This window comes from Enterococcus gilvus ATCC BAA-350, assembly GCF_000407545.1.
In the GTDB taxonomy this organism is placed as follows: Bacteria; Bacillota; Bacilli; order Lactobacillales; family Enterococcaceae; genus Enterococcus_A; species Enterococcus_A gilvus.
Genome location: NZ_ASWH01000001.1, coordinates 2,331,981 through 2,444,913, shown reverse-complemented (window position 1 = coordinate 2,444,913; position 112,933 = coordinate 2,331,981). Strand labels below are relative to the sequence as shown.

The following is a 112,933-nucleotide window of genomic DNA, read 5'->3' as shown; positions in this document are numbered from 1 at the left end:
TATCAGAATCTTTCTTTGGTAAAACAACATGGATCAAAAAATGGGTGGGATTTTGTGAGAGATGCAGTTGACCATTGATGTGTTCCACCCGCTGCCGCATGCTTTTTAATCCGATCCCGCTGCCCTTTTTTTTGCATATCGTTCCATTGTCTGCGACCTGTAATTGGTAAAAAGCAGGCAATTCAGTTAACGAAAGCGTGACTTTAGTGGCATTGCTGTGCTTCATCACATTCGCCAGCGCTTCTTTGAGCACCATCAGCAAGGTTCGCTCCTGTTCAGGCGTCAAACTATCGGGGATCGTCCCATCAAGGGCGACCTCACAAAACTGAAAATCCGCCAACAATAAGTCCAGCCCTTTTTCAAATGACAGGGAGGTCTCATGAAGATCATGAACGCTCTCGCGAATATTGTCCATGCCTGTATGGACGGTCGTTTTCAGTTGATGAAGCGGCTTTTTTAGGCAGTCGCTTTGATTGATGGCCTCGATAGCACCAAGCTGAATGATCGCACTGGATAACAGATGTCCGACATTGTCGTGGATATCCCGTGCGATCCGATTTCGTTCCTCTGAGATCTCCAGATCAATGAAGGTCTCCTGCGAGTGGATCAATTCTTGATTCTTTTGCTTTAACAGTTCTTGCTTTTCCCAACTGTCATCCTTTAATTGCAGCAAATCCTCTGTTACCTCGCGCTGCTTTTTTTCTCGCCAGGCGAGTAAAAGGGCAAATCCAATCAAACACACCACCAACAGCCGCTCAGGCAACGAGTAGGTCTCCAGAAGGAGCGGCACCCCCAGCAGGATCACGCCCCAATATAGCTGAAGCTCTTCCCGAAAAGCGAGCCGGACACTTGCCGGTAAAAAGACCACTAACGGCGGCCAGAAAAAACTCGACAGCAGCAAGGGAAGGGTCCCCAGCACCTGATTCCATGGTTTTTCAAGCAATAAAGCCGGTCCAGCAGGTAAGATACTTGCCAGCAGGAACACCACCATATAGGGTTCAAAGCCTCTCTGCATCAGCAGCAAGATACCAATCACTTCCAAAAAGAAAAAATCTATCCAATGATTTGTCTGTTTTCTCATAAGTACTCCTAAATGACTAATAAATTCGCTGCATATCGTTCAATGGGCCACAAAATGACATTTGTCATTTTGTAATTGGCGGAAACTCACTACTGCGATCTTCTTGATTTCATTATAGTAAATGTAAGAAGAAAAGGAAAAGGAGTTTTTTCAAATGTTGATCGAGATCGAGAACTTAGTAAAGCGCTACGGGGATTTCACTGCGCTGAATCATTTAAATTTATCGGTAAAAAAAGGCGAGATTTTAGGCTTGTTGGGTCCAAATGGCAGCGGAAAATCTACGACGATCAATTGTGTGTTGTCGTTGCTGACCTATGATCGGGGATCGATCAAAATTTTCGGGGAAGAAATGGGTCCAGAAAAATACGGCATCAAACAAAAGATCGGGATCGTACCGCAAGAAATCGCTCTGTTTGAAGAATTAAATGTGACAGATAACATCAATTACTTTTGTGGATTGTATATTCAAGAAAAAGAAAAGCGGGCGCAATACGTGGAGGAAGTGATCCAGCTCGTAGGTTTGGGAGAGTTCCGCAAATTCTATCCGAAGCAGCTTAGCGGAGGCTTGAAGCGACGGCTGAATATTGCTTGCGGGATCGTCCATAAGCCAGAACTGATTTTTTTAGACGAGCCTACGGTAGCGGTCGATCCGCAAAGCCGCAACAAGATCCTAGACAGTATCAAGGAATTGAATCGGCAAGGGGCAACGATCGTTTACACGACGCATTATATGGAGGAAGTCGAGATTCTGTGTGACCATATCGTGATCATCGACCAAGGGCAAGTAATCGCTGAAGGCAGCAAAGAACAATTGAAGAACATGGTCAGAGAAAACGAGAAGCTGATCATTGAAGTACCCGGCTTGACGCGAGCGCAGGTCGAGCAAGTAGGGGCATTTCCTACGATTTTGGAAGTTGCCTACGACGAGAGCTATCTGAAAGTGACGACGAAGGATTTGAAAAAAGCGCTGCTGCCGATTTTGAATTACTTTGAAGCGGAAAAGATCATGTATGCCAATATCCATACCCAAGAAGCGACGCTGAACGATGTCTTCTTGGAGATCACTGGGAAAGAATTAAGGGATTAGGGGTGAGACGATGTTTATACGATTATTCTATTATCGCTTGCGGGTCCTGCTGAGAAACCGCAGCTTGCTTTTTTGGACATTGGCCTTTCCTATCGTTTTAGGGCTGCTGTTCAACTTGGCCTTTGGCAACCTGGATCAGATGTCCTCCATAAAAACGTCCACTGTGGGGATCGTGGCAAAAGATGAAGCAAAAACGACTCAATTTAAGGCTGTCCTGAAGGAAATCAAAAATGACGATGAAGTGATCTTCAAGGGCAAGGAGCTTTCAAAAAAGGAAGCGCAAAAGCAATTATCTGACGACGAGCTCTCAGGATACTTTGAAGTCGACGCGGATCGCATCGAATTGTTTGTCAGCAAAAGCGGCACGCAGCAAACGATTTTAAAGGAATTGCTGAGTCAATATTTGCAAAACACCAATAAAGTTGAAACCCTAATGGCTTCCGGCACTCTTCAGCCGCAGCGTCTCAATCAGGCGTTAGAGCAAAAGAATTATATAGAAGACGGCAATGATACGGGGAATTTTAACTTGAAATCTTTTTATTTCTTCACGCTGGTGGGAATGACGATCATGTACGGCTTCATGTGGGGGTTGCGTAATGCAAATGACCAGCAGGCGAATCAATCACCCGAGGGAATGCGCTTGTGTCTGATCCCGCGGAACAAATTGCTGGTGTCCTTTGCAAATATGCTGGCAAGTTTTGTCTTGTTCTTTGTTCAAACGGTCCTGATCCTGTTGTTTTATCGTTTTGTGTATCAAGTCGCCTTTGGGGATCAATGGAACTATATTTTGTTCGTCTGTGCGCTGGGGACCTTTACATCGATCGCCTTTGGGACGCTGATCGGAAATGCGTTATCGAAAGTCGATTTTCAGCAGAAGGTTTCCATCGGCATCTCCATCTCGATGATCATGAGCTTTTTAGCAGGGATGATGGGCTCACAGTCGATCAAGTATTGGATCGATGTTCACGCGCCCTTTTTGAGTCGGATCAATATTGTGAACTTGATCAGTGAAAGCCTGTATCAGTTGTTTTATTACCAATCGCTGCGTCCGTTTTACCACAACATGATCTGGCTGGCAGGATTTGGTTTATTGTTTGTCTTACTCAATTACTCATTCGAAAGGAAGGTGCAATATGACCACTTATAGAGCGATTCTGCAAATTCTAAATAAGAACAAGGGCTCGCTTCTTCTTGGGATCATCATCATGGCAGTGATCACCTTCTTTTACGCAGGGCAACTGTCACAAGAGGCAGAGGAATTGAGCGGGGCGAAGATCGCGATTCTTTCAAAGGACGATTCCGCGATTGAAAAAGGCTTTGTTGAGTACCTTGGAAAGCAGCACACGATCGTCAAGTTGAAGGACACCTCTCAGAAAAGTCTGGATGACGCGCTTTACTTTAACGAAGTCGAATATATCCTGGAGATTCCTAAAGATTTCTCTGAAAAACTAGCGGAAGGAAAGCCTGTGAAGGTGGCGAGCAAGACCCGTCCGGCGACTTTTTCCCAATCACTGGTGGATACGACGATCAATAATTATTTAAACACGTATTCTACGTATAAAAAACAGTTGCCGAACCTTAGTCAAGACGAGCTGTTAAAGAAAACCAAAGCGACCTTGAGTGAGACCGGCAGTGTTCATTTTGATTCAAGCTACAACAAAAGGAAGACGCAGCGTGTCAAAGGTCAGATTTATAATCTGCTGTCTTACGGGATGTTCATGTCGATCTTTAGCGGATATGCGGTTGTAAATCTTGCCTTTAATCGTGAAACGATCAGTCGTCGCAATAGCTGTTCACCACTGTCACGACGAAAACTGGCGCGAAAAATATCCCTTGGAAATTTGCTCTATTCGCTGTTTTGCTTGGTGATCTTTTTAGCCTTCGTCCAGCTTGTTATCAGAAGCGGCTTTGATCAGGCGATCGGGTACTTCATTCTTAATACCGTGGCGTTCTTCATGGCGATCGTAAGCTTTTCGATCATGGTCACCAGCATCATGCAAAATGAAGATGCGATCGCCGGGATCAATAATATTTTCATTATGGGGAGCTGTTTTGTCGGCGGGGTCTTCGTGCCGAGTGAATTTTTGCCAAGCGCAGTGAACAAGGTCGCTGCCTTCACGCCCACGTACTGGTTTGCCCAAAACAATGAATTGATCGGAAAAACCATTCATTTTGACCGCGTCTTTTTGGATAACTTTTATTTTCAATCTGGGGTCCTGTTGGCTTTTGCAGCCGTTTTCTGGGTGATCCATCTGATCACAATGCGGGAAAAAGGAACGTGGTCCTTAAAAAAAGTTCGCACATAATCAAAAGAAGCCTTCCTTAAGTGGCGGCCTCAAAAAGTCAAAGGAATCCACGGACTTTTTGGAGCTGCTCCTGCAAAGGAAGGGCTTCTTTTTTTATACGTCAAAGTATTTCTGTTGTTCGTTGCCAAAAAAGACCGGCAGCAGCTCGTTCAAGGTTCCAGCCAAGGAATGCTTGTTCAAGGTTTCTTTATCGACCCAAAAGAGCGCTTCTGGCAAGGGCTGCTTTTCGACATGGGCGGTATAAAGAAAAGCGAGTTCTCGTGTGCCTTTCCGTTGATTGTTCCATTCCGCTGTTCCTTGCAGAACGGGCTGGATAGACAAGCCGGTTTCCTCTTTTATTTCTCGTAAGGCGGCATGATAGCTGCCTTCGTTTGTTTCTACGTGCCCACCGGGAAAGGTCCAGCCGGGCCAATCTTTTTTCTTACGGTCTTGTACTAAGATTTCTCCTAACTCATTTTCGATCATTACCATCATCGTCAGTTCGATCGCTAATTCGCGTGCCATTTGATCACCTCCCAGTGATTATACAACATACTTCGCAGATTTTTTTGACAATGGTATACTGAATTTATGCAAAACGACTGCTCGTCCTATTTTTTGTATGAAGATCAAAGCTATTTTTCAGCGTATTCGAGCGGTGCAACAACTAGTATGTAAAGGAAACAGGAGGAGTTATAGTGGAGAAAAAGGAAGAACAATTATTGATCGATCTGACTTCAGCGCGAGGGATCGCGGGAAATGAAGAAGAAGTCAGAGACGTGTTCAAAAACTACGCCAAGGAATTTTCAGATGATATTTTCTTTGACGGTCTGGGCAGTGTCATCGCAAAGCATGGCGCAGGCGGCGGACCAAAAGTCTTTATTTCTGGTCACTTAGACGAAGTCGGCTTCATGGTCACTAAAATTACGGAAAAGGGCTTTTTAGAATTTCAAACGATCGGCGGCTGGTGGAATCAGGTGATGCTGGCGCAGCAAGTAGAAATCAAGACCCGCAAAGGCGACATTGTCCATGGCGTCATCGGATCGAAGCCTCCCCATGTTTTGACGCCGGAAGCACGGAAAAAACCGTTTGAGATCAAAGATATGTTTATTGATATTGGTGCAAGCAGCGAGGAAGAAGCAAAAGAATGGGGCATTCGCCCAGGAGACATGGTGACGCCGTACATTCAATACCAACGCATGAATAAGTCAAAATTCTTGCTGGCAAAAGCATGGGACAACCGCATTGGTACAGCCGTTGCGCTGCGGGTATTGGAAAATCTTTCGAAGCGCGAACACCATAATGTTTTATTTGCCGGCAGCGACGTGCAGGAAGAAGTCGGCTTGCGAGGCGCACGTACGAGCTCCCACATCGTCAATCCCGATATCGCTTTTGCCTTGGATACAGGGACCGCAGGAGACACACCGGGGATGACACCGAAGGAAGCAGATTCTGTTCTTGGAAAAGGACCGCAGATCTTGATCTATGACGCGTCTATGGTTCCTCATAAAAAACTATTGAATTTCGTGACCGATGTTGCGGAGGAGTTAGAGATTCCCTTCCAATACACGGTGATCGCTGGCGGAGGGACGGATGCGGGACAGATGCATTTGACACGCGATGGGGTGCCGTCACTGGCCATCACAGTGCCTGTTCGTTACTTACATTCACATACCTCGATCATCCACGAAGACGATTACTTCAATACAGTGAAATTAGTGACTGAAGTCGTTGCTCGTTTGGATTACGAGACCGTTGGAGAGATCAAGAATTATTAAGAGCCTCTGTACCTACAGATCGTTGTTGTTTTATGTCCATTTGTTCATAGAGGGACCTGTTTTGATCGGGTCCTTCGTAGTCGGTCGCTGTTTCGAATAAGGAGTCGAATATGAATAAGAAAATAGATACAAAACGTACCGAATTGGAGCATCTAAAAGCAGAATTGAAAACCTTCAAGAAGCTCAATTATGCGAATGTTCCAGTGGCTTTAGAAGCAAAAAGAGTGGAACGGAAAATCCAGCAGCTGACGAAAGAAATAGCGGAGCTGCAATAACTAAAAAATAAAATGACACTTCAGACAGCGAAGCGGCGGGTTTTCCATTGGAGAAAACGCCATCGCCGTCTGGGAAAAAGAAAAGGAAGTGGGTTCATGAGTCTTAGCAATTATCGCCAACTAGCCAAGGATCGATTAAGTGGGCAGTGGGGAATCAACGTTGGATTGGTTGTGATCGTGGGGATCTTGACCGGAGCGATCAGCAGTGTTACATCAAATTTCAATAACGAGGGCATTCAATTCACCCTTTCATTTTTATTGAGCATCTTTGTCCTTTTTGCATTTAGCTATGCCTTGTATTACATCAGCTTATATGTTGTGCGAGGCGGCAGAGCGGAATTGGGCCAAATCTTTGTCGTATTTCAAAAAGGCTATTATGTTCCGTTGTTACTGATCAATATTATTGCGCAAGTGGTTCAATATGCCTTGGCAGCCGTGTTCTTTGTTCCCTTATTATTACAAGCAGGAGGCAGTGTCTACCTGTCCTTGATTTCTTCAGGCGGCGTAACGAGTGCAGAGAATGTTACGGCCTTGATGAGCATCGGAGTCATCGGACTGTATGTCATCTTGACGTTGGTTTTCTTATTAGTCAGTACGATCATCAGCATTATTTTCAAATTTGCTGTGTGGGTGAAATTTGATTACCCGGATTTAAGTGTCGGTGCCTGTATCAAGTTGGCGTGGTCTCTGTTGAAGGACCGTTGGGGCAAATACATTCTGTTGCAATTATCCTTTATCGGCTGGTACATTCTTGGACTTGTTGCTTTGGTCGTCGGCCTGCTCTTTGTTGCTGTCTATGTCAATACAGCAAGCGCAGCATTTTATGACCAAGCCTTGAAAGAAAAAATCGAACAGGGGGAATTCGCATGAAAGTAACCGTACTCGGTTGTTTAGGTGCGTATCCATATGAAGGCCAAGGAACCACCAGCTATTTGCTGGAATCAGAAGGCTTCCATTTATTATTAGATGCCGGCAGCTCGACTTTGGTGGAGCTGGAAAAGGAGCTTGATCCTTTGGCATTAGATGCGGTGATTTTGACCCATTACCACCACGATCATATTGCGGATCTGGGGGTATTGCAATATTATTGGCAGCTTTACCCGACCCAAACGCCAAAACCTATTTTGCCGATTTATGGGCATACGGAGGATGACGTTCATTTCAATGAGTTGACGATGGAAGGCGTGACAGAAGGGCGCCCGTATTTCGAAGCAGAAGAATTGAAAGTCGGGCCGTTTCTTGTTACGTTTATGAAGACGATTCATCCGGTCCCTTGCTATGCGATGCGGTTTGTGGAGGAAAAAACAGGTGCTGTCTTCGTCTTCACCGGAGACTCTGGCTATCTAGAATCCTTCAATGAATTTGCCAAAGACGCGGACCTGTTTTTAGCCGATACGTATTTATTTGATGGCAATGAACACCATAAAGCCCACTTTACGGCGGGAGAAGCCGGAAGGTTCGCCAAACATGCCGCAGTCAAAAAATTGGTGTTGACTCATTTGCCGCAGCACGGCGATCTGGAAGAATTACGCCAACAGGCGGCGGCTGTCAGCGGAGGCATCCCCGTTGAATTAGCAGCGCCTCATAAAGTGTTTGAGTTTTAGACAAAAATTTTATTCCTTAATCGGAGTTAGGAGTTGGAAATATGCTTTATGTACCAAATGACAACGAACGTGACCCACGAGTAAATCTTGCCATCGAGACGTATTTATTGCAAAACATGCCCTTAGACGAACCAATCCTGCTTTTCTACATCAATGAGCCTTCGATCATCATCGGTCGGAATCAAAACACGATCGAAGAGATCAACAAGGACTATGTCGATGAAAAAGGGATTCATGTCGTTCGACGATTGAGCGGCGGCGGTGCGGTGTATCATGACCATGGGAATTTGAATTTCAGCTTCATCATGCCAGATGACGGCAACTCCTTTAGGGATTTCAAAAAATTAACGGAGCCTATCGTGGAAGCCCTCCACAAGCTAGGCATCGAAGGGGCTCAATTGAAAGGCCGCAACGACTTAGTGATCGAGGACAAAAAATTCTCCGGCAATGCGATGTACTCAACCAATGGTCGGATGTTCGCCCACGGCACGCTGATGTTTGACAGCGACATCGATGAAGTCGTGAATGCGTTGAAGGTCAAAAAAGACAAGATCGAATCAAAAGGGATCAAGTCGATCCGTTCCCGCGTGACGAACATCAAAGAATTCTTGCCGGCGGACAAACAGGACATGACCACCGAAGAATTCCGCCAAGCGATCCTCTTGCAGATCTTTGGTGTGGACAGTGTCGATCAAGTCAAGACCCATGAGTTGACTGACGAAGATTGGAAAGCCATCAATCAGATTTCTGAAGACTACTACAAAAATTGGGATTGGAACTACGGCCGTTCGCCTGAATTTAATCTGGAACGCCAAAAACGTTTCCCGATCGGTTCTATCGAGGTTCGCCTAGACGTTGCCAATGGTGCGATCGAAAAGGCAAAGATTTTCGGTGATTTCTTTGGATTAGGCGAGATCAAGGATGTCGAAGAGCAATTGGTGGGCACTCGTTATGATAAGAAGGCCTTAGAAGACCAGATTGACCAGATCGACCTGACGCATTATTTTGGCAACATCACAAAAGAAGACTTTTTATCATTGATCTATTAAGACAAAACGCCCCTTCGATCTCAGAAGGGGCGTTTTTTTTAGTATCAGACTTCAAGAAAACAGACTGTAAAAATCGTTTTCTTTTGTTAAGATAGGAAGTAAGAATACAGTCAACAAAGGAGCTTCTATGAAAAAGCGCGAATTCATCGTTCAGGACCTATTGAGCAAAATCTATCAGGAAGAATTTAAGGAGGGGAAGCTGCCGAATCAAAGAAAGCTGGCGGACATCTACGGAGTCTCTCGCTTTACGATCCAGCAGGCAGTGAAAAACCTCGAGGAGATCGGGATCGTCCGCGTCGTTCAAGGCTCGGGGATCTTCGTCCATGAAAAATGGGTGAAAAATCCGCTGATCTTCAATTCGCTGACTCGAACCCCTTATGATCGGATCGGCTCAAAGATGATCGATTTGAAGAAGGGGCCTGCTACGTTAGATGAGCAGAAGATCTTCCAACTTCCAGACGGAGAGGAGATCTGGACCTTCGAACGGATTCGGATCGTCAATTACAAGATCGAACAGCTAGAGATCTCGAAGCTGCCGGTGGCGATGTTTCCTGATTTATCCAAAGAGGTCGTCGAGCACTCGATCCAGAATTACGTGGAACAGAAGGGCTTCCGGATTTCCCATTACATCACCAGCTATGACCCCATCACTACGTCAAAGGAACAATCAAGGCTACTCCTGTGCAAGCGCGGGACCCCCGCGATGCAAATCACCAATCGAGCGATCTTAGAAGATGGTCAGGTCTTTGAATACAGCAGCATCGTGGCGATCGATTATTCAGTGACCTATATTCGACCGTTTGACCGAGAGATCCATCGGTCAAGGATCGACTAACGCTGCCACTTTCATTTGCCAAAAAACGCCCCGCGCTTCAGCATCCAACTGAGTGCGGGGCGTTTCGCTAGTTTTTCTTAAGGTGTAACGATCGTTCCGTCGGGTGTGCGGCTTTGCGTCCATTCGTGGGGACGGTAGACCACGGGATACTCCGCGGCTAATTCTTCATTGAAGGTAACGCCGATGCCGCTTTCTTCGATCGGATAAAAGAAGCCTTTTTCAGGAGTCGGAATATTGCCAAAGAGCTTCTTCATATTTTCAGGAATGTCGATGTTTTCTTGGATGGCGGCATTGTGTAAATGAATATTCAAGTGCGTATTCACCGCTAATCCAACAGGGGTGATGTCTGATGGTGTATGCCAAGCAATACGGATACCCATCGCGTCGCAATAATGGGCCAGCTTCAGCGCCGGTGTGATCCCGCCGATCTGTGACACATGCGCCCGCATGTAGTCGATTTGACGGTTGCGTACCAATTCCTTCCACTCCATCGGATTGTTGAACAATTCGCCTGTAGCGATAGGTGTCACCGATTGACTGCGCAATTGCGCCAACCATTCATTTTGGTTTGGCGGCAGGATATCCTCTAAAAAGAAGAGGTTGTATTTTTCTGCTGCTTTCGCAAATTGGATCGCCTGATTCGGGTGCAGACGCTCATGGACATCGTGGAGCATCTGGAATTGGGTGCCGTAGTTTTCTTGGATGTCGGCAAACATTTTTAGCGTCGTATGCATGTAATCCTCTTGATCAAAATAGGAGCCCTCGATCGGATTTTCTGGGGTTTCCAGGTTGCTTGGATTGCCGCCGTAGAAGCCTAGCTGGCAACGAATGTAGCGATAGCCTTCTGCCAAAAAGGTATCGATCTCGCTGTGTAGATCTTCTAAGTTATCCGCGACTGCGTGGGTATAGGCAGGAATCGCCGTCCGCGCCTTGCCGCCCAATAATTGATACAACGGCATATCGGCCAATTTCCCTTTGATATCCCACAGCGCCATGTCGACACCTGAGACCGCGTTGTTCGTGATAGGCCCATTGCGCCAGTAAGAGTTGACATTCATGACTTGCCAAAGGTCTTCGATATGATTCGCATCTCTGCCGATAAGCAGCGGCTTCAAATATTCCTCTACGACTGTTTGAACGGCTAAAGGACGGAATTGGAACGTGCCGCAGCCAACACCGGAGACCCCCTTGTTGGTCTCTACTTTTACAATTAATAAATTATGGCGATCCGGTTTGATCGCGTAGCTTTTTATATCCGTGATGATCGTTGGTGTCATTTTCTTCACTCCAATGTACATAAATATGAATCATTTGTACACTTATTGAAACACGCCAATGATAGGGCTGTCAATTTGGTCTGAAAAAAGGGAAGTATACGGCGTAAAAACAGTCCAATTTTTAAAAATATTTTTATAAAACGTTGATAAATAGCTGTTTGTTTTTGATTTTCAACAAAAAGGACTGGTTTTACAAGTTTAGTCAGCCATGCTACTATGTGTGTGAAAACGGAAACACATGAAATCATGTTTCGAAGAATAAGGAGGAAAAATAGTGAAGCACGAAGAGATAGCAAAACAAATCATTCAACATGTTGGCGGTGCAGGAAACATCAACAATGCTTGGCATTGTATGACTCGGCTGCGGTTCAATTTAAAAGATGAGAAGCAGGTGGATTATGCCGCGCTGGAAAAGATCCCAAAAGTCGTCGGCACAAAATACCAGAGTGATCAGCTGCAAGTCGTCATTGGAACAGATGTTGCAGAGTACTTTGCACCGATCGCCAAAGAATTAGGCTTAGACGAGAACAGTCAGCAAGACAGCGGTGAGAAAAAAGGCGCCGTGTCTCTATTTATGGATACTGTCTCTGGGGTTTTTGGTCCGATCGTTCCCGCGATTGCCGGAGCCGGCATGATCAAGGGGCTGATGGCAGGGTTGGTCGCATTGAATGTGATCTCCAATCAAACAGACACTTATTTGATCATCGACATGATCGCTAGCGGCGTATTTACTTTCTTGCCATTCTTTGTTGCTGCTTCTGCTGCTAGGATCTTTAAAACCAATCAATACTTGGCAGTCGCCATCGCTGCAACGCTGCAATTTCCGACGATGACCAACGCGGTCGCGGAAGGATCGATCTCAGCCTTCAAGCTGTTCGGTGTGATCCCTGTACCGGTCTTCAACTATGCAGGTACAGTTATTCCCATCATCTTTGCCGTCTTGGCCTTAAGCTATATCTATCGTTGGGTAGACAAGGTCTTGCCGCAAGTGTTACGAACCGTATTTACACCGACGATCTCATTGTTTGCCGCAGGTTTGGTTACATTGACGATCATTGGACCCCTGAGTATTCATTTAGGAAACCTATTGGCTGCGGGTGTTGCGTGGTTGTTCTCGATCTCGCCTGTCTTAGCGGGTGTCGTGGTGGGAGCGATTCGTCCAATCGCCATCTTTACGGGACTGCACCATGCAATGACACCGATCGCGTTGCAAAACTTTGCCAACCAAGGGTATGACATGCTGATGCCGATGATGTTTATGGCAAACATGGCGATCACTGGGGCAACAGCAGCGATCTATACGAAAGTAAAATCAAAAGAAGAAAAATCTCTAGTCTTGTCTTCGGCTGTTTCTGGTTTGCTGGGGATCACAGAACCGGCATTGTTCGGGATCTTATCTAAATACAAAAAAGCATTTATCGCTGCGACGATCGGTAGTTCTGTCGCTTCAGCGTTTATCAGTTTCTTCGGCGTTCGTATCTACGGCTACATTTTATCTAGTATTTTCAGTCTGCCAGCGTATATCGGGCAGTACTTCATCTTCGCGGTTTTAGGCATTTTGATCGCGCTGATCTCTTCATTCGTGATCACGTATATGCTCGTTCCAGCAGAAGAGGGCGAAGAAGAAGAATTCACGAACGAAGTGAATCTGCACTCAGTAGCGAAAGGCAGCTATGTGCCATTAGAAGATGTTCCAGATGAAGTATTTTCAAGCAAAATGATGGGGGATGGCTTTGCGATCAAATCCGTAGATGGCGTTGTGTATGCACCAGTCAGCGGAACCGTGACAACGGTCTTCCCTTCAAAACATGCGATCGGCATCAAAACGGCGAATGGCGTAGAAGTCCTTGTCCACATGGGGATCGATACGGTCACCTTGGATGGAAAAGGTTTCGACGTCGCTGTAAAAGCTGGAGACAAAGTAACCGCCGATACCAAGATCGCCAAAATGGATCTGGACTATATCCACAGCCAAGGAAAAGAGACCATGATCATCGTCGTGATCACGAACATGGATCGTGTGTTGAAATTCTCAGGGGAAAAAAATCTAGAAGGACAGCATCAAGCGGGGGCCATTTTGGAACGCGCCTTGCTGAATGGATAGGGGATAAGAAGTACATGAAACGAATGGAAATCTTAAAGCGTTTAGAAAAAGCCGGAGTGATCGCTGTCGTTCGAGGCAAAGATCACACCGAGGCGGTTCAGGCAAGTGAGGCGATCCTTGCGGGGGGAATCAAAGGGATCGAAGTGACGTTTACGGTTCCGAATGCGCAAGCAGTGATCCAAGAGCTAGCCGAAACCTATCGTGACCGAGAAGAAGAGGCGGTCATTGGCGCTGGAACAGTCCTGGATGCCATGACTGCGCGATTAGCGATCATGGCAGGTGCAGAGTTCATCGTCAGCCCGAGTTTTGATCAGGAAACTGCGGAGATATGCAATTTGTACCAGATTCCTTATTTGCCGGGCTGCATGACGATCACTGAAATTCAGCAGGCGTTGAAAAGCGGAGCAGATATCATCAAACTCTTCCCTGGCAGTGTCAGCGGTCCGAGCATGGTTTCAGCAGTCAAAGCGCCGTTGCCCCATGTGAATTTAATGCCGACAGGCGGGGTAAATCTAGAAAACATGGCGACGTGGTTCGAAGCAGGTGTCGTAGCTGTCGGCGTCGGCGGAAATCTGTTGGCACCAGCCGCGAAAGGTGATTTTGAACAGGTCACGGAAATCGCACAGCACTATGCGGCAAAGCTGGCGGAGATTCGAGGCAAAGCAAATGGCTAAGGTCGTCTGCCTAGGAGAGATCATGATGCGTCTATCTGCTGAGGTAGGGACGCGCCTTAATAAAGCCCATCAATTTGACGTATTTTACGGAGGCGGCGAAGCAAATGTTGCCGTCTCTTTAGCCAATTACGGTCATCAGGTCCAGTTTGCCAGCAAGATCCCGGACAATAGCTTCGGGGAGGCGGTCACTCAGCACTTGAGAAGCTATGGTGTTGGAACAGAGTACCTGTTGAAGGGCAACGGCAGATTAGGAAGCTATTATGTCGAGCAAGGCGTCAGTCAGCGTGGCACTAAGGTCATCTATGATCGGAGCACCTCTGCTTTTGCCCAAATGGCTGCAGTAGAATGGGTGGGCCCTGAATTGTTTGACGGAGCAGACATTTTCCACATCTCCGGTATCACACCGGCATTGTCAGAAAGCTGGCAGCAGTTGACCCTCGAATTGGTCCAACAGGCCAAAAAAGCTGGCTGTAACATCAGTTTTGACAGCAATTACCGTAAAAATCTATGGACACAAAAGGAAGCCGGGGCGTTCCTAAGAAAGATACTGCCCCTCGTTGACTATTGCTCCGCAGGCAAACTGGATGCGATCCACTTACTGGGTATTCCAGAGACGGATGCGAGTATCACCTACTATTATCAAAAAATGCAGGAGATGTATCCTACCATCAAAGCCTTTTACTCTACGCACCGCCAGGTTCATTCCAGCAGTGTAAATGAACTGCAAGGGACCTTGTTTTCTGGAGGGGTCTGTTACACCTCTAAGCAGCACATGATCGATCCGATCGTTGATCGAATCGGTGGAGGCGATGCCTTTACCGGCGGCATCCTACACGGGCTTTTGAAAGAGCGTTCACCAGAAGAAATCATTGAATTTGCGACTGCCGCTTCAGTATTGAAGCATTCAGTAAAGGGCGACTGCAATCAATTCAGTGAAAAGGATGTTTTAACGTTCGCAGAAAGCGAAAGCGCAAAAATAGAACGATAAAAGACTCAGAAATGCCTTCGATTCAATGAAGGCGTTTCTGAGTCTTTTTAATTATAAAGCTAAAATGATTTTGAAATATTGACGCTTCTCATTGCTCTGCCAATGCCACTCACCGTTGGAACGCAGAACGGCTTGCTCCAGTTCATGATGAGAATCATTCGTAGAGGCTGTCTCTACGGATTCGTCAAACGAATGACGCGTAAAGGCGCTGGTGTTGCTTTCGATGATCAATTGCGTGTGTTCTTGCCGAATGACGATGTCGATCGTGCCAAAGCTCGTTTCCTTCAGGAATTTCTCGAACAATTGGATAAATAGGAACAAGTCGTCGTCCTCCAGCAGAGCGGCTTCTCGATCGACTGTCAATTGGCAAGAAAAGAATTTCGCCTGTCGCTGAAATTCTCCATGGTAATAGTCCCGCATCTGCTGAAGCAAAGGACTCAATCCTACAGGCTGGTCGCTGCTTTCAGCCTCCTTTTCAGCCAGTAGCTTAAAGGTCGCCAATAGATTTTTCTGCTTCTCTGTTGCCTTTAGCTGCTGCTGCAGGGATTCTTGTTGCAAAAGACGCTGCTGTTTGATGAAGGCGAGGTCTTCCTCGACTTGATACCCGGCGATCAGCAGCATCAATCCGCTGAACAAGATCAACGGCCAATCCGTCGTTAAATTCGCGGCACCTGCAAAGAGCTGAATGTAAAAGAAACAATGGATGAAGGCCGCCATAATGATACCCGGCGAACAAATCGTGTAGAAGCGATTATGATCGGCAGATTCTGCCAAGGCGATCGCCGACGTATACAAGGTCATAAAGACGTTGAAGCCGCTAAAAATCTGTACGGCGATCGGCAAAGATAGCTTACCCATCGCGAGACAACATAGACCAAACACTAATAAAAAGACCTGTGATCCCACGCCGTAGAGATAATAGTGATGGTACTTTTTCGTTCTCAGCAAATAGTAGTTCGTTAGAAAGACCGGAATAAGGATCGACGTCAGATTGTAAAGAATCGAGGACACCCTTGGTCCTAATAATGTACTCGCGGGAACATTCAACACGAGGGATTGCATCCCCACCAGCAAAGTAAAGCCGATCAGCAGCAGGGAGCCGATGCTGGCTTTTTTTGATTCCTTCGGTTTTGAAAGGAATAAGGCCACCAATAAGGCAATCAACAACGAGCAGACGATCAGCAGTAAAAACTGCGGCAGAGAACGAAGAATGAAGAAACGATTGACCTTCGCGGCTTCTCCAATGAATACTTGCGCGGGAATGCCGGCGTAATATTCATAAGGTGTTTTCGTGACGATTCGTAATTTCTGCTGGTAATAATCATGAGGCAGACGGATCGTCGTCTGCAAGAGCCCCGGCTCTGTCTGGGCATCCGTGGCGCTGTATTTGTAAATCAGCGTTTCCCCTACGAAAACAGAGAGCCACTGATGGTTTGTACGGACGACTAACTGCGGGTCCTTCAGCTTTGTCTCTAAATGCTGCTGCATAACGAGGGGATTGTTCGGGTGTACATTTTTTAAGCGCTGTTCCGTCTTGCCGAAGATGTAGTGATCCGAATGGTCCTTGACGATAAAGGTCCATCGTTCATTCAATGTGGTAACATTTGTTTTTTTAATTTCACTTGTAATTTTAAAAGTAATAAGTGAAAACGTCGTTAAAATAACAAATATTATTAAAAGTAAATTTGTTTTTTTAAGGGATCGAAAGTCTCGATCCTTCCCAGCCCGGAAGATAATGGTAGAACACCCTTTCATTGAAAAAAGAAAATATTTAGCGTATTTAGCTACAATAATAGTAACATATTGGCAGAATTAGTCAAAAAATAGTCAGAATTTTCTTCAATAGTCCTATAAAAAATAGCTTTTTTTGATGAATGTGCTATGATGATACTAAGGTATTTTCTTTCTAAAGGAGGCGTGAAACACGTGCTTAAAAATAAAAAAATAACAGTTGTATATGCTGTTTTGATTTTTCTTCTGTTTGTCCTGGCTGTCCTAACAATTGTTATTCCAAAATTGCTGAATGTGACACCCTATGTCGTCTCTGATGACAAAATGGTGCCAGAATACCACAAAGGCGGATTGGTTTTTGTCAAAGACGTGATGGACCCGATTCATGTAGGGGATACGATCACGTATTATGAAAATCAAGGGAAGTCGATCAAAACACGGCGTGTCTTAGCGGTGGATCACAAAATCGACGGCTATTTTGTCAAAGGGGACAGTGCTGTCAAAGCAGAGATGGGGATGGTCCATGAGCGGAACCTGATCGGCCGACCGCACTTTTATCTACCCTACATAGGCTTTTTAGCAGATGCGAAAATTATGAACATCCTAAAGTGCTGCCTGTTTGTCGGAGCCATTTTAATGACACTCTCGACCATTTTCTTCCAAACGGAGAGAAGGCAGAAGCTGCGCCAGCAAGTCGAATAAAAAAGACCTCCCAATCGTGGGTCCCTCAAGCGTCAGCATGTTCTAGCGCTTGAGATCCTCACGATTCATGGAGGTCTTTTTCTTTTTTAATAAGAGAGCAAGGATTCCTTGAGTTCATTTCTAGAATCTTTCATTTCTTCCTGTATTTCTTTCCGACTCGCCTTTAATTCTTCTTTGACTTCTTTGGAAGCCTCTTTCATTTCGTCTTTGCTGTCTTTCAAGTCACTGTTGACTTCTCTTCTCACTTCTTTTAACTCTGTACGAAAACTTGTTTTCCATACAGGACGAAAAATTGAACGATTGACTGTAAGCAACCCGATACAAGCGATCCCTAAAATCAACACGGTGATATCCAACCCATTTTTTTTCATATTCGTTCCTCCTCGAATTGTTGCGGCACATAGTCCAATCAACGAATCTCCCCCAAAGTTGCTCGTCGGTGCTCGTCGTTTTTCTTTTCGATTTATTACTACACTCTCATAATAAAAGAAAAAGGTCTCCGTTACGTCCAACCAAAGTCCTATTTTTGTTCGGCTGAAGGACCAGAAAAGGAAAAAAATGATAATTCCACAAAAAAAAGAGCAGAGAGCTGCTCCTTTTACTTCACGACCGTATAGCCGCCTTCTTGTAAAACGGCAACGGCATCGTCGTAACGATCAGATTTGATTAAAATATAATCCGTATTGTACGTAGAGATCGCGAAAATGCTGATTTGAGCGTCGGCCAGCAAAGAAGCGATTTTTGCCAAGATTCCTACCAGGCTAAAATCTAAAACGCCTTCGATCTTGAGACCTCGCCAATCATCCTCCCGATTGAGCGTATCAGCAGGAACGCGGTCGGTGGCAGAAACGAGTGAGATTTCTTCGTCTGTGACGCCTATGAAGAGCGGCTGTTGTGTGACGTCGATGGTTTTTAAGTCAGCGACTTGATACACGGACAACGCTTGCGGCAATGTGACTAGCTTCATTTTTTTAACTCCCTTCTATTCTTGTGATCCTTCAAATTTATCAGAGGGCCTAGTGAAATGCAATCGGATTCTTTGCTGAAAAACGCGCGTCATAGTATATTTGAAAAAATGATCGAAGGAGTTGTTGACCATGAAGGCACTGTATTTTGAAACCTTTGGTGGCAGCGAAGTTCTGCAATATGGCGAACTCCCTGCGCCTATTCTGAAGGAAGAGGAAGTATTGGTAAAAGTAGAGTATATCGGGTTGAACTTTGCTGATATTTACCGTCGCCGCGGGGAATACCACATTGAAAAGCACGAACCCTACATCAATGGGTATGAAGGGGCAGGCGTAGTCGTGGAGATCGGCGCCAAGGTGACCAGTCAAAAAGTCGGAGAGACCGTATTGTTTGTCGATGTTCCTTTTGCGAACGCCGAGTATGTCGCTGTTCCCAGCGAACAAGTGATTCAATTGCCAAAAGGCGTCGACAGCAAATTAGCCGCAAGCATCGGTCTGCAAGGAATGACGGCTGATTTTTTGGCACATGATCTGGGGAAAAATGCGCCTGGCGAAAAAGTGTTTATCACTGGGATCAGCGGCGGAGTCGGTCAGATTCTTTCGCAAATGCTAGTCGCGGACGGTGTCGAGGTGTACGGCTCTGCTTCCTCGACTGAAAAGCAAGCGTTGGCTTTGTCTCATGGCGTCAAGCACGTCTTTCCGAGCCGGGAAAATTCTTGGATCGAGTCCGTGATCGGCGCCTTCGCTACTGCCTATGACGGTGTCGGCTCCACGATCCAACAGAGTTTCGATTTGATCCAGCATCGAGGAAAAGTCGTCTTTTTCGGTATGGCAGGAGGCGACCCGGTAAACATCGACCCCGTCGAATTAATGTCGGAATCTAAAAGCTTGTTAACGGGAGATCTGTGGGATTACCTAACAAGTTACGAAGAACGGAAAATGCGCAGCCAACGATTGTTCAACTATTTCATTGAAAAAAAGATCGCCATCAGCGAACCGACTATTTTTCCATTATCAGAGGGAAAACAAGCCCATGAATTTCTCGAGACAGGCAAAAGCATCGGAAAGGTCCTGTTAAAACCGTAAGTCGAAGGTTCGTTAAGACGAAAAACGTAAGCACAACTTTCGTCTTCTTTTTGTCTTTCTAGTATAGTGGACGGGGGAGGTGGAAACATGGAAAATCTTATCTTGATTGGGCACATTATTTTTGGTATCGCTTCATTTGCAGGCTCTTTATTATTGACGATTGGTTTTAGAAATTCATTCGCCAAATTGACAGGGATCCAAAAATCAGGCATCGTCTTGACTGTTGCTAGTCTTTTCGGAACGATCGCCTTTGCAATGTTGACAAAAGGCAACGTGATCGGTGCAGTCCTATTCATCGTATTGGGCATCGCTATGTGCGCATTGCTTGTGGCACCAAAAGCAGTAAAAGAATAAAAGAGAACAAAAGAAAAACGCTGGAGACTAGGTCTCTAGCGTTTTTTTGATGTCATTGAAATCATTTGTTGATGAAGAAAAAACGAGATGTGTAGAAGGACGGCCAAATGCCATCGTCTCGTCAATGAATTGTTCCAGCTCTTCCATGTCCGCGGCGACGACTTTGGCTAAATAACTGAAGGTGCCCGCGAGCCGATAATTTTCCAGCACGAGGGGATGGTCCGTACAAAATTCACGGAAAGCTTGACAATTGACCGTTTCAAACAAAATAAAAGCGGTAAGGCTCTTTTCGATTTTTTTATAATTAATGTTGATGGTATATTTTTCGATGATTCCTTTGTCCTCTAATTTTGTGATGTGTTCCTTTACGGCAGGGGCGCTCAAAGCAACTTTTTGGGCAATCTCACTATAGGACATTCGGGCATTTTTTTGTAACAATGCGAGAATTCTTTTATCCGTTTCATCCATTGAATGCACGCCTTTCTTTTTTTAGCTATTTTAGTTTATTTACCTTAAATAATAAAGATCTTTTGCAAAAACACATTATAAATCAACTGTAATATCTTGGAATTCTACATTATCATAAGTAGAACAAAAGGGGGATCACTTATGAAGAAAATTTTATTGCTTTTGGCCGACGGCTTCGAATCCTATGAGGCCAGTGTATTTACAGATGTTTTTGGGTGGAATTTATTTGAGGGCGATCGAACAACTTCGCTTGTTTCGGTGGGGATGCATCCAACCTTAGCGTGTACGTGGGGCTACTCATGTATCCCCATGAAACAACTGAAGGAGATTCAGTTGGAAGAGTTTGATGCGTTGGCGATACCCGGCGGTTTTGAAGAAGCCGGCTTCTATAAGGATGCGTTCAATGAAGAATTTCTATCAGTTATTCGCTGGTTTGATCAGAAAAACAAACCCATTGCTTCGATTTGCGTGGCCTCCCTAGCTGTCGCAAAAAGCGGTGTGCTAAAGGATCGTTTCGGCACGACGTATCGCTTCAAAAATAATCCGCGGCAAGACCAGATGGAAGAAATGGGCGTGAAAGTCAAAAGAGAAGAGAGGATCGTCAAAGATCGGAACATCATCACCTCCTCTTCACCAGAAACGTCATTGGATGTCGCCTTCTTATTATTAGAAAAAATGACTAGCAGAGAAAATATGTTGAAGGTGAAGGAACGGATGGGCTTCTCCGTCTAAGAAGGAGGGATCGCCAGTTTTATAGTCAAGTCAGAGAAAAGCGTTGGTTGATCCCTTGTGTTACCTGTGAGACCGGTGGAACACTTTGGATGTGAAAGAACTGTCTGCTTCAGAGAAATAAAAAAATCTGTTCGTTGATTTTTAGGTCAACGAACAGATTTTTTGCTGAATGTACATCACAGGAGAAATTATTCACTGTAATAATAGGTGGAATCAGATAGAAAAAGCGTGATTAAATCAGGATTCATTAAAATCATACAGTATCAGCTTTTAAAAGTTTTGGCACAAAATTTGTCTCAACATTTTTTCCAATATCACAATTTTTGTATGATTCAAAATGGTAAATGTTATCAATCGCTCGTGCTATTTTTGGACGATTTTTCCTTTTTAATTCATCCAAAATATGCGAGTAAACTTCTTGAGTAACCGATGTATCTTTGTGACCTAACCGTTCAGCAATGGATATTAGATCTATTTCTTGTGTGAGTAAAATCGAAGCATGGGTATGGCGCAGACCGTGAAAAGTAATAGGTTGCTTGATATCCAATTGACCCTGTACTTTTTTCAATTCTTTATTAACTGCATTGGAAGAAATGACTCCATCCCGGTAATTGAAAAAAACCAAGTTGCTCTCATTATCGATTTTTAACTCTTCGAACAATTCTTTCTGTTCCTTCTTATAATTTTTCAGTAAATCATTAGTGTGATTATCAATGTCAATAATCCTATTTGACGACAGATTCTTTGTCGGCGCGAAACCTTGATTAAGTATCCATGTTTTATTTATGTCAATTAGTTGATTATCGAGATCAATATCATCCCAAGTCAAACCTTCTAGTTCTGAAAATCTAGCTCCAGTTGCACTTCCCAAAATAATTAGATAAGGAGAGGTGTACCTTGGATCTAATCTTCCTTCAAAGTCACGAATCAATCTTTTCAGCTCAACCAGTTCCAAAAACTTTTCGCTGGCTTTCTTCGTCTCTACTTTCCCCTTAATTACAGGTTTTCGGGTTACATCATTAAGTACAATTTTATTATCTAAAGCATCGAGCATCATAGCTCTAAAATGAGTATGGAATCTTTTTGTGGTAGCTTTGGCATGAGTTTCAGCAAATTCGTTTAGCATTTCTTGATAGTCTTTTTTTGTTAAATCACTGAGTGAAGTCGTTGGTAGGTACTTTTTTATATTGTTTAAGGTATCTCTGTAACATCCATAAGTCCTTTCCGAGACTTCATCTTTTTTATAGTTCTTCATCCAGGTTGCGAAGTAATCCGAAACTAGCATATTCTTCATATCTGGGTTGTATCCCTTATGCAACTCTAACTCCATTTCAGCAGCTTCTGCTTTGGCATCGGCTTTTGTACGAAATCCGCTTTTGCGCAGTTTTGCATATTTACCATCTTTTTTCTTATAAGAAATTTCATATTGCCATGATTTCCCTCGTTTTACAAAATTTGCCACATTGAATCAATCCTTTCATTTTGATACAATAGGCATGCGAAAGAACCTATTGTTTAGGTTTTATCTCAGTACGATTCTGACTCTTGGTGGGGTAGGAATCGTATTTTTTTGTCTATTAAACCTGAACCACATAAACAATCACTTTTCCGTAAACCACTAAATTTTCGGCCTCTGAGTAACTAACCACAACATCAGTGAATGAAATGTCATTTGTGTCTGGTCTGAAAATGATTCTTTCATTCGCCTTGTCATTGATGAATCGTTTGATAGAAAATTCATTATCGTTACTAAAAACTACGATGTCATTATTTTCCAAATCGTAAACAGAATCCATCTTTTTTACAGCGACCATTGATCTATTCGGGATCACATTGTTCATAGACTCCCCATTTATAGTTGTGAAAAATATATCTGAACATCCTGCATATTTCCCCATGAGCATGTCAGGGATGGCAATTTGTTCAATATGATCTTCTTCAAATGCTTCAACAGTAGAAGGAGCGCCAGCAGAAATATTTGCATCAAAATAATTGTAATCATGCGCATCGTGATACAAAGCTGTAATTGAATTTCCTCTATCCGTAGTCATTGAAGATAGACCTATGCCCATAGAATTAGCTTTATCCGCTAACCTCATGAAATCATCACCTGTAATACCTTTTTTAGCCTCGTTTAACTCTTCAACAATTTCTTTTTTCAGATCAATGAAATCATAGTTTCTGGAATGTCTAGGATCAATGTCAGCTTTGTCTACATTAAAGGCTTTTGCGATCTTAGTTAAGTTTTCTTCTTTGATCGTTGATCTTCTTGCAAAATATCCTGAGAGAGTAGAAGTAGGTATTCCTGTGAGTTCTGAAATCTGCGCTTGAGTCATGCCCCTCGTAATGCTCTTCAAATTATTTGATATCTCATTTCTAAGCTGTTTTTCAAAACTACTGATTGGAGGTCTGCCCATGTTATTTGAAGCTCCTTTCTTTTAATCGATAATTGAATTCTAACGACTTTTCTCGTTTTTTTCAAGAGAGATATTCTAAAATAACCTCGTTTTTTTAAGAAAATAACGATAAAAATATTGACTAAACGAGTTTACTCGTTTATAGTTGTCTTATCGAAAGGAGGCGTAAGCAAATGAGTAAAAAAATTTCACTGGAGGCTGCGCGTGTTTTAGTCGGGTTATCTCAGAGGGAAGCAGCTGAAAAGTTTGGTGTTCATCCACAAACTGTTGCTAGTTGGGAGAACGATTCAAGTAAAGTAAAGCAGAAGTATGTTCAAATGATTCCACAAATTTACTTAGTAAATCCAACTGATATTTTTTTTGGAACTAAAAACGAGTTTACTCGTTATTATGAAGAAAAACACGATTTAACCATTTAAATAACTAGTTTGTTTTTTCTGTAGTAAGGAGGATCGAGACGTGATGCAGTATTTGGAAGCTAAAATCCCAATACCTGAAGATTGTGTAATAATCGCAAAAATTGAATACGAGGAATTGAAAAAAGCAAATGATTTAGGAGACACAATGACGCTCGAAGAAGTTGCCGATCGTTTGAACAGATCTAAAAAATGGGTAGTAGATGAGGTCTTGAAAAATCCAAAGTTTAAAAGGCACCTAGACATTAGGCATGGAGGATTTGTTCATTACGAAAAAGGCGGAGGAGATAAGTACATTTTTTTAAAATCAAAAACTCTAGATTTCATCGAGAATAATTTCTCACGATTACTAGGTTAGGAGGACAAACAATGAAAAAAATTTATTGGATACGACGATTAACTCTTCTTATGGCCATGATCGGCGTTGGTGCTGCGACAACCGGATTCATACCGGTATGGATCAAAATCTTACTGATTGCTGGTGTAGGTGGGAATTTACTTTTGACTGAGGAGTTCGAGTTTGATTTGAGAAGTAGAACTAGCGGGAGGTGATCAAATTGGTAGCTAAACTATGGACCGAAGAAGAAACGAATTATTTAATCGCTAATGTGAAATTTGATTGGTATGGCAACGTCAAAAATTATTCTAGTCTGGTATCCGATATGGGTAGAACAGAACCTGCTTTAAAAAGACAAATTGTCATATTGCGCTCAATCGGGGACTTACCACCTATGAAGACTGACGAGGATTTTTTGGAGGTTATAAAGCAAAAAGCCTTGTTTGCAGAGACAAATCAAATTCTAAATTTAGAAGAACTTTGTCAAGAAATAAAAGTAAGCGAGCGTGTTTTCAAACGCCGAATTTCAAAGTGGAGAAAGGACGGTAGTTTACCAAAAATAGATATGACACTCCAATTCGACTTGTATAGAAGGCACTACTCGGAATTAGAAGACAAAAAAATTATTTACATGAAAAAACGAGGTTCGTCGAATAAAGAAATAGCCAACCTTCTTGGCAGAAGTAAAAAATCAATTGATAGCAGAATCTTTCTTTTGAAAGAATTAGGGGAATTAGATATTTCTGGACATTGGCTTGACTGGGAAGAACAAGCGATCCTAGAGAATGTGACATTCGATGATAATGGATTCGTCAATAACTACCCTAAACTACAGAACTTACTTCAAGGTCGAAGAAATACCGAAACTATACGTGGAAAAATATTTTCTCTAAGAAAACAAGGGCGCTTAAAAACGATGCCTAAACCGGGCACTACGAGCGTTAAGCGCAAAGAGTATATGCAGAAAGTTAATGCAATAACTTTTGCTAAAAAGGAACAGAAAAAAAATCAGATTATTTATACACATCAAACAAAAAAGCCTACCTCGGGGGCAACCGAAGCAGGCAAATAAAAAACGTTTATCTAAGGAGAATATACCACATGAAAACAAATAATGAAATGATCGAACAACATATCGAAGAACTTCAACAGCTAGTTAATGGAACAAAAGCAGGACTCGTTTTAGCGTATACAAGCCCGGAGAGCGAAGGAGAAACTCAAGTCCTTTCTGTCGGAGGTTCAATGAGTCAAGCAGCTAACTACTTAGCAATACAAGATGCTCTTGCAAGAGACGCAGAAAATTCAAAAGGTTGTGATTGCAATGGTTGTTCGGCATTACGAAATATTGCTGCAGGAGAAGTAACCTTCGATGACTACTTGAAAAGCGAAGAAAAACCTGCGCACACTTTTGTAATTGAAACCCCTGAGGACTTTCGAAATGCTTTGAACAGTATTTTTAAGGGGGAAATCTGATGACTGATATTTTAATCAATAAAATCATTTACAAAAATTTCAAGGGATTAGATTCCTTTGAGCTTGTACTGAACGGTACATCTGCAGTTGTTAGTGGTCGTAACGGTTTAGGCAAAACAACATTATCTGACGGTCTGCAGTGGCTATTCTTTGGAAAAGATTCCACAGGAGCAAAGCTTAATCCGAAGCCTCGTGATAAGCAGAATCAAGAGCTTCTAGGTTTGGAGCCAACAATTGAAGCCGAAATGATCGTTGATGGAAAAGTGACGGTTCTCAAACGAATTCAGGAGGAAAAATGGACCGCGAAAAAAGGTGAGCTTGAAAAGACTCGTAGCAGTGACAGCACGAGATATTTTATCGATACAGTACCGATCAAAGAAAAGGACTGGAAATCATATCTTGAAAAATTAGGCGGCGAACCTACGCTACAAATGCTCTCGAACTCGTCTTTTTTTATGACACTGAACTGGAAAGATCGGCGTGAGCGTTTGATTAGTCTTACTGATTTAACAGACGAGCAGATCATCAGAGAAGATGATGAACTTAAAGAAATCAATGAATTCATTGGTGATCATACCATCGAAGAGATGAAGAAAATCCTTAAAGGCCAAAAATCAGATATTAAGTCAGACATTGACGGCATGCCTGCACGAATTCAAGAAGTCACTGACATAAAAAATCAACTTGGTTTGACAGAAGACAAGGTGGCATTAGAGAAAAACATTGCTGATATGAGTGCAATGATTGCTGAAAAAGAATCTTGGTTAATAGATGTCAAAGCTGGCACAGTAAATCACGAATTAAACGAACTGAAACAGAAGCAAGCTGACCTAAGAGCAAAGCTTGTAGATGAAAAGACGAAATTCCAAACGAATGCTTTTGCCGCAACTTCCACATTACAAGAAGATTTTAATAGTCAGCAAGCGCTAGTTAACTCGTTGCGTATGGATGTCTCTTCTTTGGAAGCTAAAGAGTACAGGATGCAAGAAGTGTTGAAAGAAAAGCGAGATTTTCTCCAGGAACATCTAGCTAAATACAAGGAAATCAAAGCTGTAGATTTTGACGAGCATCAAAAGACCTGTCCGACTTGCGGCCAAAATTTACCATCCACCGAGATTGAAAAAATGGTGTCTGAGTTTAACAAGAATAAAGCGGAGCGTTTAGAAAAGAATGTTGAAGTTGGTAAAGCAACGAAAGAGGATGCGAAAAAATTAGAGGCTGAGATCATTCCCCTTCAAAAAGAGATCAGCGAAAAGAGGAAACAACTTGAAGTATCAGACTCGCGTTTAGACGAAATTAATAATGATTTGATCTTCCAGAAAAATAAGCAAGGTAAGTTTGAGGATTCGCAAATCTATCGCGACATTATTGCAGATAACACTCAGCTTGAAAAAGCAATGGAGCTTGCAACTGCGAAAGATACCAATGCTGAAGAAGATAAGTTATCTGCTGAGATTCAGTCGGATAAAGAAATACTCGCCGGTCTAAACCAGGAACTTCAAAAATTTGACATGATCAAAACCTATGACGATCGTTTAGCCAAGCTAAAAGACCAGGACAAAGATTTGAAGAATCAAAATCAATTAGTCGAAAAACAATTGTGGCTGATCGAGGAATTTACTCGCCGCAAGGTGAAACGAATTGAAGAATCGATTAACAAACTGTTCTCAATCGTTAAATGGAAACTGTTCGATGTTCAGAAAAACGAAGGTATCAAAGAAATGTGCGAAGCCACTTATCAAGGTATTGAATACAGCAGCGGCTTAAACAATGGCGCACGAATCAATTGTGATTTGGATATTATCCGTACATTGTCTCGAGAAATCGGGATCACTATGCCAGTGTTTGTTGATAATGCTGAATCGGTTAATGCGCTGCAGCCGATCGAAGGACAGATGATTGAACTGCAAGTAACCGAAGATGAAAAACTGAAAGTTGAGGTATAGAAAATGAAAATGTTTGTTTATGTAGTGGTAAACCATGAAAAAGTTTTTCTGGGAGTGTTCGAAGATCCAGAAACTATTTATGAAGATGTTGAAGTGAAACTGTCAAACTTAGGTTTTTCTCAATGGGCTGAAAAATATCCAATTTACATGATGGGCGCACAAAAAGAACCATATCGCTTACTTTGGGAGGATGAAAAATAATGACAAATCAAAATACGCCAGCACTATTGCAAAAAGACATTACAGATCAGGTGAATCAAAAAGTAGCAGCTATGCAGAACGAGGGGCTTTCATTACCACAAAATTATAGTCCGGCAAACGCTCTAAAATCAGCATTCTTTGCAATGACTAACTCATCATCAGGGAATCTACTAGAAAAATGCACCAAAGAATCTATTGCTAATTCATTGCTTGATATGGTTGTTCAGGGGTTGAATCCATCAAAAACACAGTGCTACTTCATACCTTATGGGCAAACTTTAAAACTGACCCGGTCATATTTTGGGACTCAAACAGTTTTAAAAAAACTGAAAGAAGTAAAAGACATTTGGGCAAACGTCATCTACCAAGGTGATGAATTCGATATTGAAATTATTGACGGGCGTGAAACTCTAAAGAACCACAAAACGACTTTTTCTAACCGGGATAACGAAATCATCGGAGCGTATTGCATTATTGAAAAAGCTGATGGCGAACGAGTACTTACTACCATGACAAAAAAAGAGATCGATAAGTCTTGGAGCAAAGCAAAAACTAAAAATGTTCAGAATGATTTCCCACAGGAAATGGCAAAACGTACAGTGATCAATCGTGCTGCTAAAGCATTTGTTAATACTAGCGACGATAGCGATCTACTGATTGAGGCAATCAACAATACAACAGCCAACGAATATCAGGACGAAAACGAAAGAAAAGAAGCTGAGATCATTGATGAGATTGATCAAAAGGCTAACAGTGAAGTGTTTGACCCGAAACCTGTAGATATAATTGACGATTCTCAAATTAACAACGAACCAGAGCAGTCGCCTTATATTGAACCAGATCAAGCAGAGGACGCTGATCCATATGCTTAAAATTAAAAGCTTTGGATCGGGTAGTTCAGGCAATAGCTATTTGATTGATGACGGCAATACTCAATTGATCATTGAAGCGGGGGTCCAATATAAAAAAGTTCAACAAGCAATGAGGTTCGATTTCTCTAAAGTAGTCGGTTGCCTAATAAGTCATGAACACCGCGATCACTGTAAATATGTACCGCAGTTCATTGATTCTACATCAATAGAGTTTTTTTCAACAATGGGAACCTTTAAAGGGTTGTCAGAAGATCCGATTTTACATTTACATGCTAATGACTATTATCGTTTTAGTTTTTTGAAATATAAAGAAACAAAAATGATTGGGACTTGGTACGTGACGCCGTTCCAAACCGAGCACGATGCTGCAGAGCCTTGCGGGTTCTTGGTTGACAATACTTCTGGTGATCGACTGGTGTTCATTACGGATTCTTATTACGTAAAATATAAATTTCAAAATGTGACACACATGATGATTGAGGCCAATTATTCAAAAGATGTAATCGACGAGAAGATGACGGCCGGCTTTGATCTAAAAAGAAAAACTCGCTTGTTAGAGAGTCACTTCGATTTCAATCAAACGAAAGAATTTATTAAGGCTAATAAATCGGATCGGCTACAAGAAGTTTGGCTTCTTCATCTATCCGATTCAAATAGTATCGAAAAACAATTCAAAGAAGAAACCCAGCAGCTTGTTGGTGTTCCTGTCTATATAGCTTAGGTGGTGATTTCATGACCGGTGGATGGATTAAGCTTTACCGTCAACTACTAGAAAAACCGATTTGGTTGGAATCATCACCAGAGCAGAAGGTGATTTTGATTACTCTTTTGTCGATGGCCAATCACGAAGAAAAAGAGTGGGAGTGGCAAGGCGTTCCTTATAAAGCTAAACCCGGTCAATTTGTCACATCACTCGAAAGTATAAGAAAAAAATGCGGAAAAGGTATCTCTTTGCAGAACATTCGTACTGCACTGAAAAGATTTGAAAAGTACGATTTTTTAACAAACCAATCAACAAAGCAGAATAGGCTGATAACTATTGTTAATTGGGGGATTTATCAAGAAAAAAATTCAGAGCTAACAGAACAGCCAACAGTCGCCTCACAGACGCCTAACAGTCAGCTAACAACTAACAAGAATGAAAAGAATGATAAGAATAATGTTGTAGTAGTAGAGGAGCAAAATAATTCGCCTTTCAAATCAGTCGTAAAAGCATACGAATCAGTTTTCGGAATGATTAATTCCTTCATGGTTGAAAACCTTCAATACTGGTCCGATGATTTATCTCCTGAATTAGTCGTTGAAGCATTGAAAATTTCCGCCAAAGGAAATGCTTCAAATTTCAAATACACAGAAAGCATTCTTCGTTCGTGGGAAAAGCAAGGTGTTAAATCACTGGATGATGTTATTGCGTTAGAAAGAAAAAATGAAACAAGGAAACAAAATAAAAGATCAAATTCGCAACCGAGCGAATGGAAAGAATCAGGTGATGATTTTTGATCGAAGGAATTACAAGACGATTTGGAGCTTTAATTGAAGCTGGTGCCTGCCCAAAATGTGGTGAGCCAATGCTTAAATGGGAAAACAAAAATAAAGATGGATCAGAACGATGCGCGCCCGTTTGTGTTGCACCAGGTTGTGGCCACCGGGAAATGACCAAACGTAACAGCGAAAAGAATCAAGTCATTGTTGATGAATCAGTGAAAAAAGCTGCCGAATTAAAAATGATAAAGAATTCCATCGTAACTGATACGAAAGTTTGGCGGAGTAGTTTCGAAAGTTACAAAGTGATGGACCAAGAAACGCAACAAGCAAAATTTAAAGCTCAAAACTGGATGAATAAAATTCTTAACAACGAAAACCTTCATGTGATCTTTACTGGTAATCCAGGTGCGGGCAAAACACATCTAGCAGCAGCGATCATCTTTGAAGTATTGGAGAAATCCAATTATAAGCGAACTGTAGGGATCATTAATTTTCGAGAACTGCTTGAGCAATTACGTGTAGCCATCAATGACGATGAAGTTCGGAAGTCAATCCGCGGAGCGTTAATGACCGAAATCAAAAAGATGGATGTTTGTGTGATCGACGATTTAGGAGCAGAACTGGGAACAGCAGAGAACCCAACAAAACCGACACCATTTGTCATTGAAACATTACAATCATTGGCCGAAGCTCGTCTGGAAAAGGCGACGATATTTACCAGTAATTTAAATTCAAAACAAATTCTGACTTTATACGGTGAAAGAATTTATTCCCGAATGATGAACGGTGCCAAAGCTGACGATAAACTAAGTGCCTTTCGATTTAAAGAGACATCTGATAAAAGGAGGAATCCGATTTGAGTTTTGTCGTAAAGAAAGAGTGTTATCTCGATGAACATGGAAACGGTAGACCAAGCTCGGTTCACGCCAAGAAACATGACGATTACGAGATGGCCGAAGCTGTCGCCTTAACTTGTGGCGGCAAGGTTGTAGAACTGATTGATAGGACAGATAGAAAAATGGTTAGAACTAAAATTGAACCGAAGAAGAAACAGGCGCCCAAGAAAGCGAATCAAGCTTGGATGCGGAAAGGATATTTAGATGGGGAATAGCCCAACAGCTTTAAATAAGCGAGGAAAAAAGGTAGTCATTGACGGCTACAAATTTGACTCAGAAAAAGAGGCGTTGTTTTACCAGCGTTTTGTAAAGGACTGCGGATTGCCGTTTGAGGTACATCCACGTTTTAAATTGACTGAATTAACGGAACTCCCGGAAGGCGGCAAGATTACGCAAATTGCTTATTCACCAGATTTTATTATTAAAGATCATGATGAAAATTGGCTACATGTGATTGACGTGAAAAATAGTTTTGGGATGTATGGAATAGATCAAGCGAACAAACTACGTTTCAGGCTATTCGCGATTTTTTACAAACATCCGGTCGAGGCTGTAGTGATCCGGAAGAATGATTTCAAAGTGATCACTCAAGGAGTCACTAAATCACTAAATGAAAAAGATCCGTATATTACAAAAAATTTTGATTATCACTGGAAAGACGCAACTAATTATTAGGAGGGCAAATAAATGTCAATTGAATTTAAACCAACAATCAAATCAATAAATATCGCAAGCGAGGATTTGACAAAAATTACCTTGGAAGTAAAAAACGGTTCTTTAGATGGGCAATATGAGGACTTGAGAAAATTATCGGGAAAAACAGTAGTCGTAGCAATGCTGCCGGATCATTACTCTTACACTCAGAAATTTGATCGTAGCACGAACAAACCAGTTCAGGAATGGATAGTCAATTCTGACGGCACAGCCGAAATGAAGGAAACAGAACAAACTCAATTAGACGTTGATGGAAAAGGCAACATCGATATTCGAGAAATCGAGAAGAAAGTTGATAAAGATTTGATTGATGAATACATCATGAAATCTAATTCAATTGAATTCCCAGGAATCATTAATCCTCGTGATGTTATCTCTCGGTTAGACCAGGGCGACGATCTAGGAGAAGTAGCTGATGCTTACGAAATGTCTGACGCCGCCCTATTGACCGAGATCGAAAAAGCTCGAAAACATTTCGCTCCTTTTGCTGATGCATGGAATAAAGTTCGAGGTGAAGTTGTTTTTCAGGATGCAAATGAAACTGATTTGGAGGCTGATGCTGGTTCTGAACCCTCAGAAAGCGACAGCGAGGAGCCAAAAGAAGAAACAGCTAATCAATCAGAAGAAATAGAGAACGCCTCAGAAGACGAAATAGAGCCCGAAAACGAACAGCCGGAAAATGAAGATTCTGAATCAGATGAACAATCAGTTGACGAAGATCCGGAAGATGATCCTTATAAATAAAGAGGATCGGATTTTGATATTAGAAAATGCAAAGTGGATTTGGTCCAAAGAGGAAATAGAGCGTGCTATATCGCTCTTTTCCTTAGGATTGACTCCTAGTAGAGTTGCAGAAGTCATGGATCAAAAATACATTGATACAGGCTTGCTGTATCTCTATTTATTGGATAGCGGAAAAATAAAAATGGAGTGATTGTATGTATCGAATCTATCACGACGAAATTGCAGCGATAGTGGTTGATGAAGTTAATCGATGCTTTTGCTACACAACTATTTCAAAAGCTAAACAAATTACTAAAGGAATTCAGACCACAATTAGCCGCCGGTCGGCACTATATCAACGAGAAGAATATCTTCTAGAACTTGGGTATAAAAAGGAGCGGTTTGTTTCTTAGATCGATTATGTAAAAAGGAGCTTAACAGAAGTGAAAAACCATAAATTAATTTTAATCATAGCAGGAACAATCTGCGCTGTATTTTTCGCAACTTTCTTATATTGTAAGTCTGTTGAAAATAAAGCGATAGTTTTGGAAGAGTCAATTTCTGAATCAAAATCAGCTATTAGTAAAGAAGAACAACGAAGAGTGGATTTGTTTTCTATTCTAGTTGATGCGATCCAGAATTATAACAGTTATGAAAGTAATACTTTGGAAAAAATCGTAGATGCAAGAAAAACCGCTGAGAGCGGGGATGTCGAAAAAGCATCAGAGAAGTTGTCGGTAGTGGTTGAAAAATATCCTGATTTAAAAAGTCAGAAAAATTACCAAACAACGATGAAGGAATTTTCTATCACAGAAAATCGTTTAGCTGATTATCGCGATAACTATAACGATTTCGTTAAGCAATATAAGCGATATATTCGGAAATTTCCGGTAAAACAATTTTTATCAATATCGGGATACGATATCCAAAGTTACAACTATTTAGAGTTTACTGTTGATAATAAGGTTGCTACTAATCTTTTTGGTAAGTAGCTTATGGGACAAATTGAAGTTACGAAAAGAGAAATAATCTTGTGTATCGCAATAACAGCAGTGTTAATTGGTGTGGGGTTTCTTTTATCAGGCAAGGTATTAGAATCTTCAACCGATAAAGAGAGAATTTACAACACGGCTGTAAAAACAAAAACTAAAGAGGATTTTGATTATTCATTAGAAACCGAACAAGGTCACTTAATTTCAGAAGGTAAGTTTACTGCAGTTGAACCAGTAACTTTTTCGGAATTGGACCAAAAATTTTCGTATGTATGTAAAACTAGAGAAGTTTATACCATGCATACAAGGCAAGTACCTCAATATGATTCAAAAGGTAATCTGACAGGATATACAACTGAATTTTATTGGACTTGGGATTATGCTGGATCAGAAAAAAAGATTACAAAACATTTAAAATTCTATAATCACAATTTTAAAACCGATAAATTTAGATTAATCAGTACGAAAAATTATGGTGGTTACCGCTATGAGACTTCGCACATTAGATACTTCTATGATGTGGTCCCTAAAAGTTTTAGAGCTAGTTTTATCGCTAAAGCCAGTAGAGATGGACTAGTACCTTCTTTTGGAAAAAGAATTGAATTATCTAACAGAACATTGATTGATCAAATCGAATACGGAAAAAGCATCAGTAGAAAATCAGCAATTTACTTTTGGGTATTGTGGACAATATTAATTATTTTGGTAAATGTTGTTTTTGTCGTATTAGATAATAGGTACCTGAATAGTTAGGTTAACTGGGGCAATTAAGGAGAAACGAAATGTCAAAAGAAAAAGTAGAGATCGAACAGGTTACAAAATACTATTTAGACCTACCCAAAATAGGAATGGTTAATGAGATTAGTAATAATCAGCTATGTTGGACAAATTGTGATGGTGGATTGACTGAATTGGAAATAAAATCAATTGATGATCGATATTGGAAATTTGCTAAGCAAATTGAGTAAATAGTTCCGTAATCGGACGGAATAAAGGAGTGAATAAATTTGGTTATGAGTAGAATTGGAACAAGTACAAGAGGTATAACTCTTTACGACATACTAGGCGACCATTCTGTTCCAAAAGAACGGTGGCGGTTGCTGAGTAAACTGTCGTACAAGTATGGATACGAATCGCAAAGTATTAAACTTGCACCGCATCCGAGGGCTATCAAGAAGTAATGTAACGAAGGCTATCAAGGAGGTTTTTAAATGAATCAATATCAAGTTAGATATATTTCTCATAACGATCGGATAGCAGTCTGCTATTTACATGCGGACAGTCTTAAAGAGGCGGAAGAATCTGCACGGATACTGCAAGGCTGCAAGCAATTGATTTCTATTCATGTGTGGCCAAAAGAACAGGGGGATTGCGAATGAAATACGTATGGCTATTTGAAAAGACGCCTAATGACGATATGGGATTACCAGATATTTATTCCTCCAAGAAGAAGGCAATGCATAGTTTTAAAGACGATTATGAATTTGCTCGAGCAAGGGGAATGGACGTAGAAATCATATACGGAACTTTCGGTGTAGCCGCGAGCTGGACTGAAAATGACGAACAACAAGTTTCATTAAGAGTGGAAAGAGTAAAGGTACTCTAACCACGCCAATTAAGGAGGGATGATTAATAATGACGATTAGATTTAGGAGAATTAGAGCAAAAGGACAAATTAAGAAGAACAGCTATATAAAATATTTGAAAAGAAAACACGACTATACCAACTGTAGTTGGTGCAATCGTGTTATCAAGAAAAATTCTAATTTTTGCTGTTGGTGTGGCAAGTCAATTAATTAAAGATGGTCTTTTTAACAGTTTCCGACAGAACATCGACTAATAAATTATAAAGTGAATCTTTAACTAATTTAGAAGCTTTAGAATAGCCTTTGGAAAATTTTGCTTCAGCAACTTTAGTTTTAGGTGTATCAACTAATAAATCGGGAATCGCTGATTCAATAAGTTGTTTATCTTGATCACTCAGACCATCATCTAACGCGACTAATTCAGCTGCACCTTCTAAAATCTTTTGAGTCCATGGGAATGGTGTTCCACAAGACTTACAGTAATTTGGAACTGATTTAGTGAATCCAACTGTAATCACTCCATCAATGTCTCTATCACCTAAAATTGCTTGTTCACAGTTAGGGCAGGTGACAATAACCTTTTCACCACATAATTCGCAAAATTCAGGTGGATTTGGATTGTTAGATGAACTGTAGTGATCAGTTACTTGGTGACCGTTTAAACATATTTTTTGATAGTATTGTTTTCCCATTGTTAACCTCCTTATCAATATTTCAGTGGACCACTCACTGATAAGGAGATTATATCAAATAAAGCATTTACAAAACGATTGTAATTAAAAAGAAGGCTAACTCAGCCTATCAAGTAAGAAAAGAGGTATGAAATGAATAAACAAGAAATAATCGAACGATTAAATAATAAATTGGACGAAACCTTTGCATTTCAACGAAGCTTTAAACCTTTAACCTGGACGCACATGGAATATGAATCAAAAGCGAATGCTTATATGACTGCTATAAACTACGTCGAGCAACTAGACGAATCTGAGGAAAATCTTGCAAGCACGATAAAGCTCTTAACCAACCTTGATACAGATGATTTCTTGAAAGAGTTGAAACTTTACGGACTGGCAAAAGAACCGCAGAAAGTCAAAGTGCCAGCGTTTGTGGCGGAGTGGTTTGAGATGAACAAGAAAAACATAGAGTATAGAATTTGGAAATATATAAAAAATTGGGATGACCAAAGATGGGATGACTTCAAAAATTGGATGGATAAAAATAGTGTTAAATCTTTAGAAATATTAACAAAGATGCAGTATGGCTACGAGGTGGAGGAAGAGCCGAAGTATCGTGTAAAAGTAGGGAATGGCTACTTTATCAATTATCAAGGAAGAGGCTGTTTGATATCTCCTCACGAAAAAGATGGAATCATGAATTTCGACTCAATGAAGGAAGCAAACCGTACAGCCGATACTGTTGGCGGAACAGTCGAGAAAGTGTAGGTGTGAGAATGGAAGAAAATATCACGATTGAGTTCGTAAAAGAATGGATTGATAAGCACAATCTTTCCAAGGGTTCGTTTGATCGTATTATGAGCGATTTAATATACAACTCAGGTCATTACTATATAGATGATCCATCTCTCAGGTATTGGCTGATTGATAACACGTATAAGTTTCGAGATATGTTGCCAGTTGAACTCAACTCAAACCAGCAGATCGTGTTGGAGTGGTTGAAGAGTAATAGCAATGCTTTAAAAGTTCCGATGCTTGCGATTTATGAATTAGCAGAACTGGCAGACGAAAAGGTTCGAGCTGCTTACCGTCAGCTTAATCGAGAAGAAGAGTTCCAAGTCCTAGCAGCCTTCGCGGAATGGGGAATGAAAGAGGTGGCGGAATAGATGTGTAAATATTGCGACGGTTCAATTCATGAAGTAGAAAACAAAGATTATGTGCACGTTGATATAACAGGAAGAACTATTCGTATTAAAGCTTACCCGGAAGGATACGAAGACGGCACTTGTATTTATATCAGACGGAAGTTTTGCCATGAATGTGGAAGAAAGTTGGCAGCAAAATGAAGTTCTCAGACGAGTTAGATAAGCTGTGGACCATCGAAGACATTAATTCTACTGATCCTGAATATCCGGCGTATAAGGACGAGTACACTCAAGGTTATTTAGATGGAATCGAACAATCAGAGAACTATGTCAGACAGCTTGAAAAGACTCATGACGGTGCACTAGAGACGCTTAAACAGAACATCAAGCGTTTCTTCTGCTAACCGACCCAATGAAGGAGGTTTAAAATTGACAGTCAAAGAATTAATTGAAGAGTTAGAGAAAATCGAAGACAAATACCTCGAAGTCCATGTAACTGAAATGGGGATAGGTGAATTTTACACTCATGAATCATGTGAAGTTGAATTTGATGAAACACAGAAGAAAGTTTTTGTATGGTGACTAGGGAATTTCATCCATTAACAAAGTCGCCAATAGAGGAGAATTACATGAACGAAGTTATGAAGGAAGTCCGCACTGTGGCCAAGAAATATGGTTACGAAAGACTGACTTGCATTACGAGAATGGATATTACTAGATATTCAGCCAATATCGGTAAAACAGGGGTGCGAATACTGGTAGATATTCAGTCGGAGAATGTCTGGCAGTGGCAACCATATAAAAAGAAGTTAGTTTTGCAGCAACGGAAGGTAGGAGGATAAATAAGTGGGTAAAACAAAATCGAAAATTAAAAAGAAGAAGCGTCGGCTTCAGCAGAAAGCAGAAGCAAATGGGACTGATAAAAAGAAAAAATAAAAAAAGCCGGGTTTCCCCAGCTGATCAATAAATCCGACAAGTTTATTATATCACAGGGGGAATTGAGAGTATGGTACTTTTTGATGTTAGTAGATATGAAACGCCAAATCCAAAAGATGTTGATTTAGAGAGTACGAAGCATAACGTTTCAGTCTTTCTATCTGCTTATCAATCAGCAAGGTGTAGAGTGGGACAACCTAGAGAACCAAAAATTACAGCAAGCTACTCATTAGTTCCGCCTTCAACAGTAGATAATGGATTTGAAGCAGAACAAATTGTGATTCAAAAGCAAGAAGCGCAAGAAGAGTTTGAATACCTACATGATTTGTTTGTTAAGGGATATGTGGCTATACAGCATCCATTTAAACCGGATGTTACAGAAAGGCGAAAGAAAATTTTTATGGATCGCTATCTTAGAGGGCTGACAATTTACATTACTGCTCAACGAAATAATATAAGTGAGGATTCAGTAAAGCAGGAGTCCAGCATAATAGTTGTTCAATTTGCTTCTGCGCTAGAGCTTGTAGCTTTCAAATAACCGCCATTCTTTACACCTTTTCTACACTTTATATAACCAAAGTATAACCACTAACCCTCTAGATTCCGAGTTATTATGATATTGTCAAAAAATAGAGAAGCAGCATTGGTTCAGGAAAATGAATTCCTATTGTGCCATGCTGCTTCTTGTTTAAGATTTAAAAATCAAATTGGGACTACTTCCAGACCACGACAGTGATGACATAGGGTGAATTGGAGCAATCGCAGGAATGGAATTAATTGATGGAATACTCGGTATTGATTTAATCGGAGGAATTGATGGAACAGGTGGTAAAGGACCACCTGAAGCACCTTTAGAGAATAAAAGAGCTCGTCCATCTCCATCAAAAATATACCCGTTTTTGATAAATCCTATCCATCTTCCGGTTACTTGGTACAAATCATTGCCTTTTACAAAACCGATATGATTTCCGCTCCAAGAGAAAAAATTATTGTTTTGATCAATATATCCAAAGGCTTTACCAGATTTATCATAAAAATCTATTGATGACATTTAATCACCTCGCTTTCACTCAAAATTATACCATGTATAAAAACTAAAGAAAGGAGATTGTCAGCATGAGCGTGAGAGGCCCTACAAGGCAACAAAAAGAGTTCGTAGATATTTACCTTAAAAACAGAAAAAAGAACCAGACGCAAGCTGCTGTGGACGCTGGATATAGTTCTAAGTCTGCAAGTTCTCAAGCTTATCAACTCCTACAAAATCCTATAGTTTTGGAATATCTAGAAAAAAGGGAAAAGCAGTTGGAGAAAGAACTTAAACGGGAGTTTTTCTTTGATGCTATAGACGCTCGTCGTGTACTCTCTGAGATTTTAAATAATCCTGAATCAAAAGATGCAGATAGAGCGAATGCAGCAAAAGATTTGCTCGACCGTGCAGGCTATAAAGCAGTTGATGTTCACGAAATTCAATCAACTGTAAATATCAAAGCTGATGGACTAACCGATAGCGAGTTGGAAGATCGAATTGCCGAACTGGAACGCGAATTGGGGACGGCAAGTGATGAAGATGGATAAGATCCAAAAATACAGATACTTAAAAGAATTGAAACAATTAAAACGGGAGAAGTTGTTACGTAAAGCGCGTGATGACTTTTTTTCTTATTGCCAGTTAGTAGTCCCTGATTTTTATAAGACGGATAGAAAATATTTATTAAGACTTTGCAATGAATTCGAAGCGTTCATCCAGTCAGATGATGACATTATGTTGCTGAATGTCCCGCCACGTCACGGGAAGTCTCTGACAGCTGGAAGGTTCGTTGAATGGGAATTAGGGCGCAACCCTAAGTTGAGAGTTGCGACAGGCTCCTACAATGAAGACATGGCAACGGACTTCTCAAAGGAAGTACGGGACACGATCGCTGAAGAGCGTGTCATTGATGATCAGATCGTTTACACTGATATTTTTCCAAAGGCCAAGCTTAAACATGGATCAGCAGCAGCTAAACGTTGGGCTTTACAAGGCGCTAAATTGAGCTATCTCGCAACGTCTCCCGGCGGTTCGGCGACTGGTAAAGGTTTTGACTTGTTAATCATTGATGATGTCATCAAAGGGATCATGGAGGCCATGAACGAGAATGAACTCCAGAAGCACTGGGATTGGTTCACTAAACAAATGCTTTCTCGTGTTGAAAAAGGCGGCAAAATTATTGTCATCATGACACGGTGGCACTCAAAAGACTTAGCAGGACGTATTTTGGAAGAAATGCCCAGCATGGGTTATAAGTTACGAACAGTCATTATGCAGGCTTTGCTTGATGAAGAAAGCCATAAGATGCTTTGCTCAGATGTATTGTCTTTCGATGACTTCGTTAAAAAACGTGCAGCAATGGGAACGGCAATTGCAAACGCCAATTATCAGCAAGAACCCATCGACCAAAAAGGCAGACTGTATCAGAAGTTTCTTACTTATGACACTTTGCCCGACAATATTATCAAGATATGGAACTACACCGACACCGCCGACAAGGGTGCCGATTACTTTGCGTCTCCTGTTTTTGCTGAAACGTCTGATCATGATGCTTACATTATTGATGTCATGTACACCAAAGAACCAATGGAAACGACTGAAATAGCCCACGCTAATATGATCATTCGCAATCGAGTTAATAAAGTACGGATTGAAGGTAACAATGGTGGTCGTGGGTTTAGAAGGAATTCTGAAAGGATTACCAAAGAGCGTGGGTATCGAGGGGCAGTATTTGAAGATTTTCATCAATCGGACAACAAACTGTCTAGGATACTAGCAAACAGCGCTTGGGTGGAAAATCATGTTTATTACCCAGATGATTGGGCGACTCGTTGGCCGGATTTTTACGAAGCTATGGTTAGTTACCAACGTGAAGGTAAGAACGCCCATGATGACGCTCCTGATGCTATTACAGGAATTGCAGAAACAATTATTGAAGCAGATGACTTCGAATTTATTTCTTACTAGGAGGTGAGCCTTTGTTTTATTCAGAAATCACATTGAGAAAATATAAACGTTTAAGAACGAAGTATTCAACACAAATTGAAGAAGAGTTATTTGACCCAAATGGTTTCATGGAAGACATGAAGCCATTTTTTGATGATCGAGAAAGAAAGTACCTTGCTTACACAAGTGAAACCAATGAAATAGATAAGCGAGAGAAGCCCAACACAAAAATCATTAAAGTGAACAATAAGATTCATGCGGGAATGTATTCTGTGGTCGTAGATCAAGCAGTTAACCATTTCACTGGAATACCGATCAAATGGGACTATGATGTTTCGGAGCAGAAACGGACGTTCATTCAACGAATGAGAGATAAGTTGCTGGGTAATGTTATCAGCACCCCTTCTACCCCAGAAGAATTTGATACACTCACGAGTCAATTAAGTTCTATGCGGTTTGGAATGTTAGACCCTGATACTGCAACATTTCAAGGAGCAACAGGGCTTGGTTTCCGATTGTTAGAGCCGTTCGAGGCAAAAGACGGCTGGGAACTTAGAGCAAGCAACATTGAACCATGGAAAGCTGAGAAGTACGAAAACGGAGCCGTGTACATCAAAGAGAAATACGATCCGTATCAAAAGAAGTTTTACGAGGAAATGAAGGTGGTTACTCCTCATAAAATTTATACCTATGCTCGATATACTGATTATCCTGGCACGGTTCAAGGAGCATTTAAAGCGTTGGACAGTGTTCCTAATCCTTTAGGTGTGATCAATCTAACCGAGTTTAAAAACAATACAAATCGATACTGTGATTTCGAAGTTGCCGAGGAAATCAGTGATGCAATCGATCGGGTTTTATCTGATCAGCAGAATGAAATTGAACAATTCAAATTAGCTTATATGTTGATTACTGGCGCTGATCTTTCAGAGGATAAAGCAAAGAAGATGATGGAGCAATTAGGAATCATCAATCTAAAAGATCCCAATGCAAAAGCTGGCTATGTGACAAAGGATTTACAAAAGGATTTCAATGAATATCATTTCGATCTTCTTAAAAAACAATTCTATACGGTGTGTAAAGCAATTGATTTCAATGATGAAGTCTTTAAGTCGAATAGTTCTGGCGAAGCCCGCAAATGGCAAATCATTAGTTTGGAAGCCAAGACAAATACAAAAGAACAGTATTTCCGAGAAGGATTGAAAGAGTGTGCTGAGGTTATGGCTGCTTACTTGGATTTTGCCGAGAAAGTTAAGATTGATCCAGAGAAAATCATTTTCACCTTCTCACGTTCGTTGCCAACTGATTTAAGCTACCTAGCAGAAGCTTTACCGAAGCTTTCACAATTTGTTTCTAGACGAACCATTCAAAGCCAGATCCCATTCGTTACAGACGTTGATTACGAAAACGAAATGATGGATGTCGAAAACGGACAATCATACCCGGATGGAGAATACGGAGGTGGCAGCGTTGAGTCAAATAGAAACGAAGTACTGGACCAAACGTCGAGAACTGGAAGATTTAGCAAGACTCAAAATGGAAAATCAAACGTTAAAGAAACTAAGTAGTGTTTTTCCTGATGCGTTGAAAGAAATTCAAGCGGAGTTATTATCCCAAGCTGATTTACACGATATTACCTATACTGAGATGATGGAATTTTATAGCACTAGTGATCAGAAAAAATATCGTGAATACGTGGAAAAGAACTACAAAGCGCTCAAGATGTACGATGCTAAATATAAAGAGTTCATCGAAGAATATTTTCCAGCCTTTGATTATGCCAAAGTGAATCGACTGCTGCAAATACGATCAGATATCTTTAAAATACTTGCAGAGCATGCAATCGATAACGATATTAACAAGTATTTCTCAGATCGTTTAGAAGATATATTGCAACGTTCTTATGCGTCGAATGCGAATGCACTTGCACAGATTTTGAGTGTAGATTTACCAAACTATTTATCGAAGGAAGAACTCGAACGTTACCTGAACTATCCTTGGTCGGGTAAGACGTTCTCGCGTCGTTTATGGGGCAACATTTCATCTCTAGAACAAAAGTTATCTAACGCCATCACAACAAGTGTAGTAAGCGGCGAAGGGGTTCTGACCGCATTAAAGACGATGAGAAACGATTCAGAAATATGCGATATGTTCAAACAAGAAGAATCAAAGTACAACAAAGCGATTGAAAATTTAGTCAGAACTGAATACGCCAAATTCGCTCAAGATGGTATTGAGAAATCGTATATTGAGACTGGCGTAGACGAGTACAACGTCTTAACTGCAAAAGATGAAAAGGTTTGTTCAATATGCGGCGGCAAAGCAAAAGACAACCCGTATAAGTTGAGCGAAGCGATCATTGGTGAGAACCGTGCGCCGTTCCATGGTCGCTGCAGATGTACAGATGTTCCTAACATGCCGAAACTAGGTAAAGATATTGACGCAGAGTATGAGCGTTTATTTGGGGATTTGTTAGATGAATTTGCAGAAGATAATTTCGGCGTTAATTTGAATCGAGGGAGGAAACAGAAATGAATGGCTTTAACGAAGCGGTACTGACTATCAGTGTGAATGTAGATGTCGCTGACGTTTATAAAAAGGCAATAGAGGCAGAGAACAGCCCGAATGGTTTAAGAGATCATTGGGACGGAAATTATGCCTATGTTGTTATAGGAGACAGCAATATCATCTATCAAGATGATAAACCGGTAGAAAATAATACCGTCAACCTAACTATTCAACTTTTATCTCACACGCTGTCAAACTTGAAAGAGACGGTTATCTGGTATGAAGCTATGGGATGCAAAGTTATTCGGCTAAATTATCAAGAGAGGAGCAAAGCGAATGGATCGTAAAGACTTAGATGACCTATTAGAGAAAGAAAAAGTTGAGTTGAATGATTTGCCAAAAGATCTGCAATCCTATGCTTTGTTTACAGGTTTTGTAGTCTTGTTGAAATCTCTGGCAAATTACATGCTTGTTATAAATATTATTCTATTATTCCTATGGTTTGGAAAGCTGACCATATTTCTAGGATTAATGCAGCTTCTTTTTATATTTCTGTTGAGTAAAGTACAGAAGTTTCTTTTAAAACAAATGGGAAAGAAAATTGAAGGAGAGCTAAAGTCTAATAATTAGGCTTTTTTATTTTGTCCGAAATGACATAAAACTAGCGCAATGCTGGGCCATTCGGAATGGTGGGGCGCAAACAATAAAACTCAAAGCAATGCGGGGCGCGTATGCGAATCGCGGGGCGAAAGGAGAAAACAATGAAACAGTTTATACCAATGAACCTACAGTATTTTGCAGAAGGTGACGGAGAGCAAACGCCTCAGTTCACTATGGACGACTTTAAATCTTTTGCAGAGTCAAACGAAGATGCACAGAAGTTTCTACAATCTCAAACTCAATCTGCTGCTGACAAACAGTTAGAAGCTTGGAAGCAAAATAACTTAGAAACAATTAAACAGGATACGATCAAACAATACGAAGACTCAAAAAAGAATAAATCTCCTGAACAAGTTCAATTAGAAAAGCTACAAGCTGAATTTGAAGCAGAAAAAGCTTTGAGACAAACAAGTGATAATAAGGCCTTCGTGGCCGAACAGATTGCAGGTCTTGATCTTGAATCTGATTTGAAGGATTCCATTTCTCAATTCATGCTTAACAATTTAGTTAGTTCGGATAGTGAGTTCACTAAAAGTGCCGTAGAAGGCTTTACAGGCGTTTTAGGCGCGATCAGTGATAAACATGCAGACGCCTTAAAAGAATTGCAGATGAAGTCTGCATTTGGCGGAAATCAACAACCTGGGAGCAATGGTAAACAAAATAATGAACCACCTAAGAATCCAGAAGAACAATTAGGACAAATTCTTCAACAATTTAATTAATCGGAGGGAAACAACATGAAAAAAACTTCAACAAATAATTTAGAGTATTTAGATATTTCACCAGCAATTAATGCAATGCAAGTACCAAATACACCATTTTTAAGCTATCTAATTGGATCGGGTAAAGTAGCGCCAGCCAATTCTACTGAGATCAAATGGCGTGAGTATGACATCAACGGAGATGACTCTTCCGAGCAATTAGAAGGTGGGGAATTCAAAGATGCTGAATCTGGTCGCGTTTGGTATAGCAACTATGAAGAAATTTTCCGTAAATCAACATCTGTATCTGGAACTTTAGATGCTATCAACGTTAATGGCGTTGGCAACGAGCTTACAAATCAAGTTGGATTACGCGGTATGGAAATGAAGATCGATTTAAACCGTAAATTGATCACTGGTGTGAAAGCTGATGAATCAGGTTCTGTAGGACGAAAAATGAACGGTATCCTGAACTTAATCAATGCGGCAAACAAAGTAACAGCAGCTGCAGCAGGAGCTGTTACACGTAAAGACATCGACAAAATGTTCCGTGTTATGTTCGATAAAGGCTATATGGGTGAAAAGCTTTGTTTGATTTCTCCTGACATGCAAGATTTGATGACCGATGAAGTAGACGGCAAATCAACCAAGATTGCTCAGTTTGGTGAAACTGTAGCGTTTGGTCTGCAATTAGGTAAGATCGTTTCAAATTACGGCACAGGTATTGCCTTGATTGAGCCCGCTTTACCAGCAGGAACTATTGCCGCAGTCGATACAAACTATCTTAAATTGCGCCCATTACGCGAATGGAGAGCAGAAGAATTAGCAAAAACGACTGATTCTCGTCGTATCGGTTTAGTTGGTGAATATTCGTTAGAGTATAACGCTTCGAATGCTGGGGCAATTCTAACATTGCCAACTGGTGAGTAAGAGATAGTTTCTGACTATCTCTTTTATTTAATTTTAGGAGGAATGTATTGTGGCAAAAAAAGCAGAAGAAACAGCAGCAAAAGAAGTTGCTGAAAAAGAAGAAGTACAAACAGAAGTAAAAGAAGAAGTAAAAGAAATTCCAAAAATTGAATTTAGAACTCAAAAAGGGAAAAACTTTGTTGGGTTCGTTCATCCAAAGACTCGTGCTTTTGTTTCAGTTGATAAAGACGGGAAAATCTTGGTCGATCCTAGCGACGGGGAAGCATTACAAATCCTACGATCTGCTGCTGATGTCGTTGAAATTTAAGAGGTGGTCATATGGATGATTCACTAAAGAAAAAAATTATTGAATCATTGAAAAAGCAATTGCCAGAAGCGAATGAGGAACGCTTAAAAACAGTTCTTGAGTTAATTCTCTTAGAAATTGAATCATACAATACGTGTGGCAACGAAATCTCTTGGGAAAAGCTACAGGGAGCTGTTACAGAGGTTCTATATCAATCCATGAAGAATGAACTGGATAATATTGTATCGTCTGTAAGGCGAGGAGATACGACTATTAGCTATGCAAGCAAGTCTGGAGAAATTAAAGGGTTGCTTGCAGGCTATGATGATTTAATCAAACGAATCATCGGTTGTGGAGGATTGGAGTTTTTCTAATGAATGAAGCAGATATTTTGGCGACAACATACAATGATTCTTGCGTGATCGAGCGTATCAAAGATGTAATTATTCCTGAAACAGGGATCACAAAACAAGAATATAGGCCCGTTTATGGCGACCCAATCAAATGCGCTTTATCTCAATCGCGTTTAGATGGCTTGCCTGTAATAAAAGACGGGGCGATGTTAAACGCCTCTGTTGACGATTATCAATTATTTGTTCGTCCTACTATTAATATTAAAAAAGGTGATCGTATTACTGTTACTCAGCAGGTAAATGGGTTGGTGATTAAGCTGTATGCTAATAAGCCTTTTTATTATCCTAGTCATTGTGAAGTCAAATTAACAGGACGTGATCCGAATGGCTAAGGACATTTCGATTGTTTCAAACGCTGAAAAAGTCATTGAGAACTTTAAAAGAATGACTAAGGTTGCAGAACAAGAAGGAATTGATTTTGTTAATGATTCGATGAATAAAATAGTTGCGACGGCTAAACCATTAACTCCTGTGAAGTCTGGAGATCTTCGCCGAGGGTATCGAGTTAGAAAAGCGCGATTATTATCTTCAGGTCGAATTGTAGGTGCAATTTATAATACAGAGAAGTATTTTAAATATGTTGAAGAAGGCCATAGGACGAGAAAGTCTAGAACGATTTCCAAACGAGGAAGGTATAGATTAACGCGAAAAACGAATGGCTTCGTCAAAGGTCGATTCATGCTAACTCGTGCAACGAATCTAGCTCATATGAGTTATATCCCTAGACGATTTAAACAAATGGCGATCAGGATTGTTAAGAAAGGATAGATGCTAATGAAAGATAGAATAATTGCAGCGATCGGCAAAAAGCTAAAACAAATCTATTCAGATGGCACTATCTATCTTGATTCGGTGATGCAATCGGAAAAAGATTTCTATTTTGTACTTTCTGTCATGGAATCCGGAACAGATAATGTGGGGATTGATGTTCAGAATATTGCTTTCTTAATAGATATTGCTTTGGTCGACAACAAAAAAGATGATGAATTAATTAATCAATTAGTCTCGCGTTGCGGGGCTTTTTTTAATGTTCTCGAAATCGAAGGGAACACAATTTTTCCGGAAGATTATTTACCGGACAAAGTGGATGGCGTACAGCACATTCGGTTTACCGTTGCCTTTCCACAATACATTGAATGGAGTGAAGAATAAATGCCAGAAAAGAAAAGTAAGACAGGAATTATCTCTGTTGAAAGCCCAACATGGTTTCCATTGAAAGACGACTCTGGAGATTTCCCTGTTTATGATACGCCAATCGAAATGGGAACGGCTGTTAGTATTAAACCCTCAGCAAACTATGAGACTACACAAGATTACGGTGATTCGAGAGTTCAGGATCAGTTCACAGCCTTTGGTGGCGCTGAGGTTGAACTAGAGTCGAATGGATACACTCACAAAGTGTTGTCTACCATTACTGGTGGTCAATTAGTAAAAGGCGGCGCTTTGCGATCGGGTGATGATGTTGCACAAGACGGAGCGTTTGCCTATCGACGCAAAAAGTCAAACGGTAAATATCGATTCACAGTCTTTTATAAAGGTCAGTTCGCACTAGACTCTGACGAAACATCAACATTGGAAGGCAGCAAAGTTACTTTTACGCATCCATCTTGGAAAGGTTCTTTCGTAGATGTGCCGGGACTAGGATACATGTACTCAGTCGATGAAGACGACGAAGGTGTAGACGCAGATATGATCAAGAATTGGTTTACTAAGGTTGCAAATCCATTAGAAACATCATCTGAAGGAGGACAAAAATAATGTCTAAGTATCAAACGACGCTCAAATTAATGCAAAAGAATGACGAAGGTAAATTTAAGCCTGTTCAATTTAAATCAGCTGAATTCTTACCAGGGCCTGTGGTAGAAGAAGCTGCAGGTATCATGGAAGTTTTAGCGGATGCTGTAGGAGGAGAAGCAACCACAAAAGCGTTAGGTCGAGCCTACGCTTTTATAGGTGACGTTCTTTTCGAAGGGCAGTTCACTGGTGAAGATTTCCGACAAGGGATCGACGCTCGTGAAATCGCACCATTAACAGGTAAATTGTTGAAATCTGTAACTGCAGGATTTGACGAAACGTATACCGATACGAAAAAAAAGTAACGGAAGCTTTAAAAAATCCTCTGTTCAAAAACACTATCACTTATAGAGAGTTAGAAATTAAGACGCAATTACTCGAAGCAGGTTGGACGCTACCAGAAATTGAGCGGACCGACCTTGACGAGTTAATGCGTCTTTTTGCTTTTCGTGATGCTGTTAGCGAGCACGAAGATCTTGAATATTATGACGAATACACCCAATTCTAAGGAGGTGACACTTTGAATGATGATTTAATTCTAAAAATGATTCTTGATGAATCGGGTTTCTCCGCAGGAATGAATAATGCTGTGAAAAAGCTAGGGTCATTCGACAACACTGTTTCCAATACAGGTAAAAAAGGCGGTAACGCATTAGGTAGCATCTGGAAAGTGTTTGCCGGCAGTTTCTTAGCTAGTGGGGCAACAAAACTGGTTGGTGCTGGTTTTGATTTAATTAAAGGATCAATCAGCGGAGCAATCGATCGTGTAGATACGATGAACAACGCAGTCAGAAACTTCAAAAACATGGGATTTGAAGACTCAGAGATTAATAGAACTATTGGAAAAGGTGGGACCTTGTCTAAAGGAATTCAAGGGCTTCCTACAGCTTTGAATGATGCTATTAGTCAGGTTCAGTTGTTGGCTTCATCTACTGGTGATCTGGGGCGTTCTGACCAGATTTTTAGAGCGTTAAATGATGGAATCTTAGGTTTTGGCGGTACTACCGATCAAGTAAATGAAGCGGTGATCCAGCTATCCCAAAGTTTCTCGAATGGGAAAGTTGATGCTCAAACATGGAATTCAATGATCAACGCTCAGTTAGGGCCGACTTTGTCAGCTATAGCAAAGAAAATGAAATTGTCTATGGGTGAATTGAAAGAAGGCCTTTCAAAAGGAACAATTTCTGTTAAAGATTTTCAAGATCAATTGATTGAGATGGATACCAAAGGCGGAGGTGGTTTGAAATCTTTAAATCAAATCGCCAAAGACTCAACTAAAGGTATTAAAACGTCAATTCAAAACGCGAAAACTGCCGTAACTCGTGGGGTTGGTGAAGTGATTGAGGCTTTAAATAAAGTCTTGGTCGATTCAAAACTCGGAGGCTTCAAAGGTATCATAGACGGATTCGGGAATGCTATGGAAACTTTCTTAAATGTTATAGCAAAAGGGCTTCCAAAAGCAGTGGAATTTTTGGGGGAAATAATCAAAGACTTAATTAAGTTTGGGTCAGCCTTAAAATTTATTCTACCTTTTCTAGTACCTGCAGCTACGGCGTTCGGCGCATTCATGTTCCAACTCAAAGGTATCCCAGCGATTATTAAAAGCTTTAATAATTTAAAGAATGCCATTACGGGAATTGGCAGCTCTTTAAAAATTATGGGAGCCATAGCTGCCGCAAATCCATTTGTTTTGATTGTCGGTGCTATTGTTGGAGCAATTGCTGTATTTGGCTATTTCATGGCAACTAATGAAGAGTTCAGGAACAAAGTTATTGCGGTTTGGAACGATGTAAAAAAAGTTGTATTAGATACGCTGGTTTCTATAAAAGATTGGGGACTCAAAACTTGGGACTCTATAAAAGAAGTTGCTTCTAATGCAGTAGTTAAAATTAAACAAACATGGACTGAAATGAAACAATGGTTTTCTAACACGTGGAACGGAATAAAAGAAGGCGCAGTAGGAGTTTTTGATAAAGCAACAGAGTCAGCAAACAATGCAGTAAAAAGCATTGAGAATGCTTGGTCAAATACAAAACAATGGTTTTCAGATACTTGGCAAAGTATAAAAGATTCAGCATCAGAAAAATGGAACGGCATCAAGGATTCCATCATGTCAGTCGCCGGTCCCTTGATTATAGGTATAAAGAATGCATTCTTACACGTTACCTTTTTCTTGGAGACTTTATGGTCAAATCTAATTGAAATTGGAGGGAATGCATTTGATATTCTAAAAAATGTAATTCTCGCGCCTATACTATTTGTTACTTCGATGATAACTGGAGGTTGGGAAGAAGCTAAGAACAACATGATTGCCGTCTGGAATAATATTAAAGAAAGCGCATTGAACATATGGGAATCAATTAAAACTATTTTTGTTAGTTACGTTACCAACATCTCTTTTGCTTCTTCAAATCTTTGGCTTGGCTTTAAAGCAACACTAATCAATATCTGGAATCAAGTGGTATATCAAGCAACTTCTATATGGAACAGTATTAAAAATTTCTTTATTAATCTATGGATTGATATTAAATACGGGGCCATTCAAAAATGGATTGAGATAAAATATGGTGTTATTCAGACATGGATTGATCTCAAATACAATGCAATTACCACTTGGAATAACGTCAAACAGTTTTTTGTAAGCACATGGAACTCTATGAAAACTAGTGCAGCGAATACTTGGAATGCTATAAAGCTGACTATGATCAATACATGGAATTCTATCAAACAGAATTTCTGGAATATTGTGAATGGAATTGTACAGTCTGCAGAAAATGCTTGGACCAATCTAAAGAACGGCGTATCGAATACAGTCGATCGAGTTTGGAATATTTTTGATTCGTTAAGAAACATCAATCTTTTTGAAATTGGCAGAAATATTATTCAAGGTTTAATTGATGGTATAACTGAAAAAGCCAATGCTGTAGTTGAAAAGGTTCAAAGCATTGCAGGAAGCATAAAGAAATCTATTACAAATGCTTTAGATATTCATTCCCCTTCTCGCTGGATGCGGGATATGGTAGGGAAGAATATTGTGCAGGGGATTATCGTTGGTTTGGACAAAGAACAGCCACAGTTAGACAAAGCTATGACTGAATTGGTTCCAACACCGTCCGTTACTCCTACTGTTAAAAGTCTGACTGACAGGGCAAACGGCGTAACACAAACGAAAACGGAAAATCAGTCAAACGAAGTACATTTGCATCTTAATGTATACGGAGATCTTCCTGATTCAGTCGTTAGAAAATTAGCGGCAAAACTTAAAACGGAATTTACAAAGCAAATGAATAGAGACGCGGATGCAATAGGAGGGATGGCATGATTACTAAGAGAGGACAGTTTTTTATAAATGGGAAACACTCATCTGAGTTCAATGTTTTTATGCGGAATCGTCCTGTATCCTCGTCTGCTGGCCGCGTCATAGAGCTAAGAGATCGAGAAGGTAGTGACTCGATTATTATTGATAAAGCGTATTACAAGAATGTTGAACGAAAGATTGATTGCTATTACAAAGCTCCTTCGATTGGCGATGTTCAAGAATGGGAAGACAGGATCACCGCTTGGTTAGATATGGGATCATACAGTGATTTTATCACTTACTATGATGAACAATATATTTACCAGGCAATCGTTACTGATCCACCTGAGTTTAAAGGGACAAGAAAAACAGGAAATATTGTACCTTTTGAATTTGGCGTTAGTCTTCGGCCTTTCAAAGAAAATCGTCTAGGAAGACAGCCAATACTACTTAATTCGACACCTTTTAAAATTACAAATGAACAGAAGTATCCTTCTAAACCATTGATTAAGCTCACTGGTTCTGGGGATGCTTCTTTTTTTGTGAATAACGAAGAGTTCAAGTTAAAAGGATTAGATACTGAATTAATCATTGATTCAGCACTTGAAGAATCCTATAGAAAACTAGGCGGAGCAATCGAGCATCAAGATCAAGTAACAACGTTTTTGGATTTTCCTGAGCTTAAACCAGGGGAAAACATTATTACATGGTCCAGCAGAATAAAGAGTTTTGAACTCACACCAAGATGGAGGCGCAAAGTATGAAACCAAGAATTTATAAGCCTTCTGAAACAGATTTTTCTCATAACGGACTTGGTATACTTTCTGACTGCTCAAAGTGTGAAGTTTATGAAGTCGCAAATGGTAAATACGAACTTGAATTGGAATATCCATTAGGAACGCGTTTTGACGAGTATTTCGAAAATGATTATCAAATCAAAGCAAAGCCAAACGATCAAGAAGAATACCATATATTTTTTATCGATGATAAAGACATTGATACTTTCATGGATACTGTAACCATCTATGCACAATCACGCACAAATCGTTTGGGAAGGCGAGTGGTGACTACTGCATTAGTTGATTCTAAAACAGCGCAACAAGCGATGAACATCATTGAAAACAACATGGATAAGAAATCTGATATTCGCTTGTATTCCGACAATACGACTGTTTCAAGCACTCTGTTTGAGGTTAGAAACGTTCTGAATTGTATTGCTGGGGAACAAGGATCATTACTCCAATATTGGGGCGGTGAGATCAAGCGTGAACCTTTCAAGCTATCTTTATTAAAACGTCGAGGTCGTAACAATGTAGGGACCATTCGATACGGAAAAGACTTATCTGGACTAAAAGTGAAGCTTGATTGGTCGGGTGTTAAAACGAAAATCATCCCATACGTTGATGCTCAAGGTGCTGAAGGAACGTCTAATCGTATTTATGGCTCTGCTGTCAATAGTGAGTACATAAATAATTACCCAGATGTTTACACTGAGCATGTTCAATTTACTGAGGAGCAAGGGGCTAAGGATTTAAAAAGTTTGAATAATGTGGCTAAGAGCTACTTCAAATCTATTAATCCGGGATGCGACAAGCCAAAGATATCCATAACGATTGAATTTAACAAACTGACTGATTCAGAGGAAGCAAAAGAATTCGCGAAAATTAGAAACTATGGATTATTTGATACATTCAAGGTTTATCACAAAAAGTATAAGCTTTATTTTGAATCAACGGTTAGTGGGGTTCAATTTGATTCTTTATCAGAAAAAACGATAAAGCTTGAGGCTGGCGACACGCAAGTCGCTTTCTATCAGCAGCAAGCTGTTACTATTCAAGATAAATTAAAAGATTATGCCACCAATAACTACATGAGCGGGTTCAACGATTATGTTTCGTCTATGATCACTGGACAGGGTAGCGCTGGTGGCTATGTGGTTTTATGGCCTAAAGAGAAGCCGTCCAATATTTTTATTATGGATAATCCCGATTTAAATAAAGCCAAAGAAGTACTTCGGATGAATAAGAATGGGATTGCTTTTTCTAAGAACGGTTGGAACGGGCCATTTAATTCAGCTTGGACGTTGGATAGTATTTTCAATGCGAACTTTATTAAGACCGGAATTATCCAAGCGGATGTTTTTGAGAACTCTTTTAGTAATACTGGCGACACGCTTAAATTGGTCAAAGGGCTACTCCAAATTTGGAACAATAAAAAGAAAATTATGGAACTGACAAAAAAAGGCATGCAGTTCTGGAGTGGCAATAAAGAAATTGGAACGATTGGTACGACTGATTCAACGGGAAACCCTTTTCCGAATGCGTCAACACCGACACCAATTCCAGATAATGCGCTCGTTATTCGAACGGAAGGGAATGGGAAGTATATCCTGATATCCCCTAACAAGGATAAGGGCTTTGTCATGCTGTCAAACGGGACAACGATTCATTTTGGAGATATGAATATCCAAGGTAAAGTACAAATTTACAAAGATGTTGATATTAAAGGAAAGCTGACTCTAAGTGGTCGTGAAGTCTTCCCAGGACAAGGCGGAGGTTCTAGCGGATCGCCTGGCGGTCAAGCAAATGGTTGGAATGGACAATATCCAGCCGAAGTGCAAACAAGTGCTGAGAAGTTTGCGTGGCAAGCTTGGGTGACGTTACTAAGTCTAGGATATTCCCCTGCAGCAGCAGCCGGTATTCTAGGGAATATTAACGGTGAAGCAGGACCTAGCATGAACCCTGATATTGATCAAATTGGTGGCCCAGCATATGGTGCTATTCAGTTTGATGGCTCCGCGTATCCTATTGCGGGTGTGTCAGCAACGAGTAACGGACGTGAATACGTTCAAAGTTTATTCAGGGTGTCTGGAATTGCTGGGAACTATCGTGAAATGGCACCTCAAATGAGATTAGTTGATTGGGCCAACTCAAATGGTCAATGGATAGGCGCGGTAGCTCCAACTACTGTTGCAGGTTTTAAAGCCATGACTGATCCTAGTCAAGCGGCTTTTGTGTTTGAAAAGAATTTCGAGCGACCAAGAGATTCACATCCTGATAGACAAGGATATGCGGTCTATTGGTACAACAAGTTCAAAGACTTGAAAATACCACAAGCAAACAGCGATATTGTATCGATCGCGAAAAGCTTATTAGGTTATTTCACTTATCAACTAATCCATGGTGAAGCATACATCGGTTCAGTGGCTAATCCAGACCGAAACGGTGTTACTGACTGTTCTGGCTACGTTTGGCTAGTTCTTGCTAAGGCCGGCTATCGAGTGCCTGCAAACATGCAATGGTATACAGGAAGTATGGCCGGTGATGCTAGAAGCACTCATAATTGGTTCCGAGAAATTAATGAGAATGAGGCACGAGCTGGTGATGTTGTGATTTATAACGTCGGTGGAGGTGCCGGGGCGAATGGACACACGGCTATTTTATTAGAGAACTATCGTGGAAACGATACCCAAATCATTCAGATGGGAGGAGATAGTCGTTTTAGCGGTGTGAACGCCTCAACGATTGGTTACTCATTTGGTTCTCTTTTAGGCGGAGATCGGTGTCTAGCTAGGGCTGTAAAATAGGAGGAAAGTAATGGCTATTTATGATAAAGGGTTAAATCATTTGAAGAGCAAGATTAATTCATCAATCGGTAACTATCAATGCTATGCAGTAGCTGCTGAGTTTAGTGGAATTATGTGTGGGCCTGATTTAGGTGCAGGAACGTATTATGATCAACTCGATCCCGTAAACGATGAGTTGATCTATTCAGCATCAGACATAGGAATTGCCTACAAGTGGCATGAATTTGGTTGGTCAGTAATTATGAATCCGCAGTATGAGGATTTAAAAGTTGGCTCTATTCTTTGTTTTGAAAGAGGCGTTCAGATCAGTGATAGTTTTACTACTCATGAAGAATATGGGCACTGTGCTGTAATCAGGGGACTAGAAAACGGAATGATTCAAACCTATGAACAAAAAGGAGAACTAGGTGAGTTTGTCGCTGAATATGATCGTGAATATATGGGACGCGAAACAATTGCCTCGATGATTATTCCACAAGACTTTAGTGGAGAACCAACAGACTTTATTCATGGCCAAGCGCCAATGGACGAATAGAAAGGATGTGATTAATTAATGGCTAAATGGAATGTCACGCTAAGTACGACAGAGCCTTATAACTATGTTGGCATGATTCAAGTCCGACAAGGAAACAAGAATTCCGAAACGATGGAAGCCATTGTTACTCAGAAGGGATTACCAGTCGATTTATCACGATGTAAAGCGTATTTAGAAGCTCTCTTAACCAATGGTTCAGCGATTCAGAGAGCTGTAAAAATAATTGATGCAAAAAATGGCAAAATCCAATATACATTTGATGAATATTCAATGCAGGCACTACATCGTCAAACGGCAAATATTGTATTTTACCAAGGTGAAGACGTGATCGGAACCACACAAGATTTCTCCTATTTTGTTGTTCGTGCGGTTAGTAAGACTCCTGGTGAAATGGGTTCTTATTGGCAGACGGTTGAGGACCTAATCGCAGACATGGTGGCCTTTTTGAATGCAAACAAAGGTGATTTTACTGACTGGATGAATGCTCGTAAAAAAGAATTCGAAGAATGGCGAAAGCATCAACAAGATACTTTTGAGGCTTGGCGTGAAGGTCAAGAATCAGATTATCTGATGTGGTTCGAATCAATAAAAGATATTCTTAGATCCATCGATCCAGGCGGTGTGATGTTAGCTGAACTTATGGATGCACGTGTCGATTTGCAAGGAGTTCGTCATGAATCCATCAAAGATAGATTAATTGCAGATTTAGAATATATTTATCAAAAGATAAAGTATCAACTAGATTTGATTGTATATAAACATATTGCAGTCGGAAATAAGGTCACGATTGAACATGATTCTGAGTATCAACCCGAAGTAAAAGTAACTTATTATCAGGATGCGCTAGGGACCGAATTAGGTGGTTTGGATTCTTCTGGTAAATTTGGTGGAGGAACGATCTGTAATGTTCCCTCTCAACTTAGCTTTGATCGAAAGAAAACTCATGTAGAAATGCCGCTTTATTATGCTCTAAATGGATCATTCATTATTTATGATAAGCATACATTGTTGATTATTGAAGGAAATAAAACACTTCAATTTACTATGCCAGAAGCAAATATAACCAAGGCCTATGTAAATAACGACAAAACAGATTTTGATAAAGTACCTGATAAATTAGAGTTACTTATTAACAAAGATTATACAGTAGAGTTAAAAAAGAAATGAGGAGGAACATAGCAAATGGCATTAAAACAAATTTATCGTGGAATGCAAAATGGTGCTGAAGCTATTCAAGAAAATTTTTTATCATTGGAAAAAATGGTTTCGAATGGAAAAGTCATTTTTGATGGTCAGCAGTATTTTACAGATAATCATAGTCACTCATACTCTCAAACAGATCTGACAACGGGTATAGCACTTATTTTTGAGCGTTATAATCCGGAGGGTGGGATACGGCTAGGGTATGGACAAACAACAATCTTCTATCCGAAAGCGGTGTTAGAGACAATTTATACAATTTCTCAAGATGCTCCTTTAGTAAACACCTCAAAAACATTCACAATCAATAAAACAACGATCGTCGGACATGCTGAAAATGAGAAAAACGATCGTCGAAATATGTGCTTGCGTCGTATCGTAGTAATGTAATTGGAGGGGAAAGAATGAAAGCATTTGTAGAAATTAATAACGATTATGTGGATTCTTGGTCAAATGTGGAGAATGACTCGTACATCGAGATAGACACGGAAGAACAATTATTCGGTCTAATTGGTTGTGTGAAGGTAGAAAACGGCAAGGCATTGCTTGATGAAGAAAAATACAAACAACAAATCGAGGAACTGAATGGTCTTACAGAGTTGGAAAAATTAAAAGCAGAAAATGAAGAGCTTCGTCAGCGTGTAGATATGTCTGATGAAGCTCTTTTAGAATTAGCGGATATGGTTTTATCTGCTACCGCTGCAATGAAAGGAGGAGAGTGATATGTATTCAGCATTAGCTATGCTTTACGCAACTCACGTAATTGATGGAAAGCGCAAAATTGAAACAGTACCTGCATCAATTTTAGATCAAGTGACTGAAATCGTGAATGATGCAAAAAAGCAAGAAGAAACAAAATAACTAGATATGTAGTAGTTGGAGCGATCGGCTTTTTAGCCGGTCGTTTTCTATTTTGAAAGGAGTGAATAATTTGGAAAAATATTTAAATGCAGCATCTATTGTAACAGGGGTGTTGGGTGGTGTTGTCGTTAGTTGGCTTGGAGGGATGGATGCAATTTTGCACGCGTTGGTATATTTGGTAATTGTGGATTACTTAACTGGATTATTAAAAGCATGGAATTTGAAAGAGATCAGCAGCAGAATCGGCTTTATTGGATTGATTCGCAAGGTGTTGATCTTTGTAGTTATTGCAGTAGCGGTGGAAGTAGAAAAAGTGATCGGTAGTTCAATCCCGCTTCGCGAAATTGTTATCATGTTCTATTTGGCGAATGAAGGCATTAGCTTCTTAGAAAACATTTCAGTGTTCATTAATTTTCCAGATCAAATTAAAGATGCTTTTTTACAAATTCGGGATAATCACGATCATAAGGAGGACTAAAATGAAAAAGAAAATTACTTTATTGAGCCTTTTAATGGCTCTTTTTTTATTGCCGACAACAGGTTTTGCATATACCATCAACAACGAATTTAATTTAGGCCCTGGTGAGGGGAGTTCAATTCGAGCAAATCCAAATTACATTGTCGCCCATGATACGGCAAATCCAAATGCAACAGGTCGTAACGAAGCGACCTTCATGAAACGAAATTGGGCAAATGCCTATACTGCTTATATCGTTGGTGATGGCATTGTTTATCAAGTAGGTGAACCAGGTTATGTGCAGTACGGAGGGGGTTCGTATGCTAATTCCAATTCTCCAGTACAAATCGAATTGCAGGCAACGCCTAATCCTGCACTCTTTAAGCAGAATTATAAGGTTTACATTGAATTAATCCGCGACAGTGCGAAACGGTTCAACATCCCTCTTACTGTAGATAGTCCAGTAGGCGGCAAAGGGGTCATTAGTCACCAATACATTTCTACGAACTGGTGGGGCGACCATACGGACCCATACGGTTACTTAGCAAGTCAAGGTGTGTCTCAAGCGCAATTTGCGCATGATGTGAAGTATGGATTTGAATCAAATGAAAACAAACCTGCACCGACACCAAGTAAACCTGTAGATCCAACTACCGCAGGATCTGGATATTCCGTAATGAATGATGGCAAAGGCAACCATGCTCATGTTGATCAATGGGGGAGAATCGGAAACACCTTGAAGGCTCGTGGTTGGCATATCGCTAATTATAAGTATCAATATGTATTTATTATTGATCGGACCACTGGCAAAGAGTTAGCACGCCAAAAAGCACCTGGAATTGCTAGACCAGATGTAAACGCAGCCTATCGTACAACTGGAAGTGTTGGCTACGATGTGAACTTTAATGCGAAACAGTTTAGTGGCAAGTCAGTAATTATTATGACTCGTGCAACAAATGACGCTAAAGGTAATACTAGTGGAGGTTTCCAAGACTTTTATGAAACGCGCTGGTACCACGATATTAAATAAAAGAAAGAACTCCCTTTGCGAAATAGCAAAGGGAGTTAAAAGGTAATTAATTATGAAGCAGATTTTTATTGGCGTGTTAACTAATGTTGAATTTATTAAAACATTTATACTAGGAGTAGTATTGATTGCTCTAGGATTGTTTTTTTTGTATCTATCAAGAAAATGATTATTTATTAATAAAGCTTGTTAAAGTTTTTTTTACTTTAAGAACGACTTTATCTTCATGGCCATTTCTCATATTTGGAGAAAACTCATATGATCCTTTTTTATAATTTATTTTGAAGTTAATTTGAATTATACCAGTCATATCCGTAGTAGGAACTCTTATAAGTAAGTATCGTTGTGGTTCTTGTTCACTCGTTAGCGCAAGAACAATTTTACTCAATTTGACACAAAAAAAGTGTTTGATATAATTAACTACGTTAGTGTAATTGCTAACAATTCTGTTTATAGGCTGGTGGGAATCCCTAACTTTCCACCAGTCTATTTAGTACCCTTAGCTCAGTTGGTTAGAGCAGACGGCTCATAACCGTCCGGTCGTAGGTTCGAGTCCTACAGGGTACATAAAATAAACCCTCTACAGCCTTAATTGGTTGTGGAGGGTGTTTTTTTGTATTATTTGACTCTGACTTCTTGTCCAGGGTTAAAGTAAAAATTATCTTGGTTCATGCCATTCATTTCTAAAAATTCATCAACACTCATACCATATCGCCCGGCAATCTGACGAGGTCCTTCGCCAGCTTGAGCTGTTCCGTACTGAGCATTTGCTTCGCTTTGTGAATCTTCACTAGGTGTTGCCTGTTGAGTATCTGCTTGCTGGCTTGGTTGTTCTGATTGTTGCTGAGCCGGCTGTTGTTGAGGCGTCAGTTGCTGCTCGGGTTCCGTCTCAACAGAAGAACTGTTTATGCTCTCATCTTGCATATCTTGAGAATCTGAAGAATCTGTATCGAAACTTACTGGTGTTAAAGTAAGATCCGCATTATTTACATATTTATCTACAACCTCTATAGGCAAATCTCCATTAAACTGCATCAAAACTAGCTTGTCTTTATCAGCAGCTGTATAAGAAAAGGTGGCTGAGGATGCCTTTCCAAGGTCATCGTAATAACTCTGCGTATCCTTAAGATCGCTTTCTGATTCAAATGAAAAAATCCTAGCATTTTGATATTCCCCATCAGAACCCATCTGCACACCGAATACTAATCCTTCTTTTGCTTTCAGAGGAGCCATTCCGTAATCATCTTTAGTCATTTTTCTTGGTTCATTTACTTCTAGTCCGTCTTTTTTAAACTTATCAATGACACGATTCAAGTCTACAGACTTTTTCTTTTCAGACGTTGGTTTTGTGCTGGATGATTTTGTCTTAGAAGTTTTATTTGAATAAGGAATTAAAACTAATTTTTTCGCATCTTTTTTATCCGGAGTAAGTACAATATCCTTACCGTCTCTCTGGATAGTATAATCATCATCCAATTTTAAATCAGCTTCTTTAAGATGGATTGTTTTTCCTTTCAACTCGTACTCGACTTTATATTTTATTTCTCCAGCTATTTGCTTTCCTAAATCTTCTCCCATCTTTTCCCATTCATCAGATGCTTCACTTTTCATAGTAGACATGTCTGGGGCCCATGTCATTACATGATCGCTAAAGGACACCTTAAAATTTATATCTTCTTTATTTTCTTCCATATCCATTTGCCAATCATGCGCTTTCAAATCTTTAGTTGTAACATTGTTTCCACACGCTGTAACTATTACGGTTAGTAGTAATAGTGATAAAATACCAACAATCTTTTTCAAAGTTTCCCCTTCTTTCTTATGAGTATTTATTGTTATAAATATTGTATCACTACTTAGAGAAAAATAGGAATCAAACATAAATAATAAAAAGAAATACATAGAAGTCTTTTGGCTCAATTTTGGCACATGGCAAAACAAAAAGCCTCTAGGAATCAGCGTTCCTAGAGGCTTGAATACATCACAGGAGGGATTCGAACCCCCGACCGTCCGCTTAGAAGGCGGATGCTCTATCCAGCTGAGCTACTGTGACAGTAGTTTTGCAACAATTGCTATTATAGAAAAACTACCCTTGAATGTCAATCCTAATTCGTTATTTTACTGATTCAAAGAGATATTCTTTGATCAGCTTCAATGTTTTTGGATTTTCGACCAGAGATCCGTGATCAGCTTGCTCGTCCACAATGATTTCTTTGTATGTCTCACTGTCGCCGTATATCAAGCGCCCGGCCAATACACTAGTCAATGGGACCGTCATATCTGTGTTCTGTTCGCCGCAATTGCCAGCGATGTTGTAGACGGTGATGTTTTTTGGGATGTTTTGTTTATTTTTTAAATAGTATTTCAATAAGTCGCTTTCGGCCTTTGGTTTTGTAAAGGTCGCGCTGTTGTCATTGTACTCCCAAGACGTATCGTTATAAGGGGACCCAAGCGTGATCAAGTGTGAAAGTGCAGGATCGTTGCTCTTTTGCTCGTTTTCCAAATACCCGGTGATGATCAGTCCGCCATTGGAATAGCCCAAGTAATCATAGGTGTTGAAGGTATATGATTTTTCCGCGTATTCTAATGCCTTTTGGAACCAGCGTGATTGTTTCGGCAAGGAGGGGTCTGTTCCGTCCTCGAAAGCAACAGCGATGATGGGACGCTTTGTCTTTTTTGTAAAACGCCCTGAAGAGGTGATGGAATCATCCTTGTTGACCGTGATTTTTATTTCATCGACATTTTTTTCTGTCTGTTTTAACGAATCAACGAGACTGTCAAATCGATTGACATCTCCATTTGTACCGGGAACCATGATGACTGGTGCCGGTATTGGCAAGGGGTCAGTCGAACTTTTTGATGCATGCACGCGGTCTTTTGTTTCGAATAGGATCAATCCGAGAATACACACCAATAGAATTGCTAGGGCGCCCCAAATTTTTTTGTTCTTCACAGGCAATTCCTCCATTTCAGTTCCCTAGTGTACGCCGATTTTCTTGATGTACAAGTAAAAAGGCAGAAATTCAAAAAAGTTTCAAATTTCCGCCAAATGTTTAGTTGTTTTTTGAGATCAGTGCCACGCCATCCCCTAACGGAAGCAGCGTAGAAGTAAGTTCAGGAGAAGTGGTGACCACCTCTAAAAATTCATTCAAATGACGATGGATCGCCCGGTTCTTGCGGGGGATATCCTCGATCGGCTGCAAGACGGTGCCTGCTTGGAAAATATCATCCACCATCAGGACGCCATCGTCTGATAGAAGTCGCAGACATTCGGGTAAGAAGGCAATGTATTTTGATTTAGCACTGTCCATGAAAATAAAATCATAGGGACCTTCCAACGTGCTGAGAATGTCCGCTGCATCGCCTTCTAATAAGGTCACTTGGTCTGCCAAGCCCAGTTTTTCAAAGTTTGCTTTGGCCTTTTCGATCATGACCGGGAAGCGATCGATCGTTGTGATCTTTGCTTCTTTCCCAAGGGATTCAGCCATTAAGCTGGCAGAAAATCCGATGGCGGTCCCGATCTCTAGGACGCTCTTTGGTTGTTTTTGCTTCAGTAAAAATTGCAAGAAGACAACTGTCTCGTGGGGAATCACCGGCACGCCATTCTCATGGGCAAGTGCTTCTAAGTCACCCAGTGATCCAGTCAGTTGCTTCTGTTCGGTTCGTAAATAGTGCAGAATATCTTCATTGATTATTGGTCGGTACATCATTTCATTGCGCATTATTTTTCCTCTTTCTCTAGTAGGTTTCCTAATAAGGCCCAGTCCTCCGTGATCGTCTCACTCAACTTACGGTTGTAAAACACTGCCGCGGGATGGAAAAGTGGGAGAACGGTGTATGCTTGTTTTGACTGTTGGTAGTTGTTTTGGTCGGCGGTCAATTCTAAAACAGGTCCCCGATAGACGTCGCCATGGCGTTCGCTGATCTGCCATTTGGGTCCGAGCAGCCGTTGCAAACCGATATTGCCTAATGTTGCAATGATCGTTGGCTGGATCACCGACAGTTCATAGTCCAAGATCGGGGCATGAGCCAGAATCTCTTTTTTGGTCGGTGTTCGATTAGGGTACACGGTCTCAGGTTCTTTTGTCCGCTTGTTGATCCGTTCGACGATCTTATAGGGGCGGCTTCTGACCGCACTGGTGATATAGGTGTTTTCCCGAGTAAGCCCGATAGCTGTCATCGCTTGGATCAATTCTTTTCCAGCAGCTCCAGAAAAGGGGATATGATTCACGACTTCGTTCCGACCAGGCGCTTCACCCAGCAGCATTAATTTTGGATGACGAGGTCCTTGACCTGCCATAAATCCCTCAAGCTGGAACCCTTCGGAACGTGTTGCCACTAAATCGACAAGCTCTTTTGGATACTCCATTTTTGCCACCTCACTTTATCGTCCTTCTAATAGTAGAAAAAAGCAGCCCACCCGTCAATAATTAATCATTGACTTGGCCTATCTTTTTTAGTAAACTATGAATGTTGTAATTGTGGAACCCACAGCTACAACCGCGCAGAACAAGTTATTAAGTACTTCGGTCACTTGGGATGGCGAGTCTAAGTATCTATTATAAGGAGGTGCCACAAGCATGTACGCAATCATCAAAACTGGCGGTAAACAAATCAAAGTTGAAGAAGGTCAAGCAGTCTACATTGAAAAATTAGACGCTGAAGCTGGAGAAAAAGTTGTCTTCGACCAAGTTGTTTTAGTAGGCGGCGAATCTACGAAAGTAGGAGCTCCTATCGTTGAAGGTGCAACTGTTGAAGGAACTGTTGAAAAACACGGCAAACAAAAGAAAGTCGTTACTTTCAAATACAAACCTAAAAAACATTCACACCGTAAACAAGGTCATCGTCAACCTTACACTAAAGTTGTTATTGACTCAATCAAAGCATAAAAAAAGAAGGTGCCTAAGTTGATCAAAGGTACATTCACTCGAAATCATGCAGGTCAAATCAGCGAATTTACCCTGACAGGTCATGCCGAAGCAGGCCCTTACGGTAGCGATATCGTATGTTCTGCCGTTTCCGCGTTGGCGATCAGTACAGTAAATAGTCTGGATGCACTGGCAGGTGTCATTCCGAACATCGAGACCAACGATGATGAAGGTGGTTATCTTCATGTCGTGTTGAATCTGGATGATTCCATGACACAAGAGCAGATGAATATCTCGCAAATCTTGCTAGAACATTTATTGTTAGGCTTGCAATCAATCGAAACTGAGTATTTGGATTTCATGGAAGTCCAAACAGAATCTAAATCATAGGAGGTGCAGCTCATGTTAATGAATATGAACTTACAATTATTCGCCCACAAAAAAGGTGGCGGTTCAACTTCTAACGGACGTGACTCAGAGTCAAAACGTTTAGGTGCTAAACGTGCTGACGGTCAAACTGTTACTGGTGGATCTATTCTTTATCGCCAACGTGGTACTAAAATTTTCCCTGGTGTAAACGTAGGTATCGGTGGCGATGACACATTGTTTGCTAAAGTTGACGGCGTAGTACGTTTCGAACGTAAAGGTCGCGACAAAAAACAAGTGTCTGTATACCCAGTCGCTCAAGAAGCATAAGACATTCGAAGTCCTAATCCTGATTTTCAGGGTCAGGGCTTTTTTTTCGCTTCTTTTCACAAGTTAAGGTACTATTTTAATAGTGAAAGAAGTATGAGGTGTTTTTTGTGAATAAGAAAGAACGAACAGTACAAATTTTTGGGAGGATCGCGTCGGTGCTATCCGTACTGATGTATGTATCTTACATCCCACAGATCATGAATAATTTGGCGGGGGACAAAGGGAATCCCATTCAACCAATGGTGGCGATGGTCAACTGTATTTTTTGGGTGATCTACGCGTCTATGCAAAAGAAAAAAGATTACCCGATCATCATCGCAAATGTTCCAGGTGTATTTTTAGGAGCCATTACCTTTATAACTGCATTGATGTAAGTATCAAGAAACTAGCCAAGACAGAATTCCTGTCTTGGCTAGTTTTTTTTATTAGAGAAGACGATCGCTCCTATATAATAGAAGAAACACGGAATAGGGACGCACTTTTACTAGAAAAGGAATAATAAATGATAAAAAAGCTTAAAATTAAGTTAAGGCATTTTTCCGAAAAACCCATAAATTTTCAAATTTAAAAAATATAGTGTATTATTTTATATCGAAATGTTTGACTTTTTAATAAAAACTATAGATGATTGGTAATAAGGAATACACTAATAAAGAAGGTGACTGAATGGAACGACGGATTGACCGCATTTATCGCTTCGTTTTGGAAAATGCAAATGTAACAACGAAAGACGTAGCAGATTCATTGGATATTCAACGGACAAATGCTAGTAAGGATCTGAATCTTCTTGTTAAAGAGGGTCAATTGAGTAAAAGTGAAGGCAGACCTGTTCGCTATTTTGTTTCAGATCAATCAGGAGAAATGTCGTTTGATACAGAAACCACTCACATAAAGAAAAAAGTTGTCGAGCCGCCTGAGAAAAAGATCCTGCATCAAAACACAGGCAACGTCTTTACTCAGATCATAGGATCGACGGGCAGTATGAGAAATGCTGTCGAGCAAGCCAAAGCGGCTATATTATACCCCCCTCGCGGATTGAATTGTTTGATCACTGGACCTACAGGATCAGGTAAAACCTTCTTTGCCCACGCGATGTTTCAGTTTGCGCAAACGGAAGGTGTGGTGGAGACTGGACGAGAGCTGGTCGTCTTTAACTGTGCCGATTACGCAAACAACCCAGAGTTATTGATGAGCCACCTCTTCGGCTACGAGAAGGGTGCCTTCACGGGAGCGGACAATGAAAAGGATGGATTGATCCAACAGGCGGACGGCGGCATGCTGTTTTTAGATGAGATTCACCGACTGCCGCCAGAAGGACAGGAAATGATTTTCTACTTTATGGATCATGGCACCTATAGTCGACTGGGAGAGAGTGGGAAAAATCGGTTTGCGAATGTTCGGATCGTCGGTGCAACGACGGAAGACCCGCATTCTGCACTGTTGGATACCTTTGTTCGACGTATTCCAATCAATATCCAAATGCCAGCCTTCAGCAGCCGCCCCGCATCAGAACAGCTAGATTTGGTTCGTGTGATGGTGGCGATGGAAGCTAATCGAATCCAGCGAAAGATCACTTTGTCGGAAGATGTTGTAAAAGCTTTGCTGGGCAGCGTTTCCTATGGGAATGTCGGACAATTGAAGTCGAATGTACAATTGATCTGTGCACGAGGGTTTATGAATCATATGATGCAGGAAGAAATTCATATTACTTTGAATGACTTGACTGAGGGGATCAAAGCAGGACTTGTTCAGCTTTCTGCTGACCGGATCAAGACGACAGATATCTCACCGTATTTGGAGCCAGAAATGGTGGTTACGCCAAATGAGATCGATGAATTGATCAAAACAGATACTTACGAATTGCCCTATAATCTATACGACATCATCGGTGATAAAGCGGCGTTGTTGAAGACGGAAGGTCTGGATCAAGAGACGATCAATCACTTTATCTCTACCGATATCAATGTCCACTTGAAATCCTTTTACAAGAATCATGGCTTTACCTTCGATACAGAAACACGTTTGACAGAATTTGTGGATAAGCGTGTGATAGACATCAGCAATAAAATCGCCGTGCTGGTGAGTGAACGTTTAGACACTCATTTTCAGCAAAACTTTATTTATGCGATGAGTCTCCATATTTCTTCCTTTTTAAAGAAAATACACGTGGGAGAAACTCGTGAGACAAATGCCAATATTCGAGAAATGGCGAAGGACTATCCGACCGAGTTTGCGGTTGCACGAGAGATCCGACGCTTAGTCGAAAATGAATTTCAGGTGATCATTCCAGATAGCGAAGATTATTATTTGACCGTTTTACTGGTGTCGTTAAGAGAAGACCAATCTGCAGGGAAAATCGGCGTCGTCGTCGCGGCGCATGGAAACAGCACCGCTACATCCATGGCCCAAGTGGTTCGAGAGTTGCTGGATGTATCCAATATCATCGCAGTGGATATGCCGCTAGACATGCATCCGCGAGTTGCCTACGAAAAAATGCGGGAAGCAGTGTCGCAGATCGACGAAGGCAGCGGCGTACTCATCATGGTGGACATGGGATCATTGGCTACCTTTAATGAAGAAATCCGAAAAGATACCGGTATCGACGTGTGCACCCTGGATATGGTGACGACACCGTTGCTGATTGAAGCGGCTCGCAAATCAAGTGTTCTTGGATCAGGAGTCGATGAGCTATACGATTCCCTACAAGGCTTTCGCGGCTATGGCCATGTAGTACAGGAAAAAAATGATTCCCACGAAAAGCAAGCGATCCTCGCTATTTGTGCTTCGGGGGAAGGAACGGCCAAACGATTAAAAGAAATCATCGAGCGCCCGTTGAAACAGCGGAATTTGAAGCATATTGAAGTGCTGACATTGGCTGTGGCAGATATCAAAAGCAAGGTGCCGGGATTCAAGGAAGAATTTAAAATATTAGCAACGACCGGGATCATGGACCCGAAAATCGGTGCGCCCTATATTCCGATGGAAAAATTTATCAATCAAAAAGCCGATCAAATATTGGATGAGCTATTATTGGAAAATGATCTGTCTGAACAAGAAGAAGTCGTCCTTGATGCGAATAAAGCACGGGAATTGTGTGTGAAATTCATGGAAGAGAGCTTTACGTTCATCAATCCAAATAAATTGATCGATCCACTGTGGCGACTGGCTAATACAGTGATCAAAAGTAACGGTGATTCTTCTGACTATGCATTGATTGTCAATTTTGTAATGCACATGGCTGGAACGATCGAGCGAGGAATCCTACAACAACCGTTGAAAATCGACGAGGAATCAAAGCGGATTTATCAAACGGTAACGGACAATGTTGTGATGAATCGCGGCTTGAACGAACTAGAAAGCCAACTGCGTATCACGATCCCTACTTCAGAACGATACTATATCTATCAATTACTTAAAAATAATGAAGAAATCATTGTATAAATAATACACAAAAAAGGATACAGTCTACTGTATCCTTTTTTGTGTATCGTTTGAAACGCGATAAATAAAGAATTCTTTAGTAGTGTATCTTGGCACGGCACTTGCTTTATTATAAGTGAGTACTGTGTGTCACACTGTACTCAAATGTAGCACAAGTCTTTTAGCATCTGAGCCTTGTAGTAGCAGGAGGTGGTGGGATGGTAATGGATATTCGACTCACTCGTATCGATGATCGTTTGATTCACGGTCAGGTAGCGACTGTTTGGTCTAAAGCAACAGGAATCGAGCGTATCTTAGTTGTCAGCGACGAGGTTGCCAACGATGAGTTGCGTAAGTTTCTCCTAAAACAAGCCGCACCACCAGGAATCAGGTCCAATGTCGTCACTAAAAGAAAACTGGTTGAAGTGTATCGAGATCAATTGTTTGATGGAATGAAGATCATGCTGCTGTTTGCCTCTCCGCAAGATGTGGTGGAGGTCGTCGAACTAGGTGTTGATTTGAAAGCGGTCAATATCGGCGGCATGCGATTCAGCGAAGGAAAGAAAATGATCACCAATTTTATTTCCATAGATAATGATGATGTGAGATGTTTCCTTGAGTTGTCAGAAGCAGGAATCGAATTGGAAATTCGCCAAGTGCCGACAGACCGGAAGACAGATCTGATGCAATTGATCAAAAAAGAGAAGATGCTGCAGTAAAATAATTTTGGTTACAGGTTTTTTTAGAACTTATTTATATTTTGAGCTGTAACAATAATAGTAGGAGGTATGAAGATGGTAGGAATTATCATTGCCAGTCATGGTGAATTCGCGAATGGTATCTTGCAATCCGGAGCGATGATCTTTGGAGAACAAGAAAACGTCAAAGCTGTTACTTTGATGCCAAGTGAAGGACCTGATGATGTTAAGGCAAAAATGAAAGAAGCAATCGCCTCTTTCGAAAACCAAGACGAAGTATTGTTCTTAGTAGATCTTTGGGGTGGCACTCCATTCAACCAAGCAAACAGCTTGTTTGAAGAACACAAAGACAAGTGGGCAATCGTTGCTGGTATGAACTTACCAATGTTGATCGAAGCGTATGCTTCACGTTTCTCTATGGAAACTGCGCATGAAATTGCTGCACACATTTTAGGTACAGCTAAAGAAGGCGTTAGAATCCGTCCTGAAGAATTAGAACCAGCTGAAACAGCTCCAGTAGCTGCAGCAGAAGGTGGACAACCAACAGGTACAATTCCAGAAGGAACCGTACTTGGTGATGGACACATTAAATTTGTGTTGGCTCGTGTCGATTCTCGTTTATTACATGGACAAGTGGCAACAGCTTGGACAAAAACAACTGGCCCTAACCGGATCATCGTTGTTTCAGATGCAGTAGCAAAAGACGATCTACGTAAGAGATTGATCGAACAAGCTGCTCCTCCAGGTGTTAAGGCAAACGTTATCCCTATCGAAAAAATGATCGAGATTTCAAAAGACCCTCGTTTCGGAAATACCAAAGCGTTGTTACTATTTGAAAATCCTGAAGATGTATTGCGTGCGGTTGAAGGCGGCGTTGATATTAAAGAAATCAATGTTGGATCAATGGCTCACTCAGTTGGGAAAGTCGTAGTAAGTAAAGTATTGTCAATGGGGCAAGAAGATGTTGATACTTTCGAGAAATTGAAAGCAAAAGGAATCAAATTTGATGTACGTAAAGTGCCAAATGATTCTAAAGACAACATGGACGAAATTCTTAACAAAGCAAAAAATGAATTGAAAAACGCTTAAGCAACATAATTAACTTAAATAGGAGGGCTTATAATGTCTGGTATTTCAATGGTATTAGTAGTAATCGTTGCTTTTCTAGCCGGTATGGGAGGAATCTTAGATGAATTCCAATTCCATCAACCGTTAGTAGCATGTACATTAATCGGTCTAGTGACTGGTAACTTATCAGCAGGGATCGTTCTTGGCGGTTCATTGCAAATGATCGCCTTAGGTTGGGCAAACATCGGGGCTGCCGTAGCACCGGATGCTGCATTGGCATCTGTTGCATCTGCAATTATTTTAGTTTTAGGTGGTCAAGGAGTGAAAGGTGTTTCTTCAGCCATCGCAATCGCAGTTCCACTAGCTGTAGCTGGATTGTTCTTAACAATGATCGTTCGTACTTTAGCTGTGCCGATCGTTCACTTTATGGATGCGGCTGCTGAAAAAGGTGAAATGCGCAAAGTTGAAATGTGGCATCTTATCGCAGTATGTATGCAAGGTGTTCGTATCGCTATTCCTGCTGCTGCATTATTAGTTATCCCTGCTGACACTGTACGTGGATTCTTAGAATCTATGCCTGCATGGTTAACTGATGGTATGGCTATCGGTGGTGGTATGGTTGTTGCCGTTGGTTATGCAATGGTTATCAACATGATGGCTACACGTGAAGTATGGCCATTCTTTGCAATCGGTTTTGCCGTTGCAGCTATTTCTGAATTAACATTGATCGCACTTGGTGTTATCGCAGTTGCATTCGCTTTGATTTACTTGAACCTACAAGAAACTGGTGGCGGTTCATCTAATGGCGGCGGAGGCAATACAGGTGACCCATTAGGCGACATTTTGAATGATTATTAATCTTGAAGGAGGAGAAATAAAATGGCAGAAAAAATCGAATTAACGAGAAAAGATCGTTTAGCCGTTGCATGGCGTTCTACCTTCATTCAAGGTTCTTGGAACTATGAACGTATGCAAAATGGTGGCTGGTGTTACGCAATGTTGCCAGCAATCAAAAAATTATACAAAACTAAAGAAGATCGCATTCTAGCAATGCAACGTCACTTAGAATTCTTTAATACTCACCCATATATCGCATCACCAATCATCGGAGTGACACTTGCACTTGAAGAAGAACGTGCAAATGGCGCACCTGTTGATGACGTAGCAATCCAAGGGGTTAAGGTTGGTATGATGGGACCTCTAGCCGGTGTTGGTGACCCAGTGTTCTGGTTTACTGTACGTCCGATGTTAGGTGCCTTAGGTGCATCTCTAGCGCTTGCTGGAAATATCTTAGGACCAATCATTTTCTTCCTTGCTTGGAACATTATCCGTTGGGCATTTATGTGGTATACACAAGAATTCGGTTACCGTGCCGGTTCTAAAATCACAGATGACCTTTCAGGCGGATTATTACAAAAAGTTACTAAAGGTGCATCTATCCTTGGTATGTTCGTACTAGGTTCCTTAGTTCAACGATGGGTAAATGTGAAGTTTACACCAGTTGTTTCTACTGTTAAATTGGACAAAGGTGCTTACATTGAATGGGATAAATTGCCTGCTGGTGCTCAAGGAATCAAAGAAGCACTCTCTCAACAAGCATCAGGTTTAGCGTTAGACAGTAATAAAGTAACAACATTACAAGACAACTTAAATCAATTAATTCCTGGTCTTGCTGCATTACTATTAACATTGCTTTGCATGTGGTTATTGAAGAAAAAAGTTTCTCCAATCATCATCATTCTTGGTTTGTTCGTAGTCGGTGTTGGCTTACACGTATTAGGTATTATGTAAGAAAGTCAATCGTTAAAATGCTCGGGCTTGCCCGAGCATTTTTTTCTTAATAAGTGTACAATAAAGATAATAAAAGCAGATACATATATGGAAATGGAGTAGATCTAATGGTTCAGTCAATCAATACAAAGGTCGATTTGACGATCGATGCTACCTCATACTTAGGAATTGCAGATTACGGTAAAATCATGATTGGTGATAAAGGCTTTGAATTTTACAACAATCGTGATGCTCGAAAATTCGTTCAAATTCCTTGGGAAGAAGTAGATTATGTTATCGCTTCAGTGGTATTCAAAGGAAAATGGATTCCCCGTTATGCGATCCAAACGAAAAAAAGCGGGACCTATTCGTTTGCCTCTAAAGAACCTAAAAAAGTGTTGCGTGCGATTCGTGAGTACGTTGATCCAGACCACATGGTACGTTCATTAGGATTTTTAGATGTTGTCAAACGCGGACTTCGCGGCAAATTTAATAAGTAGAGAAAAGTCGTTTATCTATCGGATGAACGGCTTTTTAATGTTGTCACAAACTTCTGTGCCAAAGCTCTATCTACATTTCATTGAAAGCGGATACTGGAGGCGCTATGATAAATATGTAAACGAAATCATTTTAAATTATTTCTTAAGGAGGAAAAAGAAATGGAAGCTACTAGACAGAAAAGTGGTCTTAAGGCGAAAGTTCAGCGTCTCGGAAGTCACTTGTCAGGGATGGTAATGCCGAATATTGGAGGCTTTATCGCGTGGGGGGTTATTACAGCGCTGTTTATCCCAGATGGTTATTTTCCAAATGAACAGCTTGCTACATTAGTTGGACCAATGCTTTCTTATTTATTGCCATTATTAATCGCTTATACAGGCGGCAGCATGGTACATGGTCAACGTGGGGCAGTTGTAGGGGCAATCGCAGCTATGGGTGTTATTGTCGGATCAGACGTTCCAATGTTTATCGGAGCGATGATGATGGGACCTTTAGGTGGTTGGTGTATCAAGAAATTTGATGACGCTTTCCAAGAAAAAATCAAAGCCGGATTTGAAATGCTGGTCAACAACTTTTCTTCTGGATTGATCGGGTTTGCGTTAGCGATCGTCGGGTACTATGCAATTGGGCCAGTCGTTCAAGGGGCTACACATTTAATGGCTGCAGGTGTTGAATCAATCATCAACATGCACTTGCTGCCACTGGCAAATATCTTTATTGAACCTGCGAAGATCTTGTTCTTAAACAACGCGATCAATCATGGAATCTTGACACCGCTTGGAATTGAACAAGCAGCAGAATCTGGAAAATCAATCCTATTCTTATTAGAAGCAAACCCTGGACCAGGTCTGGGAATCTTATTAGCCTTTACATTCTTTGGCAAGGGTGCGGCGAAATCTTCTGCACCAGGCGCGATCATTATCCAATTCTTAGGTGGGATCCATGAAATTTACTTCCCATATGTAATGATGAAACCTCTTTTATTCCTAGCCGTTATGGCAGGTGGGGTTGCCGGAACATTTACGTTCCAATTGTTAGGTGCCGGGTTACGAGCAGCTGCATCACCAGGTTCGATCATCGCGATCATGGCGATGACACCGCCGAATGCAATCTTTGCCAACTTAGCAGGGATCGTCGTCGGGTGTGCCGTTTCATTCTTAGTCGCTATGATCATTATCAAGTCAGACAACAGTGAAGAAGACGATTTAGCAGCGACTCAGGCAGCTGTTGCGGGTGCGAAAGCACAAAGCAAAGGCCAAGGCGCAGTGAAATCTGAAAATCAAGAAATGTTTGGTACGGTCAACAAGATCATCTTTGCTTGTGATGCCGGAATGGGATCAAGTGCCATGGGTGCTTCTGTTCTACGCGACAAGGTGAAAAAAGCAGGCTTATCCTTGCCAGTATCGAACTCAGCAATCAACAACTTGACAGATGATCCGAATGCGTTGATCGTCACACAGGAAGAATTACATGAACGTGCGTCACAAAAAGCACCGAGTGCAACGTTCGTTCAAGTAGAAAACTTCATGAATTCACCACGCTACGATGAAATCGTTGAACGCTTATCGAATGAACCAACGGGTGACAGCGAAAAAAAGCCGCTGACAGATGATGTGGTACAAGGCGTAGCCGACTATTCAAAAGTCGATCACATTGTCTTTGGATACGATCAAGTAAAAGGATCTGCCAATATGGGCGCAACGATCTTGAAAAAATTATTGAAGGACAACAACTTGGTTTATCCTGTTGCAGTCGAACCGATCCATGCATTGAAGGACGAAACAAATGCGTTGATCATCACGAACGACGATGAAACCCTCAAAGCAGAGCAGCAAGCACCAAGCGCAACACATGTGCCTTTGACGGATCTGGTCGCTTCAGAAAAATATGACAAAGTCATTCAAAATTTAAGGAAATAAGTAGTCTTTTATACAGAATCGTATTACTCTTAAAGCAGTGAGGATTCTCACTGCTTTTACCCTTTTGAAAGTATTGGAGGAGATATTGTGTATTTTTCGATTCGCGAAAAAAAGATACTTTCCCTTTTATTAGATTATCCGAATGGCATTACACCAGAAGAATTGCAAGACATTTTACAAGTCAGCAAACGGACGGTTTATCGAGAAATATCAAGCATTGAAAAAACGATCAAATCACAGGATATCCAGATCATCAAACCACGAGGGGAAGGGTATCGAATCGTGGGAGAGTCAGTGAATTTGGAGCGGCTGCAGCAGCAGTTGACGGAAAAGCAGGAGGAGTTGTTTACGGACAACGTGCAGCGTCAAAGCGCGATTGTTTGTTCCTTATTATTGATGGATGAGGAAGAAACGATCGAAGGGTTGGCGATCGACTTTAAAGTAAGTCCTGCGACGATTACTTCTGATTTGTCCGCTATTGAAAAAAGTTTGATTGATTACCGCTTGGAGTTGAAACGATTAAAGGGTCGCGGGATTCGCATCGAAGGTCGAGAGAAACAGCGACGACAGTTATTGAGCAATTTGATCTACAACGGCGTGAGTGAATTTGATTTCTTTCAATACATCGATTCATTAGAAGATGAGACGGTGACTACCGACAGCTTCTTTTTAAATTTATTGAGTCGGTCAAACTTACTGCTGTCACGAACAATTCTCGAACAGGTGTCACAGCAGGCGTTTGAGCAAGTCACAGATAATCAGCTGCAGCGTGTGCTTATCTTACTGGCATTATCTATTGATCGCATGATGGAAGAACGATTCGTGGAAGTTGAACAAGAGAACAAGGCAAAACCTGAAAGCATGCAGATTGCTAGTCAAATCATGATCAAAGTGGCGACAACGATCAAACAGTCCATACCGCCGCAGGAAGTTCGTTTCTTTGCCTTTCAGCTCGAAGGTGTGAATTATAAGAGACCGCAAAATATCTTTATTGATAGTTTTGATGTAGAGCTTTCGTATAAGATCAAAGAATTGATCCGACTGGTTTCCGAAACGACGGAGATTGATTTTCGCAAAGATGAACAGCTGTTTACAGATCTATCTGCACACATGTCTGCGGCATTGAAGCGAAATCTGACGGTCATTCAAGGGGCAAACAATCCGCTGCTGCAAAAAATTCGTGATAAGTATCAGGCGTTGACGACAGCGATCATCAAAGAATTAGCGGTTGTTTTTCCGGATCATCAATTTACTGCGGATGAATTAGGCTATGTCGTGATCCATTTTGCGACATCGTTGGAACGGCATCCGAGTGGACGCGCATTGTCTGCCTTGGTCCTGTGTTCCAGCGGGATCGGTACAGCTCGTATTTTAGAAAGCCGTATCCATAAGTATCTGAATGAGATCCAAAAAGTACAGGTCGCCAAGATTTCAGAAATGAATCAGTTGGATTATAAAAGTTATGATTTGATTTTAGCGACCGTCTTTTTACCAGGGTTTCATTTGCCTTACAAAGTCATCTCACCGCTATTATTGGATGACGAAATCAAAGAAATCAAAGAGTACATCCAAACCTTACATCCAGAAAAAGCCAACGAACGAGCAGATGAGCCTGAACAAGAGCCGAGTGAAGCCTTTGATGAAATTTATGAGACGATGCGGATAGCCAATAGCTTATTGCAGAACTTTGACGTGAAGCAGGTGTCTGCACGAGAAACGATCGAGTTGACGTTAGATGAGATCATCGAACAGTTGCAGGGCACGATCGTTTCGGATGCGAAATTGGTGACGGATAAAGTGATCAAGCGTTATTTAGTGGCGCCGATCGGGGTGCCAAAGACCAATTTTGCGTTGTTCCACTGTGCGGATGCACATGTCAAAGAGCCATTATTTACGATCTACGACTTGGACCAGAAATTTTTGATTCAAGGAATGGATAAAAAAAGCATTGAACTTACCAGGGTGTTGTTATTACTCGCACCTGATCCAATGCCGGAGAGCCAACAAAGCCTATTAGGAAAAATCAGCAGCTCAGTGATCGAGAGTGATCTGAATACTGAAATCTACAAATTTGGCAATAAAGAAATCATCTATCAATTGTTAAGCTCTTTATTTGTCAAAGAGATTCGGGAAAACTAGCGAAAGCAAAAAAAATCGGGGGGAACTAAAAATGGAATTAAAGCCAGAAATGATTTTATTAGACCAGAAATATGCCAACAAGGAAGAAGCGATTCGTGCGAGCGGGCAGCTTTTAGTAGATGCTGGCTGTGTGGAAGCAGGCTATATCGATGCGATGATTGAACGGAACGAATTGGTTTCTGTTTATATGGGAAACTTTATCGCGATCCCTCATGGAACCGATGAAGCGAAACGCTATGTGAAGAAAAGTGGTATTTCAGTGATTCAAGTCCCAACGGGCGTTCACTTTGGTAAAGACGACACAGAGGATGTGGCGATGGTATTATTTGGTATCGCTGGAATCGAAAATGAGCATTTGGATATCTTGCAGAAGATCGCGATTTTCTGTTCAGATGTTGAAAATGTGGTCAAATTAGCAGATGCAAAAACAAAAGAAGAAGTCATGGGCTATCTTCAGGAGGTAGAATAGGATGCAAGCAACACACTTTGGCGCAGGAAATATTGGACGCGGATTTATTGGAGAAATTTTAGCAAAGAATGGTTTTTCAATCGATTTTGTTGATATCAATGAAACGATCATCAATGCTTTGAACGAGCGGAACGAATACACCATTCAGCTAGCTGATGAAAGTCAAAAAGAGATTCATGTCGCAAACGTGGATGGGTTGAACAATCAAACCAATCCTGATGCGGTGATCGACTCCGTCAGTAAGGCAGACATCGTGACGACCGCGATTGGGCCGAATATTTTACCATTTATCGCAGAATTGATCGCTAAAGGGATTCAAAAACGTCGCAATGAAGGCAACACGGCTCCTTTAGATGTGGTGGCCTGCGAAAATATGATCGGCGGCAGCCAATTTCTATTTGAAAAAGTACAAACGTTCTTGTCTGACGAAGACAAAGAATATGTGGAACAATACATCGGATTCCCTAATGCAGCAGTCGATCGTATTGTACCGATCCAGCATCACGAAGATCCTTTATTCGTGTCTGTAGAACCGTTTAGTGAATGGGTGATCGATGAAACGCAAAGCAAAAATAAAGACTTGCGTCTCGTTGACGTGGAATATGTAGAAGATTTGGAACCATATATCGAACGGAAACTCTTTTCCGTTAACACAGGCCATGCGACCGTCGCCTATACAGGGGCTTATGAAGGATACAAAACGATTGATGAAGCCATCGCGGATGAACGTGTCTTAGAAAAACTGCGTGCAGTGCTAGGTGAAACCGGCAGCTTATTGATTCATAAGTGGGGATTTGATGAAGAAAAACATCAAGCTTATATTAATAAGATCGTTAGCCGCTTTGAAAATACTTATATTTCTGACAGCATCAGCCGCGTCGCCCGTACACCGATCCGCAAGCTTGGATACGATGAACGGTTTATTCGCCCAATTCGTGAGCTGAAAGATCGTGGATTAACGTACACGAATTTGATCGACGTCGTGGCGATGGTCCTAAAATACGACGATCCAACTGACGAACAAAGTGTTGAATTGCACGAATTGTTGAAAGAAAAGTCACTTGCAGAAGTTATCCAGCAAGTAACGGCTCTAAAAGACGACGCACTGATCGAAGAAATTACAGCGACATACGAACAGTAACGATTCTTCTCCAGAATAGGCGCAAGCCTGTTCTGGATTTTTTTTGGAATTCTGGATAGGGATGAAATGCTGAATGATAAAAATTTAATTATTTGGTCTAGACTTTTTTGTTGTAAAATACAATCGATGGTGTTAGAATTGGTGTATACCAAAACAACAAAGGAGCGTTTACCCATGAAAGTAATTCGCGTGAAAGATGCCAACGAAGGCGGAAAAAAAGCATTTGAACTCATCAAAGATGGAATGGAAAACGGCGTAAAAGTATTAGGACTAGCAACTGGTAGTACCCCTGAAACTTTATATAAAGAAATGACTTCTAGTGATTTAGATTTTTCAGAAATGACTTCTGTCAACTTAGATGAATATGTTGGTTTATCTGGTGACGATGTACAAAGCTACCGTTACTTCATGAACGATCAATTATTCAACAAAAAACCGTTTAAAGAAACATTCGTACCAAACGGAAAAGCGGAAGATCTACAAGCTGAATGCACACGTTATGATGGCGTGATCGCGGATCATCCAATCGATTTACAAGTATTGGGCATCGGCCGCAATGCGCACATCGGTTTCAACGAACCAGGAACATCTTTTGACGTCACTACTCATGTCGTTGAATTGACAGAATCTACGATCGAAGCAAACAAACGCAACTTCGATAAAGTGGAAGATGTGCCAACACATGCATTATCAATGGGTATCGGCTCAATTATGAAGAGTAAAAAAATCTTATTGATGGCCTTCGGTACAGATAAAGCAGAAGCAATCAAAAACATGATCGAAGGATCAGTTACGACAGACGTCCCAGCAAGTGTTTTACAAAACCATGCAGACGTAACAGTCATCATTGACGAAGACGCAGCAAGCCAACTATAATCCATTGCTTTTTAACACCAAGGTTGAATGATCTTGGTGTTTTTTTGTTTGCTTGCTTCTTATTCTTCCTTTGGCTATAGTAAAAACTAGAAAAGATACGGGAGGATTCTATGCGTTTAGATAAATTTTTAGCAGAAGCAGGCTTAGGCAGTCGCAAAGAAGTGAAGCAACTGATCAAAAAGGGCCAGGTCACCGTCAATCAGCAGCTTGAAAAATCAGATAAAACACAAATTGATTCCGAAAAAGATACGATTGCTTTTCAAGGAGAAGTGCTGCATTATCAGGAGTTCTATTACTACCTGCTGCATAAACCAGCAGGGGTTGTGAGTGCGACGGAGGATGCGCGGGATCGAACGGTCATGGCGTTGTTTTCCATGACGGATTTTCGCAGCGATCTTTTTCCGGTAGGTCGCTTGGACAAAGACACCGAGGGGCTTTTGCTGATTACCAATGATGGTAAGCTTGCCCATGATTTGTTATCGCCGAAAAAGCACGTAGAGAAGGAATATTTTGCCGAAGTTCGCGGCGTGATGATGCCAGAAGACCAAAAACGTTTTGTGGAGGGAATGCCATTAGATGGAGAAATGACCTTACCAGCGGAATTGGTTATTGATGAAACCACAGAGGAAACGTCGAAAGTCCGAATCGTTTTGCATGAAGGAAAGTTCCATCAGGTCAAACGCATGGTCAAAGCGTGCGGCAAAGAAGTAACCTATCTGAAAAGAATTCGGATGGGTAAGCTGACCTTGCCTGAGAACCTTGCTAAAGGCAGCTATCGCCCGCTGTCTGAGGAAGAATTAGCGATACTAAAAGGTTAAACGCAACCTTTTTTTCTGACCGTGCTATACTTGAAAAGAAGAGAGTGTTTCAATAGAGGAGGTGGTGCACAAATGGATTTGCACTTATCAGTTTATGAAATCATGCTTCGGCTCTTTTTAGCGATGATCATGGGGGGCGCCATCGGGATCGAACGTGAGTATAAAAATCGTCCAGCAGGTATTCGTACCCATATTTTGGTCTGTATGGGGGCGACCATCATCGCATTGATCCAAGTAGAGATCGCAGACCAAGCCCTGCGCTACGCCGCAGCCAAACCGCAATTCGTCGGGGTCGTTCGGGCAGATGAAGCGCGGTTGATCGCACAAGTCGTCAGCGGGATCGGTTTTCTTGGTGCGGGGACGATCATGGTCAGCAACCGTTCTGTCAAAGGACTAACGACGGCGGCCTCGATCTGGGCAGGTGCCGGATTAGGGATCGCTATTGGCATGGGGTATTATACCATCGCCATTTGCAGCTTTGTCGGGATCATACTTGCGTTGACAGTGGTCAAACGAATCATCAAAATCAACTCAATCAAAAAGCTGGAGATCCGCTACATTCATCGAGAAGCCACAAAAGAGTTTATCATGAATTATTTTGACAGCAAAAAGATCGAAGTAGAGGACGTCGATTTTGATGTCGATTTTATGGATGATTACCGGATCTACACGAATGTCTATACGATCGACTTGCCGCGGGGCATGAATTACACCGATGTGATCGAGGATTTGTCGATGTATAAGAACATCACCAAACTTCGAATGATCAATGTTTAAAAAAGAAGGTAAAATCATCAAAAAATGATTTTACCTTTTTTTGGTGTTCCGAGAAGGATCGAATCCCTCTGGCGAAAGAGGAGGAATGGTTCGTTGATGCCTGTTAACAAAAAAAGCTTGATAGGAAATGTCCTTGAAGTGCTCCCTGTCAAGTAGACAGCCAAAAAACAAAAATTATACTATTCAGGAATCGAGTGACTCGATTCCTGTTTTTATGCGGCTTGCCTTCTGAATTCGTTTGGTGAAAGCTCATTTAACGCTTCAGAGTAGCGATAATTATTGTAGTACCGCATATAACTACTGACAGATTTCTTTAGTTCATCAAAGCTTTGATAGCTTTCTTGATAGAATTTTTCTTCTTTAAATGTTCCCCAAAAATGTTCGATCGGTTGATTGTCCAGGCAGCGACCGACTCGAGACATACTTTTGGTGAATTTATAGTTTACTTGGAGTGCTTTGTAATCATAAGAGGTGTATTGAAACCCGCGATCACTATGAAGCAGCGGTCTGACGCCAGGATTCTTACGCATGGCTTTTTTTACAGTATCCATGACAAGTGGATTATTATTGGAATGACCGAGCTTCCAAGAAACGATCGAGTGATCATAAAGATCGATGATCGCACTCAAATAAGCCTTTCGGCCATTGCCGTATCTCAATTCAGTAATATCCGTACACCATTTTTGATTGGGCTTTTCAGCGATAAATTTGCGGTTTAACCTGTTTTCTGCAACGTTAGCTTCCGTTGCTTTTACATAGGTCGGACGCTTTTTCTTGATCACTGCTTTAATCCCAAGTACTTTCATTAGGCGGTAATAACGTTTCTTAGAATAGTTTTTCTTGAATGTTCGATTCAGTTGAATACGAATTTGCCGATACCCGATAGCGCCTTTTTTACTGTCATATTTCTTCTGGATCTCTTTTGCCAGTTTTCTGTTTTCAAGTTCTTTTTTTGAGGGTTTCCACTTCAACCATTTATAGTAAGAAGAGCGTGCGATCCCAGCCAATTGACAGAGATTCGTGATTGAATAGTGCTTCTCTTCATGCAGTTCTGAAATCGTTTGATAGAGTTCCACGTTTCTTACGAACGTGAGGACCGGTTTCGCCGTTGAATCTCTTGTAACTTTTTTGCGAAGTCGTTCTCCATTTCTAAATGCTTGTTTCGTGCTTCCAGTTCTTTTACTCTTAATTTCAACCGCTCTTCTTCGGTTAAGAACTCGCTTGATTTGTTTCGTCCACGATTGTCTTTTAGTGCTTCTTCTCCGTGTTGCTGGTATTTCTTTACCCAAGAGTACACTTGTTGGTAAGAGACATCATATTTTTCGATCGCCTGTGCGTAGTTCAGTTCATTAGCGATTGTATATTGAGCGATCTCGATAAGCTCTTGATAGGTGGTTTTACGTCCTTTTTTCATGGTTTTGGGTACACTGCCTTTACTTGTTGATTTTAGTGTTTCCCCATTAGTATAGCGTGAAACCCATCTTCTTAACACAGAGGTCGAAGAAATTTGAAAAAACGTCGTTGCTCGATAGAGAGACATTTCTTCATTTATGACAGCCAAAACAGCCTCCTGCTTTTGTCCACTATCGTACTGATTCCACGTTGTTGCTTCTTTTAGTCCCTCGATTCCGTCATCATTATATTTACGAATCCAATTGTTTATCGTCGTCCAAGAAAGGGAATGCTTCTTAGCGACACTGTTCACACTACGACGTTTATCCATCACTTCTGAAATAATTTGAAATTTTTCTTCTGGAGAATAAATACTTCTCTTTGACATACAAAAACTCCCTATAAAGTAGACTTGGATTTTTGTTTTTTCCTTGTCTACTTTATAGGGAGCGTATCACCTATCAAGCTTTAGCTCTATCTAATCTAAACCAATCAAATAATCGTCGTCATTCATGGCTTCCACTTGACCAAGCAAGTAGCCATTACCGACTTGTGAGAAGAAATCGTGGTTGCTTGTGCCTGTAGAGATACCGTTCATTACGATCGGATTCACATCGTCTGCGGTATCTGGGAAGAGCGGGTCCATGCCGAGATTCATCAAGGCTTTGTTGGCATTGTAGCGCAAGAAGGTCTTCACTTCTTCCGTCCAGCCGATTTCATCGTACAATTCTTCCGTGTACCGTTCTTCGTTTTCGTACAATTCATACAATAAATCATACATCCATTCCTTCAACCGTTCTTGTTCTGCTTCTGGCTGTTCGTTGAAACCACGCTGGAACTTATAACCAATGTACGTACCGTGAACGGATTCGTCACGGATGATCAGCTTGATGATTTCAGCCACGTTGGCTAGTTTATTGTTTCCTAAATAATAAAGTGGTGTATAGAAGCCAGAATAAAATAAGAAGGTTTCTAAAAAGACGCTGGCGATTTTCTTTTCCAGCGGTGTGCCGTTTTTATAGATCTCATTGATTCGTTCGGCTTTCTTTTGCAAATATTGGTTCGTATTGGTCCATTCAAAGATTTCGTTGATTTCCGTTTTCGTGTTTAACGTACTGAAAATCGAAGAATAGCTTTTTGCATGGACGGATTCCATGAATTGGATATTGTTCAATACCGCTTCCTCATGAGGTGTCCGCACATCTTCTCTCAATTGATCCATGCCGCTCTCTGATTGGACGGTGTCTAGCAGGGTCAAGCCGCCAAAAACATAACCCACCGTTTGTTTTTCTAGTTCAGATAATTTGCGCCAGTCGTCTAAGTCATTCGACAACGGAATCCGTGTATCCAACCAAAATTGTTCCGTTAATTTTTCCCACGTCGATTTATCGATGACGTCTTCGATCTCATTCCAGTTAATGGCTTCATAATACGTTTCTGCCATGAATATTCCTCCTTCGTTCATCACATAAGTGTACCTCTTGTGATGAACACAAGAGGCAAGTGTTTTCTAAATCACGCAGCTTTCACATTGGTTTGAACCGATCTCTTCCGCATCATCGGTAAATGTCCGAACGTAATAAATGGATTTGCAGCCTTTATAGAAGGCGTAATTACGTAAGATGTTCAAGTCACGTGTCGTTTGTTTGCTTTCTGTTTTCCATTCGTACAAGCCTTCAGGAATCTCAGAACGCATGAACAAGGTCAAGCTCATACCTTGATCGATATGTTGTTGCGCGGTCGCGTACACGTCGATCACTTTACGCATATCCATATCATAGGCAGAAGTGTAGTAAGGCAAGGTATCATTATTCAAATAAGGCGCTGGATAATAAATTTTGCCGATTTTCTTTTCTTGACGTTCTTCGATCAAACGAGTGATTGGGTGCAAACTGGCACTGGTGTCGTTGATATAAGAGATCGACCCATTTGGAGCGACTGCCAAACGATTTTGATGATACAAACCGTCTTTTTGAACCGCTTCTTTTAGCGCTTGCCAATCTTCCGCAGTCGGAACAAAGATATCCTTGAAGATTTCTTTGACCTTGTCTGTTTTCGGTGAAAATTCGCCGGTCGTGTATTTATCAAAATATGAACCATCGGCATAAGCAGATTTTTCAAAGTTATGGAACGTGGTGTTCCGCTCTTTTGCCAAGTCTTTGCTTTCCATTAATGTCCAATAGTTTAGCAACGTGAAATAAATATTGGTAAAGTCGATCGATTCTTCTGAACCATATTCCATCAGGTGTTTTGCAAAGAAGCTGTGTAAGCCCATCGCACCTAAACCGATCGTATGGTTCAAGCTGTTACCATTTTGAATGGAGGGAACAACTTCGATATCTGATTCGTCGGTAACGAAAGTCAACGCACGCACCATTGTCCGAACGGATTGACCAAAATCTGGACTTTCCATCAAGTTGACGATATTCGTTGAGCCAAGGTTACAAGAAATATCGGTACCTAAAACATCATATTCTTGACGACCATTGATCGTAGAAGGTGTTTGTACTTGTAGAATCTCTGAACACAAGTTACTCATAACGATTTTTCCGTCTACTGGATTGGCACGGTTTGCTGTGTCGATGTTGATGATATACGGATAACCAGATTCTTGCTGCAATTTAGAGATTTCATTCTCTAGATCACGGGCACGGATTTTTTTCTTGCGGATATTCGGATTTGCGACTAAATTGTCGTATTCCTTCGTGATATCGACATACGAATAAGGCACACCATATTCACGTTCAACACCGTAAGGGCTGAACAAATACATGTCTTCATTTTTACGAGCCAATTCGTAAAATTTGTCTGGGACAGTCACACCAAGTGAAAGAGTCTTCACACGAATTTTTTCATCGGCATTTTCTTTCTTAGCAGATAAGAACATTTCGATATCTGGATGGAAGACGTCTAAGTACACGACGCCAGCTCCTTGACGTTGGCCCAATTGGTTTGAATAAGAAAAACTATCTTCAAACAATTTCATGACTGGGACAACACCGCTTGCTGCGCCATCGTATCCTTTGATCGGCGCGCCGGCTTCACGCAAATTAGAAAGATTGATCCCAACGCCGCCACCGATTCGTGATAATTGCAGGGCAGAGTTGATCGAACGACCTATGCTGTTCATGTCATCGGTTACTTGGATCAAGAAACATGACACCAATTCACCGCGACGTTTGCGTCCAGCATTCAAAAAAGAAGGGGTAGCTGGTTGGTAACGCTGATGGATCATTTCATCTGCTAAAGACAAAGCCAATGCTTCGTCGCCATCCGCAAAATACAACGCATTAAAGGCTACGCGATCTTCATAGCTTTCCAAATATTCTGTGCCATCGTTACTTTTTAAGGCATATTGTGAATAGAACTTGTACGCTGCCATAAATGATTTGAAGGTAAAGTGCTGCTCATCTAAATAGCGGAAGAGTTTTTCAATAAAAGCAGGGGTATATTTCGCAATAAATTCAGCTTCTAAAAATTCTTCTTCTATTAAATAGTCGATTTTTTCTTGTACTGAAGAAAACGTGTGGGTATTTGGTTCTACATTCTCTTTAAAAAAAGCGGCTAAAGCATCTTTGTCCTTGTTAAGGGGGATCTGTCCATTGACTGGACGATTGATTTCATTGTTCAATTTAAAGTAGGATACTTCACCTAGGTCTTTTAAACTCATTTCGTCACATCTTTCCTATATATAGTGTCTGTTCATTTTTTGTCTATTTTATTTTCTATCTATATTAATGCCCGTTTGATCGTCCGTTTCTGCGAAAAACCTAACTGATTAAATAAAGAAAACTTTGCAATCACGGATCGCAAAGTTTCGAACTACGCTAATGCTTTCAATTGATCTGGACGGAAACCGATGATGGCTTGTTGTCCGCCGAAAATAACTGGGACACTCTGGAAACCTTGATCTTTTAGAAAACCTAGAGCTTCTGGCTCGTTGTCGATGTTGACCTCTTCGAATGAAATATGATTTTCAGTTAAATAACGTTTCGCCATTTTACATTGCATGCAATTGTTTTTTGAATATACTTTTACCATAAGACGACCTCCCTTGATTTCTACAATTACTAGTATAAAAGATGTAGGGAAAAAGTCAATCGTTAAACACCATATATTGTGGTGTAAATTAATTGGTATACTACTCTTTGTGTTTTTTGCAAAAACATTGAAAACGGGCTATTTCAAAGGAAAATCCCTTTACAGGATAATCAAATGAGGGATTTCGTGTTTTTTTACGATAAAAAAGTTTTTTTAATAACGAAAAACAAGTTGTGAAAACAAATAAATCAGTGAATGTCAAACAAGTTGCTCAGAATTGAAAGAAAATCTTCGACCATTTATTGACTTTGTTATCAAATGAAGCTATTCTTAGTGAGAAAGATTCTCATTATTAATTAGGGTTAGGTGGAGGAGTATATGACAACTTTGGCAGATGTTTCATTAAACCAAGTCGTACAAATTGATGAAATGACTCTAGAAAATGATTTAAAGCATCGACTGCAAGATTTAGGAATGATCGTCGGCTCAAAAGTTGCCGTCGTCAATCACTCTGGTGAGAATGGCATTGTTTTATTACACAATACACGGCTGGCACTATCCCAGTCTTTATTAAAAAAAATACTTGTGAAAGACCTAACGGAAGATCAGGAGGCGTGGGTGCCTTTAGATCAACTGCGTGTCGGAGAACAAGGGGTCGTGGTAAATGTTCATGGGACTGGTGCTGTGAAGCGGCGGTTGATGGATATGGGGTTGACTAAGGGAACCCAAGTCAAAGTAGTGAAGTTGGCTCCATTAGGCGACCCGATCGAATTGCGCGTACGAGGGTATGAGCTGAGTTTACGAAAAAGCGAATCAGAGATGGTGGTCGTGTCGAAGGAGGCGGAATAGATGGCAAAACTGCATGTTGCTTTAGCAGGAAATCCCAATAGCGGGAAAACCAGTACGTTTAATGTGCTGACAGGAACGAATCAATTTGTCGGCAACTGGCCGGGGGTCACTGTAGAGCGAAAAGAAGGCATCTACAAAAAGGATTCGGAAGTGATCATCGATGATCTTCCGGGAATCTATTCTCTTTCTCCGTATTCTCCTGAAGAAGTCGTTGCTCGGGACTATTTATTGTCTGGAACGCCCGATGCCATCGTTAATATCATCGATGGAACGAACTTGGAGCGGAACCTGTATTTGACCACTCAATTGATCGAGACAGGGATTCCAGTTGTCGTCGCCGTGAATATGATGGATGTCATCAAAAAAAGCGGAAAACAAATAAACTTAGAGAAATTGGCGTATGCGCTAGGTGTTCCCGTCGTCGGCGTCAGCGCGCTAAAGAATTGGGGCTTGGACAAAGCAATCAATGAAGCTCTTCATCTCATCAAAAAAGGGACAGAAGAAATCACCTTCCCTCATTATGACAATCGATTAGAGGCAGCACTGAATGAGATTGAAGAGGTCTTAGGAAGTACTGCTCCCGTCAAGTATAGCCGTTGGTACAGCGTGAAACTATTTGAACGAGATGAACGTGCCAAAGAGGATCTGGATCTTAGTTCGATCCAGCAAAAAGAAGTCATGGAAATCATCAAAATCACTGAGAAGATTTTCGGGGAAGATGCGGAAAGCTTAGTTATTAATGAGCGGTACAATTTTATTACCCATCTAAAAACCCTATGTGTGGTAGACGAAGATCAATTTAAGCTATCGATCTCGGATAAAATCGACCACATTGTAACGAACCGTTTCTTGGCGTTGCCGATTTTTGCTTTAGTGATGTGGCTGATCTACTATATTGCCATCCAAACCATCGGAGCAATGGGCACCGATTGGGTGAACGACAATTTGTTTGGCGATATCGTACCAAACGCTGTCAGTGGGATGCTCCAATCGTGGAATGTCGCAGAATGGATGCAACAATTGATCTTAAATGGTATCCTCGCAGGGGTCGGGGCCGTATTAGGCTTCCTTCCGCAGCTCATGGTCCTTTTCCTGTGCTTAGCGCTTTTAGAGGATTGCGGATACATGTCTCGGATCGCCTTTGTGATGGACCGGATTTTCCGCAAGTTCGGTTTGTCCGGGAAATCGTTTATCCCAATGCTGATCGCTACAGGCTGCGGAGTGCCCGGAGTAATGGCGAGTCGGACGATCGAGAATGAAAAGGATCGGCGAATGACAGCGATGTTGACGACCTTCATGCCTTGTTCAGCGAAGCTGCCGATCATTGCTTTGATCGCTGGCGCATTTTTCCCTAACAGCAGTTGGGTCGCACCGTCGGCTTACTTTGTAGGAATGGGAGCGATCGTTTTATCAGGGATCGCATTGAAGAAAACGAAACTCTTTTCTGGAGATCCAGCGCCATTTATTATGGAGCTTCCGTTGTACCATATGCCTAGAATCGGAAATACATTACGCTACACGTATGATCACAGTAAAGCTTTTGTTAAACGTGCAGGAACGATTATTTTTGTTTCTAGTATCGTGATCTGGTTTATTTCAAGCTACAACTTCTCGTTACAATCTGTGAACGAAAATGATAGTATCTTAGCCGCTTTAGGCGGAGTGATCGCGCCGTTATTTGCACCTTTAGGATGGGGCGATTGGCGTGGTGCTGTTGCAGCGATCACAGGATTGGTTGCGAAGGAAAATGTTATCGGCACTTTTGGTATTTTGTATCGTCACGCAGAAGTGGCAGAAAACGGCGTGGAGATCTGGAAATCCTTGCAGGGGGCCTATACACCTGTTGCCGGATATTCGTTCTTAGTCTTTAACCTGTTGTGTGCGCCGTGTTTCGCAGCGATCGGAGCGATTCATCGTGAGATGGGGGATATCAAATGGACGTGGCGAGCGATTGGCTACCAGTGTGGACTGGCTTACGCGGTGAGCTTTATTGTTTATCAATTTGGCCATGTGATTTTTGAAAATGGCGAGATCGGCATTGGGTTGATTCTTGCGGCGATCGTTCTGTTGGGAATGATCTACTTTGTTGTAAGAAAACCAATCAAGAAAACACCGACAGTTACGATCGAAGAGATCAAAGAGGTGAAAGAATGGCAACTATAATTTTAAGCATAGTGATCTTTGGCGGTGCCGGAGTGATCATTTACCGCCGAATCAAGAACGGCAATTCCTGTGAAGATTGCGGCAGCAGCTGTCCGGTAAAAGAAGAACAGCAAAAACATTAATTTTTTTTGAAAGACTCGATGAACAGCATCGGGTCTTTTTTTGTCGAATAGGGTATAAGAAACTTTTTTTGCAAAGGTGTTGACAACTGTTCGGTACCGAACTATAATAGCAAACGAATTAAAGTTCGGTACCGAACTTTTAGCAAATTGAAAAGAGGAATATTCGGATGAGTGAATTTACGAAAGAGTTGATGCGGCAGCTGCGTTTTATCAGTTCTGCCAGCAACGCGTTTATGAGTCAAAGACAAAAATTAAATGGTCAGCAGCGTGTTCTCGCGATTTTGGCAAGAGAAGATGGCTTGATTCAAAGTCAGCTAGCTGAGATCCTAGATATTCGACCAAGTTCGTTGGCTGAATTAATGAAGAAAATGGAAAAGAGCGGAGACGTCTCACGAAAGGAAGAAGCGCAGGACAAACGAATCAAACGTGTTTTTCTCACTGAAAAAGGAAAACAAAAGGCACAGTCCTTCAATCATGTCGGTGAAGACAGAAGCGATGTCTTTTTTGCAGGATTGACGAAAGAGGAGCAAGAGCAATTTAGTGACTACTTGCAAAAAATCTCTGCTGGCTGGCAGGATGAATTCCAAAAGCAGGCGGGACGCTTCGTTGATCCCATGGATCGTTTGCGTCAGATGCAAGCCATGCGGGATCAGTTTGCTGAAAACTGGCAAGAAGATTGGCAAAACCTTTCACGAGAGGAGCAGCATCGAATGAGGCATCAAATGCAGCGTGAGATGAGAAATGCCTCTAGGGATTTTTCTCGTAACTTTAAGCAAGATTTCCGCCATGATTTTTGGGGCAATCGAGATTGCTTTGATAAAAAAGAGAAGACAAAAAGAACAGAAGATACAGAATGGGAAGATTTTTAAAAAGCAGGTCACTGCTTTGAACAAGGAGGAACAAGTATGGATCGGGATATGAGTATGGCGGAAAAGCAGCCAAAAACGAAAAGTACCTATAAATTAAAGGATTTTATTCGCTTGATTACAAGTGTCAATCCGAAGAAAGCGTTATTTGCTCTAGGATTGTTTTTAAGTTTGCTAACGAGTGGTGCGAGCTTGATCGTACCGCAATTGACGAAAGGCTTAATAGACACGAGTAAATTAGCGAAGATCGATAAAACGATGCTGATCGTGTTAGTTTTAGCCTTTGCGGCACAATTAGCATTTGGAGCAATCGGGAGCTTCTTGTTGCGCTACGTAGGAGAGAGTGCGGTCAAAACATTACGGGAAAAATTATGGAGTCATTTGTTGCAAATGCCGGTGGGCTACTATGACGACCACAAATCAGGAGAAAGCAGTTCTCGTTTAGTGAACGATACGACAGTGATCAAGGATTTGGTGGCTACGCAATTTCCAAACTTTATTACCGGTGCGATCCAGCTTGTTGGGTCCATGATCATCCTATTCATCATGGATTGGAAAATGGCAGCGATGATGTTTCTAGCGGTGCCGATCATGGCATTGATCATGATGCCGATTGGTCGGATCATGTCACGCTTAGGGCGTCAGCTGCAATCTGCCACAGCGGATTTTAATGCCGAGGCCAGTGAAAAATTGTCTGAGATCCGCCTGATCAAAGCCAGCAACGGTGAAACGTTTGAAAAGAACAGCGGGCGTTCATTTATCGATAAGATTTTTAGTCTGGGCATTAAGGATGCCAAAGTTGAAGCTGTCTTGCAGCCGATCATCACGACGGTCATGCTAGGCTTGTTCGTAGGTATCCTAGGATATGGAGCGGTTCGTGTCCAAGCAGGGACATTGACCAGCGGACAATTAGTGGCCTTTCTCTTGTATCTGTTTAATATCATGATGCCCGCGGCCAGCTTTGCGATGTTTTTCTCACAAGTCCAAAAAGCAATGGGAGCGACGGAACGGATTGAGCAGATCCTGAAAACAGAGCTAGAACCTATTGAAAGAGGAAAAGAAGTTGATGTTGCAGGAAAGACGATCAAAGCAGAAAATCTTTCTTTCCATTATGTAGCAGATCGTCCGATTTTGAAAAATGTCTCCTTTGAGGCGAAGCCAAACACGGTGATCGCGTTTGCCGGACCAAGCGGCGGTGGAAAATCTACGATCTTTGCGTTGCTGGAACGGTTTTATCAGCCAACAGAAGGTGCGATCCAGATAGGCGAGGAAACAATCGATGACCTCAGCCTAGCAAATTGGCGCTCGCAAATCGGGTATGTTTCACAGGACAGTGCGGTGTTCGCCGGAAGTATTCGTGAAAACCTCCAATACGGGTTGGATCGGACATTGACGGAAGAAGAATTATGGCACGGCTTGGAATTGGCTTACGCAGATCAATTTGTTCGCGACTTTCCAGAACAATTGGAAACAGAGCTTGGAGAGCGCGGCGTGAAATTATCGGATGGTCAAAAACAACGAATCGCCATTGCGCGTGCATTTTTGCGAGACCCTAAAATCTTGATGTTGGATGAAGCGACAGCCAGCTTAGACTCACAGTCTGAGGAAAAAGTGCAGCGTGCGCTAGATCAATTGATGGAAGGCCGGACCACTTTGGTGATCGCTCACCGTCTATCAACAATCGTAGATGCGGATCACATTTACTTCATTGAAAAAGGAGAAGTGACGGGTCACGGCACTCACAGCGAGCTGATCGAGACACATCCGCTCTATGCACAATATGTACAAGAACAAGTTGTGAATTAACAAAAGAAAAGAAAATCGCCCCAAAACTTTTCATCTGTAAAGTTTTAGAGCGGTTTTCTTTTTATTTGTAATCTGGCATTGCTTCTTCGTAAGCGGTGATGGCCTCTTCATATTGCAGCGTGATACTGATATCATCCAGCCCTTTGACTAATTTATCCTTCCATGTTGGATCAATCGGAAACGCATAGTTGGCTTCAGCAGTTTGGATTTCCTGCTTCGGCAAATCAATCGTGATTTCCTCGTCGGCGGGAAGCTGGCTTAGACGATCACGAACATCTTGGTCTACACGAATCGGCAACAGCCCATTTTTTAATGCATTCATATAGAAAATATCACTATAACTGCCGGCGATCACTGCTTTGAAGCCATAATCTTGAATCGCCCAAGCAGCGTGTTCACGGGAAGATCCGGAGCCGAAATTTTCACCAGAGATCAAGATCGAAGCGTTTTTCCGTTCTGGTGCACTCAAAATAAATTCGGGGTTCGGTGAGCCGTCTTCTAAAAAGCGCCATTCATCAAAAAGGTGCTTCCCAAAACCCGCTTTGTCGACCTGTTTTAAAAAGCCTTTTGGAATGATTTGATCGGTATCAATATTGTCGTTCATGAGTGGGACCGTTTTTCCAGTATAGATCGTAAATTTTTCCATTAGATGACCTCCTTGCGACTATCGACGAAGTTTCCATGAATGGCGGCTAGTGCAGCCATCACGGGGCTGCACAGGTGAGTCCGAGCGTCTTTTCCTTGGCGTCCTTGGAAATTCCGATTAGAAGTTGAAGCACAATGGACACCAGAAGGAACGCGGTCGGGATTCATACCCAAGCACATCGAGCAGCCGGGCTCGCGCCATTCAAAACCAGCTTCGATAAATACTTTGTCTAAGCCAATTTGTTCGGCCGCTTTGCGAACGGGACGCGAACCAGGAACCACGATCGCAGTGACGTTGTCGTGGACTTTTTTTCCTTTAACGATTTTCGCCGCCTCTTGCAAATCAGACAATCGTCCGTTGGTACACGAGCCGATGAAAACATACCCCACAGGAATATCTGCTGGTGTTTGTCCTGGCTTTAGATCCATATAGTCGTACGCTTTTTGCAAATCAGGAGAGGTGACCGCTGGGAAGGTCCCATCAAAAGGGACGCCCATTTCAGGATTGGTCCCCCAAGTGATGAATGGCACCAATTCATTGACCTCTAGAGTAAGCAGCTTGTCGTATGTTGCGTCATCATCGGTGTACAATTCCTTCCAGTCTCGGAGCGCCGCATCCATGTTGGCAGGGGCGTATTCGCGACCCGCAACGTAATCAAACGTTTTATCATCTGGAGCGATCAAGCCGATTTTAGCACCGCCTTCGATGGCCATGTTGCAGATCGTCATACGCTCTTCCATGGAGAGGTTCTCGATTGTTTCTCCATAAAACTCCGCCCCGTATCCCACACCAAAGTCCGTACCATATTTGGCGATCAGTGCCAAAATAATATCTTTCGCATAAACACCTTTTGGCAATTTTCCGGTGATTTTGATCCCCATATTTTTTGGTTTGTTTTGCCACAATGTCTGAGTAGCAAAAACGTGTTCCACTTCACTCGTACCAATTCCGAAAGCGAGTGCGCCGAAAGCACCATGTGTCGCAGTGTGTGAATCGCCGCAAACGATGGTTTTTCCAGGCTGTGTCAGTCCAGTTTCAGGACCTACCATATGGACGATTCCTTGACGCTCACTGCCATTGTCGCAAAGCTGCACGTCAAACTCCTGACAATTTTCCTTGAGTGTATAGATTTGTTTTTTGGCAATCAGATCCGTGAAATTAAAAATATCCACAGTCGGAGTGTTGTGATCCATCGTAGCGAAAGTCCGCTCTGGATGTCTAAGCGTCCGCCCCGCCTCACGAATTCCCGCAAAGGCTTGAGGGGAGGTGACTTCGTGAATCAAATGCAGATCAATGTAAAGTAATTGCGGGGCACCTTCTTCACCGTAAACGACATGTCGATCCCAAAGTTTATCAAATAGCGTTTTTCCCATAGTTTTTGCTCCTTCTCCATAAAAATAGTTCGTTGTTAAGTACTGCTAATACCATGAATGAGTATCAAGTTGATCATTGAACCTTTGCCAGTTCCTGGATCACGGCGTCCGTAAATGACGTCGTGGTTGCTTGTCCACCCAGATCATGAGTAAAGATTCCCTTTGATAAAACTGTATCGCAAGCTTTTTCAATAGCTTGCGCGGCTTGTTCTTCTTGAAAAGATTGACGCAGCATCATCGCGACAGACAGGATCATTGAGATCGGATTTGCGATTCCTTTTCCTGCAATGTCTGGTGCCGAACCATGGATTGGTTCGTAAAGCGATGGACCGCCGTCACTGTGGCTCGCACTTGGCAAGACACCTAATGATCCAGGCAACACCGAGGCTTCATCGCTTAAGATATCCCCGAAAAGATTTTCAGTCACGATCACATCAAATGATTTAGGGTTTTGGATCAATTTCATCGCTGCTGAATCCACGTACTGATGCTCTAGATGACAATCTAGATATTCTTTAGCAACTTCTTCTGCTGTCGCCCGCCACAATTTACTCGAGGCAAGGACATTCGCTTTGTCTACAGACGTCACTTTTTTGCCACGCCCTTGAGCAATTTTGAACGCAGAGTGAAGGATTCGCTCAATCTCATTTTTTTGATAACGGGCAGTATCGTAGGCCATCGAGTCTGTTAGTTCTCGCGGCTCCCCAAAGTAGATCCCGCTGCTGAGCTCTCGAACAATGATCAAATCAGTGCCTTCAAGAATCTCAGGCTTTAAAGGAGAAAGGTGTACTAGTGCAGAAGAAACTGCGACAGGACGAATATTTGCGAACAAATTCAATGATTTTCTTAAAGCCAATAATCCTTTTTCAGGTGTATCTTGCGCCTTTTCCCACTTAGGTCCGCCTATCGCTCCTAGAAGGATCGCGTCAGCCGACTGACAAGCCTCTAGCGTTTTTTCAGGCAGAGAAGCCCCCGCCGCGTCGATCCCCGCGCCTCCGAAAGGCATTTCTTTAAGCTCAAAGGTGTGTTGACACATCTTCTCAACTGCGGATAATACGTGTAATCCACTTTCCATGATTTCTGGTCCAATTCCATCACCAGCTAAAACAACGATATTACAATTCATGTGCATGCTCCTATCTCGTTACGTACATATTTTTTTATTTTCTCTATCTTCAAGTCAATCAAGTATTGACGGGGGAGGAAACAAGAAGTTCTCTGTTTTCAACACTCGAAAAAAGGAAGGCTTATTTCCCGTTTTGCTCTAAGTGATTGCTCGCTTGAACGTAGGCTTTCGCAGAGGCATGTAAAACATCAAAATCGACACCGATTCCGCGAAACTCATTGTTCGAGTGCTCATCTTTAAGTGTGACACGTACTTCAGCTTGGGCGTCTTCTCCGCCAGTCAGCGCCTGGATTTCATACTCTGTCAATTCTGGACTTTGTTGGAACAATTCGTCAATTGCATTGTAGATGGCTTGGATGCTGCCGGAGCCGATGCGGGAAGCGACTTTTATTTCTTTGTCTTCATCGATAATTGAGACGATCGCTCCTTGATACCCATTCGAACTGTATTGGACTTGGACATCCGCTAATTTATAGTTCTCTGTTTCTTCTCGGTATTGATCAGCAAGCAGCGCGACCAAATCTTTGTCTGTGATTTGTTTCTTTTTATCGGCCAGCGATTTAAAACGCTTGAACGCTTCCTTGCTGTCAGCGTCAGTCAATTGATAGCCTAATTCCTCTAATTTCGCGTTAAACGCATGACGTCCAGATAATTTTCCAAGAGGAAGAGAATTTTGATTGACACCTACCATGGTCGGCGTAATGATCTCGTAAGTCTCAGGATTTTTTAATACTCCGTCTTGATGGATACCGGATTCGTGCGCATAGGCGTTATCACCGACGATTGCTTTGTTTTTAGGAACAGGAATGCCGGAAAGCCGAGAAACCAATTCGCTTGTCCGTTTCGTTTCATTTAATACAATGTTTGTGTCACACTGGTAAAAATCTTTGCGAATCGCTAACGCCAGTGCGACTTCTTCTAAGGCAGTATTTCCTGCACGCTCACCGATACCGTTCACGGCTCCTTCTACGCGATTTGCGCCATTCTCGATTGCTGCCAAGGCGTTTGCTGTAGCCATTCCCAAGTCATCGTGACAATGGGAAGAAAACGTGATTTCCTTTTCACTGCGGATGTTTTCGATCAATGATTTGAAGATTTCTCCGTATTCAGTCGGATTTGAATAGCCGACAGTGTCCGGTACATTGATGATCGTCGCTCCGGCATCGATGGCTGCTTGTACAGCTTCTAACAAAAAGTCCTTGTTTGTACGAGAGGCATCTTCAGGTGAAAACTGCACTTTCTCAAACAAACTACGTGCGTAACTGACATGTTCTTTAATAGAAGAAAGAACGTCTTCTTTACTCATTTTCAATTTGTACTTCATATGAACATCGCTTGTGGCTAAAAAGACATGGATTTGCGGATCAACGGCATCTTTTAATGCTTCGTATGCACGATCAATGTCTTTCTTCTGACAACGTGCCAATCCAGTGACAGTCATTTTGGTGACTTGACGGGCGATACTTTGGACGGCTTCGAAATCTCCTTGTGAAGCGATAGGAAAGCCTGCCTCGATGACATCAATGCCCCATTTTTCTAATTGTAGTGCGATCTGAACTTTCTCTTTAGTATTAAAATTTACTCCCGGGGTTTGTTCACCATCTCTTAATGTGGTATCGAAAAATTGAACTTTTCTCATTTTTACTCCTCCTTCATTTTAAAAACGGGTATAAAAAAAGCACTCCATCGGAAAAGAACCACTTTCTTCTCCGATGCAATGCGAATAGGGACTTCATGAAATAATTTTCAGAAAGTCCCAGCTATAATAATAAAGTTGCGTTGAAAGACTTCGTTGATTTACTCATAGCAACCACCCGTTTAGTGTCAGAATTTTTTTAAAATTGTTGTAATCATCGTATAAAAAAACAGAAGCATTGTCAACCGTATTATGAAAAAAAGATGAGAATATTTTTTAATAAATGTCGCTCGTTATGAAATGATCCTGCATGAAGGAATTCTTTCCCTCTTTTATAGGAAAGTTTCTTCCTATGTAAAGAACGTCATTATCTACCATGGCTGTGTCAATAAAATGAAAGAGAACTAAAAATTAAGCTTCAAATTTTAATATATAAAAAAATTTTAAGGTTAATTGCTGATTCTACAAGTTTTCTAAGGATATTTTTAAAATACGACAAATAAAATTAAAGCAAAACTATTGCTTTATTAAAAAAAAATGATTAAACTACTCTTTATATTCAGAACTTCGTAATTATTCTGAAAATTGAATCAAAAGGGGAAAAAGATATGAGGAACAAATTAGCTTATGGTATTATCGCGGTTTGCGGACTCGCTTTGGCGGGGTGTTATGGAGGAGGGGGCGCTTCAACTGATGAGAGCAGTTCAAGTGCGAAGGCAAAAGACAACGGAACATTCAATTTAGTGGTCCAACAAGAAATGCCGACAGCCGACTTATCTGTAGCCACAGATACAATCAGTTTTACTGCATTAAACAATGTATATGAAGGAATTTATCGTTTAGACAAAGACAACAAGCCGCAGCCAGCAGGAGCGAGTGAAAAAGTCAAAGTCAGCGACGACGGAAAAACATATACCGTAAAATTAAGAGAAGATGCAAAATGGTCCAATGGTGATCCCGTAACAGCTAAAGATTATGTCTTTGGATGGCAACGTACAGTGAAACCAGAGACAGCCTCAGAATATGCGTACCTTTTTGAACCTGTAGAAAATGCTGCTGACATTTCAGCTGGTAAAAAATCTCCAGACGAGTTAGGGATCAAAGCAGTGAATGATCACGAATTAGAAATCAAATTATCAAAACCTACACCGTACTTTGATTACTTATTAGCATTCCCATCGTTCTTCCCACAAAATCAAAAAGTGGTTGAAGCAAACGGTAAAGAATATGCGACTAAGAGTGATAAAGCCGTGTACAACGGTCCATTTACATTGGAAGGTTTTGACGGTCCCGGAACAGATACCGAATGGGAATACAAGAAAAATGACACTTATTGGGATAAAGACGAAGTCAAATTATCCAAAGTTAAAGTCAACGTAGTAAAAGAATCTTCAACATCATTGAACCTATTTAAAGATGGCGAAGCAGACGACGTGATTCTTTCTGGTGAATTGGCACAACAAAATGCAAATGACCCAGCATACAAATCATTTAAAGAAGCGCGTACCAGCTACCTTGAATTTAACCAAAGAAAAGAAGATTCACCATTTAGAAATGAAAACTTACGTAAAGCAATCTCATACGCGATCAACCGTAAATCTTTGGTTAATCAAGTATTGGGTGATGGCTCTGTAGTATCAACTGGATTGGTACCTTCTGGCATGTCTAACAATCCTAAAGGGGATGAAGACTTTGCTAAAGAAGCAGGGGATCTAGCTCCTTACGATAAAGAAAAAGCCAAAGAATATTGGGATAAAGCGAAGAAAGAATTGAAAATCGATTCTCTTTCATTCGAATTGATGGCTTCTGATACAGATTCATCGAAGAAAGTTATTGAATATATGCAAAGTGCATTGGAAGAAGCACTGCCTGGAGTTAAAGTGAAACCAACACCAGTTCCTTTCTCTGTTCGTTTAGACCGTTCGAACGCTGGGGACTTTGATGTTCTACTTGGCGGATGGGGCGCTGACTATGCAGACCCTTCAAGCTTTACTGACTTGTTTGTCACAGGCAATTCTTACAACCGTGGTCGTTGGAGCAATAAAGAGTACGACAAAGCAGTTGAAGAATCAGGAAACAAAGATGCTAGTGATGAAGAAGCACGTTGGGACGATTTGCAAAAAGCAAATGAGATCATCTCGAAAGAATCTGGTGTCGCACCGCTTTACCAATTATCTGAAGCACATTTGATCAACGAGAAAGTCAAAGGAATCGTACATCATCCTGCCGGCGCTTCTTGGGATTACAAATGGACATACGTGGAAGAATAATTCGACAAATGAAAAGAAGTTGGAACGAGACTCGTTCCAACTTCCTTTTAAATCATGGTTAACAGTGCACAAATGATTGATGCGGTAATAGGTATTGCTGCAATGATCAACCAAAAAGAATACCGCCCTTGTCCAACACGCGAGAGGGGCTGGAATTCTGATTTTTTCTTTTGTTTTCTGCTGAAGGCCTGATGCATCGAATGCTGAAAGTGATCGAAGAAGCCTGAAGAAAAAATCCAATACAGGATACCAATGATCAAAAAGGGCAATCCGATCAAAAAAAATCGGTTTGATAAAGTGAGTAGGGAAAGTGACTGACGTGCGGCTGAATAAATCGCAACGATCACTAACAAACTACCGCCTATGCCAATGGGAAATAATTTATTTTTCATACATACACTCCAATAAAATGAATTAAGGATTCATGCTGGTTAGTTGAACAGCTATCCGCAACATATTCCTACTCTAAACTATAACAAAAGTAGAAGTCAAAATTTACGAGCGGATCAAAACACATTTTGTCGAACAATTCTAAGCGATTCGTTTCTCCTTATGCAGAAGTAGCAGTATGAGCAGAAGAGGGACGCACCGCACGATATCAGATTTTTTTTTCAATGGGAAAAAGAATTAATTATAGAACTAGGAGGCACCTCATGGGCAGTTATTTAAAATATTTTTTAAAGCGTGTCTTTTTCATGTTGATCACACTATGGTTGATTGCGACCATCACATTCTTCTTGATGCAATTACTACCAGGGACACCTTATACCAATCAAGAACGTTTAAGTCCTGAAACAGTTGCAATGTTGAACAGACAAGTAGGTCTGGATAAACCAGTCATCGTACAATATGGCATTTATCTATCAAACCTTGTACAAGGAAACTTCGGAATTTCTTTCCAATTTAAAAATCAAGCCGTTGCTACCTTATTAGCAGGCCGAATTGGACCGTCATTGCAATTAGGGTTGCAGGCAATCGTCTTCGGAACATTCGTGGGGATCGTCTTAGGTACGATCTCTGCCATGAAGCAGAATTCATGGGCGGATACAGCATCTACCTTAGTAGCGATACTAGGACGCTCGATTCCAAACTTTGTTTTTGCAGTATTATTGCAATATATTTTCGCGATGAAATTGCGTATTCTGCCAATTGCGAAATGGGAAGGTTTTGCTTACACCATTTTGCCAACGTTGGCTTTGGCAATGTCTCCACTAGCCGATTCCGCACGGTTCATACGAACTGAAATGGTGGAAGTACTCCATAGCGACTACGTTGAACTGGCACGGGCAAAAGGCTTGAGCCGTTGGGAGATCGCCTTTAGACATGGCCTGCGGAATAGTTTGATCCCGTTGATGACATTACTTGGACCACTAGCGGTTGCTTTGATGACTGGGTCGCTTGTTGTAGAAAACATCTTTGCGATTCCCGGTATCGGAGAACAATTCGTAAAATCAATCATGACCAATGACTATCCAACGATCATGGCAGTAACGATTCTTTATTCATTCATGCTGGTTTTCGTTATTCTAGTCGTCGATCTACTTTACGGATTAGTTGATCCTCGTATCCGTCTATCCGAAGGGAGCAAAAGCTAATGGAAATAAAATATCCTTCAGTTGTTGATATTCCAGCAGATGAATTTCAACCCTTACAAAAAAATACGGAAGAGGAGCGCGAGGAGATCGCAGCCCCTTCCCTAAATTTCCTACAAGACTCATGGCGCCGATTAAAGAAAAATAAAGCGGCGGTCATTTCAATGGTCGTACTAGCAGTAATCATCTTTATCTCGATCATTACGATTTTTGTATCACCGCAAGACCCAAGCAAGCAAAATGTCGATTACATCAACTTGCCTCCTCGTGTCCCTGGTTTGAACATCAACGGATTAAACGGGAAAACGATGGTTGCAGGGGAGTTAGTAGATAAATACGCACAAGCAGATGTTCCCGGAAATGTAAATTATCTATTAGGAACAGATGGTTTAGGCCGTGACGTATTGAGCCGTCTCTTCATGGGAACGCGTATTTCCTTATTGATCGCCTTTATCGCAGCGTTATTTGATATAACGATTGGTGTGGCATACGGATTGATTTCTGGAATGCTTGGAGGCAGAGTCGATAATGTAATGCAACGTTTCTTAGAGATCCTTTCTGGAATTCCCAATCTGGTAGTTATGATCCTGATGCTAGTTGTTTTTGAACCAGGTATTTTTTCAATCGTAGCAGCGATGGCTATCACGAACTGGATACCCATGGCACGGATCGTCCGAGCCCAGACGCTCAAGCTAAAAGACCAAGAATACGTGTTAGCTGGGATGACTCTGGGTGAATCAAAATGGAAAATTGCCTTTAAACATATCATTCCGAATATTTCGAGTGTCATCATTATTCAAATGATGTTTAGTATTCCAACAGCGATTTTCTTCGAAGCGTTCTTGAGTTTCATCGGATTAGGATTAACACCGCCATCCGCATCATTAGGTACGTTATTAAACGACGGATACAAAACGTTCTTGTACTTGCCATACTTACTATGGATTCCAGCAGTGACGATCTCCTTGATCATGATTTGTTTCAATCTATTGGCTGATGGTCTACGCGACGCATTTGATCCGAAAATGAAAGAGTGACGATTTATGGAAAAAATATTAGAAGTAAATAATTTAAATATTTCATTCGATACCTATGCTGGGAAAGTCAAAGCGATACGTGGAGTGGATTTTGATCTGAATAAAGGGGAAACATTGGCGATCGTTGGGGAATCTGGTAGCGGTAAATCCGTGACCACGCGAACGATTATGCGCCTGCTTTCCGGGAACGCGAACATTGATGAAGGACAAATTTTGTTCAAAGGACAAAATATCGTAGATAAATCAGAGAAAGAAATGCAAAAGATTCGCGGACGAGAAATCGCGATGATTTTCCAAGATCCAATGACATCACTTGACCCAACCATGACGATTGGAAAGCAAGTAGCGGAGTCTCTAAGAAAGCATAAAAAAATCTCAAAAAAAGAAGGGTTGAAAGCTGCCCTTGATTTACTAAATCTAGTTGGGATTCCAGATGCCGAAAAACGATTAAAAAATTACCCGCATCAATTTTCTGGTGGTCAACGCCAACGGATCGTAATTGCCATTGCTTTGATCTGTAATCCTGAGATCCTGATTGCTGACGAACCGACGACCGCGTTGGACGTTACGATCCAAGCGCAAATTTTAGAGCTGCTAAAAGAGATTCAAGAGAAAATCGAAACATCGATCATTTTTATCACCCATGACCTCGGTGTCGTTGCTAACGTGGCCGATCGAGTAGCCGTCATGTATGCAGGAAAAATCGTAGAAGTAGGAACGGCGGAAGAAATTTTTTACAATCCGCAACACCCGTATACTTGGGGACTGCTTGGATCAATGCCAACCTTAGAGAGTGAAAATGATCGCCTTTATGCAATTCCAGGATCTCCTCCAGATTTATTAGATCCGCCAAAAGGAGATGCCTTCTATCCCCGTAACGAATTTGCTTTAAAAATCGATGCGGAAATGGAGCCGCCTTTCTTTGAGATTTCTGAAACCCACAAGGCAGCAACGTGGTTATTGGCACCTCAAGCACCAACAGTAACACCTCCGGCTGAGATTCAACGACGTTGGGATATTTTTCGTAAAAAGCAAAACCAATATTCCGCTTAAGTGTAGCGATAAAAACGGAGGATAAAGATGGAAAAACGATTATTAGAAGTAAATAATTTGAAACAATATTTTAACACGGGCACTAAAAATGAAGTCCGTGCTGTCAATGATGTGAGCTTTTACATCAATGAGGGAGAGACGTTCGGATTGGTAGGGGAGTCTGGTAGTGGAAAATCTACTACAGGACGGACAATTATTCGCCTAAATCAAAAAACGGACGGAGAAATCCTTTTTGATGGCAAGGATGTATCGAAAATTCATGGAAAGGCAGAGCTGACAAAATTTCGTCGCGATGTCCAAATGATTTTTCAAGACCCATATGCGTCGCTAAATCCGCGGATGAAGGTCAAAGATATCATCGCGGAAGGCATTGATGTGAACGGACTTGCTAAAACTCCGAAAGACCGAGACAAGATCGTCAATGATTTGCTTGAGACGGTTGGGTTGAACCCTAGTCATGGGACTCGCTATCCACATGAATTCTCAGGCGGGCAACGTCAGCGTATCGGGATAGCACGCGCATTGGCAGTACGTCCACGCTTCATTATCTGTGATGAACCAATATCGGCTTTGGATGTATCGATCCAGGCACAGGTAGTAAATCTGTTGCAAGACTTGCAAAATGAGCACAACTTGACCTACTTGTTCATTGCCCATGACCTCTCAATGGTGAAGCACATCAGTGACCGTATCGGCGTGATGAATAATGGCCATTTGTTAGAAGTCGGCAGCAGTGACGAAATCTATCACTATGGGGTTCATCCGTATACGGAAAGTTTGCTTTCTGCAATTCCGATGCCTGATCCCGATCATGAACGTCAACGTCGTCGAATCAAATATCAAACGGAACCTCACGACGGCAAGGCGCGTTCATTGCGTGAGATTGCGCCAGGTCATTTTATCTATTCTTCTGAAGACGAAGTGGCCTATTATAAAAAGAAATTGCAGCATTTAAAAAATGAAAAAGCCTTGGCAGTTTAAAAGTGCCCAATGAAAAGGAGCCGAAACAGACATTTATCTGTTTTGGCTCCTTTTGTGATGAGAGAGAAATCTAGGTTAAACGCGTAGCCGTCTTCTTAATAGGATGCTTCCTGCGAATAGAGTCATAATCATCCCTATGAGGGTGAAAATGACAGGCTGTTTTTCCCCCGTCTTAGGGTATTCTTTCTGCCCATTTGCCTCGGTAAGGAGTCTGTTCTCAGTAGTGTTTGAATTGTTTTGAGGAGCAGCATCCTTTAACACAATTGGACTCGCAGGTTTCTCCATGGTTTGAATCAACGGAACAGGCTTTGGTCCATTATCGATAGGTCCATTTCCTTCTTGCGAGGAATATAACCAATGGACAAGTCCTGAGAATAATCCATTGGCGTAACTTAATTTGTCTTCAGCACCACTAAGATGATTCAAAATATGAAGCATTTCTTCATTTGTGAAAGAACGTAAAGGCACAAAGCCTTCCTTGTTCGAATAAAGAATCTTCAGATAGGCTTGCAGCTGATCAATGTTTTGCGCTAGCTCAGCAGTGGTAGTGTAGTTATTAGGATTGAAAGCCAAAGCCTGTTCGACCTCGTTCCAACTCACCGCATGTTCCTTATAAACCATACGTAAAACGTGAACGTAGCTTCCTAAATCCATGCCTGTAAGGTCAAAGTTATAACGGTTGAAAAGTTTGAAGGCATTTGTGAGCTCTTCGTCCGAATATCCTTTAAGTTCATTCTGAGTTATCCCATAATCTGATCCGGTTAAGTTCTCACGAATTTTCTCTGCTGTCCATTCTTTGTTCAACTTTTCTTCTAAATCAGAAGGGGATTCTACCGCCTTTTCTATGACCGCTGCACTAGCTTGTGGGACTACAGCACTAGTCGCCTTTTCTATTTTATCCGAAACGGCAGGTTCCTCAGCGTATCGTTTTTCTACAACGGTTGTTTCAGTTGTTGGATGATCTATTGTTTCTTCATTTACTGAATGTTCACTGCTGCCGATAGTAGCTTCAATTTTGCTAGTGGAACGTTCAACTGTTTTTTCTGTAGAAGCGGCAGGATTCTCTTTAGGGTCAACGGAAAGAACAGGATCTGTTCCTGATTCCTCAGAAAGAGAAGCGCTCTCAACAAATTGTTCTTGACTAGAGTTTACGGTTTTTTCAGAGAGACTTTCGGAAGTATCAGCAAATGCGACCATTGGGAAATTCAGAACCAACAAACTAAAAACAACCATTTTTTTCACACGAATCACTCCTTAAACTTTTTCTGTAACACAATTGTAACATAAGAAATATTTTTGTAAAGTTGTTGTTGAAAATTTTTTTTGATGATGCTCCAAGATGTTCATTGGATGACCACACGTACATTCCTTCCATTACAAAATAGAAATTAAAAGATAAATTATTAGTTTTTTTTAAAAATTGGCAGCTTGGTACTTTATAAATCAGTTATCCAGATGCTCTTTATCTATTATAAATATAATTTTAATACCAATACGAATCATATAAAAAAAGAATTATTGCACTAATTGGAAATATGGTAAAATGACAAATAATGCGAATGGCTATTATTTTTGCAGAAATGACTCTGTGGTTCCTTTTTAAGGAAATGTTTGCCTTTAATGAAAGCGTTTTTATGATCGGGGTATAAAGTCAGTTGGTTTTAACAAGGAAGACAAGAAAAAATGAAGGTGGGAATTAAAAATGAAGAAACAAAAGATTGCTTTATTTTCAGCAACTCTCGCAACAATGGCAGGGATTGGGTTCTCTCATTCCACGGAAGCGCGTGCAGATGCGAGTGGTGACGCAGCACAAGCGCCGACAGCAACGGCTGAGGACTCCAAAGCGACGATAGCAGCAGTTCAATCAGAAGTTACTAAGGCACAAGAGACAGCATCTGCTACTCAGGCAGAAGCAACTACTGCCAAGGAGGAGGCATACGAGACCTCACAAGCTGCTGCAAGCAAAGCACAGGAGGAGGCAAACACTGCAAAAGAAGCTGTAGACGTAGCACAAGAGGTCGTGTCTGAAGCTGAAAAAGCGGCAGAAGGAGCAACATCCGAAAAGATTGAGCAAGCACAAAAGGATGTGTCGGAGCAGGAAAAAGCAAATGAGGGTATCAAGGAAGCAATCAAGGAAGATGAAAAAGCAATTGATGCTGCGGGATCAAAGGTAGAGGAGACTCAAGGGGAAGCGGATGCTGCACAAAAAGTTGTTGAAAACGCGAAAACGGACGTCGATAACTCCCAAGAAAAAATCGATGAGAAGCAACAAGCAGTAAAGGATGCGCAAAGTATTGTTGAAGGGGAAGGCGCCACCGAAGCAAACGACAATCTAGAAAAGGCGAAGGAAGAACTAGAGGCTGCTAAAAAAACTGAGGAAGCTGCTAAAACAGATTCTGAAACAGCTGCGGCAACAGAAGGAAGTGCGCAAACAGCCAAGAATGTTGCTGAAGGTGAAGCAACGGATGCCGCTAGCGACGTTGATGCTGCAAGTAAAAAGAAGCAAGAGGCGGATGAAGCGGTCAAAAAAACACAAAATGATTTGGATAGGGCGAATTCAGAGGCAAAAGACGGGTTAAACAAGATCGTGGTGACGCAGGAATATGTAAATGCGCTGAAAGCCTACGAGGCGGATCGCAGCGAAGCGAATAAAAAGCAACTTTTAGCTGCTGATGCTGCAGCCTTGGCAGCAAATGCAAAATTCCAGTCAAATGAAGCCGATAAAGCTATCATGATCAATGGTCAGACGGATATGACAACGGCTCTCATAGAAGAATTATCGATTTACGCAGCTCGTTTGATCAATTCTGTTCGTCAGATGTTTGGCATGAAGGATGTGACTGTTTCTTTAGGATCGATCAAATTTACTGACGAAATTGCTAAAGCCTATGAAGCGGATAATTGGAGCGGCTTCAACGGACATTATAACGATGCTATCAATCAGGCAGCGAGAAACAATGGATTACTAGAACACCCAGGTGGAAACCTCTACGAAAATTTATATTCATATAGTTCTAGTTCAATGAAACCAGACAGTTCTTGGAATCTTAGCAAGAATGACTTGAAGAGCTTGATCTATAATGCTATGTTGGGCTTTTTGTACGGTGACAGTGGTAGCAACTGGGGCCATGCATTTAGTATCACGGGTCTCATGTATGGGAGTTCTACAGATGAATGCTATTTTGGTGTATCCTTCTCCAAAGCAAGCAGACCATCATTTTCTACTCATTTTGAATTTGTCCCGCGCAGCTACTACATTAAAGATGCGAGTAAATTTGATACTAAATCGATTGATATCCCTGAAATAGACGATGCGAAAGCGCAAGAAAAAATCAACAAATTGACGCAGGAGCTGGCCGATCGAAAAGAAGATGCAAAGATTGCCGGGGAAGGATTAGAAAGTGCGCGTAAAAAAGCTGACGAAGCAAACCAGAAACTTGAAGCAGCAAAAGCTGGATTAGAAAAAGCGACGACGGATAATCAAGAGGCGAAGAAGCAGCTGGCAGCAGCAACAAAAGCTGTTGAAACGGCTACGGAAAAAGTGAATGCAGCTCAAGGAGTCGTTGATAAATTTAATTCAGATGCAGAAACGAAACAGAAAGCACTAGATGCTGCACAAGAAGCACTCGAAGCAGCAAAACAAGAAAAAGATTTGAAAGTGACAATACTGGAAGAAGCCAAAAAACAATTAGACACAGTGAATGCTAAGTTGAGCGCCGCGCAAGTAGCTTTGACCGCTGCCAAAGAAAAACTAGCTGATGATAAAAAGGCATTGGAGAGCGGCGAACGACTAGTAGAGCAAAAGAAAGCCGAAGTGGCATCATTGAAACAAGCTTCTGAAGCATTATCTGCGGCCCTTTCTGATCTGGAAAAAGCAGAATCTGCGTATGCATCTGCTGTTAAGAAACTGGAAAGTGCCAAAAAAACTGCTGAGACTGATGCGGCGACGTATCACGCCTTACAAGCTAAAGCAGACGCAGCAAAGGTAAAACTGGAAGAAACAAAAGAAAAATTAAACAAACTTAAAAATCATCTTGCTCTTAATGAAGAATTGGACTCTGTTAAGGGCAAATCCGCGGATGCAACAAGCGGAGCTGCTTTTATTGGAAATGCATCAAAGCAGGGAGTTATGGGGCAATCAAACGCAAGCACTCTTAAATCGTTAAAAATTCAAGTTAGTGAAAAGAAGAAAAGTCAATTAACGCCTACAACTACTAAATCAAGTTCAGTATTTCCTCAAACAGGATTTTCTGATGATCCTGCACTAGCTCTTTTGGGAGTAACGCTAATGGGTCTTCTAATAACCTTAGGATTGGCAGAGCTGGATAAAAGAAATCGTTTCTTTCTAAAATAAAAAATGAATCGATAAATAGAAAAATCGCCCTCAAAAAGTTAGTTTTCGTATAACTTTTCGGGGCGATTTTAAATTGCTTTCCTAGTAAGGCATCTGTAAAATAAAAAAGTGCCACATCAAGCATCTTTTTCTAAACTACCGAAGTAGCCAAAAACGCTTATGTGGCGTGGGTTTGGCACCCAATGGGCCGTGAGGGGCTCGAACCCGCGACCCGCTGATTAAGAGCCTGATTTTTATGTTGTTTTAACGGCGTTCCGCGGCGTTGTACGGCGGTTTTTGTAAAATTATAATCGCATAAAAACACCGTTAATCGTACATAATTACCCAAAACCTTACCCAGAATTTGTATAAAACGGAAAACGGTTTTTGTTATTTTAATTTATTTTGGGTAAGGATTCCTTCGATTCAATTTGATCTTTCAAACCTTCCATCATTTCAGTTGCACGGTCTTTTTTCTTTTTCAGGACATGCCCATAGATATTGGTTGTCGTTGATTGACTACGATGTCCTAGACGGTGCTGAACCTCAGTAGTGGTCATCTCTGGGTCGTTAAGCCAATAGGTGGCTGATGTATGCCGAATGTCATGGAATCGAATATGGCGCAAACTGTGGCGTTTGGTGAAACGTTTAAATTTCTTATACATATAACTAGGTCTCGGAAGTGTTGTTCCGTCTAAAACATTATCAAAGATAAAATAGTGTTTGGGCTTTTTAACGCCTAATTTCCAGCGAGACTTTTTATTTCGTGCAATAAGCTCCTTCAATAAGTCAGCTAAGAATTGAGGAATCGTAACGATCTTTTCTTCATCGTCGTTTTTGAGTCCAGGGCGCAATACCACAGATTTGCCATCTATCTCGGATACGCGTTGATGAAATCGTATTGTTAAGTCTTCAAAGTCAATATCTTTTTCTTCTAAACCTGCTAATTCGCCTTCACGCGCACCAGTGACAAAAGCTGTGAGAAGCAATGTTTTTAGATGTAACTCTTCTCCGAAAGCAGCTTTTAAAAATTTTTCAATTTCTTCTTCAGAATAAGGGGCTTCCACATTTTTCTTTTCCCCTTTCGCTTTCGGCAAAGTGATCATATCGCAAGGATTGTTTTTGATGATTGTATATTCGTTTTTAGCTAAAAGAAATAAATTGTTAATCGCAAACAACATACGTTGCTTTGTTGCACGAGTTAAAGGCTTGCCATCTGGATTGGGTGTGCCATCTGGTTTTAGACGCACTGACTTAGTGATTATCTGCTTTATTTGAAACGGTTTTATATCAACTAGTTTGAGTAAACCAAGTGGGGTTAGAAATCTTAATTCAATTGTTTGCTTGTAGTTGTGAAAAGTTTTTGGCTCAAGCGATAACCCTTCAGCGCCTTCTTTCAACCATACCTTGTAATAAAAATCCTCAAAGGTTATATCTGCGAAATCTAACGTCTCTGATGTTAGGCCTTCAAATTGTTCCAACCAATCCTCTAAAAGGCGATAGGCTTCGCGTTCATTTCTGGCTTCTACGTTTTCACTACCAATCCATTTTGGCTGTCCGTTAGACTTATATCCAAATGAAGCCCGTAACCTGTAAAGTCCTTTTCCAATCTTTGAGATATATCCTTTTAGTTCCATACTTTTCTTTCTGGCCACGATTGAATCAACTCTCTTTCTTTGATACAATAGGCACACGAAAGAACCTATTGCATAGGTTTTGTTATCAGCACGATCAAACTCTTGTCCGGGGTGGGATCGTGTTTTTTTTATTTTATTTCATATGAGCGAGTAATAAGTTGTTTAGGTAAATCAAATGTGAACTTTATTTTGTCTCCTTTATTTGGTATAGGGCTCAAGTCAAATTTAAATTGTGAATTACTATCAATAGTTAGGACTAAACCATCTATAGAAACTATAGGCACCTCTTTCTCATAAATGCTTTCAAGATAACGGATAGTTCCTGTAATCTCTAATTTATCTTTTGAGATAGTTTCCTGTTTAAAAGACACTCTAGGTAAAAAGTGAACATACTTAGTAATCTCATATTGATCAACTAAACTTTTTCTATATTTAATTTCCTTTTCTTGCTTCACCATATTGAAGAATTCAATTTCTAGATTAGTTGGATTTTCGGTTTTAACAATGTTTTCATATTTTATAAGATTGATGTCGTTGGAAAACATAAAGATATCATTTTCATAGACGGATAATAATACAGACTCTCCATTAGCGATCCCTAATTTGTTTCTCCTTTCGTGCGGAATTTCTTCGAATAGAAATGTAAATCCATTTTTTGAAGTAATCTTTTTCATGTGACTTCTCCTTAATTTTTTTCATTTATCATGGCGATAAACTGATCTTCAGTAATCATTTCGATAGAGAAACCACTTTTCATCAGTTCCATACATTTAATCTCACTGCTACTGTGAACGCCATCTTTTAAGTTTTTAGCAATTTGCTGACCTGTCACGAGGAAATCTGTCTTTTTACTAACAGACTTAGTTACTATGCCGCCATAATTTTCTATCGATTCTTGTAAAGATTGACGACTAAAATTTTTAAAGTTACCTGTATAGCAGAAGCGCTTATTTTTCAGAATTTTTGGATATGCAGTTTTCGGCTTACTTCTTGGCGCATAATCACCTTTTCTTAAGTACTCGTATACCTTAGCAGTTGTTTTTGCATCTGAAAGCGCATTGTGAGAAAGTTCATCGATAGCGTAGTGATTCTTCAATGTTTCTAGTTTGCAATTATCAATGTTGAGTTCTTTACAAGATTGAGCGAGATATACTGTATCAATCGCGAACTGTGAATCAACATTGAATCCCTGTCTTTTTAGAAATGGCAAATCGAATGATGTTGCATTATGGCCAATTAGAGGAAGATTGCCAATAAAGGAATTAAAGTCATTTTGTACCTTTTCAAAGTACGGAGCATCTTTTATATTTTCATTGGTTATTCCAGTGATATAAGATATTTGAACAGATAGCTCAGCAGTTTTTGGTTTTACATACTGAGAGAACTCGGATAACATACTACCGTTTTTCATATGAATAGCAGCAATTTGAATTATTTCATCATTTTTACTTAGACCTGTGGTTTCAATATCAAAACTAACATACTCTTTTGGTAACTGAGATTTGACATAAAATGAATTTGGATTCCTTTTTATGCCAGAAAACCTAGCAACGATATAATGAATAAATTCATATGCTTCCTGGTCAGAATAATTTGTTTCTTTTAACCAAGACTCTACATATTTATCTTTCAATATTTTATAAGATATTTCTTCATAAGTAGCCACGCTATCAACTCCATTTTTGATGTAATATATCCTCTAAATAACGGGGGAATAGGTCCGTATCACTATACATTTTTCACTTCGTATTGATAACTTTATAAAAGTCCATTCCACAGCCCATCTCGTATTTATGAACAAGCTGGAAAGCATATTGAGGAGTACAGTCTCTTTCAAAAACTAAAAATGCACGAAGTCGATTTTTGAAAGCTCCTTTACTCATAAAAAAGAAATTTGCAGTACGCAAGAAGTTTCTAAACTTGTTAATTCCAAAAATCAAAGCTTCATCATTGGCCATTAAAATACCAGCACCAAAATTTGCCCTTTTTTCAATATATTGGTCTTCCGGGAGATAGCCCTCTTCTAAAAGAAGATCGGAAAAGGCCCTTCCATCGTTTTCCTTGATCGGATCACAATATGCATGTATAGTTTCGTGCATTTCTGAGAAAAATTTCCGTTCAACCATCGACAAAGCGTTTACCGCTAACACAATTATTCCCTCAACCTTTTGGGTTGATCCCAGCATTAATTTGTCTAAAGGTGGTTTAAAATAATGTTCAGCGTAAATGGCAAGTTTATCCTCTTCGACAAATTCTTTTATGTGAAAGTTTTTTACATCCTTAACATCAATTTCATAAAATTCAGCTGTTTGTTGCGCAATTGAGTTAGCAACAAAAGTTGCATCTCGAAAGGCATCTTCATTATAAAAATCCATATACAGTTACCAACCTCGGAAATTATTTTTTCTTTTTATTTTCTCTTGCCTTTCGTTCTCTTGCTTTTTGAACTAAGAAGTCAGTGTAATCCTTCAAAGAATCTTCTATTTCTTCCGTTTCATCAGGATCAAATTCAGCAGTGTTGAGTCTGAAATAACCAATAAGATCAGAGCCCGGACCTTTATCAAGTTTAGCTATTGGTTCAGGATCATCTGTTCTTCCTAACAAATAATCAGTTGAAACTCCAAAATAATCTGCTACTTTTTTCAATCTATCACCATTCGGGGTTTTGGTTTTCCATGAATATAATGAATTTCTGCCAAATTCCAATTTTTCTTCAAGTTCTACAATTGATATTTTTTGTTTGTCAGCAAGTTTTTTTACCCTGTCGAATGTTGTCATGTAGGCATTCCTTTCTCACTTCGAAACAAAATATAGACTTTATCGTAGAAAAATAGTTGACATCTACAATATAGTTTAATATACTTTGTTCGTAAGCTAGTTGTTGAGCTTGAAACAAAACTAAAGAGAACCTATGAAAATTAAACTATTTCGCGGTCGGCAAACTTAGAAATGTTAATTTAAAGGCTTATGTAGTCTTATTTAGCTATGCTTTTATTCTACAATAAAGTTTAAAAATGTCAACATTTAGTTCTAAAAAAAGCTCAATAACTAGCTAATTATATAAACGAAAGGAAGTGAGAAGTTTGTTAATCAAAGATTTCGAAGAAATTGTATTGGTTCAGATGCATCGACAAAAGAAAAACTGGAAAGATTTAGCAAAAGTAATTAATACGTCAGACACATATGTAAAACAGGTTGTTAAAGGAATTCAAAACGGTGAAAAAGCTAAAGAGTACCGCCAGAAAATTGCTGAATACCTTGGGATTGTTTTTATTGAGGAGGAGTAATTCATGACAAATCTAGCACTAGTAAACCTAGATGATCTCAAAATTCTATTAGCCGAAAACGAATTAAAAAATGAAGTTTGGGAAACTGAACAGGCTGCTGAATTTTTAAAAATTTCAGTTTCTCATCTCAAAGCACAAGCAAGAGCAGGCGTTGTTCCTGGTCAAAAAATTGGCGACGGATGGCGTTTTTCAAGTATTGCACTCTACAAGCTTGTAGCTAAAGAGTAAAGGAGGCAACAGCATGAAAAAAATCTATTGGATAAGACGATTAACTCTGCTTATGGCCATGATCGGTGTGGGCGCTGCAATTACTGGTTTCATTCCAGTATGGATCAAAATCTTACTCATTGCTGGTGTGGGAGGAAATTTACTTTTAACTGAGGAATTTGAGTTTGATTTGAGAAGCAGAACTAGTGGGAGGTGATCAATTTGGGAGGCAGAAACTGGA

At 41.0% G+C, this 112,933-nt stretch carries 131 protein-coding genes, 2 tRNA genes and 1 other annotated feature (2 of these 134 only partly in view); of the genes, 100 read left to right on the top strand and 33 right to left on the bottom strand.

Features of this window, described 5'->3' with window-relative positions:
* Positions 1 to 1,081, bottom strand: partial view of a sensor histidine kinase gene (locus I592_RS12205; RefSeq protein ID WP_010779895.1) — the 5' portion only. The gene continues 20 nt to the left of window position 1, outside the view; 1,081 of the gene's 1,101 nt are visible here — the first part of the coding sequence; the start codon lies at positions 1,079 to 1,081; the stop codon falls past the left edge of the window.
* A 154-nt stretch (positions 1,082 to 1,235) separates the two neighbouring features.
* Between I592_RS12205 and I592_RS12200 the strand changes: the two genes are divergently transcribed.
* The 3 genes from I592_RS12200 to I592_RS12190 are packed head-to-tail and all read left to right on the top strand — an operon-like array spanning position 1,236 to position 4,474.
* A complete protein-coding gene (locus I592_RS12200) occupies positions 1,236 to 2,168 on the top strand; it encodes an ABC transporter ATP-binding protein (RefSeq protein ID WP_010779896.1) in 933 nt (310 codons plus the stop codon).
* 10 nt (positions 2,169 to 2,178) lie between these two features.
* The gene (locus tag I592_RS12195) at positions 2,179 to 3,315 is read left to right on the top strand and encodes an ABC transporter permease (RefSeq protein ID WP_010779897.1); all 1,137 of its coding nucleotides are present in this window, start codon (positions 2,179 to 2,181) and stop codon (positions 3,313 to 3,315) included.
* Positions 3,302 to 4,474 carry an ABC transporter permease gene (locus I592_RS12190; protein ID WP_010779898.1) on the top strand — a complete coding sequence of 391 codons (1,173 nt, stop codon included), beginning with the start codon at positions 3,302 to 3,304 and terminating at the stop codon, positions 4,472 to 4,474. The genes I592_RS12195 and I592_RS12190 overlap by 14 nt, the downstream gene beginning before the upstream one ends.
* 93 nt (positions 4,475 to 4,567) lie before the next feature.
* On the opposite strand, the gene I592_RS12185 is transcribed toward I592_RS12190, so the two are convergent.
* The gene (locus tag I592_RS12185; protein ID WP_010779899.1) at positions 4,568 to 4,978 is read right to left on the bottom strand and encodes an NUDIX domain-containing protein; all 411 of its coding nucleotides are present in this window, start codon (positions 4,976 to 4,978) and stop codon (positions 4,568 to 4,570) included.
* A gap of 173 nt (positions 4,979 to 5,151) precedes the next feature.
* Here I592_RS12185 and I592_RS12180 point away from each other — a divergent pair, with 173 nt between their 5' ends.
* The 6 genes from I592_RS12180 (at position 5,152) to I592_RS12160 (ending at position 9,994) form a co-directional block, all read left to right on the top strand.
* A complete protein-coding gene (locus I592_RS12180; protein ID WP_010779900.1) occupies positions 5,152 to 6,231 on the top strand; it encodes a M42 family metallopeptidase in 1,080 nt (359 codons plus the stop codon).
* 110 nt (positions 6,232 to 6,341) lie between these two features.
* A complete protein-coding gene (locus I592_RS21655; RefSeq protein WP_010779901.1) occupies positions 6,342 to 6,506 on the top strand; it encodes a hypothetical protein in 165 nt (54 codons plus the stop codon).
* A gap of 96 nt (positions 6,507 to 6,602) precedes the next feature.
* Positions 6,603 to 7,376 carry a DUF975 family protein gene (locus tag I592_RS12175; protein WP_010779902.1) on the top strand — a complete coding sequence of 258 codons (774 nt, stop codon included), beginning with the start codon at positions 6,603 to 6,605 and terminating at the stop codon, positions 7,374 to 7,376.
* Positions 7,373 to 8,110, top strand: coding sequence for an MBL fold metallo-hydrolase (locus I592_RS12170; protein ID WP_010779903.1), 738 nt, complete (start codon positions 7,373 to 7,375; stop codon positions 8,108 to 8,110). The genes I592_RS12175 and I592_RS12170 overlap by 4 nt, the downstream gene beginning before the upstream one ends.
* A gap of 41 nt (positions 8,111 to 8,151) precedes the next feature.
* The gene (gene lplA, locus I592_RS12165; RefSeq protein WP_010779904.1) at positions 8,152 to 9,159 is read left to right on the top strand and encodes a lipoate--protein ligase; all 1,008 of its coding nucleotides are present in this window, start codon (positions 8,152 to 8,154) and stop codon (positions 9,157 to 9,159) included.
* Positions 9,160 to 9,286: 127 nt separating this feature from the next.
* Entirely contained in the window at positions 9,287 to 9,994 is a 708-nt protein-coding gene (locus tag I592_RS12160; protein WP_010779905.1) for a GntR family transcriptional regulator, read from the top strand.
* A gap of 77 nt (positions 9,995 to 10,071) precedes the next feature.
* Here I592_RS12160 and I592_RS12155 read toward each other — a convergent pair whose 3' ends face one another.
* A complete protein-coding gene (locus I592_RS12155; RefSeq protein ID WP_010779906.1) occupies positions 10,072 to 11,271 on the bottom strand; it encodes an enolase C-terminal domain-like protein in 1,200 nt (399 codons plus the stop codon).
* 274 nt (positions 11,272 to 11,545) lie between these two features.
* Here I592_RS12155 and I592_RS12150 point away from each other — a divergent pair, with 274 nt between their 5' ends.
* Genes I592_RS12150 through I592_RS12140 form a run of 3 tightly spaced genes read left to right on the top strand, consistent with a single transcriptional unit; the run spans position 11,546 to position 15,037 of the window.
* Positions 11,546 to 13,375: a glucose PTS transporter subunit IIA gene (locus I592_RS12150; protein WP_010779907.1), complete on the top strand. Its 1,830-nt coding sequence runs from the start codon at positions 11,546 to 11,548 to the stop codon at positions 13,373 to 13,375.
* Positions 13,376 to 13,389: 14 nt separating this feature from the next.
* Positions 13,390 to 14,049 (top strand): bifunctional 4-hydroxy-2-oxoglutarate aldolase/2-dehydro-3-deoxy-phosphogluconate aldolase, encoded by a 660-nt coding sequence (locus tag I592_RS12145; protein ID WP_010779908.1) that lies wholly within the window; start codon positions 13,390 to 13,392, stop codon positions 14,047 to 14,049.
* The gene (locus tag I592_RS12140) at positions 14,042 to 15,037 is read left to right on the top strand and encodes a sugar kinase (RefSeq protein ID WP_010779909.1); all 996 of its coding nucleotides are present in this window, start codon (positions 14,042 to 14,044) and stop codon (positions 15,035 to 15,037) included. Before I592_RS12145 ends, I592_RS12140 begins: the two co-directional genes overlap by 8 nt.
* Positions 15,038 to 15,088: 51 nt before the next feature.
* Here the strand turns inward: I592_RS12140 and I592_RS12135 are convergent, their stop codons facing one another.
* Positions 15,089 to 16,630, bottom strand: a complete 1,542-nt coding sequence (locus I592_RS12135) for a DMT family transporter (RefSeq protein WP_244265176.1) — start codon at positions 16,628 to 16,630, stop codon at positions 15,089 to 15,091.
* Positions 16,631 to 16,963: 333 nt separating this feature from the next.
* Between I592_RS12135 and I592_RS12130 the strand changes: the two genes are divergently transcribed.
* Complete coding sequence (locus tag I592_RS12130) at positions 16,964 to 17,470, top strand: S24/S26 family peptidase (RefSeq protein ID WP_010779911.1); 507 nt, start codon at positions 16,964 to 16,966, stop codon at positions 17,468 to 17,470.
* Positions 17,471 to 17,556: 86 nt separating this feature from the next.
* Here the strand turns inward: I592_RS12130 and I592_RS12125 are convergent, their stop codons facing one another.
* Both I592_RS12125 and I592_RS12120 read right to left on the bottom strand, forming a co-directional pair.
* Positions 17,557 to 17,841, bottom strand: coding sequence for a hypothetical protein (locus tag I592_RS12125; protein WP_010779912.1), 285 nt, complete (start codon positions 17,839 to 17,841; stop codon positions 17,557 to 17,559).
* A gap of 227 nt (positions 17,842 to 18,068) precedes the next feature.
* Positions 18,069 to 18,437 carry an ACT domain-containing protein gene (locus I592_RS12120; protein WP_010779913.1) on the bottom strand — a complete coding sequence of 123 codons (369 nt, stop codon included), beginning with the start codon at positions 18,435 to 18,437 and terminating at the stop codon, positions 18,069 to 18,071.
* Positions 18,438 to 18,567: 130 nt separating this feature from the next.
* Between I592_RS12120 and I592_RS12115 the strand changes: the two genes are divergently transcribed.
* Positions 18,568 to 19,521 carry a quinone oxidoreductase family protein gene (locus tag I592_RS12115; RefSeq protein ID WP_010779915.1) on the top strand — a complete coding sequence of 318 codons (954 nt, stop codon included), beginning with the start codon at positions 18,568 to 18,570 and terminating at the stop codon, positions 19,519 to 19,521.
* An 87-nt stretch (positions 19,522 to 19,608) separates the two neighbouring features.
* Entirely contained in the window at positions 19,609 to 19,875 is a 267-nt protein-coding gene (locus tag I592_RS12110) for a hypothetical protein (RefSeq protein WP_010779916.1), read from the top strand.
* Positions 19,876 to 19,902: 27 nt separating this feature from the next.
* Here I592_RS12110 and I592_RS12105 read toward each other — a convergent pair whose 3' ends face one another.
* Entirely contained in the window at positions 19,903 to 20,343 is a 441-nt protein-coding gene (locus I592_RS12105; RefSeq protein ID WP_010779917.1) for an Lrp/AsnC family transcriptional regulator, read from the bottom strand.
* Between the two features lie 141 nt (positions 20,344 to 20,484).
* On the opposite strand from I592_RS12105, the gene I592_RS12100 reads away from it, so the two are divergent.
* Positions 20,485 to 21,075: a DJ-1/PfpI family protein gene (locus I592_RS12100; RefSeq protein ID WP_010779918.1), complete on the top strand. Its 591-nt coding sequence runs from the start codon at positions 20,485 to 20,487 to the stop codon at positions 21,073 to 21,075.
* Between the two features lie 253 nt (positions 21,076 to 21,328).
* Here I592_RS12100 and I592_RS12095 read toward each other — a convergent pair whose 3' ends face one another.
* Both I592_RS12095 and I592_RS12090 read right to left on the bottom strand, forming a co-directional pair.
* Positions 21,329 to 22,537: a tyrosine-type recombinase/integrase gene (locus I592_RS12095; protein ID WP_010779919.1), complete on the bottom strand. Its 1,209-nt coding sequence runs from the start codon at positions 22,535 to 22,537 to the stop codon at positions 21,329 to 21,331.
* Between the two features lie 115 nt (positions 22,538 to 22,652).
* The gene (locus I592_RS12090; protein ID WP_010779920.1) at positions 22,653 to 23,492 is read right to left on the bottom strand and encodes a LexA family transcriptional regulator; all 840 of its coding nucleotides are present in this window, start codon (positions 23,490 to 23,492) and stop codon (positions 22,653 to 22,655) included.
* Positions 23,493 to 23,665: 173 nt separating this feature from the next.
* Here I592_RS12090 and I592_RS12085 point away from each other — a divergent pair, with 173 nt between their 5' ends.
* The 20 genes from I592_RS12085 (at position 23,666) to I592_RS11990 (ending at position 35,153) form a co-directional block, all read left to right on the top strand.
* Complete coding sequence (locus I592_RS12085; protein ID WP_010779921.1) at positions 23,666 to 23,911, top strand: helix-turn-helix domain-containing protein; 246 nt, start codon at positions 23,666 to 23,668, stop codon at positions 23,909 to 23,911.
* A 43-nt stretch (positions 23,912 to 23,954) separates the two neighbouring features.
* Positions 23,955 to 24,266 carry a DUF771 domain-containing protein gene (locus I592_RS12080; protein WP_010779922.1) on the top strand — a complete coding sequence of 104 codons (312 nt, stop codon included), beginning with the start codon at positions 23,955 to 23,957 and terminating at the stop codon, positions 24,264 to 24,266.
* 11 nt (positions 24,267 to 24,277) lie between these two features.
* The gene (locus I592_RS12075; RefSeq protein WP_010779923.1) at positions 24,278 to 24,460 is read left to right on the top strand and encodes a hypothetical protein; all 183 of its coding nucleotides are present in this window, start codon (positions 24,278 to 24,280) and stop codon (positions 24,458 to 24,460) included.
* Between the two features lie 5 nt (positions 24,461 to 24,465).
* A complete protein-coding gene (locus I592_RS12070; protein ID WP_010779924.1) occupies positions 24,466 to 25,317 on the top strand; it encodes a hypothetical protein in 852 nt (283 codons plus the stop codon).
* Positions 25,318 to 25,346: 29 nt separating this feature from the next.
* Positions 25,347 to 25,718: a hypothetical protein gene (locus I592_RS12065; RefSeq protein WP_010779925.1), complete on the top strand. Its 372-nt coding sequence runs from the start codon at positions 25,347 to 25,349 to the stop codon at positions 25,716 to 25,718.
* Complete coding sequence (locus I592_RS12060) at positions 25,718 to 27,664, top strand: AAA family ATPase (RefSeq protein WP_010779926.1); 1,947 nt, start codon at positions 25,718 to 25,720, stop codon at positions 27,662 to 27,664. The genes I592_RS12065 and I592_RS12060 overlap by 1 nt, the downstream gene beginning before the upstream one ends.
* Positions 27,665 to 27,667: 3 nt before the next feature.
* Positions 27,668 to 27,865 carry a hypothetical protein gene (locus I592_RS12055; RefSeq protein WP_010779927.1) on the top strand — a complete coding sequence of 66 codons (198 nt, stop codon included), beginning with the start codon at positions 27,668 to 27,670 and terminating at the stop codon, positions 27,863 to 27,865.
* Positions 27,865 to 28,737: a recombinase RecT gene (locus tag I592_RS12050; protein WP_010779928.1), complete on the top strand. Its 873-nt coding sequence runs from the start codon at positions 27,865 to 27,867 to the stop codon at positions 28,735 to 28,737. The genes I592_RS12055 and I592_RS12050 overlap by 1 nt, the downstream gene beginning before the upstream one ends.
* The gene (locus tag I592_RS12045) at positions 28,730 to 29,458 is read left to right on the top strand and encodes an MBL fold metallo-hydrolase (protein WP_010779929.1); all 729 of its coding nucleotides are present in this window, start codon (positions 28,730 to 28,732) and stop codon (positions 29,456 to 29,458) included. The genes I592_RS12050 and I592_RS12045 overlap by 8 nt, the downstream gene beginning before the upstream one ends.
* 11 nt (positions 29,459 to 29,469) lie before the next feature.
* Positions 29,470 to 30,237: a DnaD domain-containing protein gene (locus I592_RS12040; protein WP_010779930.1), complete on the top strand. Its 768-nt coding sequence runs from the start codon at positions 29,470 to 29,472 to the stop codon at positions 30,235 to 30,237.
* Positions 30,238 to 30,305: 68 nt separating this feature from the next.
* On the top strand, positions 30,306 to 31,082 hold the full coding sequence (locus I592_RS12035; RefSeq protein ID WP_049944392.1) for an ATP-binding protein: 777 nt from the start codon (positions 30,306 to 30,308) through the stop codon (positions 31,080 to 31,082).
* Positions 31,079 to 31,333, top strand: a complete 255-nt coding sequence (locus I592_RS12030; protein WP_010779932.1) for a hypothetical protein — start codon at positions 31,079 to 31,081, stop codon at positions 31,331 to 31,333. The genes I592_RS12035 and I592_RS12030 overlap by 4 nt, the downstream gene beginning before the upstream one ends.
* On the top strand, positions 31,323 to 31,793 hold the full coding sequence (locus I592_RS12025; RefSeq protein WP_010779933.1) for a DUF1064 domain-containing protein: 471 nt from the start codon (positions 31,323 to 31,325) through the stop codon (positions 31,791 to 31,793). Before I592_RS12030 ends, I592_RS12025 begins: the two co-directional genes overlap by 11 nt.
* 12 nt (positions 31,794 to 31,805) lie before the next feature.
* A complete protein-coding gene (locus tag I592_RS12020) occupies positions 31,806 to 32,576 on the top strand; it encodes a hypothetical protein (RefSeq protein ID WP_010779934.1) in 771 nt (256 codons plus the stop codon).
* A gap of 13 nt (positions 32,577 to 32,589) precedes the next feature.
* Positions 32,590 to 32,766: a hypothetical protein gene (locus tag I592_RS12015; protein ID WP_244265175.1), complete on the top strand. Its 177-nt coding sequence runs from the start codon at positions 32,590 to 32,592 to the stop codon at positions 32,764 to 32,766.
* Positions 32,767 to 32,998: 232 nt separating this feature from the next.
* Entirely contained in the window at positions 32,999 to 33,547 is a 549-nt protein-coding gene (locus I592_RS12005; protein WP_010779936.1) for a LemA family protein, read from the top strand.
* A gap of 3 nt (positions 33,548 to 33,550) precedes the next feature.
* A complete protein-coding gene (locus I592_RS12000; RefSeq protein WP_010779937.1) occupies positions 33,551 to 34,300 on the top strand; it encodes a hypothetical protein in 750 nt (249 codons plus the stop codon).
* 29 nt (positions 34,301 to 34,329) lie between these two features.
* Entirely contained in the window at positions 34,330 to 34,515 is a 186-nt protein-coding gene (locus I592_RS11995) for a hypothetical protein (protein ID WP_010779938.1), read from the top strand.
* A gap of 243 nt (positions 34,516 to 34,758) precedes the next feature.
* Positions 34,759 to 34,926: a hypothetical protein gene (locus tag I592_RS21430; RefSeq protein ID WP_010779939.1), complete on the top strand. Its 168-nt coding sequence runs from the start codon at positions 34,759 to 34,761 to the stop codon at positions 34,924 to 34,926.
* Positions 34,923 to 35,153, top strand: coding sequence for a hypothetical protein (locus tag I592_RS11990; RefSeq protein ID WP_010779940.1), 231 nt, complete (start codon positions 34,923 to 34,925; stop codon positions 35,151 to 35,153). Before I592_RS21430 ends, I592_RS11990 begins: the two co-directional genes overlap by 4 nt.
* A gap of 186 nt (positions 35,154 to 35,339) precedes the next feature.
* Here I592_RS11990 and I592_RS11985 read toward each other — a convergent pair whose 3' ends face one another.
* On the bottom strand, positions 35,340 to 35,825 hold the full coding sequence (locus I592_RS11985; protein WP_010779941.1) for a DUF2321 domain-containing protein: 486 nt from the start codon (positions 35,823 to 35,825) through the stop codon (positions 35,340 to 35,342).
* A gap of 132 nt (positions 35,826 to 35,957) precedes the next feature.
* Between I592_RS11985 and I592_RS11980 the strand changes: the two genes are divergently transcribed.
* From I592_RS11980 to I592_RS11955, 6 genes are all read left to right on the top strand, one after another.
* Positions 35,958 to 36,575, top strand: coding sequence for a DUF1642 domain-containing protein (locus I592_RS11980; RefSeq protein WP_010779942.1), 618 nt, complete (start codon positions 35,958 to 35,960; stop codon positions 36,573 to 36,575).
* 8 nt (positions 36,576 to 36,583) lie between these two features.
* The gene (locus I592_RS20740) at positions 36,584 to 36,973 is read left to right on the top strand and encodes a hypothetical protein (protein ID WP_010779943.1); all 390 of its coding nucleotides are present in this window, start codon (positions 36,584 to 36,586) and stop codon (positions 36,971 to 36,973) included.
* Positions 36,974 to 37,125: 152 nt separating this feature from the next.
* Positions 37,126 to 37,356, top strand: a complete 231-nt coding sequence (locus I592_RS11965) for a hypothetical protein (protein ID WP_139243600.1) — start codon at positions 37,126 to 37,128, stop codon at positions 37,354 to 37,356.
* A gap of 25 nt (positions 37,357 to 37,381) precedes the next feature.
* Complete coding sequence (locus I592_RS21425) at positions 37,382 to 37,534, top strand: hypothetical protein (protein ID WP_010779946.1); 153 nt, start codon at positions 37,382 to 37,384, stop codon at positions 37,532 to 37,534.
* A gap of 47 nt (positions 37,535 to 37,581) precedes the next feature.
* Entirely contained in the window at positions 37,582 to 37,794 is a 213-nt protein-coding gene (locus I592_RS11960; protein WP_010779947.1) for a hypothetical protein, read from the top strand.
* A gap of 164 nt (positions 37,795 to 37,958) precedes the next feature.
* Positions 37,959 to 38,426, top strand: a complete 468-nt coding sequence (locus tag I592_RS11955; protein WP_010779948.1) for an ArpU family phage packaging/lysis transcriptional regulator — start codon at positions 37,959 to 37,961, stop codon at positions 38,424 to 38,426.
* Positions 38,427 to 38,576: 150 nt separating this feature from the next.
* On the opposite strand, the gene I592_RS11950 is transcribed toward I592_RS11955, so the two are convergent.
* Positions 38,577 to 38,939 carry a 4-fold beta flower protein gene (locus tag I592_RS11950; protein WP_010779949.1) on the bottom strand — a complete coding sequence of 121 codons (363 nt, stop codon included), beginning with the start codon at positions 38,937 to 38,939 and terminating at the stop codon, positions 38,577 to 38,579.
* Positions 38,940 to 39,004: 65 nt separating this feature from the next.
* Between I592_RS11950 and I592_RS11945 the strand changes: the two genes are divergently transcribed.
* The 25 genes from I592_RS11945 to I592_RS11830 all read left to right on the top strand — a co-directional run bounded on the left by I592_RS11945 (position 39,005) and on the right by I592_RS11830 (position 59,121).
* Entirely contained in the window at positions 39,005 to 39,463 is a 459-nt protein-coding gene (locus tag I592_RS11945; protein ID WP_010779950.1) for a terminase small subunit, read from the top strand.
* The gene (gene terL / locus I592_RS11940) at positions 39,450 to 40,883 is read left to right on the top strand and encodes a phage terminase large subunit (RefSeq protein WP_010779951.1); all 1,434 of its coding nucleotides are present in this window, start codon (positions 39,450 to 39,452) and stop codon (positions 40,881 to 40,883) included. The genes I592_RS11945 and terL overlap by 14 nt, the downstream gene beginning before the upstream one ends.
* An 11-nt stretch (positions 40,884 to 40,894) precedes the next feature.
* Positions 40,895 to 42,430 (top strand): phage portal protein, encoded by a 1,536-nt coding sequence (locus I592_RS11935; protein ID WP_010779952.1) that lies wholly within the window; start codon positions 40,895 to 40,897, stop codon positions 42,428 to 42,430.
* A 79-nt stretch (positions 42,431 to 42,509) separates the two neighbouring features.
* Positions 42,510 to 43,397, top strand: coding sequence for a minor capsid protein (locus I592_RS11930; RefSeq protein ID WP_044926561.1), 888 nt, complete (start codon positions 42,510 to 42,512; stop codon positions 43,395 to 43,397).
* On the top strand, positions 43,394 to 43,717 hold the full coding sequence (locus I592_RS11925) for a hypothetical protein (RefSeq protein ID WP_010779954.1): 324 nt from the start codon (positions 43,394 to 43,396) through the stop codon (positions 43,715 to 43,717). Before I592_RS11930 ends, I592_RS11925 begins: the two co-directional genes overlap by 4 nt.
* Positions 43,707 to 44,000, top strand: a complete 294-nt coding sequence (locus tag I592_RS11920; protein WP_010779955.1) for a hypothetical protein — start codon at positions 43,707 to 43,709, stop codon at positions 43,998 to 44,000. The genes I592_RS11925 and I592_RS11920 overlap by 11 nt, the downstream gene beginning before the upstream one ends.
* Positions 44,001 to 44,131: 131 nt before the next feature.
* On the top strand, positions 44,132 to 44,752 hold the full coding sequence (locus I592_RS11915) for a capsid assembly scaffolding protein Gp46 family protein (protein WP_010779956.1): 621 nt from the start codon (positions 44,132 to 44,134) through the stop codon (positions 44,750 to 44,752).
* Between the two features lie 15 nt (positions 44,753 to 44,767).
* A complete protein-coding gene (locus I592_RS11910; protein ID WP_010779957.1) occupies positions 44,768 to 45,661 on the top strand; it encodes an SU10 major capsid protein in 894 nt (297 codons plus the stop codon).
* A 49-nt stretch (positions 45,662 to 45,710) separates the two neighbouring features.
* Positions 45,711 to 45,968 (top strand): hypothetical protein, encoded by a 258-nt coding sequence (locus I592_RS11905; RefSeq protein ID WP_010779958.1) that lies wholly within the window; start codon positions 45,711 to 45,713, stop codon positions 45,966 to 45,968.
* Between the two features lie 11 nt (positions 45,969 to 45,979).
* Entirely contained in the window at positions 45,980 to 46,321 is a 342-nt protein-coding gene (locus I592_RS11900; protein ID WP_010779959.1) for a hypothetical protein, read from the top strand.
* A complete protein-coding gene (locus I592_RS11895) occupies positions 46,321 to 46,692 on the top strand; it encodes a hypothetical protein (RefSeq protein ID WP_010779960.1) in 372 nt (123 codons plus the stop codon). The genes I592_RS11900 and I592_RS11895 overlap by 1 nt, the downstream gene beginning before the upstream one ends.
* Positions 46,685 to 47,128: an HK97 gp10 family phage protein gene (locus tag I592_RS11890; protein ID WP_010779961.1), complete on the top strand. Its 444-nt coding sequence runs from the start codon at positions 46,685 to 46,687 to the stop codon at positions 47,126 to 47,128. The genes I592_RS11895 and I592_RS11890 overlap by 8 nt, the downstream gene beginning before the upstream one ends.
* A gap of 6 nt (positions 47,129 to 47,134) precedes the next feature.
* Positions 47,135 to 47,512 carry a phage tail terminator family protein gene (locus I592_RS11885; RefSeq protein ID WP_010779962.1) on the top strand — a complete coding sequence of 126 codons (378 nt, stop codon included), beginning with the start codon at positions 47,135 to 47,137 and terminating at the stop codon, positions 47,510 to 47,512.
* On the top strand, positions 47,513 to 48,118 hold the full coding sequence (locus tag I592_RS11880; protein WP_010779963.1) for a major tail protein: 606 nt from the start codon (positions 47,513 to 47,515) through the stop codon (positions 48,116 to 48,118).
* Positions 48,118 to 48,459 carry a phage tail assembly chaperone G gene (gene gpG, locus I592_RS11875; RefSeq protein ID WP_010779964.1) on the top strand — a complete coding sequence of 114 codons (342 nt, stop codon included), beginning with the start codon at positions 48,118 to 48,120 and terminating at the stop codon, positions 48,457 to 48,459. Before I592_RS11880 ends, gpG begins: the two co-directional genes overlap by 1 nt.
* Before the next feature lie 239 nt (positions 48,460 to 48,698).
* Positions 48,699 to 51,476: a tape measure protein gene (locus tag I592_RS11870; protein ID WP_044926560.1), complete on the top strand. Its 2,778-nt coding sequence runs from the start codon at positions 48,699 to 48,701 to the stop codon at positions 51,474 to 51,476.
* Complete coding sequence (locus tag I592_RS11865) at positions 51,473 to 52,216, top strand: phage tail domain-containing protein (protein WP_010779966.1); 744 nt, start codon at positions 51,473 to 51,475, stop codon at positions 52,214 to 52,216. Before I592_RS11870 ends, I592_RS11865 begins: the two co-directional genes overlap by 4 nt.
* Positions 52,213 to 55,038 carry a phage tail spike protein gene (locus I592_RS11860; RefSeq protein ID WP_010779967.1) on the top strand — a complete coding sequence of 942 codons (2,826 nt, stop codon included), beginning with the start codon at positions 52,213 to 52,215 and terminating at the stop codon, positions 55,036 to 55,038. The genes I592_RS11865 and I592_RS11860 overlap by 4 nt, the downstream gene beginning before the upstream one ends.
* Positions 55,039 to 55,048: 10 nt before the next feature.
* On the top strand, positions 55,049 to 55,573 hold the full coding sequence (locus tag I592_RS11855; protein WP_010779968.1) for a CHAP domain-containing protein: 525 nt from the start codon (positions 55,049 to 55,051) through the stop codon (positions 55,571 to 55,573).
* Positions 55,574 to 55,591: 18 nt separating this feature from the next.
* Entirely contained in the window at positions 55,592 to 56,740 is a 1,149-nt protein-coding gene (locus tag I592_RS22280) for a BppU family phage baseplate upper protein (RefSeq protein WP_016250196.1), read from the top strand.
* A 15-nt stretch (positions 56,741 to 56,755) separates the two neighbouring features.
* Positions 56,756 to 57,163, top strand: a complete 408-nt coding sequence (locus I592_RS11845) for a hypothetical protein (protein ID WP_010779970.1) — start codon at positions 56,756 to 56,758, stop codon at positions 57,161 to 57,163.
* 14 nt (positions 57,164 to 57,177) lie between these two features.
* Positions 57,178 to 57,495 carry a hypothetical protein gene (locus I592_RS11840; protein ID WP_010779971.1) on the top strand — a complete coding sequence of 106 codons (318 nt, stop codon included), beginning with the start codon at positions 57,178 to 57,180 and terminating at the stop codon, positions 57,493 to 57,495.
* Position 57,496: 1 nt separating this feature from the next.
* Positions 57,497 to 57,634: a CD1375 family protein gene (locus tag I592_RS21650; RefSeq protein ID WP_010779972.1), complete on the top strand. Its 138-nt coding sequence runs from the start codon at positions 57,497 to 57,499 to the stop codon at positions 57,632 to 57,634.
* A gap of 70 nt (positions 57,635 to 57,704) precedes the next feature.
* On the top strand, positions 57,705 to 58,112 hold the full coding sequence (locus tag I592_RS11835) for a phage holin family protein (RefSeq protein WP_010779973.1): 408 nt from the start codon (positions 57,705 to 57,707) through the stop codon (positions 58,110 to 58,112).
* A 1-nt stretch (position 58,113) separates the two neighbouring features.
* Positions 58,114 to 59,121, top strand: coding sequence for an N-acetylmuramoyl-L-alanine amidase (locus tag I592_RS11830; RefSeq protein ID WP_010779974.1), 1,008 nt, complete (start codon positions 58,114 to 58,116; stop codon positions 59,119 to 59,121).
* Positions 59,122 to 59,287: 166 nt separating this feature from the next.
* On the opposite strand, the gene I592_RS21645 is transcribed toward I592_RS11830, so the two are convergent.
* Complete coding sequence (locus I592_RS21645; RefSeq protein WP_244265174.1) at positions 59,288 to 59,506, bottom strand: hypothetical protein; 219 nt, start codon at positions 59,504 to 59,506, stop codon at positions 59,288 to 59,290.
* Positions 59,507 to 59,611: 105 nt separating this feature from the next.
* Here I592_RS21645 and I592_RS11820 point away from each other — a divergent pair.
* Positions 59,612 to 59,685, top strand: a tRNA-Ile gene (locus I592_RS11820).
* A 51-nt stretch (positions 59,686 to 59,736) separates the two neighbouring features.
* On the opposite strand, the gene I592_RS11815 is transcribed toward I592_RS11820, so the two are convergent.
* The 5 genes from I592_RS11815 to I592_RS11795 form a co-directional block, all read right to left on the bottom strand.
* Positions 59,737 to 61,020 (bottom strand): LysM peptidoglycan-binding domain-containing protein, encoded by a 1,284-nt coding sequence (locus tag I592_RS11815; protein ID WP_244265173.1) that lies wholly within the window; start codon positions 61,018 to 61,020, stop codon positions 59,737 to 59,739.
* A gap of 77 nt (positions 61,021 to 61,097) precedes the next feature.
* Positions 61,098 to 61,171, bottom strand: a tRNA-Arg gene (locus I592_RS11810).
* A gap of 60 nt (positions 61,172 to 61,231) precedes the next feature.
* The gene (locus tag I592_RS11805; protein ID WP_010779976.1) at positions 61,232 to 62,071 is read right to left on the bottom strand and encodes an alpha/beta hydrolase; all 840 of its coding nucleotides are present in this window, start codon (positions 62,069 to 62,071) and stop codon (positions 61,232 to 61,234) included.
* Positions 62,072 to 62,171: 100 nt separating this feature from the next.
* Entirely contained in the window at positions 62,172 to 62,840 is a 669-nt protein-coding gene (locus I592_RS11800; RefSeq protein WP_010779977.1) for an O-methyltransferase, read from the bottom strand.
* The gene (locus tag I592_RS11795) at positions 62,840 to 63,487 is read right to left on the bottom strand and encodes a uracil-DNA glycosylase (protein WP_010779978.1); all 648 of its coding nucleotides are present in this window, start codon (positions 63,485 to 63,487) and stop codon (positions 62,840 to 62,842) included. Before I592_RS11795 ends, I592_RS11800 begins: the two co-directional genes overlap by 1 nt.
* A gap of 119 nt (positions 63,488 to 63,606) precedes the next feature.
* Positions 63,607 to 63,678 (top strand) — a sequence feature (ribosomal protein L21 leader region).
* A gap of 20 nt (positions 63,679 to 63,698) precedes the next feature.
* Between I592_RS11795 and rplU the strand changes: the two genes are divergently transcribed.
* From rplU to I592_RS11710, 17 genes are all read left to right on the top strand, one after another.
* Positions 63,699 to 64,007, top strand: coding sequence for a 50S ribosomal protein L21 (rplU, locus tag I592_RS11790; protein WP_010779979.1), 309 nt, complete (start codon positions 63,699 to 63,701; stop codon positions 64,005 to 64,007).
* Positions 64,008 to 64,025: 18 nt separating this feature from the next.
* Entirely contained in the window at positions 64,026 to 64,376 is a 351-nt protein-coding gene (locus I592_RS11785; RefSeq protein ID WP_010779980.1) for a ribosomal-processing cysteine protease Prp, read from the top strand.
* A gap of 12 nt (positions 64,377 to 64,388) precedes the next feature.
* Positions 64,389 to 64,682: a 50S ribosomal protein L27 gene (gene rpmA, locus I592_RS11780; RefSeq protein ID WP_010779981.1), complete on the top strand. Its 294-nt coding sequence runs from the start codon at positions 64,389 to 64,391 to the stop codon at positions 64,680 to 64,682.
* Positions 64,683 to 64,789: 107 nt separating this feature from the next.
* The gene (locus tag I592_RS11775; RefSeq protein WP_010779982.1) at positions 64,790 to 65,056 is read left to right on the top strand and encodes a SemiSWEET family transporter; all 267 of its coding nucleotides are present in this window, start codon (positions 64,790 to 64,792) and stop codon (positions 65,054 to 65,056) included.
* Positions 65,057 to 65,348: 292 nt separating this feature from the next.
* Positions 65,349 to 68,123: a sigma-54-dependent transcriptional regulator gene (locus tag I592_RS11770; protein WP_010779983.1), complete on the top strand. Its 2,775-nt coding sequence runs from the start codon at positions 65,349 to 65,351 to the stop codon at positions 68,121 to 68,123.
* Between the two features lie 197 nt (positions 68,124 to 68,320).
* The gene (locus tag I592_RS11765; protein ID WP_010779984.1) at positions 68,321 to 68,821 is read left to right on the top strand and encodes a PTS sugar transporter subunit IIB; all 501 of its coding nucleotides are present in this window, start codon (positions 68,321 to 68,323) and stop codon (positions 68,819 to 68,821) included.
* A 75-nt stretch (positions 68,822 to 68,896) separates the two neighbouring features.
* The gene (locus tag I592_RS11760; protein WP_010779985.1) at positions 68,897 to 69,889 is read left to right on the top strand and encodes a mannose/fructose/sorbose PTS transporter subunit IIA; all 993 of its coding nucleotides are present in this window, start codon (positions 68,897 to 68,899) and stop codon (positions 69,887 to 69,889) included.
* Between the two features lie 33 nt (positions 69,890 to 69,922).
* Entirely contained in the window at positions 69,923 to 70,726 is an 804-nt protein-coding gene (locus I592_RS11755) for a PTS mannose/fructose/sorbose transporter subunit IIC (protein WP_010779986.1), read from the top strand.
* A gap of 21 nt (positions 70,727 to 70,747) precedes the next feature.
* Positions 70,748 to 71,659, top strand: coding sequence for a PTS system mannose/fructose/sorbose family transporter subunit IID (locus I592_RS11750; RefSeq protein WP_010779987.1), 912 nt, complete (start codon positions 70,748 to 70,750; stop codon positions 71,657 to 71,659).
* A 107-nt stretch (positions 71,660 to 71,766) separates the two neighbouring features.
* Complete coding sequence (locus I592_RS11745; protein ID WP_010779988.1) at positions 71,767 to 72,138, top strand: DUF956 family protein; 372 nt, start codon at positions 71,767 to 71,769, stop codon at positions 72,136 to 72,138.
* 159 nt (positions 72,139 to 72,297) lie between these two features.
* On the top strand, positions 72,298 to 74,055 hold the full coding sequence (locus tag I592_RS11740) for a PTS mannitol transporter subunit IIBC (protein WP_010779989.1): 1,758 nt from the start codon (positions 72,298 to 72,300) through the stop codon (positions 74,053 to 74,055).
* Between the two features lie 87 nt (positions 74,056 to 74,142).
* Positions 74,143 to 76,194: a BglG family transcription antiterminator gene (locus I592_RS11735; RefSeq protein WP_010779990.1), complete on the top strand. Its 2,052-nt coding sequence runs from the start codon at positions 74,143 to 74,145 to the stop codon at positions 76,192 to 76,194.
* Between the two features lie 31 nt (positions 76,195 to 76,225).
* Positions 76,226 to 76,663 (top strand): PTS mannitol transporter subunit IIA, encoded by a 438-nt coding sequence (locus I592_RS11730; RefSeq protein WP_010779991.1) that lies wholly within the window; start codon positions 76,226 to 76,228, stop codon positions 76,661 to 76,663.
* 1 nt (position 76,664) lies between these two features.
* Positions 76,665 to 77,804, top strand: a complete 1,140-nt coding sequence (locus I592_RS11725) for a mannitol-1-phosphate 5-dehydrogenase (protein ID WP_010779992.1) — start codon at positions 76,665 to 76,667, stop codon at positions 77,802 to 77,804.
* Positions 77,805 to 77,978: 174 nt separating this feature from the next.
* Complete coding sequence (gene nagB / locus I592_RS11720; protein WP_010779993.1) at positions 77,979 to 78,680, top strand: glucosamine-6-phosphate deaminase; 702 nt, start codon at positions 77,979 to 77,981, stop codon at positions 78,678 to 78,680.
* A 110-nt stretch (positions 78,681 to 78,790) separates the two neighbouring features.
* Positions 78,791 to 79,498: a pseudouridine synthase gene (locus I592_RS11715; protein WP_010779994.1), complete on the top strand. Its 708-nt coding sequence runs from the start codon at positions 78,791 to 78,793 to the stop codon at positions 79,496 to 79,498.
* 72 nt (positions 79,499 to 79,570) lie between these two features.
* Positions 79,571 to 80,275 (top strand): MgtC/SapB family protein, encoded by a 705-nt coding sequence (locus I592_RS11710; RefSeq protein WP_010779995.1) that lies wholly within the window; start codon positions 79,571 to 79,573, stop codon positions 80,273 to 80,275.
* A gap of 212 nt (positions 80,276 to 80,487) precedes the next feature.
* Here I592_RS11710 and I592_RS11705 read toward each other — a convergent pair whose 3' ends face one another.
* The 5 genes from I592_RS11705 to nrdH form a co-directional block, all read right to left on the bottom strand.
* Positions 80,488 to 81,465, bottom strand: a complete 978-nt coding sequence (locus I592_RS11705; RefSeq protein WP_244265182.1) for an IS3 family transposase — start codon at positions 81,463 to 81,465, stop codon at positions 80,488 to 80,490.
* Positions 81,357 to 82,055 (bottom strand): helix-turn-helix domain-containing protein, encoded by a 699-nt coding sequence (locus I592_RS11700; protein WP_010779997.1) that lies wholly within the window; start codon positions 82,053 to 82,055, stop codon positions 81,357 to 81,359. Before I592_RS11700 ends, I592_RS11705 begins: the two co-directional genes overlap by 109 nt.
* A gap of 90 nt (positions 82,056 to 82,145) precedes the next feature.
* Positions 82,146 to 83,111, bottom strand: coding sequence for a class 1b ribonucleoside-diphosphate reductase subunit beta (nrdF, locus tag I592_RS11695; RefSeq protein ID WP_010779998.1), 966 nt, complete (start codon positions 83,109 to 83,111; stop codon positions 82,146 to 82,148).
* Positions 83,112 to 83,177: 66 nt separating this feature from the next.
* Positions 83,178 to 85,337, bottom strand: coding sequence for a class 1b ribonucleoside-diphosphate reductase subunit alpha (gene nrdE / locus I592_RS11690; RefSeq protein WP_010779999.1), 2,160 nt, complete (start codon positions 85,335 to 85,337; stop codon positions 83,178 to 83,180).
* Positions 85,338 to 85,489: 152 nt separating this feature from the next.
* Positions 85,490 to 85,708 (bottom strand): glutaredoxin-like protein NrdH, encoded by a 219-nt coding sequence (gene nrdH / locus I592_RS11685; RefSeq protein WP_010780000.1) that lies wholly within the window; start codon positions 85,706 to 85,708, stop codon positions 85,490 to 85,492.
* A 378-nt stretch (positions 85,709 to 86,086) separates the two neighbouring features.
* Here nrdH and I592_RS11680 point away from each other — a divergent pair, with 378 nt between their 5' ends.
* From I592_RS11680 to I592_RS11665, 5 genes are all read left to right on the top strand, one after another.
* Complete coding sequence (locus tag I592_RS11680; RefSeq protein WP_010780001.1) at positions 86,087 to 86,557, top strand: FeoA family protein; 471 nt, start codon at positions 86,087 to 86,089, stop codon at positions 86,555 to 86,557.
* A complete protein-coding gene (gene feoB, locus I592_RS11675) occupies positions 86,558 to 88,720 on the top strand; it encodes a ferrous iron transport protein B (protein WP_010780002.1) in 2,163 nt (720 codons plus the stop codon).
* Positions 88,708 to 88,842 carry a FeoB-associated Cys-rich membrane protein gene (locus I592_RS21020; RefSeq protein ID WP_010780003.1) on the top strand — a complete coding sequence of 45 codons (135 nt, stop codon included), beginning with the start codon at positions 88,708 to 88,710 and terminating at the stop codon, positions 88,840 to 88,842. The genes feoB and I592_RS21020 overlap by 13 nt, the downstream gene beginning before the upstream one ends.
* Positions 88,843 to 89,009: 167 nt before the next feature.
* A complete protein-coding gene (locus I592_RS11670) occupies positions 89,010 to 89,711 on the top strand; it encodes a MarR family winged helix-turn-helix transcriptional regulator (RefSeq protein ID WP_010780004.1) in 702 nt (233 codons plus the stop codon).
* Between the two features lie 36 nt (positions 89,712 to 89,747).
* Positions 89,748 to 91,514, top strand: a complete 1,767-nt coding sequence (locus I592_RS11665) for an ABC transporter ATP-binding protein (RefSeq protein ID WP_010780005.1) — start codon at positions 89,748 to 89,750, stop codon at positions 91,512 to 91,514.
* Between the two features lie 61 nt (positions 91,515 to 91,575).
* On the opposite strand, the gene leuD is transcribed toward I592_RS11665, so the two are convergent.
* From leuD to I592_RS11645, 4 genes are all read right to left on the bottom strand, one after another.
* Positions 91,576 to 92,160 carry a 3-isopropylmalate dehydratase small subunit gene (gene leuD / locus I592_RS11660; RefSeq protein WP_010780006.1) on the bottom strand — a complete coding sequence of 195 codons (585 nt, stop codon included), beginning with the start codon at positions 92,158 to 92,160 and terminating at the stop codon, positions 91,576 to 91,578.
* Positions 92,160 to 93,533, bottom strand: a complete 1,374-nt coding sequence (gene leuC / locus I592_RS11655; protein ID WP_010780007.1) for a 3-isopropylmalate dehydratase large subunit — start codon at positions 93,531 to 93,533, stop codon at positions 92,160 to 92,162. The genes leuD and leuC overlap by 1 nt, the downstream gene beginning before the upstream one ends.
* A 73-nt stretch (positions 93,534 to 93,606) precedes the next feature.
* Positions 93,607 to 94,659 carry a 3-isopropylmalate dehydrogenase gene (gene leuB, locus I592_RS11650; protein ID WP_010780008.1) on the bottom strand — a complete coding sequence of 351 codons (1,053 nt, stop codon included), beginning with the start codon at positions 94,657 to 94,659 and terminating at the stop codon, positions 93,607 to 93,609.
* A gap of 121 nt (positions 94,660 to 94,780) precedes the next feature.
* Positions 94,781 to 96,298 carry a 2-isopropylmalate synthase gene (locus I592_RS11645; RefSeq protein WP_010780009.1) on the bottom strand — a complete coding sequence of 506 codons (1,518 nt, stop codon included), beginning with the start codon at positions 96,296 to 96,298 and terminating at the stop codon, positions 94,781 to 94,783.
* Between the two features lie 605 nt (positions 96,299 to 96,903).
* On the opposite strand from I592_RS11645, the gene I592_RS11640 reads away from it, so the two are divergent.
* A complete protein-coding gene (locus I592_RS11640; RefSeq protein ID WP_010780010.1) occupies positions 96,904 to 98,565 on the top strand; it encodes a peptide ABC transporter substrate-binding protein in 1,662 nt (553 codons plus the stop codon).
* 47 nt (positions 98,566 to 98,612) lie between these two features.
* Here I592_RS11640 and I592_RS11635 read toward each other — a convergent pair whose 3' ends face one another.
* A complete protein-coding gene (locus I592_RS11635; protein WP_010780011.1) occupies positions 98,613 to 98,957 on the bottom strand; it encodes a DUF3899 domain-containing protein in 345 nt (114 codons plus the stop codon).
* Positions 98,958 to 99,218: 261 nt separating this feature from the next.
* Here I592_RS11635 and opp3b point away from each other — a divergent pair, with 261 nt between their 5' ends.
* Genes opp3b through I592_RS11615 form a run of 4 tightly spaced genes read left to right on the top strand, consistent with a single transcriptional unit; the run spans position 99,219 to position 103,228 of the window.
* Positions 99,219 to 100,160, top strand: coding sequence for an oligopeptide ABC transporter permease (gene opp3b / locus I592_RS11630; protein WP_010780012.1), 942 nt, complete (start codon positions 99,219 to 99,221; stop codon positions 100,158 to 100,160).
* Complete coding sequence (gene opp3C, locus I592_RS11625; protein WP_010780013.1) at positions 100,160 to 101,194, top strand: oligopeptide ABC transporter permease; 1,035 nt, start codon at positions 100,160 to 100,162, stop codon at positions 101,192 to 101,194. The genes opp3b and opp3C overlap by 1 nt, the downstream gene beginning before the upstream one ends.
* 6 nt (positions 101,195 to 101,200) lie before the next feature.
* Positions 101,201 to 102,247 (top strand): ABC transporter ATP-binding protein, encoded by a 1,047-nt coding sequence (locus tag I592_RS11620; RefSeq protein ID WP_010780014.1) that lies wholly within the window; start codon positions 101,201 to 101,203, stop codon positions 102,245 to 102,247.
* A 27-nt stretch (positions 102,248 to 102,274) separates the two neighbouring features.
* Positions 102,275 to 103,228 (top strand): ABC transporter ATP-binding protein, encoded by a 954-nt coding sequence (locus tag I592_RS11615; protein ID WP_010780015.1) that lies wholly within the window; start codon positions 102,275 to 102,277, stop codon positions 103,226 to 103,228.
* Positions 103,229 to 103,303: 75 nt separating this feature from the next.
* Here the strand turns inward: I592_RS11615 and I592_RS11610 are convergent, their stop codons facing one another.
* Positions 103,304 to 104,461, bottom strand: coding sequence for an LPXTG cell wall anchor domain-containing protein (locus tag I592_RS11610; protein ID WP_244265191.1), 1,158 nt, complete (start codon positions 104,459 to 104,461; stop codon positions 103,304 to 103,306).
* A 469-nt stretch (positions 104,462 to 104,930) separates the two neighbouring features.
* Here I592_RS11610 and I592_RS11605 point away from each other — a divergent pair, with 469 nt between their 5' ends.
* Entirely contained in the window at positions 104,931 to 107,582 is a 2,652-nt protein-coding gene (locus tag I592_RS11605; RefSeq protein WP_010780017.1) for an SEC10/PgrA surface exclusion domain-containing protein, read from the top strand.
* Positions 107,583 to 107,956: 374 nt separating this feature from the next.
* Here the strand turns inward: I592_RS11605 and I592_RS11600 are convergent, their stop codons facing one another.
* From I592_RS11600 to I592_RS11580, 5 genes are all read right to left on the bottom strand, one after another.
* Positions 107,957 to 109,216, bottom strand: coding sequence for a tyrosine-type recombinase/integrase (locus I592_RS11600; RefSeq protein WP_010780018.1), 1,260 nt, complete (start codon positions 109,214 to 109,216; stop codon positions 107,957 to 107,959).
* Between the two features lie 110 nt (positions 109,217 to 109,326).
* Complete coding sequence (locus I592_RS11595) at positions 109,327 to 109,872, bottom strand: hypothetical protein (protein ID WP_010780019.1); 546 nt, start codon at positions 109,870 to 109,872, stop codon at positions 109,327 to 109,329.
* Between the two features lie 11 nt (positions 109,873 to 109,883).
* On the bottom strand, positions 109,884 to 110,864 hold the full coding sequence (locus I592_RS11590; RefSeq protein WP_010780020.1) for an exonuclease domain-containing protein: 981 nt from the start codon (positions 110,862 to 110,864) through the stop codon (positions 109,884 to 109,886).
* A gap of 73 nt (positions 110,865 to 110,937) precedes the next feature.
* On the bottom strand, positions 110,938 to 111,573 hold the full coding sequence (locus I592_RS20735; protein WP_010780021.1) for an ImmA/IrrE family metallo-endopeptidase: 636 nt from the start codon (positions 111,571 to 111,573) through the stop codon (positions 110,938 to 110,940).
* Between the two features lie 22 nt (positions 111,574 to 111,595).
* Positions 111,596 to 111,976, bottom strand: a complete 381-nt coding sequence (locus I592_RS11580) for a helix-turn-helix domain-containing protein (protein WP_010780022.1) — start codon at positions 111,974 to 111,976, stop codon at positions 111,596 to 111,598.
* A gap of 296 nt (positions 111,977 to 112,272) precedes the next feature.
* On the opposite strand from I592_RS11580, the gene I592_RS11575 reads away from it, so the two are divergent.
* The 4 genes in view from I592_RS11575 to I592_RS11560 are tightly spaced (at most 13 nt apart) and all read left to right on the top strand, a layout consistent with a single transcriptional unit that may run on beyond the window.
* Positions 112,273 to 112,485 carry a hypothetical protein gene (locus I592_RS11575; RefSeq protein WP_244265172.1) on the top strand — a complete coding sequence of 71 codons (213 nt, stop codon included), beginning with the start codon at positions 112,273 to 112,275 and terminating at the stop codon, positions 112,483 to 112,485.
* A gap of 3 nt (positions 112,486 to 112,488) precedes the next feature.
* The gene (locus I592_RS11570) at positions 112,489 to 112,713 is read left to right on the top strand and encodes a helix-turn-helix domain-containing protein (RefSeq protein ID WP_010780024.1); all 225 of its coding nucleotides are present in this window, start codon (positions 112,489 to 112,491) and stop codon (positions 112,711 to 112,713) included.
* Positions 112,714 to 112,726: 13 nt separating this feature from the next.
* The gene (locus tag I592_RS11565) at positions 112,727 to 112,909 is read left to right on the top strand and encodes a hypothetical protein (protein WP_010780025.1); all 183 of its coding nucleotides are present in this window, start codon (positions 112,727 to 112,729) and stop codon (positions 112,907 to 112,909) included.
* 5 nt (positions 112,910 to 112,914) lie between these two features.
* Positions 112,915 to 112,933 carry the start of a hypothetical protein gene (locus I592_RS11560; protein WP_010780026.1) on the top strand. The gene runs 836 nt beyond the window's last position, so the window shows 19 of its 855 coding nt (coding positions 1–19); its start codon is at positions 112,915 to 112,917; the stop codon falls past the right edge of the window.

What these genes read in the sequence shown, in the direction of transcription:
- I592_RS12200 (WP_010779896.1), top strand. Translation starts at nt 1,236, where the DNA reads ATGTTGATCGAGATCGAGAACTTAGTAAAGCGCTACGGGGATTTCACT.
- I592_RS12195 (WP_010779897.1), top strand. Translation starts at nt 2,179, where the DNA reads ATGTTTATACGATTATTCTATTATCGCTTGCGGGTCCTGCTGAGAAAC.
- I592_RS12190 (WP_010779898.1), top strand. Translation starts at nt 3,302, where the DNA reads ATGACCACTTATAGAGCGATTCTGCAAATTCTAAATAAGAACAAGGGC.
- I592_RS12185 (WP_010779899.1), bottom strand. Translation starts at nt 4,978, where the DNA reads ATGGCACGCGAATTAGCGATCGAACTGACGATGATGGTAATGATCGAA.
- I592_RS21655 (WP_010779901.1), top strand. Translation starts at nt 6,342, where the DNA reads ATGAATAAGAAAATAGATACAAAACGTACCGAATTGGAGCATCTAAAA.
- I592_RS12175 (WP_010779902.1), top strand. Translation starts at nt 6,603, where the DNA reads ATGAGTCTTAGCAATTATCGCCAACTAGCCAAGGATCGATTAAGTGGG.
- I592_RS12170 (WP_010779903.1), top strand. Translation starts at nt 7,373, where the DNA reads ATGAAAGTAACCGTACTCGGTTGTTTAGGTGCGTATCCATATGAAGGC.
- lplA (WP_010779904.1), top strand. Translation starts at nt 8,152, where the DNA reads ATGCTTTATGTACCAAATGACAACGAACGTGACCCACGAGTAAATCTT.
- I592_RS12160 (WP_010779905.1), top strand. Translation starts at nt 9,287, where the DNA reads ATGAAAAAGCGCGAATTCATCGTTCAGGACCTATTGAGCAAAATCTAT.
- I592_RS12155 (WP_010779906.1), bottom strand. Translation starts at nt 11,271, where the DNA reads ATGACACCAACGATCATCACGGATATAAAAAGCTACGCGATCAAACCG.
- I592_RS12145 (WP_010779908.1), top strand. Translation starts at nt 13,390, where the DNA reads ATGAAACGAATGGAAATCTTAAAGCGTTTAGAAAAAGCCGGAGTGATC.
- I592_RS12140 (WP_010779909.1), top strand. Translation starts at nt 14,042, where the DNA reads ATGGCTAAGGTCGTCTGCCTAGGAGAGATCATGATGCGTCTATCTGCT.
- I592_RS12125 (WP_010779912.1), bottom strand. Translation starts at nt 17,841, where the DNA reads ATGAAAAAAAATGGGTTGGATATCACCGTGTTGATTTTAGGGATCGCT.
- I592_RS12120 (WP_010779913.1), bottom strand. Translation starts at nt 18,437, where the DNA reads ATGAAGCTAGTCACATTGCCGCAAGCGTTGTCCGTGTATCAAGTCGCT.
- I592_RS12115 (WP_010779915.1), top strand. Translation starts at nt 18,568, where the DNA reads ATGAAGGCACTGTATTTTGAAACCTTTGGTGGCAGCGAAGTTCTGCAA.
- I592_RS12110 (WP_010779916.1), top strand. Translation starts at nt 19,609, where the DNA reads ATGGAAAATCTTATCTTGATTGGGCACATTATTTTTGGTATCGCTTCA.
- I592_RS12105 (WP_010779917.1), bottom strand. Translation starts at nt 20,343, where the DNA reads ATGGATGAAACGGATAAAAGAATTCTCGCATTGTTACAAAAAAATGCC.
- I592_RS12100 (WP_010779918.1), top strand. Translation starts at nt 20,485, where the DNA reads ATGAAGAAAATTTTATTGCTTTTGGCCGACGGCTTCGAATCCTATGAG.
- I592_RS12090 (WP_010779920.1), bottom strand. Translation starts at nt 23,492, where the DNA reads ATGGGCAGACCTCCAATCAGTAGTTTTGAAAAACAGCTTAGAAATGAG.
- I592_RS12085 (WP_010779921.1), top strand. Translation starts at nt 23,666, where the DNA reads ATGAGTAAAAAAATTTCACTGGAGGCTGCGCGTGTTTTAGTCGGGTTA.
- I592_RS12080 (WP_010779922.1), top strand. Translation starts at nt 23,955, where the DNA reads ATGCAGTATTTGGAAGCTAAAATCCCAATACCTGAAGATTGTGTAATA.
- I592_RS12075 (WP_010779923.1), top strand. Translation starts at nt 24,278, where the DNA reads ATGAAAAAAATTTATTGGATACGACGATTAACTCTTCTTATGGCCATG.
- I592_RS12065 (WP_010779925.1), top strand. Translation starts at nt 25,347, where the DNA reads ATGAAAACAAATAATGAAATGATCGAACAACATATCGAAGAACTTCAA.
- I592_RS12060 (WP_010779926.1), top strand. Translation starts at nt 25,718, where the DNA reads ATGACTGATATTTTAATCAATAAAATCATTTACAAAAATTTCAAGGGA.
- I592_RS12055 (WP_010779927.1), top strand. Translation starts at nt 27,668, where the DNA reads ATGAAAATGTTTGTTTATGTAGTGGTAAACCATGAAAAAGTTTTTCTG.
- I592_RS12050 (WP_010779928.1), top strand. Translation starts at nt 27,865, where the DNA reads ATGACAAATCAAAATACGCCAGCACTATTGCAAAAAGACATTACAGAT.
- I592_RS12045 (WP_010779929.1), top strand. Translation starts at nt 28,730, where the DNA reads ATGCTTAAAATTAAAAGCTTTGGATCGGGTAGTTCAGGCAATAGCTAT.
- I592_RS12040 (WP_010779930.1), top strand. Translation starts at nt 29,470, where the DNA reads ATGACCGGTGGATGGATTAAGCTTTACCGTCAACTACTAGAAAAACCG.
- I592_RS12035 (WP_049944392.1), top strand. Translation starts at nt 30,306, where the DNA reads ATGCTTAAATGGGAAAACAAAAATAAAGATGGATCAGAACGATGCGCG.
- I592_RS12025 (WP_010779933.1), top strand. Translation starts at nt 31,323, where the DNA reads ATGGGGAATAGCCCAACAGCTTTAAATAAGCGAGGAAAAAAGGTAGTC.
- I592_RS12020 (WP_010779934.1), top strand. Translation starts at nt 31,806, where the DNA reads ATGTCAATTGAATTTAAACCAACAATCAAATCAATAAATATCGCAAGC.
- I592_RS12000 (WP_010779937.1), top strand. Translation starts at nt 33,551, where the DNA reads ATGGGACAAATTGAAGTTACGAAAAGAGAAATAATCTTGTGTATCGCA.
- I592_RS11995 (WP_010779938.1), top strand. Translation starts at nt 34,330, where the DNA reads ATGTCAAAAGAAAAAGTAGAGATCGAACAGGTTACAAAATACTATTTA.
- I592_RS21430 (WP_010779939.1), top strand. Translation starts at nt 34,759, where the DNA reads ATGAATCAATATCAAGTTAGATATATTTCTCATAACGATCGGATAGCA.
- I592_RS11990 (WP_010779940.1), top strand. Translation starts at nt 34,923, where the DNA reads ATGAAATACGTATGGCTATTTGAAAAGACGCCTAATGACGATATGGGA.
- I592_RS11985 (WP_010779941.1), bottom strand. Translation starts at nt 35,825, where the DNA reads ATGGGAAAACAATACTATCAAAAAATATGTTTAAACGGTCACCAAGTA.
- I592_RS11980 (WP_010779942.1), top strand. Translation starts at nt 35,958, where the DNA reads ATGAATAAACAAGAAATAATCGAACGATTAAATAATAAATTGGACGAA.
- I592_RS20740 (WP_010779943.1), top strand. Translation starts at nt 36,584, where the DNA reads ATGGAAGAAAATATCACGATTGAGTTCGTAAAAGAATGGATTGATAAG.
- I592_RS11965 (WP_139243600.1), top strand. Translation starts at nt 37,126, where the DNA reads ATGTGGAAGAAAGTTGGCAGCAAAATGAAGTTCTCAGACGAGTTAGAT.
- I592_RS11960 (WP_010779947.1), top strand. Translation starts at nt 37,582, where the DNA reads ATGAACGAAGTTATGAAGGAAGTCCGCACTGTGGCCAAGAAATATGGT.
- I592_RS11955 (WP_010779948.1), top strand. Translation starts at nt 37,959, where the DNA reads ATGGTACTTTTTGATGTTAGTAGATATGAAACGCCAAATCCAAAAGAT.
- I592_RS11950 (WP_010779949.1), bottom strand. Translation starts at nt 38,939, where the DNA reads ATGTCATCAATAGATTTTTATGATAAATCTGGTAAAGCCTTTGGATAT.
- I592_RS11945 (WP_010779950.1), top strand. Translation starts at nt 39,005, where the DNA reads ATGAGCGTGAGAGGCCCTACAAGGCAACAAAAAGAGTTCGTAGATATT.
- terL (WP_010779951.1), top strand. Translation starts at nt 39,450, where the DNA reads ATGAAGATGGATAAGATCCAAAAATACAGATACTTAAAAGAATTGAAA.
- I592_RS11930 (WP_044926561.1), top strand. Translation starts at nt 42,510, where the DNA reads ATGATGGAATTTTATAGCACTAGTGATCAGAAAAAATATCGTGAATAC.
- I592_RS11925 (WP_010779954.1), top strand. Translation starts at nt 43,394, where the DNA reads ATGAATGGCTTTAACGAAGCGGTACTGACTATCAGTGTGAATGTAGAT.
- I592_RS11920 (WP_010779955.1), top strand. Translation starts at nt 43,707, where the DNA reads ATGGATCGTAAAGACTTAGATGACCTATTAGAGAAAGAAAAAGTTGAG.
- I592_RS11915 (WP_010779956.1), top strand. Translation starts at nt 44,132, where the DNA reads ATGAAACAGTTTATACCAATGAACCTACAGTATTTTGCAGAAGGTGAC.
- I592_RS11910 (WP_010779957.1), top strand. Translation starts at nt 44,768, where the DNA reads ATGAAAAAAACTTCAACAAATAATTTAGAGTATTTAGATATTTCACCA.
- I592_RS11900 (WP_010779959.1), top strand. Translation starts at nt 45,980, where the DNA reads ATGGATGATTCACTAAAGAAAAAAATTATTGAATCATTGAAAAAGCAA.
- I592_RS11895 (WP_010779960.1), top strand. Translation starts at nt 46,321, where the DNA reads ATGAATGAAGCAGATATTTTGGCGACAACATACAATGATTCTTGCGTG.
- I592_RS11890 (WP_010779961.1), top strand. Translation starts at nt 46,685, where the DNA reads ATGGCTAAGGACATTTCGATTGTTTCAAACGCTGAAAAAGTCATTGAG.
- I592_RS11885 (WP_010779962.1), top strand. Translation starts at nt 47,135, where the DNA reads ATGAAAGATAGAATAATTGCAGCGATCGGCAAAAAGCTAAAACAAATC.
- I592_RS11880 (WP_010779963.1), top strand. Translation starts at nt 47,513, where the DNA reads ATGCCAGAAAAGAAAAGTAAGACAGGAATTATCTCTGTTGAAAGCCCA.
- gpG (WP_010779964.1), top strand. Translation starts at nt 48,118, where the DNA reads ATGTCTAAGTATCAAACGACGCTCAAATTAATGCAAAAGAATGACGAA.
- I592_RS11870 (WP_044926560.1), top strand. Translation starts at nt 48,699, where the DNA reads ATGATTCTTGATGAATCGGGTTTCTCCGCAGGAATGAATAATGCTGTG.
- I592_RS11865 (WP_010779966.1), top strand. Translation starts at nt 51,473, where the DNA reads ATGATTACTAAGAGAGGACAGTTTTTTATAAATGGGAAACACTCATCT.
- I592_RS11860 (WP_010779967.1), top strand. Translation starts at nt 52,213, where the DNA reads ATGAAACCAAGAATTTATAAGCCTTCTGAAACAGATTTTTCTCATAAC.
- I592_RS11855 (WP_010779968.1), top strand. Translation starts at nt 55,049, where the DNA reads ATGGCTATTTATGATAAAGGGTTAAATCATTTGAAGAGCAAGATTAAT.
- I592_RS22280 (WP_016250196.1), top strand. Translation starts at nt 55,592, where the DNA reads ATGGCTAAATGGAATGTCACGCTAAGTACGACAGAGCCTTATAACTAT.
- I592_RS11845 (WP_010779970.1), top strand. Translation starts at nt 56,756, where the DNA reads ATGGCATTAAAACAAATTTATCGTGGAATGCAAAATGGTGCTGAAGCT.
- I592_RS11840 (WP_010779971.1), top strand. Translation starts at nt 57,178, where the DNA reads ATGAAAGCATTTGTAGAAATTAATAACGATTATGTGGATTCTTGGTCA.
- I592_RS21650 (WP_010779972.1), top strand. Translation starts at nt 57,497, where the DNA reads ATGTATTCAGCATTAGCTATGCTTTACGCAACTCACGTAATTGATGGA.
- I592_RS11830 (WP_010779974.1), top strand. Translation starts at nt 58,114, where the DNA reads ATGAAAAAGAAAATTACTTTATTGAGCCTTTTAATGGCTCTTTTTTTA.
- I592_RS11815 (WP_244265173.1), bottom strand. Translation starts at nt 61,020, where the DNA reads ATGTATTTCTTTTTATTATTTATGTTTGATTCCTATTTTTCTCTAAGT.
- I592_RS11800 (WP_010779977.1), bottom strand. Translation starts at nt 62,840, where the DNA reads ATGCGCAATGAAATGATGTACCGACCAATAATCAATGAAGATATTCTG.
- I592_RS11795 (WP_010779978.1), bottom strand. Translation starts at nt 63,487, where the DNA reads ATGGAGTATCCAAAAGAGCTTGTCGATTTAGTGGCAACACGTTCCGAA.
- rplU (WP_010779979.1), top strand. Translation starts at nt 63,699, where the DNA reads ATGTACGCAATCATCAAAACTGGCGGTAAACAAATCAAAGTTGAAGAA.
- rpmA (WP_010779981.1), top strand. Translation starts at nt 64,389, where the DNA reads ATGTTAATGAATATGAACTTACAATTATTCGCCCACAAAAAAGGTGGC.
- I592_RS11770 (WP_010779983.1), top strand. Translation starts at nt 65,349, where the DNA reads ATGGAACGACGGATTGACCGCATTTATCGCTTCGTTTTGGAAAATGCA.
- I592_RS11765 (WP_010779984.1), top strand. Translation starts at nt 68,321, where the DNA reads ATGGTAATGGATATTCGACTCACTCGTATCGATGATCGTTTGATTCAC.
- I592_RS11760 (WP_010779985.1), top strand. Translation starts at nt 68,897, where the DNA reads ATGGTAGGAATTATCATTGCCAGTCATGGTGAATTCGCGAATGGTATC.
- I592_RS11755 (WP_010779986.1), top strand. Translation starts at nt 69,923, where the DNA reads ATGTCTGGTATTTCAATGGTATTAGTAGTAATCGTTGCTTTTCTAGCC.
- I592_RS11750 (WP_010779987.1), top strand. Translation starts at nt 70,748, where the DNA reads ATGGCAGAAAAAATCGAATTAACGAGAAAAGATCGTTTAGCCGTTGCA.
- I592_RS11745 (WP_010779988.1), top strand. Translation starts at nt 71,767, where the DNA reads ATGGTTCAGTCAATCAATACAAAGGTCGATTTGACGATCGATGCTACC.
- I592_RS11740 (WP_010779989.1), top strand. Translation starts at nt 72,298, where the DNA reads ATGGAAGCTACTAGACAGAAAAGTGGTCTTAAGGCGAAAGTTCAGCGT.
- I592_RS11730 (WP_010779991.1), top strand. Translation starts at nt 76,226, where the DNA reads ATGGAATTAAAGCCAGAAATGATTTTATTAGACCAGAAATATGCCAAC.
- I592_RS11725 (WP_010779992.1), top strand. Translation starts at nt 76,665, where the DNA reads ATGCAAGCAACACACTTTGGCGCAGGAAATATTGGACGCGGATTTATT.
- nagB (WP_010779993.1), top strand. Translation starts at nt 77,979, where the DNA reads ATGAAAGTAATTCGCGTGAAAGATGCCAACGAAGGCGGAAAAAAAGCA.
- I592_RS11715 (WP_010779994.1), top strand. Translation starts at nt 78,791, where the DNA reads ATGCGTTTAGATAAATTTTTAGCAGAAGCAGGCTTAGGCAGTCGCAAA.
- I592_RS11710 (WP_010779995.1), top strand. Translation starts at nt 79,571, where the DNA reads ATGGATTTGCACTTATCAGTTTATGAAATCATGCTTCGGCTCTTTTTA.
- I592_RS11700 (WP_010779997.1), bottom strand. Translation starts at nt 82,055, where the DNA reads ATGTCAAAGAGAAGTATTTATTCTCCAGAAGAAAAATTTCAAATTATT.
- nrdF (WP_010779998.1), bottom strand. Translation starts at nt 83,111, where the DNA reads ATGGCAGAAACGTATTATGAAGCCATTAACTGGAATGAGATCGAAGAC.
- nrdE (WP_010779999.1), bottom strand. Translation starts at nt 85,337, where the DNA reads ATGAGTTTAAAAGACCTAGGTGAAGTATCCTACTTTAAATTGAACAAT.
- nrdH (WP_010780000.1), bottom strand. Translation starts at nt 85,708, where the DNA reads ATGGTAAAAGTATATTCAAAAAACAATTGCATGCAATGTAAAATGGCG.
- I592_RS11680 (WP_010780001.1), top strand. Translation starts at nt 86,087, where the DNA reads ATGACAACTTTGGCAGATGTTTCATTAAACCAAGTCGTACAAATTGAT.
- feoB (WP_010780002.1), top strand. Translation starts at nt 86,558, where the DNA reads ATGGCAAAACTGCATGTTGCTTTAGCAGGAAATCCCAATAGCGGGAAA.
- I592_RS21020 (WP_010780003.1), top strand. Translation starts at nt 88,708, where the DNA reads ATGGCAACTATAATTTTAAGCATAGTGATCTTTGGCGGTGCCGGAGTG.
- I592_RS11670 (WP_010780004.1), top strand. Translation starts at nt 89,010, where the DNA reads ATGAGTGAATTTACGAAAGAGTTGATGCGGCAGCTGCGTTTTATCAGT.
- I592_RS11665 (WP_010780005.1), top strand. Translation starts at nt 89,748, where the DNA reads ATGGATCGGGATATGAGTATGGCGGAAAAGCAGCCAAAAACGAAAAGT.
- leuD (WP_010780006.1), bottom strand. Translation starts at nt 92,160, where the DNA reads ATGGAAAAATTTACGATCTATACTGGAAAAACGGTCCCACTCATGAAC.
- leuC (WP_010780007.1), bottom strand. Translation starts at nt 93,533, where the DNA reads ATGGGAAAAACGCTATTTGATAAACTTTGGGATCGACATGTCGTTTAC.
- leuB (WP_010780008.1), bottom strand. Translation starts at nt 94,659, where the DNA reads ATGAATTGTAATATCGTTGTTTTAGCTGGTGATGGAATTGGACCAGAA.
- I592_RS11645 (WP_010780009.1), bottom strand. Translation starts at nt 96,298, where the DNA reads ATGAGAAAAGTTCAATTTTTCGATACCACATTAAGAGATGGTGAACAA.
- I592_RS11640 (WP_010780010.1), top strand. Translation starts at nt 96,904, where the DNA reads ATGAGGAACAAATTAGCTTATGGTATTATCGCGGTTTGCGGACTCGCT.
- I592_RS11635 (WP_010780011.1), bottom strand. Translation starts at nt 98,957, where the DNA reads ATGAAAAATAAATTATTTCCCATTGGCATAGGCGGTAGTTTGTTAGTG.
- opp3b (WP_010780012.1), top strand. Translation starts at nt 99,219, where the DNA reads ATGGGCAGTTATTTAAAATATTTTTTAAAGCGTGTCTTTTTCATGTTG.
- opp3C (WP_010780013.1), top strand. Translation starts at nt 100,160, where the DNA reads ATGGAAATAAAATATCCTTCAGTTGTTGATATTCCAGCAGATGAATTT.
- I592_RS11620 (WP_010780014.1), top strand. Translation starts at nt 101,201, where the DNA reads ATGGAAAAAATATTAGAAGTAAATAATTTAAATATTTCATTCGATACC.
- I592_RS11615 (WP_010780015.1), top strand. Translation starts at nt 102,275, where the DNA reads ATGGAAAAACGATTATTAGAAGTAAATAATTTGAAACAATATTTTAAC.
- I592_RS11610 (WP_244265191.1), bottom strand. Translation starts at nt 104,461, where the DNA reads ATGGTTGTTTTTAGTTTGTTGGTTCTGAATTTCCCAATGGTCGCATTT.
- I592_RS11605 (WP_010780017.1), top strand. Translation starts at nt 104,931, where the DNA reads ATGAAGAAACAAAAGATTGCTTTATTTTCAGCAACTCTCGCAACAATG.
- I592_RS11595 (WP_010780019.1), bottom strand. Translation starts at nt 109,872, where the DNA reads ATGAAAAAGATTACTTCAAAAAATGGATTTACATTTCTATTCGAAGAA.
- I592_RS20735 (WP_010780021.1), bottom strand. Translation starts at nt 111,573, where the DNA reads ATGGATTTTTATAATGAAGATGCCTTTCGAGATGCAACTTTTGTTGCT.
- I592_RS11580 (WP_010780022.1), bottom strand. Translation starts at nt 111,976, where the DNA reads ATGACAACATTCGACAGGGTAAAAAAACTTGCTGACAAACAAAAAATA.
- I592_RS11570 (WP_010780024.1), top strand. Translation starts at nt 112,489, where the DNA reads ATGACAAATCTAGCACTAGTAAACCTAGATGATCTCAAAATTCTATTA.
- I592_RS11565 (WP_010780025.1), top strand. Translation starts at nt 112,727, where the DNA reads ATGAAAAAAATCTATTGGATAAGACGATTAACTCTGCTTATGGCCATG.